The 115,343-nt window shown below is 48.9% G+C and carries 100 protein-coding genes and 1 tRNA gene (1 of these 101 cut by a window edge); 45 read left to right on the top strand and 56 right to left on the bottom strand.

Features of this window, described 5'->3' with window-relative positions; all coding sequences use genetic code 11:
- Nucleotide 1: 1 nt before the first annotated feature.
- From HHX48_RS03515 to dnaQ, 3 genes are all read right to left on the bottom strand, one after another.
- Nucleotides 2–75: transfer RNA gene (locus HHX48_RS03515), tRNA-Asp, on the bottom strand.
- Nucleotides 76–285: 210 nt separating this feature from the next.
- Nucleotides 286–1,719 (bottom strand): TIGR03503 family protein, encoded by a 1,434-nt coding sequence (locus HHX48_RS03520; protein WP_223857981.1) that lies wholly within the window; start codon nt 1,717–1,719, stop codon nt 286–288.
- Between the two features lie 59 nt (nt 1,720–1,778).
- On the bottom strand, nt 1,779–2,498 hold the full coding sequence (dnaQ, locus tag HHX48_RS03525; protein WP_191022238.1) for a DNA polymerase III subunit epsilon: 720 nt from the start codon (nt 2,496–2,498) through the stop codon (nt 1,779–1,781).
- An 87-nt stretch (nt 2,499–2,585) separates the two neighbouring features.
- Here dnaQ and rnhA point away from each other — a divergent pair, with 87 nt between their 5' ends.
- Nucleotides 2,586–3,053: a ribonuclease HI gene (gene rnhA / locus HHX48_RS03530; protein WP_191022239.1), complete on the top strand. Its 468-nt coding sequence runs from the start codon at nt 2,586–2,588 to the stop codon at nt 3,051–3,053.
- Nucleotides 3,054–3,068: 15 nt separating this feature from the next.
- On the opposite strand, the gene HHX48_RS03535 is transcribed toward rnhA, so the two are convergent.
- Entirely contained in the window at nt 3,069–4,046 is a 978-nt protein-coding gene (locus tag HHX48_RS03535) for an NAD(P)H-quinone oxidoreductase (RefSeq protein ID WP_191022240.1), read from the bottom strand.
- Nucleotides 4,047–4,149: 103 nt separating this feature from the next.
- On the opposite strand from HHX48_RS03535, the gene HHX48_RS03540 reads away from it, so the two are divergent.
- Nucleotides 4,150–5,337: a class I SAM-dependent rRNA methyltransferase gene (locus HHX48_RS03540; RefSeq protein WP_191022241.1), complete on the top strand. Its 1,188-nt coding sequence runs from the start codon at nt 4,150–4,152 to the stop codon at nt 5,335–5,337.
- 44 nt (nt 5,338–5,381) lie between these two features.
- Here the strand turns inward: HHX48_RS03540 and HHX48_RS03545 are convergent, their stop codons facing one another.
- The 4 genes from HHX48_RS03545 to HHX48_RS03560 all read right to left on the bottom strand — a co-directional run bounded on the left by HHX48_RS03545 (nt 5,382) and on the right by HHX48_RS03560 (nt 11,499).
- Nucleotides 5,382–5,684, bottom strand: a complete 303-nt coding sequence (locus HHX48_RS03545) for a PilZ domain-containing protein (protein ID WP_139757925.1) — start codon at nt 5,682–5,684, stop codon at nt 5,382–5,384.
- A 176-nt stretch (nt 5,685–5,860) separates the two neighbouring features.
- The gene (gene hrpA, locus HHX48_RS03550; RefSeq protein WP_397541061.1) at nt 5,861–9,688 is read right to left on the bottom strand and encodes an ATP-dependent RNA helicase HrpA; all 3,828 of its coding nucleotides are present in this window, start codon (nt 9,686–9,688) and stop codon (nt 5,861–5,863) included.
- Nucleotides 9,689–9,904: 216 nt separating this feature from the next.
- The gene (locus tag HHX48_RS03555) at nt 9,905–10,324 is read right to left on the bottom strand and encodes a CBS domain-containing protein (RefSeq protein WP_191022244.1); all 420 of its coding nucleotides are present in this window, start codon (nt 10,322–10,324) and stop codon (nt 9,905–9,907) included.
- Between the two features lie 143 nt (nt 10,325–10,467).
- Nucleotides 10,468–11,499 carry an isoaspartyl peptidase/L-asparaginase family protein gene (locus HHX48_RS03560; RefSeq protein WP_191022246.1) on the bottom strand — a complete coding sequence of 344 codons (1,032 nt, stop codon included), beginning with the start codon at nt 11,497–11,499 and terminating at the stop codon, nt 10,468–10,470.
- A 223-nt stretch (nt 11,500–11,722) separates the two neighbouring features.
- On the opposite strand from HHX48_RS03560, the gene sbcB reads away from it, so the two are divergent.
- Both sbcB and HHX48_RS03570 read left to right on the top strand, forming a co-directional pair.
- The gene (gene sbcB, locus HHX48_RS03565; protein ID WP_191022248.1) at nt 11,723–13,153 is read left to right on the top strand and encodes an exodeoxyribonuclease I; all 1,431 of its coding nucleotides are present in this window, start codon (nt 11,723–11,725) and stop codon (nt 13,151–13,153) included.
- 99 nt (nt 13,154–13,252) lie between these two features.
- Nucleotides 13,253–14,908: a DUF342 domain-containing protein gene (locus HHX48_RS03570; protein ID WP_191022612.1), complete on the top strand. Its 1,656-nt coding sequence runs from the start codon at nt 13,253–13,255 to the stop codon at nt 14,906–14,908.
- Here the strand turns inward: HHX48_RS03570 and HHX48_RS03575 are convergent.
- Genes HHX48_RS03575 through HHX48_RS03610 form a run of 8 tightly spaced genes read right to left on the bottom strand, consistent with a single transcriptional unit; the run spans nt 14,865 to nt 25,260 of the window.
- Nucleotides 14,865–15,710, bottom strand: coding sequence for a sterol desaturase family protein (locus tag HHX48_RS03575; protein WP_191022250.1), 846 nt, complete (start codon nt 15,708–15,710; stop codon nt 14,865–14,867). The genes HHX48_RS03570 and HHX48_RS03575 overlap by 44 nt on opposite strands.
- Entirely contained in the window at nt 15,703–16,329 is a 627-nt protein-coding gene (locus HHX48_RS03580) for a CDP-alcohol phosphatidyltransferase family protein (RefSeq protein ID WP_191022252.1), read from the bottom strand. The genes HHX48_RS03575 and HHX48_RS03580 overlap by 8 nt, the downstream gene beginning before the upstream one ends.
- Nucleotides 16,323–16,985, bottom strand: coding sequence for an ATP-binding cassette domain-containing protein (locus HHX48_RS03585; protein ID WP_191022253.1), 663 nt, complete (start codon nt 16,983–16,985; stop codon nt 16,323–16,325). Before HHX48_RS03585 ends, HHX48_RS03580 begins: the two co-directional genes overlap by 7 nt.
- 1 nt (nt 16,986) lies before the next feature.
- Nucleotides 16,987–18,690: an ABC transporter permease gene (locus tag HHX48_RS03590; RefSeq protein ID WP_191022255.1), complete on the bottom strand. Its 1,704-nt coding sequence runs from the start codon at nt 18,688–18,690 to the stop codon at nt 16,987–16,989.
- A complete protein-coding gene (locus tag HHX48_RS03595; RefSeq protein ID WP_191022257.1) occupies nt 18,691–19,854 on the bottom strand; it encodes an ABC transporter substrate-binding protein in 1,164 nt (387 codons plus the stop codon).
- Nucleotides 19,838–20,683: a DUF547 domain-containing protein gene (locus HHX48_RS03600; RefSeq protein ID WP_191022259.1), complete on the bottom strand. Its 846-nt coding sequence runs from the start codon at nt 20,681–20,683 to the stop codon at nt 19,838–19,840. The genes HHX48_RS03595 and HHX48_RS03600 overlap by 17 nt, the downstream gene beginning before the upstream one ends.
- Before the next feature lie 19 nt (nt 20,684–20,702).
- A complete protein-coding gene (locus tag HHX48_RS03605) occupies nt 20,703–22,856 on the bottom strand; it encodes an FAD-dependent oxidoreductase (RefSeq protein WP_191022261.1) in 2,154 nt (717 codons plus the stop codon).
- A gap of 16 nt (nt 22,857–22,872) precedes the next feature.
- Nucleotides 22,873–25,260 (bottom strand): TonB-dependent receptor, encoded by a 2,388-nt coding sequence (locus tag HHX48_RS03610; RefSeq protein ID WP_191022263.1) that lies wholly within the window; start codon nt 25,258–25,260, stop codon nt 22,873–22,875.
- Nucleotides 25,261–25,428: 168 nt separating this feature from the next.
- On the opposite strand from HHX48_RS03610, the gene HHX48_RS03615 reads away from it, so the two are divergent.
- Nucleotides 25,429–25,845, top strand: a complete 417-nt coding sequence (locus HHX48_RS03615) for a hypothetical protein (protein WP_191022265.1) — start codon at nt 25,429–25,431, stop codon at nt 25,843–25,845.
- A gap of 112 nt (nt 25,846–25,957) precedes the next feature.
- A complete protein-coding gene (locus tag HHX48_RS03620; RefSeq protein ID WP_191022266.1) occupies nt 25,958–27,850 on the top strand; it encodes a M1 family metallopeptidase in 1,893 nt (630 codons plus the stop codon).
- Between the two features lie 89 nt (nt 27,851–27,939).
- Here HHX48_RS03620 and HHX48_RS03625 read toward each other — a convergent pair whose 3' ends face one another.
- The 4 genes from HHX48_RS03625 to HHX48_RS03640 form a co-directional block, all read right to left on the bottom strand.
- Nucleotides 27,940–29,349 carry a transporter substrate-binding domain-containing diguanylate cyclase gene (locus tag HHX48_RS03625; protein WP_191022268.1) on the bottom strand — a complete coding sequence of 470 codons (1,410 nt, stop codon included), beginning with the start codon at nt 29,347–29,349 and terminating at the stop codon, nt 27,940–27,942.
- A gap of 183 nt (nt 29,350–29,532) precedes the next feature.
- Entirely contained in the window at nt 29,533–30,087 is a 555-nt protein-coding gene (locus HHX48_RS03630) for a PEP-CTERM sorting domain-containing protein (protein WP_191022270.1), read from the bottom strand.
- 64 nt (nt 30,088–30,151) lie between these two features.
- Nucleotides 30,152–33,283 (bottom strand): S8 family serine peptidase, encoded by a 3,132-nt coding sequence (locus HHX48_RS19010; RefSeq protein ID WP_191022272.1) that lies wholly within the window; start codon nt 33,281–33,283, stop codon nt 30,152–30,154.
- Between the two features lie 370 nt (nt 33,284–33,653).
- Complete coding sequence (locus tag HHX48_RS03640) at nt 33,654–34,829, bottom strand: thiolase family protein (RefSeq protein ID WP_191022274.1); 1,176 nt, start codon at nt 34,827–34,829, stop codon at nt 33,654–33,656.
- Between the two features lie 265 nt (nt 34,830–35,094).
- Here HHX48_RS03640 and HHX48_RS03645 point away from each other — a divergent pair, with 265 nt between their 5' ends.
- From HHX48_RS03645 to HHX48_RS03670, 6 genes are all read left to right on the top strand, one after another.
- Nucleotides 35,095–35,502 carry a MerR family transcriptional regulator gene (locus HHX48_RS03645; protein ID WP_191022276.1) on the top strand — a complete coding sequence of 136 codons (408 nt, stop codon included), beginning with the start codon at nt 35,095–35,097 and terminating at the stop codon, nt 35,500–35,502.
- Nucleotides 35,499–36,668 carry an isovaleryl-CoA dehydrogenase gene (locus HHX48_RS03650; RefSeq protein ID WP_191022278.1) on the top strand — a complete coding sequence of 390 codons (1,170 nt, stop codon included), beginning with the start codon at nt 35,499–35,501 and terminating at the stop codon, nt 36,666–36,668. The genes HHX48_RS03645 and HHX48_RS03650 overlap by 4 nt, the downstream gene beginning before the upstream one ends.
- 65 nt (nt 36,669–36,733) lie before the next feature.
- Nucleotides 36,734–38,341, top strand: coding sequence for a carboxyl transferase domain-containing protein (locus HHX48_RS03655; protein ID WP_191022280.1), 1,608 nt, complete (start codon nt 36,734–36,736; stop codon nt 38,339–38,341).
- Between the two features lie 11 nt (nt 38,342–38,352).
- Complete coding sequence (locus HHX48_RS03660) at nt 38,353–39,159, top strand: enoyl-CoA hydratase/isomerase family protein (protein ID WP_191022282.1); 807 nt, start codon at nt 38,353–38,355, stop codon at nt 39,157–39,159.
- Complete coding sequence (locus HHX48_RS03665; RefSeq protein WP_191022284.1) at nt 39,152–41,152, top strand: acetyl/propionyl/methylcrotonyl-CoA carboxylase subunit alpha; 2,001 nt, start codon at nt 39,152–39,154, stop codon at nt 41,150–41,152. Before HHX48_RS03660 ends, HHX48_RS03665 begins: the two co-directional genes overlap by 8 nt.
- A complete protein-coding gene (locus HHX48_RS03670; protein ID WP_191022286.1) occupies nt 41,145–42,050 on the top strand; it encodes a hydroxymethylglutaryl-CoA lyase in 906 nt (301 codons plus the stop codon). Before HHX48_RS03665 ends, HHX48_RS03670 begins: the two co-directional genes overlap by 8 nt.
- 74 nt (nt 42,051–42,124) lie before the next feature.
- Here HHX48_RS03670 and HHX48_RS03675 read toward each other — a convergent pair whose 3' ends face one another.
- The 3 genes from HHX48_RS03675 to HHX48_RS03685 form a co-directional block, all read right to left on the bottom strand.
- Nucleotides 42,125–43,312: an NRAMP family divalent metal transporter gene (locus HHX48_RS03675; protein ID WP_223857983.1), complete on the bottom strand. Its 1,188-nt coding sequence runs from the start codon at nt 43,310–43,312 to the stop codon at nt 42,125–42,127.
- A 150-nt stretch (nt 43,313–43,462) separates the two neighbouring features.
- Nucleotides 43,463–44,641, bottom strand: coding sequence for an MFS transporter (locus tag HHX48_RS03680; RefSeq protein WP_191022290.1), 1,179 nt, complete (start codon nt 44,639–44,641; stop codon nt 43,463–43,465).
- Between the two features lie 175 nt (nt 44,642–44,816).
- Complete coding sequence (locus HHX48_RS03685; protein ID WP_191022292.1) at nt 44,817–45,350, bottom strand: SRPBCC family protein; 534 nt, start codon at nt 45,348–45,350, stop codon at nt 44,817–44,819.
- Nucleotides 45,351–45,685: 335 nt separating this feature from the next.
- Between HHX48_RS03685 and glgC the strand changes: the two genes are divergently transcribed.
- Entirely contained in the window at nt 45,686–46,939 is a 1,254-nt protein-coding gene (gene glgC, locus HHX48_RS03690) for a glucose-1-phosphate adenylyltransferase (protein ID WP_191022294.1), read from the top strand.
- Here glgC and HHX48_RS03695 read toward each other — a convergent pair.
- The gene (locus tag HHX48_RS03695) at nt 46,936–47,754 is read right to left on the bottom strand and encodes an alpha/beta fold hydrolase (protein ID WP_191022296.1); all 819 of its coding nucleotides are present in this window, start codon (nt 47,752–47,754) and stop codon (nt 46,936–46,938) included. The genes glgC and HHX48_RS03695 overlap by 4 nt on opposite strands.
- A gap of 85 nt (nt 47,755–47,839) precedes the next feature.
- Here HHX48_RS03695 and HHX48_RS03700 point away from each other — a divergent pair, with 85 nt between their 5' ends.
- Nucleotides 47,840–48,655, top strand: a complete 816-nt coding sequence (locus HHX48_RS03700; RefSeq protein ID WP_191022298.1) for an acyl-CoA thioesterase — start codon at nt 47,840–47,842, stop codon at nt 48,653–48,655.
- Here HHX48_RS03700 and HHX48_RS03705 read toward each other — a convergent pair.
- Together HHX48_RS03705 and HHX48_RS03710 are read right to left on the bottom strand one after the other, a co-directional pair.
- A complete protein-coding gene (locus tag HHX48_RS03705; RefSeq protein ID WP_191022300.1) occupies nt 48,652–49,497 on the bottom strand; it encodes an HDOD domain-containing protein in 846 nt (281 codons plus the stop codon). The genes HHX48_RS03700 and HHX48_RS03705 overlap by 4 nt on opposite strands.
- A gap of 122 nt (nt 49,498–49,619) precedes the next feature.
- The gene (locus HHX48_RS03710; RefSeq protein ID WP_191022302.1) at nt 49,620–50,660 is read right to left on the bottom strand and encodes a 2-dehydropantoate 2-reductase; all 1,041 of its coding nucleotides are present in this window, start codon (nt 50,658–50,660) and stop codon (nt 49,620–49,622) included.
- 101 nt (nt 50,661–50,761) lie between these two features.
- On the opposite strand from HHX48_RS03710, the gene HHX48_RS03715 reads away from it, so the two are divergent.
- Together HHX48_RS03715 and HHX48_RS03720 are read left to right on the top strand one after the other, a co-directional pair.
- Entirely contained in the window at nt 50,762–51,994 is a 1,233-nt protein-coding gene (locus tag HHX48_RS03715) for a glycosyltransferase (RefSeq protein ID WP_191022304.1), read from the top strand.
- A gap of 56 nt (nt 51,995–52,050) precedes the next feature.
- A complete protein-coding gene (locus tag HHX48_RS03720) occupies nt 52,051–52,488 on the top strand; it encodes a hypothetical protein (protein ID WP_191022306.1) in 438 nt (145 codons plus the stop codon).
- 7 nt (nt 52,489–52,495) lie between these two features.
- Here HHX48_RS03720 and HHX48_RS03725 read toward each other — a convergent pair whose 3' ends face one another.
- Together HHX48_RS03725 and HHX48_RS03730 are read right to left on the bottom strand one after the other, a co-directional pair.
- Nucleotides 52,496–52,903 (bottom strand): SufE family protein, encoded by a 408-nt coding sequence (locus HHX48_RS03725; protein ID WP_191022308.1) that lies wholly within the window; start codon nt 52,901–52,903, stop codon nt 52,496–52,498.
- Entirely contained in the window at nt 52,896–53,324 is a 429-nt protein-coding gene (locus tag HHX48_RS03730; protein ID WP_191022310.1) for a DUF2750 domain-containing protein, read from the bottom strand. The genes HHX48_RS03725 and HHX48_RS03730 overlap by 8 nt, the downstream gene beginning before the upstream one ends.
- 174 nt (nt 53,325–53,498) lie before the next feature.
- Between HHX48_RS03730 and HHX48_RS03735 the strand changes: the two genes are divergently transcribed.
- Together HHX48_RS03735 and HHX48_RS03740 are read left to right on the top strand one after the other, a co-directional pair.
- Complete coding sequence (locus HHX48_RS03735; protein WP_191022312.1) at nt 53,499–54,356, top strand: hypothetical protein; 858 nt, start codon at nt 53,499–53,501, stop codon at nt 54,354–54,356.
- Nucleotides 54,349–54,804, top strand: coding sequence for a hypothetical protein (locus tag HHX48_RS03740; protein ID WP_191022314.1), 456 nt, complete (start codon nt 54,349–54,351; stop codon nt 54,802–54,804). Before HHX48_RS03735 ends, HHX48_RS03740 begins: the two co-directional genes overlap by 8 nt.
- Before the next feature lies 1 nt (nt 54,805).
- On the opposite strand, the gene HHX48_RS03745 is transcribed toward HHX48_RS03740, so the two are convergent.
- Together HHX48_RS03745 and HHX48_RS03750 are read right to left on the bottom strand one after the other, a co-directional pair.
- A complete protein-coding gene (locus HHX48_RS03745) occupies nt 54,806–57,175 on the bottom strand; it encodes a two-component system response regulator (protein WP_191022316.1) in 2,370 nt (789 codons plus the stop codon).
- 12 nt (nt 57,176–57,187) lie between these two features.
- Nucleotides 57,188–59,752 (bottom strand): HWE histidine kinase domain-containing protein, encoded by a 2,565-nt coding sequence (locus tag HHX48_RS03750; protein WP_191022318.1) that lies wholly within the window; start codon nt 59,750–59,752, stop codon nt 57,188–57,190.
- 77 nt (nt 59,753–59,829) lie between these two features.
- Here HHX48_RS03750 and HHX48_RS03755 point away from each other — a divergent pair, with 77 nt between their 5' ends.
- Genes HHX48_RS03755 through HHX48_RS03765 form a run of 3 tightly spaced genes read left to right on the top strand, consistent with a single transcriptional unit; the run spans nt 59,830 to nt 61,927 of the window.
- Entirely contained in the window at nt 59,830–60,426 is a 597-nt protein-coding gene (locus HHX48_RS03755; RefSeq protein ID WP_191022320.1) for a biliverdin-producing heme oxygenase, read from the top strand.
- A 37-nt stretch (nt 60,427–60,463) separates the two neighbouring features.
- Nucleotides 60,464–61,273 carry an exodeoxyribonuclease III gene (gene xthA / locus HHX48_RS03760; protein ID WP_191022322.1) on the top strand — a complete coding sequence of 270 codons (810 nt, stop codon included), beginning with the start codon at nt 60,464–60,466 and terminating at the stop codon, nt 61,271–61,273.
- Nucleotides 61,274–61,285: 12 nt separating this feature from the next.
- The gene (locus HHX48_RS03765; RefSeq protein WP_191022323.1) at nt 61,286–61,927 is read left to right on the top strand and encodes an energy-coupling factor ABC transporter permease; all 642 of its coding nucleotides are present in this window, start codon (nt 61,286–61,288) and stop codon (nt 61,925–61,927) included.
- A 62-nt stretch (nt 61,928–61,989) separates the two neighbouring features.
- Here HHX48_RS03765 and HHX48_RS03770 read toward each other — a convergent pair whose 3' ends face one another.
- The 4 genes from HHX48_RS03770 to HHX48_RS03785 form a co-directional block, all read right to left on the bottom strand.
- A complete protein-coding gene (locus tag HHX48_RS03770) occupies nt 61,990–65,583 on the bottom strand; it encodes a LamG-like jellyroll fold domain-containing protein (RefSeq protein ID WP_191022326.1) in 3,594 nt (1,197 codons plus the stop codon).
- Nucleotides 65,584–65,644: 61 nt separating this feature from the next.
- A complete protein-coding gene (locus tag HHX48_RS03775) occupies nt 65,645–66,256 on the bottom strand; it encodes a hypothetical protein (protein WP_191022328.1) in 612 nt (203 codons plus the stop codon).
- 295 nt (nt 66,257–66,551) lie between these two features.
- Nucleotides 66,552–67,112: a phosphoribosyltransferase gene (locus HHX48_RS03780; RefSeq protein WP_139756573.1), complete on the bottom strand. Its 561-nt coding sequence runs from the start codon at nt 67,110–67,112 to the stop codon at nt 66,552–66,554.
- A gap of 94 nt (nt 67,113–67,206) precedes the next feature.
- Nucleotides 67,207–68,409: a lipoprotein-releasing ABC transporter permease subunit gene (locus tag HHX48_RS03785; protein ID WP_191022330.1), complete on the bottom strand. Its 1,203-nt coding sequence runs from the start codon at nt 68,407–68,409 to the stop codon at nt 67,207–67,209.
- Between the two features lie 200 nt (nt 68,410–68,609).
- Between HHX48_RS03785 and HHX48_RS03790 the strand changes: the two genes are divergently transcribed.
- Genes HHX48_RS03790 through HHX48_RS03805 form a run of 4 tightly spaced genes read left to right on the top strand, consistent with a single transcriptional unit; the run spans nt 68,610 to nt 74,569 of the window.
- A complete protein-coding gene (locus HHX48_RS03790; RefSeq protein ID WP_191022332.1) occupies nt 68,610–69,206 on the top strand; it encodes a PilZ domain-containing protein in 597 nt (198 codons plus the stop codon).
- Between the two features lie 48 nt (nt 69,207–69,254).
- Nucleotides 69,255–72,746: a transcription-repair coupling factor gene (gene mfd, locus HHX48_RS03795; protein WP_191022334.1), complete on the top strand. Its 3,492-nt coding sequence runs from the start codon at nt 69,255–69,257 to the stop codon at nt 72,744–72,746.
- A complete protein-coding gene (locus HHX48_RS03800) occupies nt 72,747–74,048 on the top strand; it encodes a CsiV family protein (protein ID WP_191022336.1) in 1,302 nt (433 codons plus the stop codon).
- Entirely contained in the window at nt 74,045–74,569 is a 525-nt protein-coding gene (locus tag HHX48_RS03805; RefSeq protein WP_191022338.1) for a cob(I)yrinic acid a,c-diamide adenosyltransferase, read from the top strand. Before HHX48_RS03800 ends, HHX48_RS03805 begins: the two co-directional genes overlap by 4 nt.
- Nucleotides 74,570–74,609: 40 nt before the next feature.
- Here the strand turns inward: HHX48_RS03805 and HHX48_RS03810 are convergent, their stop codons facing one another.
- Both HHX48_RS03810 and nagZ read right to left on the bottom strand, forming a co-directional pair.
- Nucleotides 74,610–75,932 (bottom strand): SLC13 family permease, encoded by a 1,323-nt coding sequence (locus HHX48_RS03810; protein ID WP_263406907.1) that lies wholly within the window; start codon nt 75,930–75,932, stop codon nt 74,610–74,612.
- A gap of 40 nt (nt 75,933–75,972) precedes the next feature.
- Nucleotides 75,973–76,962 carry a beta-N-acetylhexosaminidase gene (nagZ, locus tag HHX48_RS03815; RefSeq protein WP_223857984.1) on the bottom strand — a complete coding sequence of 330 codons (990 nt, stop codon included), beginning with the start codon at nt 76,960–76,962 and terminating at the stop codon, nt 75,973–75,975.
- A 75-nt stretch (nt 76,963–77,037) separates the two neighbouring features.
- On the opposite strand from nagZ, the gene HHX48_RS03820 reads away from it, so the two are divergent.
- Nucleotides 77,038–79,332: a penicillin acylase family protein gene (locus tag HHX48_RS03820; protein ID WP_191022341.1), complete on the top strand. Its 2,295-nt coding sequence runs from the start codon at nt 77,038–77,040 to the stop codon at nt 79,330–79,332.
- Nucleotides 79,329–79,796, top strand: a complete 468-nt coding sequence (ybaK, locus tag HHX48_RS03825; protein WP_191022343.1) for a Cys-tRNA(Pro) deacylase — start codon at nt 79,329–79,331, stop codon at nt 79,794–79,796. Before HHX48_RS03820 ends, ybaK begins: the two co-directional genes overlap by 4 nt.
- Here the strand turns inward: ybaK and HHX48_RS03830 are convergent.
- Both HHX48_RS03830 and HHX48_RS03835 read right to left on the bottom strand, forming a co-directional pair.
- Nucleotides 79,786–80,175 (bottom strand): rhodanese-like domain-containing protein, encoded by a 390-nt coding sequence (locus HHX48_RS03830; protein WP_191022345.1) that lies wholly within the window; start codon nt 80,173–80,175, stop codon nt 79,786–79,788. The genes ybaK and HHX48_RS03830 overlap by 11 nt on opposite strands.
- 8 nt (nt 80,176–80,183) lie before the next feature.
- The gene (locus HHX48_RS03835) at nt 80,184–80,945 is read right to left on the bottom strand and encodes a sulfite exporter TauE/SafE family protein (RefSeq protein ID WP_191022347.1); all 762 of its coding nucleotides are present in this window, start codon (nt 80,943–80,945) and stop codon (nt 80,184–80,186) included.
- 74 nt (nt 80,946–81,019) lie between these two features.
- Here HHX48_RS03835 and HHX48_RS03840 point away from each other — a divergent pair, with 74 nt between their 5' ends.
- From HHX48_RS03840 to HHX48_RS03865, 6 genes are all read left to right on the top strand, one after another.
- On the top strand, nt 81,020–81,895 hold the full coding sequence (locus tag HHX48_RS03840; RefSeq protein WP_191022349.1) for an MBL fold metallo-hydrolase: 876 nt from the start codon (nt 81,020–81,022) through the stop codon (nt 81,893–81,895).
- On the top strand, nt 81,885–82,301 hold the full coding sequence (locus tag HHX48_RS03845; protein ID WP_191022351.1) for a YeeE/YedE family protein: 417 nt from the start codon (nt 81,885–81,887) through the stop codon (nt 82,299–82,301). The genes HHX48_RS03840 and HHX48_RS03845 overlap by 11 nt, the downstream gene beginning before the upstream one ends.
- An 11-nt stretch (nt 82,302–82,312) precedes the next feature.
- Nucleotides 82,313–82,732 (top strand): YeeE/YedE family protein, encoded by a 420-nt coding sequence (locus HHX48_RS03850; protein ID WP_191022353.1) that lies wholly within the window; start codon nt 82,313–82,315, stop codon nt 82,730–82,732.
- Between the two features lie 4 nt (nt 82,733–82,736).
- Nucleotides 82,737–83,048 (top strand): ArsR/SmtB family transcription factor, encoded by a 312-nt coding sequence (locus HHX48_RS03855; RefSeq protein ID WP_191022355.1) that lies wholly within the window; start codon nt 82,737–82,739, stop codon nt 83,046–83,048.
- Nucleotides 83,049–83,299: 251 nt separating this feature from the next.
- Complete coding sequence (cspE, locus tag HHX48_RS03860) at nt 83,300–83,512, top strand: transcription antiterminator/RNA stability regulator CspE (protein WP_191022357.1); 213 nt, start codon at nt 83,300–83,302, stop codon at nt 83,510–83,512.
- Between the two features lie 156 nt (nt 83,513–83,668).
- Nucleotides 83,669–84,685, top strand: a complete 1,017-nt coding sequence (locus HHX48_RS03865) for a S41 family peptidase (RefSeq protein ID WP_191022359.1) — start codon at nt 83,669–83,671, stop codon at nt 84,683–84,685.
- Nucleotides 84,686–84,775: 90 nt separating this feature from the next.
- Here HHX48_RS03865 and HHX48_RS03870 read toward each other — a convergent pair whose 3' ends face one another.
- The 8 genes from HHX48_RS03870 to thrS all read right to left on the bottom strand — a co-directional run bounded on the left by HHX48_RS03870 (nt 84,776) and on the right by thrS (nt 92,713).
- Nucleotides 84,776–85,348: a hypothetical protein gene (locus tag HHX48_RS03870; RefSeq protein ID WP_191022361.1), complete on the bottom strand. Its 573-nt coding sequence runs from the start codon at nt 85,346–85,348 to the stop codon at nt 84,776–84,778.
- A 136-nt stretch (nt 85,349–85,484) separates the two neighbouring features.
- A complete protein-coding gene (gene ihfA / locus HHX48_RS03875) occupies nt 85,485–85,784 on the bottom strand; it encodes an integration host factor subunit alpha (RefSeq protein ID WP_139756592.1) in 300 nt (99 codons plus the stop codon).
- Nucleotides 85,785–85,787: 3 nt separating this feature from the next.
- Entirely contained in the window at nt 85,788–88,175 is a 2,388-nt protein-coding gene (gene pheT / locus HHX48_RS03880) for a phenylalanine--tRNA ligase subunit beta (RefSeq protein ID WP_191022363.1), read from the bottom strand.
- Between the two features lie 18 nt (nt 88,176–88,193).
- On the bottom strand, nt 88,194–89,174 hold the full coding sequence (gene pheS, locus HHX48_RS03885; protein WP_191022364.1) for a phenylalanine--tRNA ligase subunit alpha: 981 nt from the start codon (nt 89,172–89,174) through the stop codon (nt 88,194–88,196).
- A 310-nt stretch (nt 89,175–89,484) separates the two neighbouring features.
- A complete protein-coding gene (gene rplT, locus HHX48_RS03890) occupies nt 89,485–89,841 on the bottom strand; it encodes a 50S ribosomal protein L20 (RefSeq protein ID WP_139756595.1) in 357 nt (118 codons plus the stop codon).
- Between the two features lie 17 nt (nt 89,842–89,858).
- Nucleotides 89,859–90,056, bottom strand: coding sequence for a 50S ribosomal protein L35 (gene rpmI, locus HHX48_RS03895; protein WP_018981376.1), 198 nt, complete (start codon nt 90,054–90,056; stop codon nt 89,859–89,861).
- A gap of 114 nt (nt 90,057–90,170) precedes the next feature.
- Nucleotides 90,171–90,713, bottom strand: a complete 543-nt coding sequence (gene infC, locus HHX48_RS03900; protein WP_191022616.1) for a translation initiation factor IF-3 — start codon at nt 90,711–90,713, stop codon at nt 90,171–90,173.
- 83 nt (nt 90,714–90,796) lie between these two features.
- Complete coding sequence (thrS, locus tag HHX48_RS03905; protein WP_191022366.1) at nt 90,797–92,713, bottom strand: threonine--tRNA ligase; 1,917 nt, start codon at nt 92,711–92,713, stop codon at nt 90,797–90,799.
- Nucleotides 92,714–92,982: 269 nt separating this feature from the next.
- Between thrS and HHX48_RS03910 the strand changes: the two genes are divergently transcribed.
- From HHX48_RS03910 to HHX48_RS03920, 3 genes are read left to right on the top strand one after another with little or no spacing between them, the layout of a single operon-like run.
- A complete protein-coding gene (locus HHX48_RS03910) occupies nt 92,983–93,885 on the top strand; it encodes a fructosamine kinase family protein (RefSeq protein ID WP_223857985.1) in 903 nt (300 codons plus the stop codon).
- A gap of 19 nt (nt 93,886–93,904) precedes the next feature.
- Nucleotides 93,905–94,648 carry a pteridine reductase gene (locus tag HHX48_RS03915; RefSeq protein ID WP_191022368.1) on the top strand — a complete coding sequence of 248 codons (744 nt, stop codon included), beginning with the start codon at nt 93,905–93,907 and terminating at the stop codon, nt 94,646–94,648.
- Nucleotides 94,635–95,660 (top strand): DUF3080 family protein, encoded by a 1,026-nt coding sequence (locus HHX48_RS03920; protein WP_191022370.1) that lies wholly within the window; start codon nt 94,635–94,637, stop codon nt 95,658–95,660. The genes HHX48_RS03915 and HHX48_RS03920 overlap by 14 nt, the downstream gene beginning before the upstream one ends.
- On the opposite strand, the gene HHX48_RS03925 is transcribed toward HHX48_RS03920, so the two are convergent.
- From HHX48_RS03925 to HHX48_RS03935, 3 genes are all read right to left on the bottom strand, one after another.
- A complete protein-coding gene (locus HHX48_RS03925) occupies nt 95,657–96,724 on the bottom strand; it encodes a mechanosensitive ion channel family protein (protein WP_317983470.1) in 1,068 nt (355 codons plus the stop codon). The genes HHX48_RS03920 and HHX48_RS03925 overlap by 4 nt on opposite strands.
- Nucleotides 96,725–96,784: 60 nt before the next feature.
- The gene (locus HHX48_RS03930; protein WP_191022371.1) at nt 96,785–97,417 is read right to left on the bottom strand and encodes a CPBP family intramembrane glutamic endopeptidase; all 633 of its coding nucleotides are present in this window, start codon (nt 97,415–97,417) and stop codon (nt 96,785–96,787) included.
- An 87-nt stretch (nt 97,418–97,504) separates the two neighbouring features.
- On the bottom strand, nt 97,505–99,415 hold the full coding sequence (locus HHX48_RS03935) for an alpha/beta hydrolase family protein (RefSeq protein ID WP_191022373.1): 1,911 nt from the start codon (nt 99,413–99,415) through the stop codon (nt 97,505–97,507).
- Nucleotides 99,416–99,624: 209 nt separating this feature from the next.
- On the opposite strand from HHX48_RS03935, the gene HHX48_RS03940 reads away from it, so the two are divergent.
- Nucleotides 99,625–100,191 (top strand): DUF924 family protein, encoded by a 567-nt coding sequence (locus tag HHX48_RS03940; RefSeq protein ID WP_191022374.1) that lies wholly within the window; start codon nt 99,625–99,627, stop codon nt 100,189–100,191.
- An 18-nt stretch (nt 100,192–100,209) separates the two neighbouring features.
- On the opposite strand, the gene soxR is transcribed toward HHX48_RS03940, so the two are convergent.
- On the bottom strand, nt 100,210–100,656 hold the full coding sequence (soxR, locus tag HHX48_RS03945) for a redox-sensitive transcriptional activator SoxR (RefSeq protein WP_191022376.1): 447 nt from the start codon (nt 100,654–100,656) through the stop codon (nt 100,210–100,212).
- A gap of 82 nt (nt 100,657–100,738) precedes the next feature.
- Between soxR and HHX48_RS18910 the strand changes: the two genes are divergently transcribed.
- Nucleotides 100,739–100,873, top strand: a complete 135-nt coding sequence (locus HHX48_RS18910) for a hypothetical protein (protein ID WP_263406908.1) — start codon at nt 100,739–100,741, stop codon at nt 100,871–100,873.
- Nucleotides 100,874–101,035: 162 nt separating this feature from the next.
- On the opposite strand, the gene HHX48_RS03950 is transcribed toward HHX48_RS18910, so the two are convergent.
- Nucleotides 101,036–102,409: a GntP family permease gene (locus HHX48_RS03950; RefSeq protein ID WP_191022378.1), complete on the bottom strand. Its 1,374-nt coding sequence runs from the start codon at nt 102,407–102,409 to the stop codon at nt 101,036–101,038.
- Nucleotides 102,410–102,540: 131 nt separating this feature from the next.
- Here HHX48_RS03950 and HHX48_RS03955 point away from each other — a divergent pair, with 131 nt between their 5' ends.
- Nucleotides 102,541–103,065 carry a gluconokinase gene (locus HHX48_RS03955; protein ID WP_191022380.1) on the top strand — a complete coding sequence of 175 codons (525 nt, stop codon included), beginning with the start codon at nt 102,541–102,543 and terminating at the stop codon, nt 103,063–103,065.
- Nucleotides 103,066–103,074: 9 nt separating this feature from the next.
- Here the strand turns inward: HHX48_RS03955 and HHX48_RS03960 are convergent, their stop codons facing one another.
- Nucleotides 103,075–104,073: a substrate-binding domain-containing protein gene (locus tag HHX48_RS03960; RefSeq protein ID WP_191022382.1), complete on the bottom strand. Its 999-nt coding sequence runs from the start codon at nt 104,071–104,073 to the stop codon at nt 103,075–103,077.
- 228 nt (nt 104,074–104,301) lie between these two features.
- Here HHX48_RS03960 and HHX48_RS03965 point away from each other — a divergent pair, with 228 nt between their 5' ends.
- Nucleotides 104,302–105,705 (top strand): App1 family protein, encoded by a 1,404-nt coding sequence (locus HHX48_RS03965; protein ID WP_191022384.1) that lies wholly within the window; start codon nt 104,302–104,304, stop codon nt 105,703–105,705.
- A gap of 210 nt (nt 105,706–105,915) precedes the next feature.
- On the opposite strand, the gene HHX48_RS03970 is transcribed toward HHX48_RS03965, so the two are convergent.
- Nucleotides 105,916–107,076 (bottom strand): PQQ-dependent sugar dehydrogenase, encoded by a 1,161-nt coding sequence (locus tag HHX48_RS03970; RefSeq protein ID WP_191022386.1) that lies wholly within the window; start codon nt 107,074–107,076, stop codon nt 105,916–105,918.
- 883 nt (nt 107,077–107,959) lie between these two features.
- On the opposite strand from HHX48_RS03970, the gene HHX48_RS03975 reads away from it, so the two are divergent.
- From HHX48_RS03975 to HHX48_RS19125, 3 genes are all read left to right on the top strand, one after another.
- Nucleotides 107,960–108,310, top strand: a complete 351-nt coding sequence (locus tag HHX48_RS03975) for a DUF4345 family protein (protein WP_191022388.1) — start codon at nt 107,960–107,962, stop codon at nt 108,308–108,310.
- A 42-nt stretch (nt 108,311–108,352) separates the two neighbouring features.
- Complete coding sequence (locus tag HHX48_RS03980; protein ID WP_191022390.1) at nt 108,353–109,207, top strand: SDR family oxidoreductase; 855 nt, start codon at nt 108,353–108,355, stop codon at nt 109,205–109,207.
- A gap of 502 nt (nt 109,208–109,709) precedes the next feature.
- Nucleotides 109,710–109,895, top strand: a complete 186-nt coding sequence (locus HHX48_RS19125; RefSeq protein ID WP_191022392.1) for a DUF4113 domain-containing protein — start codon at nt 109,710–109,712, stop codon at nt 109,893–109,895.
- A gap of 64 nt (nt 109,896–109,959) precedes the next feature.
- Here HHX48_RS19125 and HHX48_RS03990 read toward each other — a convergent pair whose 3' ends face one another.
- On the bottom strand, nt 109,960–110,589 hold the full coding sequence (locus HHX48_RS03990) for a LysE family translocator (protein WP_191022394.1): 630 nt from the start codon (nt 110,587–110,589) through the stop codon (nt 109,960–109,962).
- A gap of 113 nt (nt 110,590–110,702) precedes the next feature.
- Between HHX48_RS03990 and HHX48_RS03995 the strand changes: the two genes are divergently transcribed.
- A complete protein-coding gene (locus HHX48_RS03995; protein WP_191022396.1) occupies nt 110,703–111,656 on the top strand; it encodes a GlxA family transcriptional regulator in 954 nt (317 codons plus the stop codon).
- 322 nt (nt 111,657–111,978) lie between these two features.
- Here HHX48_RS03995 and HHX48_RS04000 read toward each other — a convergent pair whose 3' ends face one another.
- Both HHX48_RS04000 and HHX48_RS19015 read right to left on the bottom strand, forming a co-directional pair.
- Nucleotides 111,979–113,103, bottom strand: a complete 1,125-nt coding sequence (locus HHX48_RS04000) for an alpha/beta hydrolase-fold protein (RefSeq protein ID WP_223857987.1) — start codon at nt 113,101–113,103, stop codon at nt 111,979–111,981.
- A gap of 266 nt (nt 113,104–113,369) precedes the next feature.
- On the bottom strand, nt 113,370–114,266 hold the full coding sequence (locus HHX48_RS19015) for a LytTR family DNA-binding domain-containing protein (RefSeq protein WP_191022400.1): 897 nt from the start codon (nt 114,264–114,266) through the stop codon (nt 113,370–113,372).
- A 312-nt stretch (nt 114,267–114,578) separates the two neighbouring features.
- Between HHX48_RS19015 and HHX48_RS04010 the strand changes: the two genes are divergently transcribed.
- Nucleotides 114,579–115,343: the 5' portion of a MipA/OmpV family protein gene (locus tag HHX48_RS04010; RefSeq protein WP_191022402.1), read on the top strand. Its footprint extends 63 nt past the window's final position; only the first 765 of its 828 coding nucleotides appear in the window; it begins with the start codon at nt 114,579–114,581; the stop codon falls past the right edge of the window.

A 115,343-nucleotide genomic window follows, 5' to 3' on the forward strand; every position in this document is an offset into this window, starting at 1 on the left:
GCGGAGCGGACGGGACTCGAACCCGCGACCCCCGGCGTGACAGGCCGGTATTCTAACCAACTGAACTACCGCTCCACTTTTTCAATACTTTCAATAAGTTGAAACTTCCATTTTCAGGCCGTTCCCCCTCACTGCGGCGCAGATAATACGGTTATCGATATTAAGAGTCAATGGTTTTTTTGCGAAAAAAACTGCGAATCAGCGCGTTTGCGCGTCTATTGGTCATAATGCTGAAATATCGTTCAGTTTGCACCTGAAATATACCGTTTTCGCGCGCAACAGATTTTAGGTTTTGCGATTAAAAAGTCGCTTAAACCAAGAGCCGCTTTTATGCTCACTGGTGCGCGCCGCCGGTGTTTGCTTAAGACGTCGTGTAATAACCCATACGGTAGCCAGTACAACGATCAGAATAGTGCCATTTACTACAACCAGAAGCAGCACTAAGGTGCCATTGCTCATGGCTTCTGGTTGCGGTGGGGCTGAGGGCGTTTCTTTTTCTGGCGCATCGGCGGGCAATTCGTCGCCCTCCCCATTCCCGTCAGGCATTTCTGTTAGCATCTCTTCGGGTGCGGTTTCTACTACCGGTGGCGCTGCCTGAAAGGTATAAGGTGGTACATCAAGGATAAAATCGCGTCCATCGATGGTTTTTCCGTAAACAGTAAGTTTCGCCCTGAACTGCCCTTCATCCAGCGCCAGAATTCGCTGGCTGCGCGCTGCCGGTGATGGTTCAGTCAACGAGAAGTTTTGAATATCACCGTTGGGATAACGTATTTTCCCGTCAACCAGAATCGACTGAATATCCACCTGTTCACGATTCACATCAATCATTAGGGTGTGATAGTTCTCGTCACCGCTAGCCATTACAACATCCAGTTTGACCGGATTAGGATAAAGTATCAGGTTCGGGTCGACCTGCTCACGGGTATACATCGGCGTGACAACACGGAAAACGGGCTTCCACTCGCCGGCGGCGACTGAAAGATTAAATTGGCCGGTAAAAGTGCCATCCAGCGGTCTTTCATCCATGCCGCGGCCGTTATCCTCAAAGGTCGCAATAATCGCATTATCCGCCCCAAAATTATCATAATTGGGATTGTTGGTACTGACTAACTCGATCTCCAGCTTCACGACATCGCGAAATTCAGGCTGATTAATAGGTTCGTCACCATTTGACAGGTAAGCCGTTTGTTTGAGGATTTCACCGGAAAAAATAGTAGGGGGTAAAGGCTCTGCGTGCAGGGATACATCAGAGATAATCATGATCCGACTATCCGGCTTAATTTGTCCCACCGCCTGCCAGGGCCCGGGTACCGGATTTTTGATGGTGATCATGTCAAAGGCTGCATCGTCATACCATTTTACATTCTCTTCTTCTGCCCGTGACTGATAGATTTTAGATCCATCAGGACGCACCAGAACGACCGGCGCAGAACCATAATCACGAAAGAACACCATGGTGACCTCATCGACATTGTAATCCACTCTGAAACGGTTCTGTAACAGGGTGATCGAATTCTGATACTCGTCCCCCAGCCTGACAATTGGAAGTTTTGCAGCATCAGCATTTTTGTCGTCCGGCACACTGCGCTTTGCACCTGAAGTGGCATTTGGTGACTGTGCACTGTTATCTTCTGCCGGGTCAGGAGCCTGCGCGGCAAACACGGAAAGATTGACCATGGCGGCCAGCAAGAAAATAAGCGCAGGCGCTGTTGTTCGCAAAGTAATACCCGCTGAACGGGCTCTGCAAAGCCCGTTTACCATCCTTTTGTACAATCGAATTACTCGCCCTGAACGTCCCGCCACAAACATTGACCACCACTGTTTTGCACGATATCTAAACGCGCTTCATGCTGTTCTAATTCATCGGCGGTAGCGCGAATAACCTTTAATTTATTTGCGCTTCGATTAACACGGCGAATGGTCGAGCCATCATTTTCGCTATCCTGTCCACCCTGCCCGGCCAGATTCAGCTTTGTCTGGCCACCGGTCATCATCAGATACACATCAGCCAGGATTTCAGCATCCAGCAATGCGCCGTGCAGCTCACGATGGCTATTATCAATGCCGTACCGCTTACATAATGCATCCAGGTTATTTTTCTGGCCCGGGTGCGTGCGCTTGGCCAGTGCCAGGGTATCTAAAACCGAGCAGATATCACGCGTTTTGACTGACTTTGTGGAAGGCTCTTTTGCAAACTCATGATCCATGAATCCCACGTCGAACGGCGCATTGTGAATCACAAGCTGCGCGCCTTTAATGAACGCAATAAAGTCGCTGGCGACGTTTTTGAAAAGAGGTTTATCGGCTAAAAACTGATTGGTAATACCGTGAACTTCAATGGCTTCCTGCTCAATTTCACGCTGAGGGTTTACGTAAACATGAAAATGGTTGCCTGTCAGTTTGCGATTGACAACTTCTACACACCCGATCTCAATGATGCGGTGGCCCTCTTTGGGGTCAATACCGGTCGTTTCTGTATCCAGTACAATCTGGCGCATGTTTTATATTCTCGTTACTTCGGACTTTTTGCTAGTATACCAATCCCAAATCAGCTGACCATAAGCCAGTAAAAAAAAGGAGCGCCCGTGGGCAAAAAAGCGATAGAAATATATACCGATGGTTCCTGTCTCGGTAATCCCGGCCCCGGCGGGTATGGTGCGGTAATGATTTATAATTCGCATCGCAAAGAATTGAGCGAAGGCTATTTTGAAACCACCAATAACAGAATGGAGCTACTGGCGCCGATTGCCGCGCTCAATGCACTTAGTGAGTCTTGTAAGGTAGATGTGACCACCGACAGCCAGTATGTGAAAAACGGGATTAATCAGTGGATCCATAACTGGCGAAAAAATGGCTGGCGAACCGCCGCGAAAAAACCTGTGAAAAATGCGGATCTGTGGCGCCAGCTTGATGACGCTGTCAGCAAACATGATGTCACATGGCACTGGGTAAAGGGGCACTCCGGGCATCCTGAGAATGAGCGTTGCGACGACCTGGCAAGAGCCGCCGCAAACCAGCCTTCAAAGAAAGATGATGGCTTTAATTCACAATAGCCTCTGGCTGTGTGTTTACCAGTGAGCAATTAGCTTGCCCTGGGTATCGTTTTTCTCAAGCCGCTGATGGGCAGTGGCAATATCTTCTGCCGCATAAACCGTATCAAGATTGACCTTTAACCCGCCCTGACTAAATGCCCCCAGAAACCGTGCAGTAAATGCATTTATTAAATGGGCTTTGTATTCGTCAGAGCGACTTCGCAGCGTCGAGCCAATTACTTTTGCCCGTTTAGCCAGCATTAATCCCAGATCCAGCTTGTCTGCATACCTGCCTCCAAGCATGGCCAGATAAACAACGGTGCCGTCTTTAGCGAGCACGGAAAGATTGCGGTTTAAGTAGTCACCACCCACAAAATCGATGACGGTATTTACCCCCTCGTTCCACTGCTCAGAAATAATCTTCGCAAAGTCCTGCTGTTTATAGTTAATCAGACAACTGGCCCCCAGACTTTCGCACAGTGCAAGCTTTTCGTCTGTAGAGGCAGTAACAGCGGTACTGATCCGCTCAAGTTTACATAGCTGGATCGCGGCAAGACCCACGCCGCTGGCACCAGCATGAATAAGCGCCCTGCCCTGCGCCGGTGTTTGAGCAATATCAAACAGCGCCTGGTACGCGGTCAGAAATACTTCACTCAACCCTGCAGCCTCATGCATGGATAAGTGCGACGGCAGGGGCATAAGGTGCCGGGCATCAACCACGGCCTCTTCTGCGTATCCACCGCCCGGCATCAGACCAAAAACGCTATCGCCGGGTTTCCACTGAGTGACATCAGACGCAACCTCCAGGACCTCACCGGCGGCTTCAAGTCCAAGAATCTCACTTTCCCCCGGCGGTGGCGGATATTTACCCTGACGCTGCAGCGTATCAGCACGATTGACGCCGAAGGCATGCACCTTAATTTTCACTTTTCCTTTAGTCACTGACGGCGAATCAGTAGTACGAATTGCCAGCCCTTCAGGGCCCGCCTCTGAGTCATAATCAATATATCGCATTACAATCACTTTATTTGGATGGTATCGAAAGTTACGTTGCGTTAGGCAAAACAGATGATTCTGCTATACTGCGCCGCCTGTTCGAATTCATTTAAGTTTGCCTATGTCTGCCAAAATCATTCTTCAGCCTGAGCGCGAGAAATCCCTGAAACGTCACCATCCCTGGGTCTTTGCCAGCGCAGTGGCGAATGTAGAAGGACGCTGTCGAGCCGGTGACACAGTAGACGTTTACGCCAGTGATGGCAGCTGGCTGGGCAGAGGCGCCTATTCACCCGAGTCACAGATTCGCGTCAGAATCTGGACATTTGAACAGAACGAACCGGTCGATAACGGTTTCTTTATGCGCCGTATTGAAGAAGCTATTTTATTACGACGAACGGTAATCAATATGTCGACCACCAATGCATTTCGCCTGGTCGCGGCAGAATCGGACGGTCTGCCCGGCGTGACCATCGACTTGTATAATAACGTTGCGGTTCTCCAGCTACTTAGCGCCGGGGCTGACAAGCAGCGTAAAAAGATTGTATGGGCATTACAGAAATTACTGCCCAATATTGGTCTGTACGAGCGCTCTGATGTCGACGTTCGTAAAAAAGAAGGGCTGGCGCTCCAGACCGGGCCTTTAACCGACGACGTGCCGACCCGAGTCGAAATTAAAGAAAATAATGTCCGGATTCTGGTTGATATTGAACAGGGTCACAAAACAGGCTTTTATCTGGACCAGCGGGACAGTCGGGCTCGCGCCGCGCACTACGCTAAAGACAAAGAGGTGCTCAACTGTTTTAGCTATACCGGTACATTTGCCTGTTACGCACTATCGGGTGGTGCCCGACATGTTACCAATGTCGATGTTTCAGATTCGGCGCTGGCACTTGCAGAGGAGCACCTGGCACTGAATAACTTCAGTAATGATCAGGCTTCGATGGTAAAAGGCGATGTGTTTGAAGTGCTGCGCAGCTACCATCAAAGCCAAACGCAGTTTGATATGGTGATTCTCGATCCCCCTAAATTCGTTGACAGCAAGGCGTCACTGAATCGCGCGGCCAGAGGCTACAAAGATATCAACATGTATGGCATCCATACGGTAAAACCAGGGGGACTGCTGCTGACGTTCAGCTGCTCGGGGCTGATGCCTGCTGACTTATTCAATAAAATTGTGGCAGACGCCGCTCTGGATGCCGGAAGACGGGTTAAGATTATTGAAAGGCTATCGCAAGCACCGGATCATCCGGTTAGCAGCACCTATCCCGAGGGCTATTACCTCAAAGGGCTGGTCTGCCAGGTCTTTTAACTTACAAAGATCATTGGGCGGGAGGCTCCGCCCCATCGCCTGCGCTATTTCATTTCTGAAATTTCGACACCGATAATACAGCTGTTTTCCGACTCCTGAACACAGCGTACCACAGTGGCGCTGGCTGACAGTGAAGGAATTTGAGAACTGGTGGACTCAATAGAGACCTTAACTTCCGTTCCCAGCTCCACGGATGGCTCGTCGACCTCTAACGACATGCCGGTCGCACTGATATCCTTGCAAACCGCCTGTAGTGTGCGACTCGACTCATCGTCGTTTATCTGCACCTGACACGGCGAATTCACCATCATTCTGAAAAAGTTACGCTTATCATCGTATCCCAACATCTTTTACTTCTCCTGACTGCTGCTTCGGCAATACCGACCTACCTCATACCGGGCTATTTGTTATAGGCGGCAGAGATGTACTTGTCAACAGGGATCATAGGCAGGTACAACCCCGACGGATATAATGTTTTACAACACATATAGCTGCTGTTTACGAAGCGTTAACCCAAAAAGGCTTAAAAATCGGCAAGAAAATTTTGAATTCTTTTTGCCGAAATCGGATAGGCCGTGCCCAGTTGTTGCGCAAACAACGATACCCGCAACTCTTCTATCATCCAACGCCCCTCCTGCAAGGCCTCAGGGAGCTTACCCTGCGGGTACTTTTTACAGGTTTTTTCATATTCGGCAGTCACTTTCTCGATGGTCAGCTGTACCTGCCGATCTTTTGTAGGATCAATGGGTAGCTTTTCCAACCGTCTGACTAATGCCTTTATATAGCGATTCCAGTCTGCAAGCCTTGCTGCTCCGATATCGGTCACAAAGCCTGGATATACCAGAGATGCCAGATGCTGACGAATATCCCCCATGGCACCAACCATCGTCAGCGGAATATTTCCCTTCATTTGTTTCTGACACTGGTGCGCCAGTGTCAGACCGGTTTCGACCTGTTGCGCAATTTCAACCACCTTGTTATTGATTTCTCCCCTGACCCAGTCGGCACACTGGTTGAAAACACTTTCTGAACGGATAACGGTATTCTGCTCGCTTTCAAAGGTTGCCCGAAGCGCATCTATGCCGGCAAAGATACAATCATCTACCAGCGCTTTGATTTGCCCGAAAGGATTAAAATAAAGACCCAGCTTAGCTTTATTGGGCAATGTTTTTTCCAGATGCCCCACCGGTGAGGGAATGGCCGCCCGCAGAAGCACGTTCACCCCTTCGCGATGCAATTGCCGCGCTTTGTCTACATCGTCTACCAGCACAATGTCAGCTTTTGTGCCCTGCCTGACAAGTGCAGGGTAAGCCTGCACCTCAAAACCACCGACCTTTTGCACAAACGTATCCGGTAAATTATCAAAGTCCCAGGTTTGCAGGCCTTTTCTTTCCAGCTCCGGCGTTGCCGCCTTTTCAAATGTTTTTTGAACCTTGCCCTGACACTGTTGTTTCAGCGCTTCCAGATCATCGCCACGCGCAATCACCTCGCCTTTTTCGCTAACAACAGCAAAGTGCATGGTCAGATGGGTATCCACCTGTGCCAGATTCCATTCATCCGGCGAAACTTCCACGCCGGTCATCTTACGCAACTTGGCGCTGACAGCATCAAGCAGCGCCACAGGACGACCATTTTTATCATGCGGGCTGATGTCCGCCAGGCAGGCCTGTGCAAAATTGGGCGCAGGTACAAAATTTTTGCGCAGTCTTTTAGGCAAACTTTTTATAAGCGCCACTACCCTGTCATGGCGCAATCCCGGCACCTGCCAGTCAAATCCTGTCTCACTGACCTGATTAAGCACAGGTAACGGAATATTCACTGTTACCCCATCATCTTCAGCATTAGGCTCAAAATGATATGACAATGGCAAGGTGATGTTGCCTTGCTTCCAAACATCAGGATAGCCATTTTTAGCCGCATCAGGCTGCTCGCGATACACATCGTCTTCAGTGAACGTCAGCGCCACTGACTGATGATTATGTTTGTACCATTTTTTGAATGCCGCTTCGTTATTCACATCCTGCGGAAGTCGATTTGCATAGAATGCTACCAACGTTTCTTCTTCAACAATCAGATCCCGACGACGGGTTTTTTGCTCAAGCTCATCAGCCTGCGCCAGCAGCGCCTGGTTGTCTCTTAAAAATGCATAGTTCAGCCGGGTATCACCATTTACCAGCGCTTCGCGAATAAATAGCGCCTGACACAGTGCCGAATCAATTTGGCTATAGACAACCGGGCGTTTTGCCACAATGGGCAAGCCGAATAACGTAACTTTTTCATACGCGATAACGGCGCCACGCTTTTTCGACCAGTGCGGCTCTGCATAACTGGATTGGGTCAGGTGACTGGCCAGCGCTTCAACCCAGGCCGGGTCAATTCTGGCGTTTACACGGGCGAACAGGCGGGAGGTTTCGACTAATTCAGCCGCCATAATCCATTTAGGCTGGCGTTTTGACAGGCCTGATCCGGGAAAGATCATAAAACGTGTATTACGGGCGCCTAAATATTCCCTATCTTTGTCTTTCATACCAAGGTGCGACAATAGCCCGGCACAAATTGCCTGGTGCACGGCCTGATAATCGGCATCCTGATTACTTAATCCAAAATTCAGCTCAGCCAGTGATTTTTTAAGCTGGCTGACAATATCCTGCCACTCCCGCATTCGCAGGTAGTTGATGAAGTGCGACTTACACCATTTGCGAAGTTGATTGTTAGTCAGCGCATTCTGTTGTTCGCGAAAAGCGTTCCAGGTATTTAGCAGACTGATAAAATCAGATTCTTTATCCGTAAACTCACTATGCGCCTCGTCGGCCTGCTGGCGTTTGTCGCTGGGCCGCTCGCGAGGATCCTGTATGGACAACCCCGCGGCAATGACCATCACCTCGCGCAGCGCATTGGTTTTATTCGCCTCAAGCACCATTCTGGCATAGCGAGGATCGATAGGCAGCCGGGCAATCTGACGGCCGGTCTGTGTCAGAGAAATCTTGCCTTTGGTACGCGTAATCGCCTCAATTTCTTCCAGCAGCCTGAAACCATCGTTTATATTGCGGTTATCCGGAGGCTGAACAAAAGGAAAACGGCTGATTTCGCCCAGTCCCAGCGCCAGCATCTGCAAAATAACGGATGCCAGATTGGTACGCAGAATTTCAGGATCGGTAAACTCAGGGCGACCAAGATAATCCTCTTCACTATACAGGCGAATACAAATACCGTCTGAGACACGGCCGCAGCGACCGGCCCGCTGATTTGCAGAAGCCTGAGAGATGGGCTCTATTGGCAGACGCTGAACTTTCGATCGGGCGCTATAACGTGAAATCCTGGCCATCCCGGGATCGATGACATACTTGATACCGGGAACCGTTAATGAGGTTTCAGCAACGTTGGTAGCCAGCACGATACGCCGGCCACTGTGTGACTGAAAAATGCGGTTTTGCTCTGCGGCGGAGAGTCTTGCATAAAGGGGAACAATTTCCGTGTTGCGGTATTTCTGCCGGGACAAGGCATCCTGCGCATCTCTGATTTCCCGCTCACCGCTTAAAAATACCAGAATATCGCCGGGCGGCTCCGCCATCAATTCATCCACAGCGTGGATAATAGCGTCATTCTGATCGGCATCGTCGGCACTATCTTCCGGCGCATGATAACGAATTTCTACCGGATAGGTTCGGCCACTGACTTCAATAATGGGCGCGTCGTTAAAGTGTCGCGAAAATCGCTGTGGATCGATGGTTGCCGAGGTAATAATCAGTTTTAAGTCAGGGCGCTTTGGTAAAAGTTGACGGATATAGCCCAGCAGAAAATCGATGTTCAGGCTGCGCTCGTGGGCCTCATCAATGATGATGGTGTCATATTGATTTAAAAAGCGGTCCTGTTGCATTTCTGCCAACAGCATACCGTCTGTCATCAATTTTACGTAGCTGCTATCGCTGACATTATCAGAAAACCGGATTTTGAAACCGACCTTTTCACCGATCGGTGTGTCCATCTCTTCGGCTATACGATTCGCGACACTTCGGGCAGCTAGCCGCCGTGGCTGCGTGTGCGCAATCATACCGTCCACGCCCCGCCCCAGTTCCAGACAAATCTTGGGCAACTGCGTGGTTTTACCCGAACCGGTTTCACCGGCAACAATAACGACCTGATTGTTGGCAATCGCCGCTTTAATATCGTCTTTTTTATCACTGACCGGCAAAGGAGGATAATGAATTGCGGGTAGATTTTCGGCCCGCAGCGCACGCTTTTCAACGGAGCGATTTATTGCCAGCGATAATTTCTCAATTGCATCGGTATTCGCTTTCTCGCGACTCAGCTGGTTAAGACGCCGTCGCAGCCGGAACCGATCGGCACCCATCACGTCATTGAGTGACGCACGCAAGCTGCTGATCGTCGAAGAAGTAGTTGCTGAATCCAATGAGATACCTTTGCGCTTTACCAGTAAGGCGCAAGATCCTAGGCAAATTGTGCAGTTATTTCCAGTATTAACGTACTGATAAACTGAAATTCGCGACATTCAGCAAGCGCTGAGTGACACGACGTTCAGTTACCCGTTGAAGGTTACGCAGGCAAATTAACTGGCGACCTTATACCCGGAACGCAACTGTTTATCTATCGCCTTTAAAATGGCAGAGCGGTTAATACTGCCTACCAGCACACCATCATCATCCACGACAGGGTAAATCCGGGGTTTGTCCTTCAGCAGCAATTCTGCAAGTTCAATGACCGACATGTAAGGTTTTACACTTAGTGCAGGACTTTGCATGATATCGCTGACGCGACAGACCTGCTCTCTGTAATAACAGGATTCAATCATTTGCCGGATACAATCCTGTTCGGACAAAAACCCGGTCAGTCGTCCTCGCTCATCCACCACCGATCCGCCTGACTGCCCGCTTTGCAGTAAACATTCGACCGCTTCAGCCACCGGCATGTCTTTAGTCAGTTTAACCGGATGTTGGTTCATGTAATCACATACCTGCAACGATTCCATAGTGCCTCCTGGAGTAGTCACTTGCTGACTACTATTGGTTTTCAGGCTTAATTTTTATCGGCTATTGCGTGCGAACAACAGCGTTACTTTAAGCCTAGTTGGGTGCAGCTAAATGAGCGAGTTTTTCAGCGCTTTTTTTCTCTTTATTCAGACACTACCGATGTGGTCTCCAACATGTCCTTATAAATACCGATGTTAAGGGTGCCCTCTGCATCGATACTCGCTCTGTACATACCTGGTGTATTAAACGGCATTGCAATATGCCCCTGCCGGTCGATAGCGATAACACCACCGGTGCCACCTGCTTCTTTTAAAACATCGTTGATAACGGTATCCGCGGCCCGCGTAACGCTTACGCCGTGATATCTGACCCGCGCACAAATGTCTGCAGCCACATTGTAGCGAATGAAAAACTCACCATGACCGGTGGCAGAGACCCCGCAACTATCATTATCCGCAAACGTGCCGGCACCGATTACCGGTGAATCGCCAATCCGGCCATATCGTTTTGCGGTCATGCCGCCGGTGGACGTTCCCGCCACAATGTTGCCTTGGCTATCCATAACAACCACCCCGACCGTGCCCATTTTTTCGGCACCCTTTTGCCCGCCGGATGTTTGTCCGGCTGCTTTCATGCGTGCTTTTGCTTTTTTCAACGCTTCAAGCCGGTGCGCGGTATCAAAATAGCTGTTGTCGACCATCTCCAGACCTTGCTCCTTTGCAAATGTCTCGGCACCCTGGCCTGACAACATTACGTGTGCAGACTGGTTCATGACAGCCTGTGCAGCAGCAATCGGACTTTTGATGGTTTTCACACCAGCCACAGCGCCCGCCTTTCTGGTCGCTCCATGCATGATTGACGCATCCAGCTCATGCTCTTCATCAAAGGTATAGACTGCGCCTACGCCTGCGTTAAACAATGGCGAGGCTTCAAGAATCTGGATTGTGGAAACAACAACGTCCTCACCTGACTTGCCGGCTTTCAGCGCTGCATGGCCTGAAGTGATTGCCTCTTTAAGTTTTGCTACATACCGTGCTTCTTTTTCAGCAGTCATTTCTTTTTTCAGGATGGTCCCTGCCCCTCCGTGCACCACAATGGCAACGTCAGCAAATACAGACGCGGTAAAGGTGCAAAGTGCCAGAGTGAGTCCCAGCCGGCCTAACGGTTTTAGCATGTTTTTCTCCTGTACTACTGTTTTATTACTTATAAGATGTCTTTTTTGTTTATTATTTGACCACGATTGCGCAACCCAACAAACGCTGGTTACCGTTAACGTCTGTGCAAGCGATAACTGTGCCATGTTAACTCTCTTACACTATTCATCGCCTTACAGGTTGAGGACGCAACATAACGCAGTGTACACTGCCGCCATCATTTTTTAGCTGCTAACCGACGCTATGACCACAGACGCCACCTTCTTATGGCATGACTACGAAACTTTTGGCACCAGCGCAAAAAAAGATCTGCCTTGCCAGTTTGCCGCCATCAGAACCGATATGGACCTGAATATCCTCGGTAAGCCTATCAATATTATGAGCCAGATTGCCAATGATTATCTGCCTCAGCCTGGTGCGTGCCTGGTCACCGGCATCACTCCCCAGCAAACACTACGCGATGGCATGCCCGAAGCCCAGTTTGCATTGCGCATAGCTGATTATATGAGCCAGCCAAATACCTGTGTGGCCGGCTACAACAGCATCCGGTTTGATGATGAGGTATCAAGACACCTTTTTTATCGCAACTTTATCGATCCTTATGCCAGAGAATGGCGAAACGGCAACAGTCGCTGGGACATTATAGATCTGGCGCGCGCGTGCTATGCCCTGCGTCCCGAGGGCATTAACTGGCCTGTGCGTGATGACGGTACGCCAAGCTTCAGACTTGAAGCTTTGACTGCCGAGAACGGACTGGAACACGGCCATGCCCATGATGCGTTGAGCGATGTGTACGCAACGATTGCACTGGCAAAACTTATTAAAGACAAACAGCCCAGACTGTTTGAGTATGCATTGTCTTTACGTAACAAACATCATGTACTGGCTCAGCTGGATTTGTCTAAACCTTCCGTTGTGCTGCACGTTTCTTCTCGCTTACCCGCCCGACAGGGCTGCGCGTCCTGGGTCATGCCGGTCGCCATGCATCCGACCAATGCCAATGCTGTTATTGCTATCGATTTGGCCAAAAATGCGGATGCAATCATCAATGCCAGCCCCCAGGAGATTGAACAGCGCCTGTACGCCCGTCATGATGAGATTGCGCCTGACCTCAGACCGGGTCTTAAGCTTATTCACATTAATCGGTCCCCCTTTGTCACTACGGCTAAAGCCATGACGCAGGAAAATGCCGAGCGACTGGGATTAGATCGTGAGGCTTGTCTTGAGAATTTCAAAAGGCTGGCAGCGGTCAGCGATTTAGCTCAAAAGCTTTCGCAGGTGTATAGCGCGCAGCCTGAGTCGGAGCAGGAAGATGTAGATCATGCGCTGTACAGCGGCGGCTTTTTAAATGATGAGGAGCGCCGCTGGTGTAACGAGGTAATAAGCCGTGACCCGGAACAGTTATCAGCGATGTCAGAACAAACGCAGAACAACAAGCTTAAGACTATGCTGTTTCGTTACCGGGCACGAAATTACCCGCATACATTGACTGAAAGTGAACTACAGCGCTGGCAGCATCACCGCTCTGCACGCTTAACTGAAGCGGGCAGTGGCGCGTCCATTACATTGGAACCTTACCTGATGGAACTTGAGCAACTGGCAGGTCAGCACAAAGATGATGCGAATAAGCAGGCAATCTTACGTGCATTATTTCAGTATGCTGAAAACCTTTGACCTGTTACTGATATCCGCTATAGAGTATCAGTAAAGAAAAAGCGGAATGTGCCGTTAACCTGGTTGAATATGGAAAATGAAGGTAGGCTGGAAGTAGTAATGAAAGGTGTCTCCGTTACTCTGGACAATTCAAAAAATTATGTCGATATCACCTTGGATCCAGCCTCTTTTGAGCGGGAAATCGACAGTAAAAGTTTATGGAATGAGCTTCATGAAGGCCAGTTTAAAAGCCTTTATATCTCTCAAAGCGCGCTGAAAAATGCCTGTGATAAGGCGAATCATTATTTTAAAACAAATGATAAAACACCTGTACAGGAGCGTATCGGCGAGCGCCGTAATACCGAGGTGGAGTTCAAAATCAGCAGCGACGGCCTGACGGCTACCATGGTGCTTACCGCCCCTTATGGCGGACGCTTACCCACCACCGATATCCTTTGTAATATGGCAGCCAGCGCAGGCATTGTCAGGGGACTGAGTCGTAAGCGCATTGAATCGCTGCTGGTGTCGTTGAATAAATCGGCCCCGGGGGCTGTTATTGAAGATGAAGTCGCCAGAGGCCTGCCCGCTAAAGATGGCAAAAACAGCCGCTTTATTCCGTTAGTCCCCAACGCCCTTGAACGGGTGTTACGTCCCCAGACAGATGACAACGATCGTGTCGATATGCGAAATCTGGGCGAAGTGATTTGTGTAAAAATCCACACGCCGGTGTTGCGCCGCGAGCCTCCTACCCCTGGCCGCGATGGGTATGATGTTAAAGGCAACACGTTACCGGCTGTTAAAGGTAAACTTCTGGATTTCAAAATGGGTAGCGGTACCGTTGTCAGTGACAGCGACCCCGATCAACTTAATGCTGCAATATCTGGTATGCCCAAATACCGCGACCAGGTCATGAATATTGACGACACCTTCATTTGCAACGGCGTGAATGTAGGTTCAGGTCATGTCAATTATGAAGGTGCCGTACTGGTCAACGGCGATGTCACCGAAAAAATGCAGATTAAGGCTGCCGGCGATGTGACGATTAATGGATTTGTTGAGTCAGCGCGTATTGAGGCTGGCGGCGACATCATTATCACAGAAGGTGCCATGGGCAAAATGAGTGATGATGATAGTGGATTTTCCTGTCAGCTGATTGCTGCAGGCAGTATCCACGTGCAACATGGTCAGGGCATCGATATCCAGTGCACCGGCGATATTACCGTTGGGCGTCAGCTTGCCTATAGTCGCTTGCAATGCGGCGGATCAGTGACCGTAGGTCAGCTGGTTAATCCGCAGGGTAACCTGTTTGCCTGTGAGATTGTCAGCCAGGGAAAAGTCACTGCAGGCACGATTGGCGCGGTTTCCGGCTCAACGCTTAAAATCGATTTCAGTCCAGGTTTCAGTAAACTGCTGGAACGTAAGGATACACTGGATGAATTGCTCAGACAGTTACGTGAAAATAACTCCCGGCATAAAGAAAAACTCGACCTTATTAAAACACGTCTGTTACCGGCTGAGATAAAGATAAAAGTCGATGACGCTGTAGAGATGCTGAAAAATGAGATCTCTATGCTTAACTGGCTGGAACTTAAAGCACTGGAGATGCGCCAGCAAAAAGATGACTACCAGGCAGCAATTGGCGTTGTTGCGAACAAGCGGCTTTATAACGGGGTGACTCTGAAACTGAATAACCGTAACTGGCGCTCAGAACGCGAATACGACAGGTGTAAAGTCACTTACGAAAATCATCAGTGGCATTACCATCCGCAGATTTAGTATCGTCGTTAACCTGATTGTCCAGTGGCATCGTGAGTAAGCGCCACACTGTGTTATTCTGTCTGGTGGGCGGATAGGCTTGCTGTCCGACCCGCAATGTTTCATCTGGTTGTAATGCCCTGCTTTTGAAACTTCTAAAAAGCCTGTCCCACAATGATACGCTGAAGCCAAAGTTAGTATCCGTTTCATTCTGATACTGACTGTGGTGAATACGGTGTAAGCGCTGCGTTATTATAAGACGACCCAACGCATCATCAATGCGTTGCGGCAGACGAATATTGGTATGGTTAAATATTGAAAACCCGTTCAGTGCAATTTCAAAAATAACTACGCTTATAGCAGGTGCACCGGCAACGATAATGGCAGCGGCCTTGACCACCAGGCTGATTGCAATTTCTACCGGATGAAAGCGCAGCCCCGTAGTGACATCAATATGGCTGTCTGCGTGATGCATCTTATGTATTCGCCATAACCATGGTATGCGATGAAAAAGGCGATGTTGCCAGTAGATAACAAGATCAAGCCACAGCAGGCTCAAAGTGATCGCCAGCCAGACTGGCCAGCTCAAATGGTGTAGCAACCCCCACCCGTTCTCTTCAGCCATCAGCGCCACCCCAACCAGGGTAGCCGGCAACAGCACACGCCCGGTTAGCGTGCCCAGCACAACCATTGACAGGTTTGTTCGCCATCTCAACCAGCGCGACAACGGTGCCTGTCGTGCTGGCCAGATAATTTCTGCGCAGGCCATGACGGCGAAAATACTAAGAAAGCCCGCCAGTCTGAACCAACCTGAACTATCCATCACCCGCAACCTGTTTCAGTGTTTTATAGCCGCCCGCCACACGGGTAATAACGGTGATAAAGCAGGCAGTTGCAAAAATATATGCCAGCAAAGAAAAACTCTGCGGCCAGAGACACACAGCAATAAAAAACACGATGGTTTCTGTACCCTCTGTCAGCCCCTGCATGTAATAAAAGCTTTTGTGGGCAAACTGAGGCCGCTCAATCTTGTATGTCTCAGCGGCCACTGCAAACGCGAGAAAGCTGCTGCCGGTACCGATGAATGCGCACAACAGAACTAGTGCCGGTGCGCCCCACTGCAGAGGATCTGCCAGACCGAAACCAAGCGGAATCGCTGCGTAAAACAAAAAATCCAGACAAATATCAAGGTATCCGCCGGCCGCAGAGTCACTGCCCGTATGCCTGGCAAGTTCGCCATCTATCCCGTCACAGAGGCGGTTAGTTGCAATGCAAACAAGCGCTACACCAAAATAGCCGGTTATGATCGCCGGTACCGCTAAAATACCAATAAGAAAACCTGCTACAGTTACCTGGTCTGCATTAATTCCAACGCGGTGTAAGCGCGATACCACCGGTCGTAACAACGGTTTTATCCACGGGGTCAGTCGAGCGTCTAACATAATTTGTCGGTGTCCTGTTCAGGCTGAGTAATGGTAATGACAGGCCCTTGCGCGTCAAGCGCGTCATCTTCATCATGGGTTACCATTATACAAGGCAATCCTTGCTGCCTGATATTGTCGAACACCCAGCAGCGTGTTTGATGACGTGTTTGCATATCCAGTTTACTGAAGGGCTCATCCAGTAACACCGCCCGTGGCGCGGAAGCAAGCGTGCGCAGCAGTGCCACCCGGGCTTGCTGACCGCCAGAAAGCGCTTGAACCGCTCTTTGACCGTACCCCTGAAGGCCTACGTCGGCCAGCAACGTATCAGCGCGTTGTTGTTTTGATAATTCATTTTGCGGCATACCAAACATAATATTTTGCGCCACATTCATATGCTCGAACAAAAGCGGATCCTGAAAAAGAATACCTAACCGACGCTTGTGTGCAGGCAGCGCGGTCAGTTCAGCACCGTCATAACAGACCGAACCATTTTGTGTAAATGTGGCTGGCAGCACACCCGCTATCGCAGCCAGAAGTAACGACTTACCGATACCAGAGGGGCCCATGATTGTAGTAATACTGCCTGGCTTCACCTCAGTATCTACGCTAATCAATGTGCGACTGTCCTTGCTGACAGACAGAGAATGTAGTGTGAGCGTATTTTTCTTTATCATATCAATCTGACCACGCCGCGGGGTTAAAAAAGCGTAAGGGTAGCCACCAGGCCAGCGCAAAACCTATCAGAGGCATTATCATTTGCACAAGTGTATAGACTGCACTTAAACGCCTGCTGCCACCTGCGCTGACCGCTACTGACTCAGTCGTCACTGTGGCTATCGTGCCGGCACCGGGCAAAAGCGTAGGCAGATACTGACTAAAGCTAATTGCGATCCCCAGCGCAAGGGCCACCATAATTGGCGCAAACAGTTGTGGTAACTTCACTTTCCAGAATACATCGTATGGCGATGCACCTAAGCCATAGCCGACATAGGTGTATCTGATATCAAAGCGTCGATAGGCAACAGCCAGAGATAAAAAAACATAAGGCAGTACGTATACAAAATGACTGACCAAAACCGGTAACCAGACACCCGCACCAATAAACTGGCTAAACCAGGTGAGGCCGAACAAAAACGCGACACCGGGCACCAGCAGCGGTAAAAACAGCACAGCCTCTTTTTTCAGCCCCGGGCTCACGGTGGCACGATGACTTATCTGTTCCTGCTCAAGTACAAGTAAACTCAGGCCTACCGCTATCACACTGACCGGCAGCGCAATTAACAGCGCATTAAGCGCAGGTTGTGATAACGCGGTCAGACTGGTTTGCCAGTGAATAAGCGTAATCCCCAAAGGAAAGGTATCAGGAAATGGCCAGTAGGTTGCAAAAGACCAGGTTACAAGGCTTATCAGCATGCACAGCATTAACAAGATCAGTGTACCCAGAGTGAAATAGGCGATAACGCTCAGCCACCATGAAGCAAAGTTACGCGCCCCTGTGCATCGTCGACGATGAAAAAGTGCTGCAGCGCCCTTTTCAATAAGTAACCAGATAATAATCGCCAGGCCGGTAACGCCGATGTGCAGGCAAGCAGCGGCGCTGGCCTGTAGTCGCATAAAGATATCGACGTTGTTAAACCATTGCAGTACGGCCACCGCGAGCGTTGGCGGTGAGCCAGGGCCAAGAATCAACGGTATTTCAACATTGGCAGTGGCAAAGGCCAGTACCGCCAGTACCGGTAAGCGAATAAGTGGATAGAGCACAGGCCATACAACCGATAAAAAAGCCGTAGCCGGCGTATACCCCATTGTTCTTGCCACACATACTTGTTTTTGCAGCCGGTCTGCAAGGTGAGGTTGCGCCAGTACACTTAATGCCATCAATAACATGAACGGCAGCGCTTTAATAGCCAGCGCGATGGTGACAGATAATCCTAACTCATCATGCAGCAGACTGACTACAGGCGGCGCAATCCACCCGCTTAATTCAGGCGACACCAGGCGTGCTGGCCAGCCTGCCGGTGACAGAATAAAGCCTAATGCGATGGCCGCGGCGGCATGAGGAATAACCAGAACAGGACTTAACAGGCGTTGCACCCACCCGAGCATTGCGGTGTGATAAGAAATCGCCAGAATCGACAATGTACCGACAGTAGCAATAAACGTCGCCATCAGACCCGTGAACAGTGACAGCATCGCCATGTGCACAATGCTGTCCACCTGCATAAGACGAGAAAATGCCGCCAGAGAAAAGTGATGCTCGCCGATCGCCGGAAAATAAGACAAGGCAGGCAGCAGTACAGCCACAATGCCCGCCCCGACCGGGACGATTAACAATGCAATAAAAAGCCAGCGCGATACCAGCAGTGCCGTGCTGAACATTTACAGATGGTCCCCATAGCGTGTGAACCAGGCTTCACGTAACGCATCGGTCCAGCTTGCATGCGGTTCTGCCAGTAGCTGATTATGTCCATTGACCGGTAGCGCCGCAGGGTGCGCCTGCTCACCGGCAAATAATCTTGACTGTGCATCGCTTAACAATGACACATCCAGCACCGTATCATCCCCCCAGACCTGACGTTGCTTTTTTCTGGCCTGCGCCCGGGGAGAAAGCAGAAAATTCACCACTTTTCTCGCGGCGTCTTTATGCCCGCTGTTATATGGGATCCCAATAAAATGCACATTGGACAGGCTTCCATCTGCCATCGCGTAAGTGCGGGTGGAGGTAGGTAAGTCGAACCGCGAGACTGCCGCAGGGATTTCTGCTGCAGTAAATGAGAACGATACAAAAAGTGCATTGTCATCAAACAGACGCTGTAATCGCGATGCCTGGCGGGCAAAGAATTTGCCCTCGTGCCACAGGGTTGGATGCAACGCGTCCAGATATTCAAAAAGCGGCATTGTTACACGGCGCAGTGAGTGAGCATCAACCGGTGCATACAGCCGCTCGTGAGGTATATCAGGCAGGGTTAACGCAAGATACTTTAAAAAGCTGATACCCAGATAGTCCGTGGGTAACGGATAAGCGAACCTGCCCGGGTGCTGTTGGCTGAAGCTAAGCAGCTCTGCCGCATTTTTTGGCGGCACATCCAGGTAGCGGGCATTGTAATAAAAGACCATCGCGGCTTTGCCCCAGGGTGCTTCCTGCCCGTCAGTAGGAATACCAAAATCCATGGTCATATTGCGATTTTTGTCCGGATTTGTAAGCGCAAAATTGGTCAATGAAGAAACCCAGTTTTGATGCAGCAAACCGTGTCGTTTCATCGCAGCAAAATTTTCACCGTTTATCCAGATTAAATCTACACTGCCACGATCATGGTTGCCCGCGGCCTTTTCAGCCAAAACCCGGGACACCGCATCACTGGTATCAGCCAGTTTGACATGGTTAACAGTAATACCAAACTCAGCTTCCGTTTGCGTATTTACCCACTGCAAATACCGGTTGACCTGTGGACTGCCTCCCCAGGCGTGAAAGTTTATTGTCTGGGCATGCGCTGTGACTGCCCAGCTTATCAGCAATATCAGCGTGTTAATTCGCTTTATCATTCAGCGCCCAGTCATAATCTTTGTATTTGATTTTAACCGCATGGTTACGCAGGGCCTGACGTGCTGGTGCTTTAACCTGAAGTGCCTCTGCATACTCAAGTACAAGCGCTTCAAGGGAGGAGATGCCACGCCAGCCACTACTGAAATCCTGTTCGTACCATTTAAAAATCGAAGACAGATGCAATACCCGACCATCGAAAGCGTTTTGCCTGCGATTGCCTAGAAACTGTTGCGTTTGGTCCTCAAGCTGCACATCGAGCTTTTTCGCAGTGTACGCTTCGTTGCGCAAGGGCGGACAACTTCGACTGGCACAATTAACGGCAAAATGAATTCGAGGCTCACTAAATCCATTGAACCCCTCTTTTTTCAATTCATCAATACGGCCGCGAATCATGCCATGCTCAATGTCATCGAGTGTTCGCTTCTTTCCCAGCAGATCAGCGATTTGCAGCGACCAGGGTGAGGAAAACCACCCGCCAATATCTTTAATCGAAGAAATGTCTGAATGGTGCTGCAAAACCAGCAGCACTGTGTGTGCATTATAGGCGTTAATTAAGAACGCAAGTTTTCCGGCTGTGTCCCACGCCTCATACTCATCGCGAGAAACCCTGGCCAACCTGTCAACATACTGCCTGAGCCGGTCCTCATCACGTTTCCATTGACTATAATTGACCTCGCTACTGGCGCCGCCATCTGCAGTATAGGTTACATACCGGGCAAGCTGGTTGTGCCAGCCTTTATGCAGATCGTCACTGTCCTGGGCCTTAGCGCAGGTTCCGCTGGCCCAAACACTACACAGTATCGTCAGGGTAGCTATCATTCGATGCATCGCATTGCTCCGGTTGAGATTATCCTCGCCGCCAGCGATGATATTTTTCCACAAATTTAAGCAGCGTTTCCGGCGCATGCGCCCGCTTCCAGTTTCCCGCAACATACTTAGCGCCTTCCGCCCAGGTGGGGTAAGCGTGGATGGTGCCGAGTATTTTATTTAGTCCCAGATTATGCTTCATCGCCAACACAAATTCGGCGATAAGATCGCCAGCATGTTCACTGATTATTGTCACCCCCAGAATGTCATCCTTGCCTTTTTTAGTCAGCACTTTTATATATCCTTTACCAGCACTTTCAGTTATCGCACGATCAAGCTCTGAAAATTCATACCGGGTAATTTCAATATCGATGTTTTGCGCGGTAGCTTCGGTTTCATTCAAACCCACTCTGGCAACTTCAGGATCCACGTAGGTCGTCCAGGGGATCACACGGTAATCCACCTTGAACTTCTTAAATATACCGAACAGGGCATTCACTGCGGCGTACCATGCCTGATGTGACGCCACATGGGTAAACTGATAGGGGCCGACGACATCACCTGCCGCATAAATATTGGGATACTTTGTTTGCAGATAAGCATCGGTCTCGATGGTGCGATCGCACTGAATGCCTAACTCTTCAAGACCGAACCCTGATAATCTGGCCTGACGCCCTACTGCAACAATAACCTCATCATAATAAAGCGAGGTGGTTTTTCCATTTTGACTGACAGTGACAAAGCGTCCGTCTTTGTCACTGGAAAATGCCGTTGCCTGATGATCAGCAAGTACCTTGACCCCTTCATTCTGGAGGGTGCTGGTAACGAAGTCAGCCACATCAGGATCCTCTTTGCCCATTAACTGTGGCGCTTGTTCAATTAACGTGACCTGACTTCCCAGACGATTAAACGCCTGAGCAAGTTCACAGCCAATCGGCCCACCTCCCAGTACGACAAGTCTTTCAGGAGAAGTAGAGCGTGACGCAAAGCGTGCCCATAGCGTGTCAGATGTGACATAGCCACTTTCCTCAATGCCCGGCAAAGGAGGGACAAAAGGCCTTGCACCGGTTGCCACTACGATACTTTTTGTTGTCAGCGAAACCGTGCTGCTATCCGGTCGGGTAATTTCAACCGTCCAGGGATCAACAATTCTGGCGTACCCCTTTTCAACATCGACGCCTAATTCCTGATAGCGCTCGACACTATCATTAGGTGCGATACGTGCAATCACATCATGAATGCGCTGCATTATGTTGGGAAAGGGAATATCCGGTTTCTGGTCAGCTAGCCCATACTGCGATGCATGCCGGGTCTGCTGCGCAACGCGGGCTGACTTAATCAGTGCCTTACTGGGTACGCAACCATAATTTAAACAATCACCGCCCATCTCACCGGCCTCGACCAGCGTGACGCGCGATTTCACCGCTGCGCTGATGTAGGCGGTCACCAGACCACCAGCGCCCGCGCCGATCACAATCAGATTACGATCAAACTGCTTCGGTTTGCTGTAGCCCTTATACACTTTGCGGCGATTAATCAGTGCGACAACGCCTTTGGCCAGCCAGGGAAACAACCCGAGTAATACGAAGCTAAAGATTAGTTCAATCGATACAATTCCCGACAGACTATCGATTTGCGCCAACTGAGTACCGGCATTTACATAGACAAACGTACCGGCAAGCATTCCCACCTGACTGACCCAGTAAAATGTCCATATCTTCAGACTGGTCAGCCCCATCGCCAGATTGATGATGAAAAAGGGAAAAACGGGTACCAGACGCAGAGTAAATAAGTAAAATGCGCCCTGTTTTTCAATACCAGAATCAATTTTTTCCAGCCTGCCAGAAAACCGTTTTTTCACACTCTGTCGAAAAATGAAACGCGCGCTGAGGAAAGCCAGCGTCGCCCCTACGGTTGAGGCGAATGACGCAATAAGTAAACCGGTCCATAGCCCGAACAATGCGCCAGCTGCCAAAGTCAGCACGGCGGCCCCGGGCAGCGAGAGCGCTGTCACCACCACGTAAATGATAAAAAACAGGAGGGCGCTGAATAGAGGGTTGGCATCAATACTAGCGCGAAATTCGCTGACCGATGACTTTAGCCCCTCAAGGGTGAAATACTGATTCAAATCGAAAATGAAAAACATGCCGATTAGCATCACGAATACACCCAGCAGAGCAGCCTTTTTATACATAATTTATTCCTGTCCTTTAAAACCGATACTGCAACGTCGCGCTGGTATGACGCGGACGTACCGGCATTGCCAGCGTCGCTCCAAAATACCCCCCTTCAAAAACCGGCTGCCAGTTTTCTTCATCTGTCACATTCACCATGTCGATTCTGACCTGCAGTTGTGGCGAAAACTGATAGGTTGCATTTATGTCCCAACGCACCTGATCACGGATCCTGACCGTCTGTAAAAAATCCAGAGGAAATGATTTGGTATACATGAAGCTTGCCCCCAGCGTTATCGCATCACCAATATCCACCGCCCCGTTTACGCTGGCAAGTTGCGGCGCCACGCCCTGTAGTTGACGACTCGATGCTGCAAATGAAGTAAATGCCGGAGAGCCGGTGCCAGTACCCTGAATGATATCTGGCCGGCTGGCATCAAAGGCATCCCGCACCTGCCCGGTACCCTGCGCGGCGGCAGAGTCATCGTAGTGGGCATCCAGATAGCTGTAACTGCCATTAACCCAGAAGCCATCCCCCTGATAAAATGCTTCTGCTTCCAAACCAGACGTTTCAATCCCTGAATTGCTGCCATCACGGTTGCGCAGGCTACGCGTTTGCTCGAACACTGAGATTGCCGTAAACAGCGCATCAAAGGGGCTGTATTTCAGTCCGACTTCGTACAGGGTATTTTCGGTAGCAAAATTCGCCGCGGAAATCCGGTTATCAGCCCCCAGTACTGTGCCGCCCGCCATACTGTTTGACGTTGCATCATTTTCGCCGATTGCCACATAAAAATTGAGGTCATCGGTCAGTGAATAAAGGGCGTTAAGCTGCCACGAGTGAAGCGTATCGGTGTAAGTGTCGGAGGCGGGTATATCAACACCGGCGGGCGGCAACGCATCAGCCGCACTGACATCGTAATAATCTATGCGATAGCCTGCGATCGTGGTGAGCTTATCAGTCCAGTTTGAAGTGTGCTGTACCGCCAGGCCGGTTTGCCAGGTTGTGGAGTCGGTGGTATCCGATATATTAAAGTCACCCTGCCCGTCCTGGTCGATGTCGTATTGCCCGCCGGGTGAAACAAAGAGGCCAGGCCGCAGCATCACCAGGCGCTGACGCTGTTCAGCCGTTAAAGGAATAACTCTGTTTTCCAGCGGTCCTGACAAATCGATAGGGTTATCGGCTTCCGTCGTGAACTGGCTGTAACCAAGAACATCGTTATACCTGATATCCAGTGCCAGTGTGGTTAGCTGATTTTGATTAAACGCTATATCGACTTCAGTGCGATTTTGTGCTGTATCGGCACCATCAATGATTTCAACAAAACTGTTCCGGGCAATCTCCTCACGTTCAAGATGCTGATAGTAAGAAATATTTCTCAGCGCAATGTGTTCAGACAGGCGCAAGGTAAGATTACTTCGCAGAATCGATGTTTGTGCATTGTTTATGTCATCGGGATGCGTCAGTACACGATGCCGGGGTAGCCGGACCTGCCCGGTAGGAGAAATAACCGCACCGGCGCCGGGCACAAAAGACCCATCGGCCTGCTGCCCCTGACCAGTAATATAAATCCCCTGGTCAATCAGTGCCTGCGTTGGACGGTTTATCCCGGCAATATCCGGATACTCAGTATCGTAATATTCCGCAGACAGATCCCAGGTAAGTGTATTATCTGGCTGGTACCTGAACGTTGCGTACAAATTCTCACTTTTGTGTTCAGCAAAATCGTAGAAGCTGTTGGCATTTTTTATTTGTGCGCTGAACCGGACGGCTGTTCGCTCTTTCACCCAGGGGGTAGAATAATCAGCCATCAGCTCATAATCATCCCACCTACCCGCTTTAAAGGACACCCGCCCGGTCGTTTGCGAAACAGACGCCACTTTTGAGCGAATATCGACAAATCCGCCGTTGCGCTGTGTACTGCCCAGCAAGACCGTCGGTGGGCCTTTAACAACATTAAGCTGACCCACACTGTTAAATGAAAACGGAATCCCGAATCCGTTGTTACCCGCCTGACGTCGAATACCATCCTGAAAAAGCTCGCCCAGCTGGCCTCTGACTGTGGGCAAACTGGGGGTACCAAACCCACTGGCAGCATAAGTATTTGGCGCTACCTTGGCGATGTCATGTAAAGATTCAATATTATAGGTCGTTAACGCCGTTTGACTGAGGCTGGTGGCGGCACGCGGTAACGACTTCAGCGTCATGGCCGTACCAAAAATCCCCGCCACTTCTGCATTGGAAGGATTCAGCTGTGTTGCTATTCCCTTATCGCCAATGACCTCAATAACTTCGATATGCTTATCAGCGTTTTCGTCACGGACCTGGGTCTGTGTAGTCGCTGTGGCAGCATAGGCAGTTTGGTAAAGCGCGCTGGTAACAGCCAGGGTCAGATACCCCAGTGTTCCTGGTGTTAACGTCATTGTTAATTTTCCGAATATTTAATCAGTTGAAAGTAAAGACCGCTACGGGTGCAAAAAACTTTCACCCCAGGCTAAAGATAATACGCAAAACCGGAAAGAAAATAATGATTTATCCGGTCTGTAAGAGGTCAGTATCACACTATTATCACTAATACCGGAGTTTTACTTATGGGTTCACTTTTTTCCACCTTCGACAAACGTCTGCAACTTTCTTTGTTCTCACTACGTCTTGGAATTTTTATTGTTATGTTTGTGTGGGCCATGGATAAATTTGTCAATCCGGCACATAGCGCAGGCATTTTCGAGACATTCTATGGTATCGGTGGCGTCTCACATACGCTGGTTTATCTGATGGGAGGCTTGCAGTGTATTCTTATGTTGTTGTTTCTTGCCGGCGCGTTTAAAACCTGGACCTACGGTATTGTCCTTGTGCTGCATGGTGCCTCGACTTTTTCTTCCTATGCGCAGTATCTGGATGCGTTTAATAACCTGCTTTTTTTCGCGGCCTGGCCGATGCTCGCTGCATGTCTGGCACTATTTTTATTGCGTGAAGCAGATACGCTTTTCAGTGTCAGCAACGCATAACGGCAACCTGTCTTATGCGCAGTGCACACCAGCCGGTAAAAATTGTTCCCTGCCGCTGGTTTCTCTATAGTAGGAGAAGAACTTCACTCACCCTTGATAAAGAAGGATAACAATGAATAACAAAAGCTGGGTGTTATTTGCAGCGCCTCTACTGTTTTCGTGCTCACAGGCCACCAACTCCGGCACAACGGATACCCTGAGTGCCAGCAATGAACAGGTCACGACACAGGCAATAGAGGCCGGTAATGACTATCATTCATTTTCAAACCCAGAGGTCATCACGGTCACGCACCTGGATCTGACCCTGACGGCGGATTTTGAAAAGCACATTCTTGACGGTACCGCCACACTGGATTTTGTACGTCAACAACAGGACGCGCAGACGTTGGTTTTGGATACCCGCGACCTGACGATAAACTCGGTCACAGTGAACGGTGAGCCGGTAGACTACTCACTGGGCGAGCCGGATGAAAACCTGGGTACGCCTTTACGTATCTCGGTGCCTGAAGCCGCGAAACAGGTTTCAATCGACTATGCCACGTCCCCTAAGGCCTCTGGCGTTCAGTGGCTGACACCAGCACAAACTGCCGGCAAGTCGCACCCGTTTCTTTTCACACAGGCGCAGGCTATTCACGCCCGCAGCTTTATTCCATTACAGGATTCACCGCAGGTTCGTATTACTTATGATGCGACAATCAATACGCCGCCAGATTTACTTGCTGTGATGAGCGCAGCCAATAATCCTCACACAGAGCGAGACGGCGAATATCATTTTTCAATGCCGCAGCCGATTCCTTCATACCTTATCGCACTGGCCATCGGCGATCTGGAATTTAAAGCGATGGGTGATCGCACCGGCGTTTACGCTGAGCCATCCATGTTAGATGCTGCTGCCGCTGAGTTTGAGGATACAGAGAGTATGCTTGAGCTGACGGAGATCCAATACGGGCCCTATCGCTGGGATCGATATGATCTTCTCATCTTACCCCCCTCTTTCCCGTTTGGCGGGATGGAAAATCCGCGCCTGTCATTTATTACGCCGACGGTCATTGCTGGCGACAAAAGTCTGGTATCTTTAATTGCACATGAACTGGCGCACAGCTGGTCAGGTAACACCGTTACCAATGCGACCTGGCGCGATCTCTGGCTCAACGAAGGGTTTACGACTTACCTCACCTACCGGATTATGGAAATGCTGTATGGCTCTGACCGTTACAACATGGAGGCAGTACTAGGGTATCAGAGCCTGCAGGCAGATATTGATGCACTTCCTGACGCCGACCAGAAACTGGCCATTGATTTGCGTGGTCGCAATGCTGATGACGTATTTTCAGATATTCCCTACGAGAAAGGCGCACTGATGCTCAGAGAAATCGAGCAGAAAATCGGCCGCGAGGCATTTGACAGCTTTTTACTGAACTACTTTGAGCATTTTGCTTTTGAAAGTATTACCACTGACGTATTTCTCGATTATCTGGATGAAACACTGCTAAAAGATTATCCCGACGCGCTGCGCCGCGAACGTATCGAACAGTGGATTTTTGAACCCGGCATACCTGATGGTGCACCGGTACCAGAGTCGGACGCATTTACCAAAATTGATACAGTACGTGAGCAGTGGCTGGCAGGCGAGATAGAGGCACAGGCCATTGATACACAGGAGTGGACCACCCACGAATGGCTGTACTTTCTTAATAATATGCCGCAACAGCTTTCTCAAACCCAGCTTAAGCAACTTGATAGCAACTTTTCGCTGACTACATCGCAGAACAATGAAATCGCACACAGTTGGTTGATGATTGCGGTTCAAAATGAATACAAGCCTGCATACGACCGATTGTACGACTATCTTGTCAACATTGGCCGGAACAAATTGGTGAAACCTTTGTATCGTGAGCTTTCAAAAACGCCCGAAGGTAAAGCGCTGGCAACCAAAGCGTTTAATGAGGCAAAAGCGGGTTACCACCCTCTGACTATTAAAGCTAATCAACAGTACGTTAATTAAGTGAAAAAGCCCGTGATGCTGCAACTTCGGCATTGCGGGTACTCAGTCTGTGATAAGCGCGTCCTACGTACAGCATTGCTGCTTTTACATCAGTAATGCTGCAATAACGCAACGCCACCGCCATTGCGTCGAGCCTGATGCAAAATACTACATGCTTGCTCATACCAGTCATTAAAGGACCAGTTATCACGCAGGCGGGCAATACCAGCAGCCAACGTTACCGAATAACCCAACCCTCCGGCCATTTGCTCGAGCCGTTCTATCAGCCGGTTGGTCAGTAAATGTGCGTCAGCCTGGTCTGTTTGAGGACACAATAATACTATTTGGTCGTTGCTCCACCGTGCGATGACATCAACCTCACGTACCGTGGTCATACATGTTCGTCCCATCGCTCTGGCAAAGCCGGCGCCGGTCTCTGATAATGGTTTACCATCTTGCGTATTCACGGAAAGCAAATCTATGACCACCAGGGACGCGCTGGTTCGGAACCGGCGATAGCGGGCAACTTCTTCCTCAGCTTTCTGAATCATATGGTTTCGATTATAAAGGCCGGTTTCTGCATCGTGGTTACTTAAAAATTCTATAGTGCGGTTTTTGTCTAACAACACTGATTGCAAAGCATCAATTTCACGCCTTTTTTTGACCAATACGTTGTCGATGCGACTGATACGCCGATGTCGTAGATACAGCCCGCTACTGATTAATACCAGTAAAATGCCAATGTAAAAGTACGGCCAGAACGTGCGCGTTTCATACAGCACCCCTTTATTCCATTTTTTTAATAGCGCCACTTTCTTGCTTTCGGGGATGGTAGCAATCGCACCATTGATTGCGTTAACCAGCGGGCGGTCCGGATCAGAACTGAAAATAAACTGCAGCTTATCTGAAGGCTCAGCGATACCTGCTATGGTGAGAGCGCCATCATTATTTTTTTTCAGATAACTGTTTGCTCCTGGCAAGGATACAACCATCACATCGACTTCACCACGGGCCAAACTGTCCAGTCCTTCGACCTCTGATGGAACAGACACCAGAATGATATCCGGATAGTAGCGGGCAAGATACTGGCTGTTGTAAAAGCCTTCAACAACCCCGGTAGGCCGATCTCCTATTGCACTGTATCCGCTTAGTAGCGGCGTTTCTGAGCGGGTAACTAATACATGCGGGATTTCATAAAAAGGACGTGAAGCTGTGATTTCCCGGCGATTTACGGCAGCATTGCGCATAATCGCTGCCATTGAACACTGGCCACTTTCCACAAATTCCAGACTTTGCTGCCAGCTATCTACAGCTACCACGTCAAAGCGCAGGCTGGTTAGCTGGCTTATTCGGGCCATGTAGTCTGCTATCAGGCCGAGGTGCTTATCATTGCGAATACCTTCAAAAGGCATCCAGTTGCTTTGCGCACAATACGTCACAGACGCTGACGCTTGCAACGATGCTGGTATACAAAAATAAGAGAGCGCTGCCAGCGTAATAAACTGGCGAAGCAACGTCATGCAAGCCTCTGATTTAAAAGTGAAGGTTAAGATTTCAGTATTGCTGTGCCCGAAATGTAATGCAACAACTGTGTGGTGAAAAGGCGGTTGACTGACCAGAAAAAACACATATTAGGGTAAAAAACAAAAAAGCTCTCACAAAGGAGAGCTTTCAAATCCATCTCTATAGGTTTATCACAACGCTTAGCTGCGTTGACGACGAACCATCAGTAAGCCCAAGGCCAGCGCAAATATACCGTAAGCGGCAGGCTCGGGTACCACTGAAAATTCTGCCACAGCGCCATCAATCGTTATTAATTCACCATCGGCAAAATCAATTGTGGCCAGATTGAACTCAGGAAAGGCACGGTCAAATTCAAAATATAACCCAGCCATTAGCTCGTCAGAGAAAAAGTCCAGTGTCAGTAAATCGAAACCTTGTGTCAGATCAAGTGCGTTAAATACCGCATCAAACTGAAAAACATTATCTAAATCAACTGATTCACCGAAGAATTTCACGCTTTGCAACGTCAGCAGTTCCGGGTTGAAAAAATTATCAGCCATGGTGGGATCAAAAAACGGATCGTTGGCGATTGCATCGTCCAGCGCATCTTCATCCAGGTCAATTGCCAGGTTGAAGATATTTTCACCATTGATACGTCCTTCCTGGGTAATCAAAACCGCGTTTGCTGATAGTGAGGTGCCAAGTGTTGTCAGTAGCAGAGCGGCAGCGCCAAATAGTGTTTTCAAGTTTTTCATGTACATATTCCAAGTTTTTTTAAATTAAAAGGGGGCTATCCGGCCCCCGGTTTTGAGTAATATTTTAGTTACGCACTTCCAGTGCAGTTGTGCCTTGCAAGTTACCTTCATCGTCGTAGAAGCTGACCGTACCCATATAGGTCGTATCCTGCTCCAGTCCACGGGTAAGGACATTCACACGGTTAAAGCGATTTTCTACTGCACGACGTGACGAGGTCACTCGCAGGTTAGGCTCTTTACCGTTCACAACCCACACCAACTGATCGAACTCCGTCACATCGCCCGGTACATACCAGCCATGCACCATTGCAATGTAGAAGTCACCGGCAGCACCATTTGCCGCAGGCGCCGGGTTTTTGATAATGACATCTTCATTAGAGCCGGCGTTAAACGACGAACCAACTTCTGTGCATGAGTATGCAATACAACGGTAAACATACAGGTCTAAATCAGCACCCTCTGCTGCGACCATCTCATCGCGAAGAGAGAAGCGGGCTAACTCAGAACCTTCTGGAACTGTCCATGCTGAGTAAGTAGTACCAGCGCCAAGGAACTCAAACGTTTGTGCCGGATCCTGTGTCGCCGTATCAGATGATACAATAGGCGCTGCCAAGCCAGCGTAATCGATGCTGGTAGAACCGTTATAAAGCATTTGCACCGGGAAGCTACCGCGTCCGCGACGCAGGTTCACCACTTGAGACTCTGGTACATCGATCTTAATATCCGCTGCCGCTTTAACAGCAATCGGGCTTCGGACCGAATTGCCAGCACCATTGAGCGTAATTGCACCAAATGACCACTGTCCCTCAACCGCATTCTCGTTTTTGGACATCGTAATACCGTAAGCGGCCATACCATTTGGCTCTACAACCAGATCGGCAGATTCAGTAGGATTACCCTGCCCGTCAAACGTCGTTACCGTGGCATCAATACCTTCTAATCCACTTAGCGATACGGTGTAGGTACCACCGGCTCCGGTCACATCAGTCACAGTACGGTAAATGGTCTTCTCGGCACTTAGCTCACCCACAGAGATTGACGGATAGTTAAGTTGTGAAGGATCCAGCGAGAAGCCTGACGCTTCGTAGTCTGCACAGTTGTAACCTGATTCTTCCAGTACGAAATTATCTTCCTCCAGACCACACATAAAGGCCATGTAATCAAAGAAGCCAACATCATAGGTCAGGCCAGGCTGTGCAGCAGATACCGGCGCCGCATGCCCAGCACCAAAGTCAAACGGATCGGCAGGAATTACGCCATCTTCTTTAGTGACTCCCTGATAGGCGGTTGTCATCAGCGCCGAGCGGACCTGCGCCGGTGACCAGTCAGGATGCTCATCCATCAACAACGCAGCCATACCAGCAATGTGCGGCGATGACATAGAAGTACCGCTTAAGTAAGCGACCTGCTCACCCTGTGCGCCAAACATAGGCGTGTCAGTCGTGGCAGCAAGCACACGTACGCCAGGGGCGGTGATATCAGGTTTGATGATATCTTCAGTAGAAAGATTTGGACCACGCGAAGAGAAGTCGGCCATAATGTTGCCTTCTTCTTTTTGCGGTACGAAAATAGAAGCGCTTAGCTCTACATTTACCGTATCACCATTATTCAGCGCCGCAGCCAGCATGTCGCCATCCTGAGCACCAATCATGCCGCCTGGAATTTCCCCGACATAGTCGCCACCCAGTGCTGTAATCGGGTTACCTTCAACCGTAAAGACCACGGCTGCTTTTGCGCCTGATTGTACAGCGCGAGTGACTTTTTGGGTAAACGCACAATCGCCACGTTGAATAAGAACGATTTTACCTTCCACATCTGCCGCGTTTGCCAGTGGTGACGGTGTTTCACCGTCGTCATAGCATGCACGAAGAGGTTCTGCTAACACCAGTTCGCCAGAGACCGGACCAGTTTCTGCCAGAGGCTTGGTAATCGCTCCTTCCACAAACGGATACTGTTCATTTGAGTCACCGTTAGTGACTGATAGCGCATTTGTCTGACTGAAACCTTCGTAGGTTGATGCAGCAACGGTAGTTACCCACGGAGCAGGTGTGCCGATCGTTTGCGCGGCCGGACCTGAGTTCCCCGCTGACACCGAGACAAAAACGCCCGCTGCAGTTGCACGTAACATGGCCGCTGTCGGTGGATACGTCAAATCAGTTCGGCTTCCGCCAATTGAATAGTTAATAACATCCACACCATCTGCGGTCGCCTGGTCAATAGCTGCCATGGTATCCGATGGGAAGCATCCTGCCTGGTCTTCACCTTCTGGGGTCGTGTAATCAGAGTTCCAGCATACTTTGTAAGCAGCAATTCTGGCACGCGGCGCGATACCGGACATTACACCCAGCTCAGCGCCATTTTTCATAGCGACCACGTCTTCATTACCAGCTGCGGTTCCGGCTGTGTGGCTACCGTGTCCATCGGCATCCCGAGGGCCAATAAACTCACCCAGTTCGGTCTGAATCGGATACACCGAGGCAAAGGCATCGCCGTAATAACGCGCGCCAATAATCTTATTGTTACAGGAGAACGTTTCATCTTCGCCGACATCACACACGCCTTCCCAGTCTGCCGGAGCAGGACCGAAGTTATCCCCTGAAAAACTGGGGTTTTCCGGCGTAATACCGGTATCCAGGATACCGACGATAACGTCTTCACCCTTAATGCCGGATACATGCTGTCCCTGGCCTTCTGTCAGACCAAGAAATTCGGGCGTATTTGCAGTATCAATTTTTAATACTTCATCTTCCCATACGCCCACCACATCGGGGTTGTTACGCAGTGCTTTTACCTGGCTTGCAGATAATTTTGCAGAAAAGCCATTAAAGGTATGTACATAATTGTGAATCACATCCACGTTGCCCGCTGAATTAGCTATGCTCTGCTGACGTGATTTTAGCTTTTGTGTGTAGTTAATCAGCTTTTTGCTTTTCGCGTTGTACTGATTACCTTTCCCTGTCGCAACCTTATTGCTGGGTACTAATTCGCCGATATCAGCTGCATAAGTGACACCCGCTTTGTCCTTTAACTGAACGATAAAAACGCCAGTTTGAGAGCGGGAAGCTTTTGCAGACCCTGTTGTAGTCAACGTTGCTGATTCAGGCACTGTTACCTGTTGTGCTAAAGCACCTGGCACCAGTGCGGCAGTGACGGCCATTGAAACCATCGAACCCAGAAGGTGTTTTTTAAATGTCATTTGCGTCTCCCATTGACACATTTTTTATAATTATGCTGCCGGCGTATTCCATCTGACAGCACGAGCACGCGATCCCGGCGTAGGCTGAGAAGCGTATTTTCGCGTTTTCACAAGTTCCTGAAAGTTTTTGTTATTATTAGGTATTACTAATGTAAGTTTAATTGGAAATACACTAGTACCTTTCGACTATGCAAAACGAAATCCACGTTTGCAAGAGATTGATAACAACGGGTATTTATATCTGATTTCGTGTATATAGAGGGGAGAATGTAAAGAAGCCTGACAGTGATGCCAGGCTTCTTTGTTAATTACGCTTAAAAATAAACCAGTTAGCGCAATTCCTCTAACGAGCGGGAGTGGAACGAAAGATTTACAGCATTTCTATCGCGACCGCCACACCTTCTCCTCCACCGATACACAGAGATGCGATCCCTTTCGTACCTTTGGTCTGCTTAAGCGCATGAATCAGCGTGACCAGAATTCGGGCGCCGGATGCGCCAATCGGATGCCCCAGTGCGCAGGCGCCACCGCGAATATTAACTTTATCTTCGTTCAGACCCAGCTTCTTCATTGCCAGCATGGTGACCATGGCGAATGCTTCGTTAATTTCATAAAGATCGACATCATCTTTTGACCAACCCGCTTTATCGAGTACTTTTTCCATGGCTCCCACAGGGGCAACCGTAAAGTTTTCCGGCTCAATCGAGTGTGTAGCATGAGCAACAACTTTAGCCAGTGGGGTAAGACCCAGTTCATTAGCCTTTGTGCGACTCATTACAAGTAACGCTGCAGCGCCATCAGAAATTGAGCTGGAGTTTGCGGCGGTTACCGTACCGTCTTTCTTAAAGGCCGGACGCAGACTGGGGATTTTTTCGGGTCTGGCGTTACCTGGCCCTTCGTCGGTATCAACGGTCACGTCACCTTTGCGATCAGAAATCGTGACAGGTGTGATTTCGTCCGTAAATGAGCCGGATGATATGGCCTCATTCGCTTTTGACAGCGAGCTAAGTGCAAATTCGTCCATCTGACCACGGGTAATTTTTTCGTCATCAGCCGTATCCTGAGCAAAGCAGCCCATGGCTTTTCCGTCGTAGGCGTTTTCCAGACCGTCCAGCATCATGTGATCAAGCACCTGGCCGTGTCCCATGCGATAACCTGTGCGCGCTTTAGGTAACATGTAGGGTGCATTACTCATGCTTTCCATGCCACCTGCCACAACCACCTGCGCTGAGCCTGCTTTAATCAGATCGTGTGCCAGCATGACTGCTTTAAGACCTGAACCACAGACTTTATTGATAGTGGTAACCCCTGCGCCCAGCGGCAAGTCAGCTTTAAGCGCTGCCTGACGGGCTGGAGACTGTCCTAACCCGGCCGGTAGTACACAACCCATCACCACTTCGTCAATCTGACTGACATCCACATTCTCACACGTTGCCCGAATAGCATGTGCGCCCAGCTCAGTGGCAGTTACAGCCGCCAGACTTCCGTTAAATCCCCCCATCGGCGTACGTTTTGCCGCGACAATTACTACCTCTTCATTGCTCATAATGTGTTGCCTCAGTTGTTAAGTGAAAAATGACAGCAGTTTTGAACATCATTCCTGTTTTAATACGTAATCAGCCTGTTCGATGCCGTAACAATTTGTTGCCATATTGACGTTAAAGAATTGTTACCTTACCTTAACGTAAAATGCAATTTACGTTAACGTAAACCCGAACGTTGATAGTGTCAACGAACCGATATCAGTCGATATTCAGGTTTTGGCATTGCCAGCCGGGTAACCACGGGACGTAACTCACAGGTGCTGTGTCATGAGTAATCACAAATCTGAACCGACCTATACCATTGGCGAGCTGGCGCGCGAGTTCACTATAACCCCGCGTTCTATCCGCTTTTATGAAGAACAGGGGTTATTGAGTCCTCAGCGAACCGGACAAAACCGTATTTACTGTAACAAAGACCGCGTCAGGTTAAAGCTAATTTTACGTGGTAAGAGGTTAGGCTTCTCTTTGGCTGAAGTTAAAAACCTTTTTGAATTATATGACACCAACCCAAATTCTGCTGTTCAGCTGGAGACAATGCTTCACATGACAGAAAAGAAGCGTGCAGTTTTAACTCAGCAGCTTGAAGACATTACGTCGCTGATGAGTGAGCTGGATGATGTTGAAACCCGCTGCCGGGAAGAACTGGCTGAACTAAAACGAGGAAATATCGCATGAATACGCTCTATCCCACTTTGAACTTTGGCCTGGGTGAAGACATTGATATGTTGCGCGACCAGGTCTACCAATTTGCTAAAAATGAAATTGCACCTCTGGCGGCTCAGGCTGACGAAGATAACCAGTTTCCCAATGCACTCTGGCCTAAACTGGGTGAGATGGGCCTGTTAGGTGTGACCGTTTCCGAACAATATGGCGGTTCGGAGATGGGCTATCTGGCGCATACCGTTGCGATGGAAGAAATCAGTCGTGCATCTGCAGGTATCGGTCTGAGTTATGGTGCACATTCTAATTTGTGCGTTAATCAGATTTTCAAAAACGGTAACGATGCGCAGCGTGAAAAATACCTGCCCAAGCTGGTGTCCGGTGAACATATCGGCGCCCTGGCAATGAGTGAGCCGAACGCGGGCTCAGATGTAGTCAGCATGAAACTACGCGCTGAAAAACGCGGTGATAAATATGTGTTATACGGCAATAAAATGTGGATAACGAACGGCCCAGATGCCCATACGTTCGTTATTTATGCCAAAACAGATACCAGTGCTGGTGCCAAAGGCATTACTGCATTTATTGTTGAAAAAGATTACCCCGGTTTTTCACAGGCACAGAAGCTCGACAAACTGGGCATGCGCTCATCAAACACCTGTGAACTGATTTTCGAAGACTGTGAAGTGCCGGCCGAAAACATTCTGGGCGAAGAAGGTAAAGGCGTAAACGTACTGATGAGCGGTCTGGATTACGAGCGCCTGGTCTTATCCGGCGGTCCGCTTGGTATTATGCAGGCATGCATGGATGCCGTTGTGCCTTATATCCATGAGCGCGAACAATTTGGCCAGTCCATTGGTCAGTTCCAGCTGATTCAGGGCAAAATTGCTGACATGTATACACAGATGAACGCAGCCAGAGCCTACGTTTACACGGTGGCAAAATCCTGTGATCGCGGGGAAACCACCCGCAAAGATGCTGCCGGCGCAATTTTATACTCCGCCGAGCTGGCAACAAAAATGGCGCTGGATGCTATCCAGCTTCTTGGTGGTAACGGCTATGTCAATGAGTATCCTACCGGTCGCTTACTGCGTGATGCAAAACTGTATGAGATAGGCGCAGGAACATCAGAGATACGTCGTATGCTAATCGGGCGTGAGCTGTTTAAAGAGTCTGAATAATTCATATTTTTGTTTAAACCGAACTGGCGCTCTGGCCAGTTCGCTAGCTTATACTGGAGGGACACGTGCCCGTTCTACCTACTTCCATAAATACCAACTCAGGTGAATTTGCCGAAAACGTGCAACATATGCAGACGCAGGTGGCAGATTTAGCGGACAAAGTTGAAAAAATTCGTCAAGGCGGCGGCGAAAAAGCAGCAGATCGTCATACGTCCCGGGGCAAGTTGTTACCCCGCGAACGAATCGAAGCGCTGTTGGATCCCTGTACACCTTTTCTAGAAATTGGCCAGCTTGCGGGCTGGGAAGTCTACGATGACTATGTTCCCGGAGCCGGCGTCATCGCCGGTATCGGCCGTGTCAGTGGTGTCGAGTGCATGGTGGTTGCTAACGATGCCACCGTAAAAGGCGGCACCTATTACCCGCTGACCGTCAAAAAACACTTACGTGCCCAGGAAATCGCCGAGCAAAATAACCTTCCCTGCATTTATCTGGTGGATTCAGGCGGTGCAAACCTGCCCCGGCAGGATGAGGTGTTTCCGGACAAAGAGCACTTTGGCCGCATCTTCTTTAATCAGGCTAATATGTCGGCCAAAAATATACCGCAAATCGCAGTGGTTATGGGTTCATGTACAGCAGGCGGCGCGTACGTACCTGCGATGGCTGATGTCAGTATTATTGTTAAAGAGCAAGGCACTATCTTTCTGGGTGGACCGCCTTTGGTCAAAGCTGCAACTGGCGAAGTGGTGTCGGCCGAAGAGCTGGGCGGTGGCGATGTCCATACGCGCACATCTGGCGTGGCCGATTTACTGGCTAACAACGATCATCATGCGCTCACGTTGGCTCGCGATACGGTAAGTAGATTAAACCGCACCAAACCTGACCAGCTGGATATCAAAAAGCCGGTAGAACCGCGCTATCCCACCTCTGATATCTACGGCATTGTGCCTAAAGACAGTCGCAAATCTTATGATGTAAGAGAAATTATTGCCCGGGTGGTTGATGGGTCAGAATTTGATGAATTTAAGCCGCTTTACGGCACCACGCTGGTATGCGGCTTTGCGCGTATATTTGGTTACCCGGTGGGCATTGTTGCCAATAATGGCATTTTGTTTGGCGAAAGTGCGCTTAAAGGTGCACATTTTGTCGAGTTATGTGCCCAACGTGGCATTCCACTGGTCTTTTTACAGAATATCACTGGCTTCATGGTTGGCAAACAATATGAGTCCGGTGGTATCGCCAAACACGGCGCCAAAATGGTAACCGCTGTAGCCTGTGCAAATGTTCCCAAACTTACCGTGTTGATTGGCGGGAGTTTTGGTGCCGGCAATTATGGCATGTGCGGCCGGGCCTATGACCCGCGCTTCTTATTTATGTGGCCGAATGCCCGCATTTCAGTAATGGGCGGCGAACAGGCGGCCGGTGTACTGGCGCAGGTTAAACGGGATCAGAAAGAACGTGCCGATGAACAATGGTCAGCGGAAGAAGAAGAAGCTTTCCGTAAGCCGATCGTCGATACCTACGAAAAACAGGGTCATCCTTACTATGCTTCAGCGCGGTTGTGGGATGATGGCGTCATTGATCCTGCCGATACCCGTATGGTACTGGGCTTATCATTGTCAGCTGCGCTCAATAAACCTATTGAGAAGACGCAGTTTGGCATCTTCAGAATGTAAGGAGTGAGCGCATGACACATGAAGATTCTGCCGTCCTTTATCAGGTTGATGACCGAGGGGTGGCAACGGTAACGTTAAATAATCCGGATAAACATAACGCGTTTGATGATGCGATGATCGCAACACTGACTGACTATTTTCAGCAGGCAGCAAAAGATAAAGCTGTTCGCGTGGTTGTTCTGCAAGCGCGGGGGAAAAGTTTCAGTGCAGGCGCGAATCTGCAATGGATGCAGCGCATGGCGCAATATACAGAAGCGGAAAATGAACGTGATGCCATGGCATTGGCGACGATGCTACAAACATTGTACACATTGCCGAAGCTGACAATCGCGCGCGTTCAGGGGGCTGCCTTTGGCGGGGCAATTGGCCTTATCGCATGTTGTGACATTGCCATTGGCAGCCGATTGAGTAAGTTTTGCTTAAGTGAAGTAAAAATTGGCCTGATCCCTGCCACGATCGCGCCCTATGTGGTTGAAGCTATGGGTGCGCGCGTGTGTCGCCGATATTTTCAGACAGCCGAGGTCTTTTCTGCCCGTCGTGCCAGACGTCTTGGCTTGTTAAGTGAAGCCGTGACTGAGGATGAACTGGACTCAACCATCGAGGATGTGATCACCCAGGTAATTAAAAACGGGCCCAGTGCGGTTGGTCAGGCCAAGGCACTGGTGGAGTATGTTGCCGGGGTACCGATCGATGAAGCATTAATGGAAAAAACCAGCAAATGGATTGCCAGTGTGCGCGTTTCAGAAGAAGGCCAACAAGGTCTGGATGCGTTTTTGAACAAACAGAAGCCGGCCTGGCAGGAGTCAAATAATGATTAAAAAGATTCTGATTGCAAACCGGGGAGAGATAGCCTGTCGGGTAATTAAAACAGCACGTAAGCTTGGCATCGCAACAGTGGCGGTTTATTCAGACGCCGATGCCAAAGCGCTGCATGTGACGATGGCTGACGAAGCGGTGCACATTGGCCCTGCCCCGTCAAAAGACAGCTACCTTAAAGCGGATAACATCCTAAAAGTGGCACAGACCCTCAATGTCGATGCGATCCATCCGGGATACGGCTTTTTATCTGAGAACGCCGATTTCGCACGCGCCTGTGCTGACAAAAACATCACTTTTATCGGGCCGGGCCCCGACGCGATCGCCGCGATGGGTTCAAAATCTGCCGCCAAACATATTATGGAAGAGGCCGGCGTCCCGCTGGTACCTGGCTACCACGGTGACGACCAGTCTGTAGAAACGCTCAAACAGCATGCAGATGATATGGGCTATCCGGTTCTTCTTAAAGCCGCTGCTGGCGGTGGTGGTAAAGGGATGCGCCAGGTGTGGAAAGCACAAGAGTTTGACAGTGCATTACAGGCTGCCAAGCGCGAGGCTATGGCCAGTTTCAGCGATGATGTCATGCTGATTGAGAAATATCTGACCAAACCACGCCACGTTGAGATTCAGGTTTTTTGTGATACGCACGGTAACGGTGTGTATCTGTTTGAACGGGATTGCTCAGTACAGCGCCGACACCAGAAGATTATCGAAGAAGCGCCGGCGCCGGGTATGTCCGAATCCATTCGTCGACAGATGGGTGAAGCGGCGATTAAAGCAGCGCAGGCCATTAATTATGTTGGCGCCGGTACCGTCGAATTTCTGCTCGATGGTGACGATTTTTACTTCATGGAGATGAACACTCGACTTCAGGTTGAGCATCCGGTTACGGAAAAGATAACCGGCGAAGATCTTGTCGACTGGCAGATCCAGGTGGCCAATGGTCATCCGTTACCGAAAACCCAGGACGAACTTAAGTTATATGGTCATGCTTTTGAAGCCCGTTTATATGCTGAAGATCCTGAAAACGGCTTTCTTCCCGCTACCGGTAAACTGACCTTGCTGCAACCACCGGCTGAGTCGAAGCATGTTCGCGTCGATACCGGTGTGGTACAGGGTGATGATGTCTCAGTCTATTACGACCCAATGATCGCTAAACTCATTGTATGGGATGAAAACCGGGAACGGGCGCTGCAGCGTCTGCTGGCGGCATTGCGCGACTATCACGTTGCCGGCGTAACCACCAACCTGGAGTTTTTGTACAATGTCGCGGCCAGCGAGCCCTTCCAAAAGGCAGAACTGCTGACAACATTTGTTGAAAAGCATGAGTCGTTGCTGCTCAACAGCCCCAAACAGGTCAATGATCAAATGCTGGCAGCAGCAGCCATGCTGATATTATTATCGGGACAGCAGAGTCAGTCACAGCATAAAAACGACCCTGACTCTCCGTGGTCAATGTCCCTGGCATGGCGCCCCAACTTCCGGTACCAGCAAACGTTATCGTTTTGTGTGGGTGAGAAAGAACTGGATGTTGTGGTGACACATACCGGCACGGCCCAACGCACTAATCAATGGACGATGCGCATTGGTGATAATACTTATCAGGTGAGCGGTCAAATTGACGGACATGTACTGCAGGCACAAATCGATGGCTATCATCAGCGCATTGGCTGGGCAGCAGACGATGTACGCTACACGCTGTTTTCTGCCGCTGGCGCGGTCCATCTGGATTACCAGAAGCCTGACATGGGCGATGTTGGTGATACCGCTCACGATGGCGGATTTGCCGCTCCGATGAACGGCACCATCGTTGAGGTTTCTGTCAGTGAAGGCGAAGCTGTTAAAAAAGGCGCCACATTGCTGGTAATGGAAGCGATGAAGATGGAGCATAATATTACCGCCCCGTCCGATGGAACGGTTAAAGCAATTTATTATGCATCCGGCGATTTGGTTGATGGTGGCGCTCAGTTGCTGGAGTTTGAGGCAGATGAATAACTTTCCCGAAAAGGTCAGTCTTGTAGAAGTAGGCCCCCGCGATGGCCTGCAAAATGAAAAGGCTGAAGTTAGTACGCAAACTAAAGTAGAGCTGGTCGATTTACTGGCTGAAGCTGGCCATCGTCGCATTGAGACAGGTAGCTTTGTATCACCTAAATGGGTGCCTCAGATGGCTGACTCAGGTGATGTTTTCGCCCGTATTAGTCGGCGTGAGGGTGTCTCCTACTCTGCCCTGACGCCTAATACAAAAGGGCTTGAAAATGCATTGGCAGCTAATGCCGATGAGGTTGCCATTTTCGGCGCAGCCTCAGAGTCGTTCAGTCAGAAGAATATCAACTGTTCGATTGAGGAAAGTTTGGCGCGGTTTGCCCCTGTTGTAGAAGAAGCGACGGCGAAAGGAAAGCCGGTACGCGGTTATGTATCCTGCGTGTTGGGCTGTCCCTATGAAGGTGAGATTGCGCCAGAGGCAGTAGCCAATGTCACCAGAAAGATGCTTGAAATGGGTTGCTATGAAGTTTCGTTAGGTGACACTATCGGCACGGGTACGCCGTTTAAAACGCAGCGCATGCTCGACGTGGTTACCGATGTGGTCCCCGTCGACAAGTTGGGGGCGCATTTCCATGATACGTACGGTCAGGCGCTGGCCAATCTGTATGTCGCACTGTCTAATGGTGTATCGGTTATAGACAGTGCGGTGGCCGGCCTGGGCGGTTGCCCCTACGCCAAAGGCGCAAGTGGCAATGTTGCCACTGAGGATGTGCTGTACATGCTCGACGGCATGGGGATCAGTACTGGCGTTGATATGCAAAAGCTACTCAAGGCAACGTCGTTTATCATGCATTCGGTGGGCAGAAAGCCGTCATCCAAGGTGGCAAACGCGCTAATGGATGCGTTTTAACTCGCGTCTCTCGCGGCTCCTCTAGTAAAAGTTTGCATAAAATAAAAAGCAGAGCTGTCACCGGCTCTGCTTTTTTATATAAACTTCCACCACAGAAATACTGCAAGAAAACCAAACAGATAAACCAGTCCCACATAACTGAGTACGACAAGCCACCGGCCCCCCTTTAGTGTTTCATCAAGGGACGACATCTTCACCAAACGGTGGTTTAACCAGGCAAACAAAGGGGTGGTTATAAATGCCAGAGTCATTGCAAATCCTAACATTGCCAGCAGTGCAGATTTGAAAAACAACACAATGGTAAAACTGATAATGGCGACCACTGTCAGCACGCCTGAAAATTGCTTTTGCGGTATATCGGCGCTTCCTTTCAACAGAGAAAACGCCTCTGTAATGGCACGACAATAACCATCATACACAGTCAGCGCTGAGCCAAAAATACAAAGAAACGCGATGATTGCAATCAGCCAGCGAGACCATTCGCCGATTGTGTTAGCGTACAAATCTACCAATTGCTGTGAAAACCCGATACCACCGCTGGCAAGCACCTGTCCACTTCCGTGAAGCACCAATGCGCCAAGCGCCAGAAATACCAGTGCCAGCAACATCGTTGTTATGTATCCCAGGTTAAAATCAAACAGGGCTGAAGTGGGTGTAACTGACTGGGTTTGTTTTTGTCGTTTCAGCCATAAAGACGTAATCGCCGATATTTCGATAGGCGCCGGCATCCACCCCATGGTCACAACCAGAAAACCGATAGCGACCAAAGACCAGGGAGACTCTGACTTAAATGATGCAGGTGCTACAGGCCCGTTCACCGCAGCGGCCGTGGCAGCGACAAGTGTCGATACCACCAGAACGAACATAATCAGCTTGGCGATTTTATTCATTGCACTGAAGTGCCCGGCCAGCAAAATAAACAGAATGCTGGCTAATACAAGCGCCGATAAAATGGGAATTGGCAATGCTACCGGTAAAAAATAACCCAGCAAACTTGCAGAAAACATCAACAGTGCCGCCGCATTTACTACTGCTGCTATACAATTGACGCCAAGTGCAGCAACAAGGTATCCCCTGCCCATCCGGGCGTACCCCTGCTGCAGTGACTGGCCAGAACTGACGGTATAACTTACGGCAGCACGAAAAAAAGGGTATTTGAAAATATTTACAGCCAGAATCAACAGGGCCAGTTGCCATCCGTAGTTAGCGCCCGCCTGAGTTGCTGCGACAAGATGACTACCGCCTATTGCGGCTGTCGCCATAAGTATTCCGGGTCCGAGTGATCGAATAACGCGTTGAATAGAGGCGTATTGCTGCTTAACCCGCATGACTGAATCCTACCCGCATAATTATATTGTTATGGTTTTCCTGGTCAGGCAGACTGCCACGTTAGTCGCTCAGGTTCAATAAACTCACCGGTCCTTTTCTTCAGGTAAAATTACAGTCAGCGCGATAGCAATCACCAACATTGCTGTCATTATATATACCACCGAAATATTTAGAACAGACTCCAGCACCGCATACAAGGCGCCAAAAGCCAGTAAAATCAAACCTATTGCCGTATTACTGAATGCGACCAGTTCCGTTCGGCCCTGCCCTTCCCGCACATCCAGACTGTACGTTTTACGTCCTGTTCTTACACCAGTATGAGCAACAGAAAGTACAAAAAACAGCAAGCCGGATATCCATACTGACGCAGCATCAATAAGTAGCAGGCCGATACAGGCTAACACAGCAATAACGCCGGCCAGCTGCAGGGTGGTCCGTGCGCTGTAATCCGATACCCTGCCCCAGATAAGTGAGGATAGCATCGCTGCTGCAGCTTGTGCTGCAAGGTACAACGGGAGTAATGCTTCTGCGCCAGCACCACTTTCCAGCATAAAATATGGCGCCACCAATGCGGAGTGAACAAACAGCCCTCTCACTAGCACGAACCGGTATACCACGGCATCGAACTGCCAGAATGCTGTTTTTTCAGATGTTTGGTTGTCAGACTGGTCCGTATCGACATAGGTTTTTACCGGAAGCATCAGCAAGAATGTACAAAAAAATGCCGCTGCGGCGGTGAGCACCAGACCGAGTATGGCGGCAATACCTAAGCGGTCCTGAAAAAATACCATCGGTACCGCTACCAGTAAGGTCAGAATGCCGGAAAGCGTTGACGCTTTGCCGATTAAATCGCCCCGCTCTCCCTTTTGAGCAACATCAGCTTCAATATCCTTTATCGTCAGCGAGCAAATCGAGCGCCCTACACTGAGTATCACCAATGCAGCCAGAACGACCCATCCGGCACGGGTTTGCGCTAACAATAATCCAGCCAGAAATATTGCCAGTACAGCCAGCACCTGAATGATGATACCTACTCGCCAGACAGTATGTCGGGCGCGCATTTTTCTTAACAGTATGCCTATAACTGCCTGTGGTAATAACGCACCGGATTCTCTTATAGGCACCAGCCATCCAATCATCCAGACCGGCGCACCCATCGAAATCAATAATGCAGGAAGTGTCGTTTTTGCCGAGATAAGAATGTCGGCCAGTTTATTGGCTGATAACGCCGCGATGAGTTTCTTTTTATGCTGGGAGGCCATGGAGTTCCCTGTAACTGGCAAGCTGGGGCTGCCACCATGCAAGATGGTAACCGAATTGCTTCAACGGTAGCTGGTAATTACGAAGCAGTTCGTCACGCAGATCAGCAAATATCATTAGGAATATCGAACAAACTTCTTTCCTGTCATGATGTTAGCAATTACGTAGTTAGCCTGTTTATCCCTGATTTTCAACCACCGTTTTCAGATTCTCCAGACCTGTCTCGAAATCCGGGCCCATCATGTTATCAATCATCAAAACCAGATAACGATCTACAGGGTTGGCGCCGACTTCCCCACTATCACGCCAGATCACGCGGGTTCCTTCAGGGGTTGTCTCCAGTGTGATGCGACCTGTTGATCCCATGTCATATTCAGGGAACCACAGACTGTATTCAACCTGCTTATTATGCTTTAGCTCGGTAATTTCCATCTCCCCACTGCCCTGGGTCGCACTTTGCCATTTGGAATACATACCAATAGCCCGGTCGGGACCACCATATTCTATTTGCATATTCGGGTCACGCTGGAACCAGACGCCCCAACTGCTCCACTGCTTCAAATCGACGACGCTGGGATAAATTTCAGCGGGCTCAGCATCAATCACAATACTTCGGCTAACTTCATATTCTTTGGGTAACAATAAGCCAACTGCCACAAACAGCACCACAATCCCGGCCAGCCCGAAGATTATTTTTCTTAATAAGCTCATGATTTGTCCATAATGTTTAAAACTGTCAAATTATAACACTTTTTTAACATTTAGCAGATCCGGCGTCCACCCGGTGATATGGAACGACGGGGTCATCGTTACTTCGATTTCTGTATCTTATGAGAATTCAATATTTTTTAGCAGATATCGCGTAGTGAATTTAACGGATGCCGCATGATCCATTTCCGACACTTGTAACGTTTTATTCATATTCACACTGCCGGACTGGTTTCTTTGTCTGTGTTGTGTACACTGAATATCTCGCCACAACTGACCAGATGAAGGCAGCACTCTTTTCAATTTCCTGAAAAGCAGACAGGACAGGAGGATTCCGAATGGCAGATCATAATGCACGCTATATCAGTAATTTAACCAGAGATACATACGCGCTGATACTTGCCGGTGGGAAGGGCTCCCGGCTCCATGAGCTGACCAACTGGCGTGCAAAGCCCGCTCTGTATTTTGGCGGCAAGTTCCGCATCATCGACTTCCCGCTTTCGAACTGTATTAATTCAGGCATTCGTCGTGTGGGTGTGGTTACACAGTACAAATCACACTCATTGATTCGACATCTCGTCAGAGGCTGGGGACATTTTAAGAAAGAACTGGGCGAATCAGTGGAAGTGTTACCCGCCTCGCAGCGCTTTTCAGAACACTGGTATGCAGGCACCGCTGACGCAGTATTTCAAAATATCGACATCATTCGTGATGAACTGCCAAAATATGTCATGATTTTATCCGGAGACCATATTTATCGGATGGATTACGGCAACATGCTTGCCCACCATGTTGAGACCGGTGCCAAAATGACTGTGTCCTGTATGTCTGTGCCCACAGAAGAGGCCGCCGGTGCATTTGGCGTCATGTCGGTAGAAGAGGATTACAGAATTACGGGATTTGAGGAAAAGCCGGCGCACCCTGCTCAACAGCCTAACCGTGAAGGATATTGCCTGGCATCCATGGGTAATTACGTGTTTGACACAGAATTTCTGTTTGAACAGTTACGGCGCGATGCAAAAACGAAAAACTCACAAAGGGATTTCGGTAAAGATATTATCCCGTCGATTATTGCCGACCATAATGTCTATGCTTATCCGTTTGAAAACAGTACTGATGAGACAGCATACTGGCGTGATGTAGGGACTATCGACTCATTTTGGGAAGCCAACATGGAAATGGTGGCGCCGGTACCCCAGCTTAATCTATACGATCAGTCCTGGCCCATCTGGACCTATCAGGAGCAACTTCCTCCTGCCAAGTTTGTCTGGGATGAAGATGGCCGACGTGGAGAAGCGACTAACTCGGTAGTGTCAGGCGGCTGTATTATATCAGGCTCAACTCTTCGTCAGAGTCTGGTATTTTCAAACGTACATGTGCATTCATACGGACAAATAGAAGAAGCTGTTATTCTTCCGGATGTCGAAATTATGCGTTACTGCCGGTTACGCAAGGTTATTATCGATCGCGGTTGTGTGATTCCTGAAGGTATGGAAATAGGCTTCAATCACGACGTTGATCGTGAACGCGGCTTCAGAGTCTCTGAAAAAGGTGTGGTACTGGTTACCAAAGAAATGCTCGAAGCGCTTTAAGCGCTTCGTGTTTCTTCCCCTTGTTCCCAGCTTTCTATCATGTCAGTGATTTTAACGGCCAACGCCTGTGGATGCTCAAGCGGAAGCATATGCCCGCCAGGCAGTTCGGTATGTAGAATATCATTCTGACTGACAAACCGCTGCCAATGCTCCTCTTTACAGACTTCTGATTGCTGACCGGTTATAAGCAGCCCCGGGCATTTAAGCTCCCCTTTGAAACTGTCCATATTGTGCGGCACGTTACGAAAAATATCGGCTTCAACCTGCGCATCAAAAGTCAGGGTCTGCTGATCACCAATAACCGCTGTGGCTGCTTCTACATAATCAGCCACGCAGTCTGGCTGCATATTTTTAAACAGTGCCTTACTTTTAAAATAAGCCACTAAATCCTCATCCGCTGACCAGTGCGTATTTCTATTCTGGGCCAGTCTCGCAGGCGTTATTTTATCAATATAAGAGGTCAGTTTTGCGGCTTTAACCAGATGTCTTTTGGGCCCGGTTACCAGTGGTGGATCAATAAGAATTACGCCTTTAAATGATGCCGGGTATCGGCATGCCGCAATAAATGAAATAACAGCACCAAATGAATGGCCGACCGCGTATACCGATGCGCCGGCTGTGTTGCTGTGAACATAGCGATGTAATTCTTCTGCCTGATTTGACCAGTTCGAATTGACCGGCAACTGATGGTCATGACCAAACTGAGGTTTAGCCAGTATCTGCCAGTGCGCAGGAAGATAACTGAACAGTTTTTTATAGCTTCCGGCGGGAAAGCCGTTGGCATGCGCGAAATGCAATTGAACTGATGATGACAAAGAAACCTCCACTGTAAAAAGGCCATTGGCGATTGAGCAGCCTTAATGTAGGATACCACAACCTACTCATCAGACCAGAAAACCTATGCATATTGATGAACTTCTGACGCTGCCTCAGCCAGAATGGATAAATGATGATACCGCAGTTTTCAACGCGCTGAAAATCAGCGCTGACTGGGGACAGGGCCGCACTGCATTTGGCGGTGCGACTGCCGGCGTTTTGTTTACCGCTATCAACTCACTGGTAGGTGATGACCGTGTCCTGCGCGCATTTAATACCAGCTTTGTGGGCCCTATTACGTTGGATGCGCCGTTCGAGGTGCAGGTTTCCAAACTTCGTGAAGGAAAAAACGTCAGTCACTTTCTGGGCCAGATTCTTCAGGATGGAAAGGTTTGTGTCGCCAGTCAGGCTTGCTTTGGCGTTGGTCGCACATCGAAAATCCGTGTTGAGAATCATGAAGTCCATGCAATGGCGCCACCGCGCAAAGCGCAATTTATTCCTCAGATCCCGAAAGTGACACCAAAATTTCTGCGTCACTTTGATTTGGCCATTGCCGAAGGCGGTGTGCCGTTCACAGGTCGTCAAACCCACCACTATCATGGATTCATGCGTTTTACTGAAGCTCCTGAAACACTGACAGACGGCCACCTTATAACAATGATAGATGCCTGGCCGCCAACATTACTGCAAATGATGAAATGGCCAGCGCCAGCCAGTACAGTAACCTGGAATATAGAGTTTATTCATCCGCACCGGCCGGTTTCCGGAGAGGACTGGTTTGCGTATCAGGCTCACACGCGGCAGGCAGCAGATGGCTATGGCCATACTGAAGCGACCATCTGGGATAAAGACAACGAAGTCGTGGCGATCAGCCGCCAGACCGTTGCTGTTTTTGATTAGTACAACACAAATGCACTGGGGTTGAACAACGCAATGACGCTGATACATTGCAAGTTGGTGATATCCAGTGCATCTTCCAAATCATCGCGGTCAAGGTCGAGCGGCTCGTGCATATTCGCGGTTAAGTTGCTATAACCGGAATAAATTTCAGGGTATACATTATCCAGCGCCAGTGTATAACTGAGTTGCAAAATACGCTGTTCATCCGTTGCTGAATCGGACAAATCATCATGTAAATGACGCACCGGGTCATAAATGCTCGACGGTATACCCCATTGCCTGACCAGTTCAGCAGACAACTGCGCATAAGTAAAACCAAGAATCCCTTGCTGAAGTTCAGCCGGGCTTACTCTGGCATTAAATCGCTGGCCACGTTGGGCCTTATCAGGAAACATGGAAACAATGACCAGTTCACCGATGTTGTGCAGTAACCCTGATACAAACAGCCGCTCAGGCTCTTTACACTTTTTCGTTTCAGCCAGATACTTGGCCAGCAAGGCACAGCTAATGCTTTGCTCCCAGTATTTATCCAGATCAATTATTCGCGATTCAATACCGCTGAAGGCATGACTGATACCATACGCCAGCGCCAGATCATAGGCCGCGCGTGTCCCAATTACCTGCAGCGCTTTTGAAATTGTTTCAATACGATTGGGAAAGCGATAGAGCGCGCTGTTAGCGACTTTAAGAATTTGAGCAGCCAGTGCCGGGTCGAAGGTGATAATCTCAGCGACGTCATCAATACTTGCTGCCTCATCGTCCATGCACTCTTTGAGACGGGTAACCGACTCCGGCAGCACATATACGTCTTTGGCATTAGTGGCAATTTCCTGCAGATTCATCAAGTACTCCTCGGTAACCTCTTCAACAATAAAGACAATGTCGCCTTCATAGCGATATCCCGGTCTGAGTGTTATACCTTAACTGTATGTGTAAATCAGGTATTCAGCCACTAACCTGCTTATCAAATTTTGTAACTGCTTTTTTCCAAACGTTTTATTTCAATTTCGTTGTGTAGCTCGCTGGCGCTCATTGCAGTGTACCTGCCAGTTTCTTTACGCTGCTTTTCTGCGTCATGAATCAGGTCAATAATCACCTTATTAGCCGGACAATAATTTCTGGCAATGACCCCCTGGCGCACTACCTCGCCATTGAGATCCTCAATCTCAGTGGGTTTGCCGCGCTGCAAGTCCCACCACATAGAGGTACGCACAGTGGGATCGATATCCAGCATTTTTCTGGCAACGCGCCTGAACAAAAAGTTGGGTAAACACAGCATAAAGGGGAGCCACTTACCATCAATGCGAGTGACCTTTGCTACCGCGATGCGATTGACGCTGGCCACTTCAAGCCATTCACGCATCAGTTCAGCAATAATTTTTCGATACCCCCTGTCCTCCAGCATTTTTTTCACTGGCAGGTCAGACAATGCATTGACTGCATTGCTAAGATTCAGTTGAAGTTTTGCCGCCTGAACGGCACTGATATCTGACGTAAAGCGAAGAGAAAGTAATGGGTGTTGCATTGCGCGTGAAAATGCAGGTAGTACGCGCTTTATTTCCCTTGGCAGGGTTAAGGCGCCTTCAGAGCCTCTGTGCAATCCACCATCTTCCAGTTTAACTACATTAAACGGAACAACCGCGCTAAATACCTTACGCCCCGGTAACGCCGCCCGAATCTGATGTGCTGCGCGAAGACCATTCTGACAACAAACGATACTGGTTTTGGGACCCGCCACCGATTTAAGGGCCTGAGCGGCACGGGTGAGATCGGTACACTTTACTGTGAGCCAGATAACATCCGGTGCCTCATCAGCCTCCTGATCATATGCACCGACTGATGGCGCTGTCGCGCGATTACCCATAAAGTCAGACAGCTTTACCCCTGTCGCCAGTGCCTCGAGCTTCGCGTCTCGTCCTATCGCGGTCGTTCTGAAGCCATTAATAGCCAAGACGCCTGCCAGGTAGCTGCCAACGAGCCCTGCGCCAAACACCAAATGTGTCATCGTCAAATTGTCCCTGTCTTCACATCACATCAGCATGCCCTTTATCTTCGCGTTTTGCTATATTTGCCCTCCCTTGTTTTCTAAAGAGTTTAACTGGTTTGATGAGTTATCACCTGGTTGTCATCGGCTATGTCTGGCCTGAACCTAATTCTTCTGCCGCTGGCGAAAATATGATGGGGCTGCTCGAGGCTTTCCTGAAACAGGGTTGGCGGGTTACCTTTTTAAGTGCCGCCGCCGATTCTGCCCACATGATTGATTTACCTGCATTAGGCATTCAGGTGAAGCGCATCCGTGTCAACTGCAGTGAGTTTGATACATTAATTAGCGATCTGGCACCTGATGCGGTGGTGTTTGACCGCTTTATGATAGAGGAGCAATTCTCATGGCGGGTCAAAAAGCAATGTCCTGAGGCAGTGCGAATTATTAACACCGAAGATCTGCATAGTGTCCGCCATGTAAGACAGGAACTAGCCAAACATTCAGACGTGACCGAGACGACACCGGTTCCCTTTGATAATGAAATGGTGCAGCGAGAAGTCGCTGCAATCCTGCGCAGTGATCTTTCATTACTGATTTCACAGCCGGAAATTGATTTACTGACATCCCGTTTTTCAGTCAATGCCGCCCAACTTTGGCTTCAGCCGCTCATGATCGCGTCCCATCAGTCGTTGCAGACGCAGACTGACGCGCGTTCTGGCTTTACCTTTATCGGAAATTTTCGTCATGCCCCCAACTGGGACGCCTTGCTCCATCTGAAACAAACGCTCTGGCCGCTCATACGCGCAGCGATACCCAAAGCGACCCTGCACGTCTATGGCGCTTATCCGGGAAAAAAAGTAACAAATCTGCATAATCCCAGGCAAGGGTTTGTAATTGAAGGCTGGGCGCCCGATGCCCGTGAGGCCTTAAATAAACATAAAGTGATGCTCGCCCCTCTGCGATTTGGCGCTGGCGTTAAAGGAAAACTGATAACCGCTATGCAATGTCAGTTACCCAGCATCACCACCCCACTTGGTGCAGAAGGCATTGCTGACGCCTGTGACTGGCCAGGCGCTGTAACAACCAGTGATGATGAATTTGTGCAACAAAGCATCCGTATATATAACGATCGAGAATCGCAGGATGAGGCTATCGAAAAGGGTCACAAAGTGCTGCGTGAAAAGTTCGAAACGGGGTTACACCAAAAGGCGCTGACAGAAAAAGTACAGTCACTGGTCAGCGATATTCAGACACATCGCAGCACCCTGTTTTATCAGCACCTGCTATGGCATCAAAGCTTGCGCGCAACCCAGTATATGTCGCAATGGATCGAAGCAAAAGGTCAGCGGGACTGAGCCGAACAGCTGTTTTTTTGCTATACCTTCTATAGCGCTTAAAAAAGGTAACCGTGATGAACACGCTCAGGGCCATTCTTCTACCGGCTGCACTCTGCATCTGTTTTCAGGGGGCTGCGTCGCCACAGGGTCACACTGAAGCGGTCCTGTTGTGTCACGGGCTCGGTGAGACGGTGGGCATGATATACGATCAGCGCGAAAGCGGCGTTGCCGATGAGGATAACAGAGGTCTGGCTATCCTTTCGCAAATTGAGGAAGAACTGGAGCAGGACTTACTACCGGTTGTTGATGCGTTTATAGAGAACACCTCACCTTTGCCGGCAGCCTGGCGCGCCACCCTTTTTACCCACGCCTGTTTGTATGATTACACTGAAGATGCCGAACAGGTTGTATTGATGAGTCAGTTGATTAATCAACAGTGTAACCTCGAACGTACTGAGGCCTCCTGTATCGATAAGGTCTTTGCCAGCTTACCCGATCACAGAGTTATCTGAGCATTTACTAACTACCACCGGCAAGGACTCTCAACCGGCCAATAACCTGCGTGATGCCATCGGCGCGGGATTGACTAAGATGTCGCGACAGCCCGATTTGGTCAAGGTATGAAGCAAAATCGTAATTAAGAATCTGTTGTGATGAAAGCGCGTTAGCCTTCTCCAAAAGGATGGCCAATACACCTCTGATTATTTTGGCGTCTGACCAACCCTGAAACGTCATCGGTTTTTCTGTCGCTTGCCCGTTCCACAGATAAACCAGGCTTTGACAACCGGCCACCTGGTTCTGCGGTATCGCCAGCGCACTGTCTGGCGCCGGTAATGTCTTGCCAGCAAGCATTACATGTCGGGTGACTTCATCCCAGCCTCTGGCGGTGGCAACGGCCTGCGCCAGTGGCAATAATTCACTATTCACTATTGCTGTTACCCTCCGCGAAGCTTTCACTCATTTCCTGAGCACTTAACACAATGCCGTTATCCTCGTCGGTAGGAAAAATAAGTAAACCAATATTATTCTTTTGCAGTCCCGGCAACCAGGTGTCACAAAACTCACTGACTGAGAGTACGGCCGGTTCGCTATTCTGACAGGTTGTGGCGCCCCAGAGGTGAACAAGGTCCTTGTGTGGCCACACAGGCAGTATGGCACTGAAGTTTGCGACCGCATCCGTATCGGTGGGTTCAATCATCACAAAGCCTTCTTTGCCCTGCTTCATCCAGACCTGCCCGGCTTTCTCAACATAATGTAAAAACAATTCTTGTCGCTGACTGGCATCAAGTGAGGCTGCCTGCTTTACTATAGCAGGGGGTAAGGTTGTGGTAATGGTTTCAGGAAACACCTGACGACTCCGCTTGCAAATGATGCGGCATTATAAAGAGGAAACGGCCGAACCGCCAACGATCATCGCTGGTCGACGGGTGTTACGAAAGTCATTGGCAGGCAAAGAATTTTAATTTAACCCGCGCAAGGCACATGGTATTCTGGACACCGACTTTTCAGTGTATTGACAAAGATGGATTCTGAGTTTTATTTAACGTCCAATAATAACGATAAAACGTTGCCTCTGACCGAGGAGCAGTTTAAAGAACTTAAGCGAGCGCGTAAGCGTCTTTCGCTGGTTCACGCTGTCTCGCATAAATATCATCTGGTACTGTCTAATTATCGCATTATAGAGCAGCAAATGGCGCAACTTGGTGAACTGTATGCGTCACAGTATAACGTTGCGGATATTGAAAAACGCAAACCACAGCTTAATGCCAGTATTAACAATTACGTGTTGAGCGCAAGAATTTTCACCAGCCAGTTGAAGCGGCATATTCAAAGCTGCCTGCCCACCGAACGCGAACGCATTACAGAACTCAGCGAGCAAATGGATCGGCTTTATCAGCGCTCATTTGCCTATCGGTTTGTCGATGCCATGTACGATTACGTGACGTATTACGGACTAAGCTTTCACGCCTTCCATTGCCAGTCAAAAATTGTACTGGATGAAGAGGGCTCACCGCTACGCCAGTTCGATTTTAAAGCCTATATTGAACGTGAATACATCGGTGGCCCTGCTGACTTCAGAGCCTCGGTGCTGGAGGAGACGCCTGAGCGTATTGATGTGCTACAGCTACTGGCAGAATTCAATGGCTGTTTAGGGGAGCTACATACCAATGCCATGAAGATGGTGCGGGCAGTATTAAGCGAAGCCGACAGCATGGTGCGGGAATTCATGAATGTCTTTATCGGGCAATATGGTGCGCAACACGCAAATATATTCGTCGTGCATAAAACACGCGCTTTCGGAGATAAAGTCTATGAACGCTTCCCGCTTTCAATGTATCTGGATAATCGTCTTTTAACCGGGACTTCGCACGATGACTAAACAAAAAAAGCCACTGCAGCTTCCCATTGAATACGAAAGTAACGATATTATCAGCATTAACTATCGCCATTTTTCTCTATGGCTGCGTGAGGATTTATTGACCCCCCTATCTGGCGTGGTGACAGAAATAGAGTTTGAGTGGAGTGATAGCGCCAAGCAGGATAACTTTAATTCGCATTTAGACAGCATCGCGCATTATGCTCTGGAAATTATGGACTCGATTAACGGAACGTTGCGCGCCGAGAATTGCAAAATCATTTATTGTGAGGTAAACAAGTTTGCCTGTTCTGTTTCTCTGGTCGCGCCCTTACCCCAGGTGGTCTATCAGGGGCTGCAAAGCATGCCCTGCCCTGAGCGCTTTGCACTTCCGCAAATGACAAATCACGACGTCTCAGCAACAGAGTTTGTCGCTGATCGCCGCAAAAAGTGCAATCCGAAAATTGCCTGAATCAGGCGGTAACTTCTAACTGTTCACGAATTTCCGGTAATAACTCATTAATTGTTTTTGGCCTGGAAAATAAAAAGCCCTGCATCAAATCACACCCTGCCTGTCTGGCAAAGTTTGCATGCGCTTGTGTTTCAATGCCTTCCAGTAAAACAGATTTACCCAGCCTGCTGCACATCTGAATCAGCGTATCAATAATCACCCGCTTGGTCTCGCCACTGTTTTCGGCAGGTAATAATGATTTATCCATCTTCACAATATGCGTATAAGGCTCAGTCAGCTCTGAAATCGATGCATAACCAGAACCAAAATCATCAACAGCGATAGTAAACCCAGCTGAGGCAAGCTCTCTTAATATGCGGCGGGTTCCGATATCGTGCATCGCAGATTCGGTGACTTCCAGGACGATATCATCTGCACAGATAGCAAATTCATCAAGAAAACTCATAAACTGCTTGACCAACTCGGTAGAGTTAAGCTGAAGAATAGACACATTGACATGGACTTTAACGTGGCCAAGCCCCTCCTCTTTAAGTAAAGAACTGGCGATACAGACTTCACGCAGCATTTTAAGTCCAAGCTCATTAATGAGGCCGGTTTCCTCAGCAATGGGAATAAAAGAGTCAGGATGAATATCCCCGATTTCCTGACTTTTCCAGCGGCACAATGCTTCCAGCGCAACGATGTTACCCGACATATCGACGATAGGCTGATAAGCAGCATAAAGCTCGTGATTGATAATGGCATCAAGCAGCCCTTGCTCCACATACAATCGGTACTCTATAGAATCACTTTGCGCAGAGGTATAGAAAACAACCTGACCTTTGCCTTTTCGCTTTGCTTCATACATCGCAATATCAGCGTGTTTTAACAGCTCGTCCGCGCCTTTGCCATCAATGCCTTCAGCCACACCGATACTGGCCCCCACGGTTAACGTTAAATCGTTGACACTGATAGCATCGTTAAACGCTGCAAGCAGACGCTGACTGAGTTTGTTCAAATCATCACTTTGCTGAACCAGTACGACAAATTCATCACCACCATGACGAATCAGCGTGTCGTTTTCACGTATAGAGTGTTTTAGCCGCATAGCGCATTCACAGAGGACTTCGTCGCCAACATCGTGACCGTGGGTATCATTAATTGCCTTGAACCCATCTAAATCAACAAAAATCAGTGCCTGGATATTATCACTGAAAACACTGTCATTGAGCGCCAGCTTCAGATAGTTGCGATTACCCGCACCAGTCAATGAGTCGGTAAATGCCAGTGACTCAAGCTGTTTTTCAGCCCGGGTCAGTTCGGTGATGTCCGAGATGGTGGCGACAAACCTTTCCGCGTCGCCGCTTTGAGTCAGTTCAGTGACCGTCAGAAGCGCCGGAAACTCATCGCCTCGCGCATCATGCAAATGAATTTTATCGCGCAGCATTTTCTTTTTGCCACGATTGCGGGCAATAGAAAGCGGATCGATGCCAAAATCGAAAAGTGACTTTCCTACCAGCCGCTCAGGTGCAACGCCTATCAGTTCGGCTAACGCCCGGTTACAGTCAAGCACGGTGAAATCCTGAGCAAGCACCGCGACCCCCTCTGCCAGCTGGTCAAAAATAATACTTGATAGCCGCAACTTTTTACTCTGCCGCTGCCGCTCGGTGACATCAATAACCGCTCCGATATTAACCAGCTCGTTATCTACATCAATTTCACTAAAAACAATGTCCAGCCAGGTATCATTTTCTGCATCTATGCATAACGTTTTATGCAAACTTTTACCCTGGGAAATACTGTCTGTAACATCCTGCTTGTCAGCATCATCAAACAGTGCAAGGAAGGTATCCAAATCAATCGTGGTAGATGCGCCAAACTGGTGTTGCAGGCTTTTGGCGCCTGTATAGGTAAAGGAACACCCATTGCCATCTAATTCCATAACGCCCATTTTGGCCGCCTCTGCCGCCACTTTAAAGCGCTTTTCGCTGGTTCTGGCCTGCTCTTCCAATGCAAAGCGTTTAAGCGCAGTCTCGCAGGTGACTTTTATGGTTTTCACATCAAAGGGTTTGACCACATACCCATAGGGCGAAACGCTCATTGCTTCCTGTAACGTTGTGTCATCTGAGTAAGAGGTTGTGAATATTACCGGGACAGCCCGCTGCTGGGTAATACTTCGGGCAGCTTCAATACCACTGCTGCCATCGGCCAGATGAATATCCATCAGAATCAGTTCAGGATTGGTTTTTTCCACCATCTCAAGCGCTTGCTCTTTCGAGCGAGCCAGTCCGACGACCTGCGCGTTCAGTGCCGACAATTCTCGGGCCAGATAGGTAGCGGCAATAGTGGTATCCTCAACCACCAGCACCCGTTTATTTTCTATCAAACTCATTGAAACCCTTATTTACCGGTGTTCAGACAACTGACGTAATGTAGAAAGTAAAACATTGTCAGGCACTGGCTTGGTTAAAAGCGGTATGTTTTTTAATGATTCAGGCAACGTCAATGCATCACCATAGCCGGTGACGATGATACTCGGTATGCCAAGATTTACGGCTTTCTGAACAAAATCAAACGTTGTCACCTTACCCAGGTGTACATCAGAGATTAACAGTTCAGGCTGTTTATCTTTCATCTGTTGCGCTGCGGCAGATAGATTACCGGCGACCGATACATCCCTGATACCTATAGCTTTAAGCTTCTTTTGTAAATCCAGTGCAATTACCAGACTATCCTCAACCACGAGTACTCGTTCTGGCAGGCTGACAGGTTTGTTTTCAGTCGTACTGTCGTTAATAGTGTTTGTATCAGGCAACGATGTATCTGATAAATATTTTGCCGGGATCCGAATCGTTGCCCTGACGCCATCAGGTGCAAATTCAATATCAACGTCACCGGCAAGTTCGTGTGGTATGGTGTTTCGGATCAGTATCATACCAAAGCCTTCCCGCTTCGGCGTCTCAACCGGAGGGCCGCCGGATTCACGCCAGCTAATCGTCATTCCGCGCAGCTCATCGATGCTCCATGATATTGATACGGTGCCTTTCTTTTGAGAGTTTGAAAGCGCGCCGTACTTAGCCGCATTGGTAAATAATTCGTGAATCGCTAATACAACGGGTGTGGTGGCGTCCGGTTTCAATGACACATTAGGGCCGTCAAATTTAATGGTGTTGCCCTGATGGGCGTATGCCTGTATTTCGGTATGCAAAAGTTGTGAGAACGAAATATTATTCCAGTGAGAAGCCGTCAGTTGATCGTGTGCAGAGGCCAGCGCCATCATCCGGCCGGATAAAATCTGAACAAAGTCTTCGAGACCTCTGTCAGCCTGTTCAGTCTGCATCACAATAGCATTGACCAGATTAAGAATATTTCTTACCCGGTGATTGAGCTCAGAGATGAGCACTTCATGTTTACGACTGGCCTGAAGCTGCATATCACTGCGCTCCTGAAAGTGCCGGATAATCACCTCAAGCAGCGTGACACGCAATGAATCACCGCTGCGAATGTCCACATCAGTCCAGTGCTCACAGCGATCATCGTGGGTTTGTTGCCACAACGCAAAGCTCGAACGCGGGATGAGACGGCTTCCGTTAGGCCCGAATGAAACCGGCTTTTCCGGATTACCTGCCCAGTTAACCGTTTGCGTCTGCGCATTACGGAAAAACAGCAGATAGTCTCTGGGACTTTTTGATACCGGAATCGCCAGCACACCTGCAACCTTCTCGCTGCCGGTATCATAATTTTTTAAGACCTTTTCCAGGCTTTCAATAGTGATCACTTCGCTGGATGCCTGACGGTTTAAATAACGGGTAAGCTGATTTACCCAGTCAATACTGATCGCTGTACCGTCAGTGCGATAGTCTTCGTCAATGATAGCTGCAATACCATCACAGTGTACGAGCGCGCGCATGGTAGAGAATTGCTTTTCCAGCAAGGAAATTAGTGATCCCTCACTGCCAATACTGGCCATAATCTGATTATGTACATTGCGCACCCGGTTTGATTCCTGTTCACGCTCGCGCATCAGGCGGGAAGACAGCTCTAATGAGAAAATTTCAGCAAACAATTCAAGTTCCGTTCGCACAAAATAGGACGGGACCAGCGGACTGTAATGATGACAGGCAATCAACCCCCATAGTTTGCCATTGATGATCAAACTCACCGACATTGAGGCTTTTACCCCCATATTTTTCAGGTATTCAATATGGATAGGTGAAACCGCACGCAACGTAGAAAATGACAAATCAATACTGTCTTCTGAATCAGACGCCTCAGGCAGAATCGGAACCGGATCACTATCTACATCGTGAATAACACGCAGCAGGTTTTTCAAATAAAGCGCACGGGCCTGTTTGGGTATATCTGAAGCGGGATAACGCAACCCCAGAAACGAATCAACTTGTTCATTTTTTGCTTCAGCAATCACCTCGCCGGCGCCATCAGGAAGAAATTGATAGACCATAACCCGGTCAAAGCCTGTCAGAAACTGAATATACTGCGCCGTGTTTTGAATTAATTCCTGACTATTGGCGTAGCGTTGAAACTGGCTGAGCATCGAGCGCACAAATGAGTCTTCCGGGATACGATTCTCAGTGATCTTTTCAAACTCAATAATGATAAAAGTACCATTATGATGAATAGAAAGATCGACAGATACACCGGTTGACTCAATATGCCTTGAAAACAGACGTTCATTGCGCCCGGTAATTGTAGAGGCTTGAAAGGCCGAGCGAATATCGTGAAGTGTTTGCGCATCGATCCAGGTTTTCAGTGGAGAGCCGATAACCTCATCACTCCCGGCACCAAAATAATCAACCGTGTTAGCCGAGCTATACGCGATTATCCAGTCGAAACGAAGGGCAACAAAACAACCGAAGCTTTGTGTATAGCCCAGAAGATGAATAGGTTCTCTATCACAATTGGTTAAATCGACGGGTTTATCTACATCAATAAAATCAGAATTTTTCATACTTCATTTCTTACTGCATAATAGCGTAGGTATCTCCTACACAACGAAGATAACTAAGGATCAAGACGTATAATCCTATGACTACTTTTTTCACTGAGCTAAAGCGCGGTACCGCGGCATCCCATACGGCGCTTGAAGCAACCTATCCGTTTAATACGATGATGAAGCCGGATATTTTTGACCGGCAGGCTTACACCCAAAACCTTTTGATTTTAGCCAGTTTTCACAATTGTGTCTCAAAAAATATACAAAAAACAAAAAATAAGGCCTCGCTCAGCGAATTTATTGAGGCTGAGTCGGTGATGCGCGCGGTGAATCAGGATCTGAACGCATTAGGTCGTCAGCCTGAGTACCCGGATTTCCCCCTTATCGCGCAGCCTGATTCACCTGAATCTGCACTGGCTGGCGCTTATGTGTGGATGGGTTCATCAATGGGCGCCAGAATTCTTTATCGCTGGTTGAATCACGCCGGCTATGAGGAACTTCCCACTGCGTATTACCAGCAAATGATCACATTGGGTCAGCACTGGCCGGCGTTTGTTGAGCATGGTCTTGATTATGTGCAACGCCACAATGTGGATGTTGATAAATGCACCGAAATTGCCAATCAACTTTTTGACGGGCTTCAGGTATGCGCAAATACGTTAACGCATCAGCAGCAGCATCCGGCATAATCCCTTTAAAATTATAAACAGACAATTGCAAAATGTTATGAAATTTATCTCATTTAATATAAATGGTATCAGAGCTCGTCTGCATCAGTTGCAGGCGATTATCGATAAGCACGCCCCAGATGTCATCGGTTTACAGGAAATAAAAGTACAGAACGACCAGTTTCCTGAAGAGGCAGTGCGTGATATGGGCTACCATGTTTTTTATCACGGTCAGAAAAGTCATTATGGCGTGGCATTTTTAACCAAGATCAAACCTGACAATGTTCAGTATGGATTTCCCACCGATGATGACGATGCACAGCGAAGAATGATCATGCTGACGTTTTCACAGGGCAGAGAAAAGCCGCTTACCGTACTTAACGGCTATTTTCCCCAAGGAGAAAACCGCGATCATGAAACGAAATTCCCGGCCAAACGCAAGTTCTACTCAGATTTGTCAGCGTATCTTTCAAACCACCATACCCAGGATGACGATATTGTTGTTATGGGCGATTTAAATATCTCCCCGCAGGATATTGACATTGGCATTGGCGAGCAGAATAAAAAGCGCTGGTTGCGTACCGGAAAATGCAGTTTTTTACCTGAAGAAAGAGAGTGGATTCAGAAGCTTTATGACTGGGGACTGACTGATAGCTTCAGAGATCAGCATCCAAACACAGACGATCAGTACAGCTGGTTCGATTATCGCTCCAAAGGCTTTTTAGATAACCGTGGCTTGCGCATAGACCATATCCTGGCAACGCCAGCCCTGCACAATACCCTGCAGGAAACCGGCATCGATTACGAACTCAGAGGCATAGAGAAGCCCTCTGACCACGCGCCGATATGGGCCGTTTACCACGAATAGGCGGATATTCACATGACCGGGCTGCAAACCGCTGCTTTACTCCTGTTTTTGTTAAGTGTTACCTACATTTATCGCAAGGCAGATATTAAAGCGGCCTTTGCAGCTGCCCCCACCAGGCATGCCATCGTCAATGCTACTGCGTTGCTGTTGCTATTCTGGCTGTTCCGGCTGCAAACCTCACTGGGGCCGGATATTCACTTCTTACTTGTCACCGCATTAACGCTGACGCTGGGTTTCAGGCTGGCTACGCTGTGTGCAACATTATGTCTGCTCATTGTGTGTGCGGTGGGTACAGTCCCATGGGCAATGCTCGGCGTGCACGGGATCACGACGATTCTCATTCCTGTAGGATTAACCTACACGGTGTATGCACTGTCTTTTCACCGCATCCCAAGAAACTTTCTGGTGTACATCTTTTTATGTGCGTTTATACCTGCCGCGCTGGTATTGGGGGTCAGTATGCTGTCGCTTGCCGGCTATTATGTTTTAGAAGGGATTTACGACACGCATGCAATTATCGATAACTATTTAATGATTATTCCGCTGATGCTCTTTCCTGAAGCATTATTAAATGGAACCGCTATCACTCTCCTTGTGGTATACAAACCAGAGTGGGTTTATACCTTTCACGACAAATTTTATTTTGATGACTAAAAGCGTTACATAAAAAAGCGGCCAGAGACGGCCGCTTTAAGTCTGAATGATTACTCTGCTCGTTACTTATCCTGCGCAGAGGAATATAACTGCATCACATCCTGCGGGGTAATGGGCTCATCATATATTTTAAGTTCATCAACAATCCCTTTGTAAGGGGTATCCCAGAAATTGACACCAATACTCATTCCGGTTGATGGCTGATTGGAAAAGACATCGGGAAAACCTGTATTTTTGTATACTTGCTCACCGTTGAGATACACGGTTAGCACATCGTCGTCCACCGTATATACAACATGCGACCATGCGTCGACCGGAAGCTGTTTGCCGATGCCGGCGTCATACCACTGGGTACCTGACCAAATCATGGTGTTTTGTGACACACCATCGTGACCACGGGGCACCAGACTGACCCAGCTATCCGCACTGGCGTAGCCAAATAATGCAGCGCTATACATTGTCAGTTGTGACGGATTTAACCACATTGCGACACTGTACCGGTTGCCAGTAATCATATTTTCCGGCAGCTGCACGCCAGACTGACCGTCAAGCATCAGTCCCATACTGTCGATGCCACCGGTGAAAGCAGGTGCCGTGCCGGTGGTGTTGAGCTGTGCACCGGTAGGTGTACCTGCAGCAAAGTTGCCGGTAGCATCTGCCAGCGTCAGTGCATCAAAATTAAAGTCAGCGATGGGTTTTACCGGCCCTGACGAACGCACAGTAACGGCAAATTCACGCGTAGTGACGTTGCCATCAAGGCTGACAGTTGCCGTTAACGTGACCGTGGCATCCGGCTCATCGTCTGCTGGACGGGAGATTTCTCCCTGACTGTTAATAATCTCAGGATTTGACGACGTCCAGTTTACCGATGCGGCAAACAAACCGACGGCAGGCAGGGTCAAATCTGACTTAACCGCACTGATGTTTCCTAAATTAAGTTCATCAGCGGCTTGCTCAAGTAACTGCCCAGAAGGTTGTCTTTCAATATCCAGCGCAACAATTTCTGCTTGTGTGAGCGCATCATCATAGACAGCCAACTCATCGATTAGGCCCTGATATGGCGTGTCCCAGTAATTGACACCAAGGGTAAATGTGCCATTGGTACCGCTAAATACATCACTGAAACCTGTGCCTGAATAGACAGGTTCACCGTCAATATAAAGGCGAACAGTGCCATTATCTACGCTAAAAGCAACGTGGCTCCAGGTATCGACAGGTATCTGATAACCAGCAGAAGCATCGTACCAGGCGACGCTTCCACGCCATAACATGGTATTGCCATCCCAGCTCCAAGGCACCAGACTAATCCAGTTATCGGCCGCTGCTGCACCGAAAAAGGCGGGAGTAAACTGTGACAATTGTGATGGATTCAGCCACAGAGACACCGTGTAAGCATTGTTGTCAATTAGCCCGTCTGGTAAGCGCACCCCATTGCCATTTTGCAACCATACGCCCTGTTGGTTTTGGCCTGCTGAATACGCGACATTCCCCTGTAAATTGTCAGGTGTACCGGTAACCACCCGCCCTTCAGACTGGATTGCCAGCGAATCATTCAGATTATTTTCGAACTGATAAAGTGCGATACGATTAAATAATTTACGCGCCGGAACCTCAACGGTGAAGGTGCGTGTTTGTGTCTGACCGTCCAGTGTAATGGTGGCTGTTAAGGTAACAGTGGCATCAGCGGATCCCGGCGCGGGCCTGATAACCCGACCCTCTTCACTCACCACGTTTTCATTATCTGAAGTCCAGTTGATTGTCGCGCCCAGCGCTCCGGTATCTGGCAACACGATATCATTACTGGCAAGAGCAGGAACACTCAGCGCATCGGCCGTCGCCTGAACCGCTTCATCCACAGATATATCCGGAATTTGCGTTCCCCACACCGATTCCCCGCTGGTCGCCAGGGCAGTAAATGTGGGCACAAGCTTTTGAATATTATCGTTATACTGCCATACAGCCACGCCCTCAAATGTACCCACCTCATCAATCCATAGTGTCAGTCTGTTATCTCCACGAAGCCGGTACGACCCGGTGAAGTCCCCCCCGATACTACCGTTTACATCAAGTCGCAGATAACGGGAAACTTTGGCTTCGCGGTTTATGTCCTTCTCGTGATTCACAAACCGATAAGTCCCCGTGAGATCGTGCCTATCCACGATGTTCTCTCCCTCAATGGGCACATATCGATGTGGTGAGGCAACCAGCCAGTCATCATCATTGATAAACATTTCATGAACACGAATCTCGTGTCCTTCACCCCGTTGCGGGAAACGCGTGTGAAAAATCACATAATGGCGGCCGGTTTCTTCATCATAGTAGGCAGAATTATGGCCCGGGGCCATGTAGCCGTTATCACTGCCGGGTTCACCGGGGTTAACATCAAACAAATAGCCGCCCATGAGCTTGACGCCATAAGGTTCAATACTCGACCAGCTACCACTTGCGCCAAGCATGTCCTGGCCCTGCGCGTCAACAAACGGGCCCGTCGGGCTTTTTGAGCGGGAGATACGCATGTTGTAACCATCGTTTTGTTCATAGCCACCAAACGAGGTGAACAAATAGTAGTAATCTGACTCGGGGCTGTAGAACATGTACGGCCCTTCTATAGCACTATAGAAGCCCCCCATAATCTTTGTACCAAATCCCTGCCCTTCCAAAGGTTTTCCGGTTTGTGAGTCCATCTCCAGTACAAAAATCCCACCGGAATAAGAGCCATAAACCATCCACAGCCGGCCGTCTTTACCATAAAAAACATCCGGGTCTATGGCATTGGGATGGTAATTACCGTTGTAGGTTTCACCATTGATAGCCGGGTTTTCATCTCCGATATGACCGGAGCGTAAAATGAGCCCCTGATCTTCATACGGCCCTTCGATATTCTCTGATACCGCTATACCGAGATACGATCGTGATGCATCGCATAAATCACTGTCCACCGACGCGCAATGGTTGTAGTAAAAGTAATACTTGCCATCTTCAAGCTGAATGACATCTGCAGCCCAGGAACCCACAGTGCCCCCTGACCAGGCAATACCCTCGGCAGCTTCTTCCTCGTACGTATCAAAAAACGGGCTGTTTTCGACGCCATCACCGGCCACCGAATACCAGTTCATCAGGTCGTCACTTTTAGCTGCAGCCAGATGAGAGCCAAACACATAATATTCACCGTTATCCAGCCGGATTACCGACGGGTCGTGAACGCTGGCATTATCAAAGCTGATGGGCCCGTTTACAGTGGGATTTGGCCTGCCTTGTTGTGTAAAGGCGTGTACTTCGGCGCTATAGGCGGGACGTGAGCGCTGCATTGCAAACTCAACGCGTATCGCCTGTGAGACGCTGTTTAATTCAAAATAAGGCGCACCGTTATCTGTCACACCATCGGCGTTTTCAACCGGGTGACTACTGTCAGTAATAATCAGGCGCATCATATCATGGGAAGCATCCGCGGCCGGAAGCGTGACTTGATTATCGGTATAAAAACCTTCTCCCCGGACATACACAGGTTTTCCCTGAGTCACTGTGACCCCTTCAACGGGTTCCCAGTCCGCTGAAGCAAGCGAAGAAAACAACCCTGCCACTGCAATGGCGCCCACGCGCGTGGCGGCAGGTACGTACTGATGATTGAACAGCGCCTGTAAAGACAAACGTTTCATTGTCATAGCTCCTGAAAATTGCAAAAAAAGTCGACGGCTTCCTGACTTTGAGCGTTGTGTATTAGTATGTTTTGCGCCGTAAAGCGGCCAGCGCACCTACCATAAGTAAAACACCGGTTGCGGGCGCAGGCACTGATGCATAGGACAGTGAGATATCGCTTACTGTAATACTGTCAGCAGGAATAAAATCAAAATCCATGACGCCAAACTCCAGGCTTACCCACTGCCCCGCCCAGAGACTGATATCGAATTGTCCGCCTGCGGTAAGATCGATGGCATCGTTGGTGCTCAGATCGCGAAGCTGGACATAAAATAAATCGGTCGCGGCATCGGTCACAGACGCCTGAAGGTTCAGTGAAAGCGTCTGGATGTCCTCAGACAGCATGACTTCCTGAAACATGCTGACAGACCAGTAATCGTTCATCGCATCCGATGACGTCGTCAGCGTTACTCCATTGTCAGACAAAGAAAAGTTGTCACTGAATTGATTGAAGATGTTCCCCGTTTCACTGCTATCCATCCCCGACGGATAATTAAACGAAATAATCTCTGCGCGCCAGCCCGAAAAACCAGATGAAAAGTCTGTGTTAATCAGATCTGCGCTGGCTGTTTGCGTACTCAGTCCGAGCAGCAAACCGGCGCCCCATATCAACTGCCGTATTCCCGTGTTCATTGTGTAATATTTCCCTGAAATGTGTGTTTTAGTAAACGTAATATTGTATTACATAATTACTTTGTCTAATTGTGACGTAAAAGTAAACAGTTTATAACAATATTTTTACACCACAGGACAGAGAACACGCCGTTTGCGTCGTGTTCCACGCATCAATTAGGGGGATATTACAATAAGATAAGGCGACGAAAACGCCAGTCGTAGTGATATTATATGATGTTTAACATGTAGTTTATAAAACAAAAAAAGCCGGTACTTTTGAACGAGACACCGGCTTTTTTTTTAGGAAGGGTTCTTATTTGAACAGAATGTCCATAACATCGGAAAGCTCAGATTTTCCTTCGCGTATTTCTTCTTCGCTAAGACCAGCTATTTCATGCGGGAACACTAACCACTCGTCTGACTGATTAATATAATAATCAGGAACAATGTCAGTTTTGTTGTTCTGCGGCTTATACCACGGGCAGGCAATTCGCATATCAGTGGGTGTATTCAGGCGCATTAACTTGTTAATTTGATTGATAAGGGCATCGACACTTCGACCTGAATCAAATACATCATCGACAATCAGCAGTTTATCGTTTGCATTGGCATTTTCGACAAGGTAATGCAAACCGTGTACGCGAATTTCTTTGGACTGCTTATTGATTCCGTAATAGGAAGAGGTTCTTACTGCGATGTGATCAGTGGGATTTTCTTTAAATTCGAAAAATTCCTGAACCGCAATCCCGATAGGCGCACCACCACGCCAGATCCCGACGATAAAATCAGGGCGAAAGCCATCTTCATAGACTTTGGCTGCCAGACGAAAGGAATCCTGTAATAAAGACTGCGAGGTAATAAAATTCTTTTTCATGTGGCCTACCAACCTAAAAATAAAAGGACGGGGATTATAAGTAATTTAGCCCGTGGTTGCACCCCAAAGTTTGCGTACAAAATCCGCAGGAGTACTAGTCGTTCTGAAGTGCAGCGGCGGGTTGGGTCCGCATGGCCCGCAGGGCCGGATACAGACTCGCCAGAAAACACAATAATAGTGAAAGTAACGTATAAATGGCGACCTGTGATACCCGTATATCTACCGGAACGGCGGCGCCGTCGGCTGACAACGCCAGACTTACGCCCATCCATTCAAGCAGCGTATTTAGCTCCAGGGCAATAAGAACACCCAGCACTAAACCGATTACAGCACCCTTCACACCATTAAATACACCATTAAGCATGAAAACCGCCATAAGCTTTGCGCGGCTTAGCCCCTGCGTTTGAAGAATTGCAATATCGCCCTGCTTTTCACTGACCACCATCACCAGTGCAGAAACGATATTAAAAGCGGCGACTGCTATAATCAGAATAAGCATCAAAAACATCATGTTGCCTTCCATCTTCACCGCATCAAATAATGGTCCCTGCCGTGTTCGCCAGTTTTCGCTTTTTAGGCCAGCGTTATTCAACTGCTGTACCGTGGGCTGGTAGGTAAAGGCATCATTCAGAAACAGGCGATAGTCGGCAGGACTGTCATCCGCACGCCGCAACATTTTTTTCAAATCAGTTAATGCCATGAAGATGATTTTTTCGTCCAGACGCGAGCCCACGTTATGCACACCAGCAACAGTTACCAGTCGCTGGCTTGGCAACCGGCCGAAAGGCGTATAAACACTGGCCCCGGCCATCAATATTCTGACCTTATCGCCCACGCCCACCTGTAACTGGCGACCCAGCGCCTGACTGATGATGACGGTAAAGCTGCCCGGCGTCATGGAAGAAAGCTGGCCCAGTTGCATGCTGTTATCCAGCACGCTGTTTTGCATATCTTCTGCCATCACACCTTGTATCTGCACGCCACGCAGCCCGCTTTTGGATTGAAGAACTCCCTGCGCTTCTAAAAACGGCGTCACAGTATGCACATTCTCCAGTTTCTCAAGCTGCGCCGGCTCGATGTTATCCGAGTGGCTGACGACAATGTGAGGAACCAGCCCCAGAATGCGCGCTTTTAATTGCGCCTCAAACCCATTCATGACTGACACGACAACAATCAGCGCCATCAGGCCAAGCGCGATGCCAGCAACAGAAAACCGGTTGATAAAAGAGACAAAGCTGTTTTGTTTACCTGCGGTGGAATACCGCCAGGCAATAAAGGCTGATATCGGATGAAACATATCGGTCCGTCATTTGATCGAATTGATAGGTGACAGCTTATTCACTTTTACAGGACACGTTCCCGGTCCCTTTAGTAAGTGCTGCTCGCCGTGAGACAACAACGCCCTGGCGGGTCGTAACCGGCACTCAAAAATACTGATATACTCAGGTATAGTCTACGTGCAAGCGTGTAGTCCTACAAGAATTAGGTGGTAACAATATGGACACTTTGTCGCTGGAAGAAAAAAAAGCACAGTTCGATGAATTCTACGTGATTAATCACGAGCTGAAAGCAAACATCAAACCCCTTGGCAGTGACGAGGTGTTACCGGCTTACTCGGAGTTAGAAGATTCGATGCCATACGCATTTCGAATTGCCTCTGAGATGTCTGCGCTTGACGCAGCTGCGCTAAGACCTTTACGGGGCTTAAGCGATCATGCCTCAGCCCTGGCAGACTATCTGAATCATCAGTCGAAGAAAATCGACTTGATGATGTCCTACATTCTTCATCAACAGGACGAACCGGAATACCGTTTTCTCACCGTAAAGTTCGGTGGCGGCGGTATTGTGATTCACAGCCCCTCACCACTTAAGGTCGGTACAGCGGCGCAAATTAAACTGTTTTTAAGTGAAGAGGCGGCCGCTATTTTTTGTTATGGCGAAGTTATTACTTGTCAGCAGAATGAAGATGATTACCATATAGCTTTTATTTTTACCCGCATACGCGAGCAGGATCAGGAGTTACTGGTTCGGGCCAGCCTGCATTTGCAAACTTTGCAGTTGCGTAAACGCGCGCAAGCCAGAGGCGACGAGTAGATCTCCGTATCGTTTCAGGCCTTTCAACCACGTTAAGTATCAGGTGATATGACAGTAAAAAACACCACTCTGCCACTTCCAAAGAAAAAGACCGAAGGCCGAACACAGGACCACCAGCAATGGGGACATCTACAAGGTAGCAGTCATGCCCTTGCCGCTGCCACTGCGTTTGAAAACAGTCAGGGCCCGGTTGTACTGCTTACAGCAGATACCCCATCGGCCATGAAGCTTCAGCGCGAAATCGCGTTCTTTCTGCCGTCCGGCGACAGACATATCACGCTGTTTCCGGACTGGGAAACCCTGCCCTATGACATGTTTTCGCCCCATCAGGATATTATTTCACAGCGGTTAGAAACCCTGTATCACTTTAGTTCGCAGCGCCAGGGCTTGTTCATTGTTCCTGTCAACACGCTGATGCAGCGACTCGCCCCGGTTGATTATCTTAATAAATATCTGCTGATGTTAAATAAAGGGCAGACCATTGACCGGGAGCAATTCAGACGCAATCTTGAGCAGGCTGGCTACCTGCATGTCAGTCAGGTAATGAGCCACAGCGAGTTCTGTGTGCGCGGCTCTATCATTGATTTGTTTCCCATGGGCAGTGAACGCCCGTTCCGTCTTGATTTGTTTGACGATGAAATTGAAAGCATCCGGTTTTTTGACCCCGAAACCCAACGGTCGGCAGAAGAGGTCGACGAGATACGTCTGCTACCAGCTCGTGAATTTCCCACAGACAAAGACGCTATTTCGCTTTTCAGACAGCAGTTTCTTGACCGGTTTGAAGCCAGTCAGGCGCAGGAGTCAGTGTTTGCCCAGGTAAGCAAAGGCACGATGCCGGCGGGTATTGAATACTATTTACCGCTGTTTTTTGATAAAACCGCAACCTTATTTGATTATTTGCACCCGCAGACCACACTCATGCTGCATGGTGATTTACAGCAGGCCAGCGATTTTTTCTGGAATGATGTGAATGAGCGTTACGAACAGCACCGCTACAATGTTACCCGGCCGTTGCTTAAACCTGACGAGTTATTTTTGCCTATTAATGCATTGTTTGAACATATCAAACAATGGCCGCGTATTTCGCTGAAATCTGAACCGCTGGACAACAAAGCCGGGCAGCACAATGCACCCAGTCAGAAGCTAACCGAAATTGCGTTAAATCCCCAGAAGAAGCAACAGGCTGAAGCACTGCTTTCAACGCTGAGCAATGCAGCGGGTAATAATGGGCGCACGCTGTTTATTGCTGAGTCCGCAGGTCGTCAGGAAAATCTGCTGGAAATACTTCGCAAAAGCGATATCCGGCCGACGCATTTTGATTCCTATCAGGCCTTTTGTGACAGTGACGCCCCGATGGGCATTGCCATCGGCCTGGTTGAAAACAGTTTTAGCTGGCAGGAACAAGACAGTCAGTTATTCATCATTACTGAAACAGAACTGCTGGGCTATAAGATAAGCCAGCGCCGTCTGCGGGAAAAAAGAGCGACCACCGATGAAAGCGCGGTGATACGCAACCTGGCAGAATTGTCAGTTGGTCAGCCGGTGGTTCATCTTGATCATGGTGTCGGGCGGTATATCGGCCTGCAAACGCTGGATGCCGGCGGCGTCACGACAGAATACGTGTGTATCGAGTACGCCAAGCAGTCAAAACTATATGTACCGGTCTCTTCGCTTCACTATATTTCCCGCTATACCGGGGGCGATGTTGACCATGCGCCGCTGCATGCACTGGGATCAGATGCCTGGACCAAAGCCAAGCAAAAAGCCGCTGAGCGGGTGCGCGATGTGGCGGCAGAACTGCTCGACGTTTACGCAAAAAGGGCGGCTAATCCTGGTTTTGCCTACAATATTGAGTGGGAGGAGTATCAGAGTTTCGCAGACAGTTTTCCGTTTGAAGAAACAGCTGATCAGCAGCAGGCCATCAATGCGGTGATTCAGGATATGGGCAGTCCCCAGGCCATGGATCGCCTGGTGTGCGGTGACGTTGGCTTTGGTAAGACTGAAGTGGCCATGCGCGCGGCGTTTCTGGCTGCCAATCAGGGCAAACAGGTCGCTATACTGGTGCCCACCACCCTGCTTGCCCAGCAACACTATGAAAACTTCAAAGACCGGTTTGCACAATGGCCATTCAATATTCAGGTGATGAGCCGGTTTGTCAGCGGCAAGGACCAGAAATCTGTTATTGAGGGGATCAGCAACGGACAGGTCGATATTGTCGTTGGTACGCATAAATTGTTGAGTAACGACATTAAATTTAACGACCTGGGACTTGTGATCATTGACGAAGAGCATCGTTTTGGTGTGCGCCAGAAAGAAAAATTCAAAGCACTGCGCGCCGACGTGGATATCCTCACGCTCACTGCCACCCCAATTCCCCGTACGCTGAATATGTCGCTGTCAGGTATGCGGGACTTATCGATTATCGCTACCGCTCCGGCCAAACGATTATCAATTAAAACGTTTGTGCAGCAGCGCAATAAGCCGGTTATCCGCGAAGCTATCATGCGTGAGATTTTGCGCGGCGGCCAGGTGTATTTTCTGCATAATGAAGTCGATACCATTGAGAAAACCGCGCAGGAAATCGCAGAGATTGTGCCTGAGGCACGCATTGCCGTCGGTCACGGACAAATGCGCGAGCGTGAGCTAGAGTCCATCATGAGCGACTTCTACCATCAGCGCTATAACGTGCTGGTGTGTACTACCATCATTGAAACCGGTATTGATGTACCCACCGCGAACACAATCATCATGGACCGGGCCGATAATCTGGGACTGGCGCAGCTTCACCAGTTACGCGGACGCGTGGGACGTTCGCATCATCAGGCCTATGCCTATCTGCTGACACCACACCCTAAGCGCATGACGCGCGATGCTGCCAAGCGGCTGGAAGCCATTTCTAATCTTGAAGACCTGGGCGCCGGCTTTGCGCTGGCGACTCATGATTTGGAAATTCGTGGTGCTGGTGAGTTGCTTGGCGATGATCAATCAGGCCAGATGGCGACTGTAGGCTTTTCACTGTATATGGATATGCTGGACCAGGCCGTTACCGCGTTAAAAGAAGGGCGGGAACCGTCACTGGACGACAGCCTGGCCGGTCAGACCGATGTCGAGCTTAGAATACCGGCCCTGCTGCCCGAAGATTACATCCCGGATGTCAATACACGGCTTTCATTGTATAAACAGCTGGCCAGCTGTAATACCAAAGACGACATTGATGAGTTCCAGGTCGCACTCATTGACCGCTTTGGCTTGTTGCCGGATGCAGCAAAGAATCTGGTCAAGGTGGCAGAGCTTAAGCTTATTGCCCGCTCGCTGGGCATTTTAAAAATAGATTTGTCTGCTGCCGGCGGTACGATAGACTTCAGAGAAGATACCAGTGTGGACCCGGGCTATATCATCAAACTGGTACAAACCAAGCCCGAGACATTTAAATTTGAAGGCAGTCAGAAGCTGAAACTCGTCAGTAAGACCGATTCAGCCAAAGATCGTATTGCCCTTATCGAAGGAGTACTTAATGACTTTTCCCGGGAGACGCGCTAAATGAGACAAGCGCTGTATGCATTCATCGCCCTGTCACTGAGTATATTGCCTGTTGCGGCGCAGGCTCAGCAAGACTGGTGGTTTGATGTCGAAGTGATTCTTTTTGACCGTGGGCAGTCACTGACATCACTGAAAGAGCAATTCGAATATACGCCGGGTCTGGGCGAAGCGCAGGCACGCTGGGATTTACTCAGTGCATTGTTTCAACCGGACATCAGTCGGCTTAAACAAACGTTGCCCATCTGTGACAAACCTGATTCACCACTTTGGGTAAAAAAACGTTCACTGCCTTTTATCACAGGCTACCGTCCAACCTTCGATTTGGATGAGGTGATAAAGGACAGTAAGAGAGCAGATAACGCAGACGCTCTGCAGCCTGTGCAAACATCCGGTTTAAATGCGCGCCAAAATATGGAAAGCGTAAGCCTTGCTGAGGCTGCCAGCCTGTGGCTGGAATTTCACGGGCCCGCGCCGCAAACCATTGACGTACCTGATGTCCGGTTTTGTGAGCCGGAGCAGCCATGGATCAGCTGGAAAGATAATCAATGGACAATCTATCAGCCAGATAACCGGCTGCCCTACCCTGATGAAATGCCCATTGTGCCGGAAGGACGGGAAGATTTCGACGGCACGCCTCACATATTGCCCGGCGATGCCCGTGAACTGACAAAATTGTCACAGCAGATTCGCCAGACACGAGGCCTGACACGCTTGCTGCACACTACCTGGCGTCAGCCAGTAGCATTCGGCCAGGATAATGCCGCTTCGGTGCGATTATTCGCAGGCAAAGATTACAGCGATACGTTTACCGAACAGGGGCTTGCAAAAACAACGTTTGAAATACTCACGCCCGATGCAGATACGCTGGAAGCCAATGCAAAAGAACAGGAAGACTTTTTCTATGCGTTACAAAAGCGATTGCAAAATGCACAGCCGGTGACATTTAATCAGATGATGGCAGCCGCACAATCTGGCGAAGAGGAAAACCGCGATACGCCGGCGAATATTATTTCATCAGGCACCGCAGGCCCGCTTTGGCAAATCGACGGATACCTGAAAGTGTATCTGAAGAATATTAACAGGGTGCCCTATCTGCATATCGACTCCAAATTGTTTTATCGCCAGCCCATTCCGGTTGACGCAGTTAAAGATGCTGACACTCAATCGGAATACGAGTTGGTCGCCGTCTCGTTTCATCAGATGCGCCGGGTCATCAGCAAACAGTTGCATTATTTTGACCACCCGCTTTTTGGCATGGTGGTTAAAATCAGACGCTTTAAAACGCCGGAGAGCTTTAAATGAAAATTTATACCCGCGGCGGCGATGAGGGCCAGACCCGCATTTATGCAGACAAGCCGCTTAAAGTCAGTAAGGATGATGCCATTTTGCGCTGTTATGGCGATATTGATGAACTCAACAGCCACATTGGTGTGCTCATCAGCTTATCCGAAATACATCAGGATTATCTGCAACATATTCAGCAGCATCTGTTTCAGCTAGGGTATGTCATCTCAGCAACTTCATCGTTACACGATAATGATGTCACTGCGCTTGAGCAGCAAATTGATGCACTTAGTGACACCCTCCCTGCGCAAACTCACTTTATTTTGCCCGGTGGCTGCCACGCTGCCGCACAAGCCCATGTGTGCAGAACTGTGTGCCGGCGCGCAGAACGAACCCTGGTGAGCGTGGCAAAAAGCCAGGATGTCAGCGCGGCGGCTCTGGCTTATATCAACCGGCTGTCAGATTACTTTTTTGTACTAGCCCGCAGCCTGAACCAGCATGCGGATATTGCCGATGTCGGTGTGCCAACCAGAGCATAACGCACGGCACCTTAACCTGTTAATCGTTTGCGCATGCGCGCTACCATAACCGTGTCACGGCAACTCCTGCCGTGACCACAAATGCCATGATCACGTTTAATACCGCCCCTTCCCGAGCCATTTGTTTAACCGAAAGCTCACCACTGCTGTAAACAATGGTATTGGTCGGGGTGGCGACCGGCATCATAAACGCACAGCTGGCACTGATGGCAGCTGGCATCATCAGTATGAGCGGGTCGACATCAATCGCAACCGCCGCGCCTGCAAGTATGGGCATAAGTAGCGTGGCTGTGGCTGTATTTGACGTCACTTCCGTCACAAAGCTGACGACCAGACACAGCACCAGTAAGACGGCCAGAATCGGATACATCCCCACACCGCTGAATGCCTCTCCCAGCAACCGGCTCAGGCCGGATTCGGTAAACGCTCCGGCAAGGCAGATACCGCCGGCGTAAACAAGCAACAACCCCCAGGGAATACTGGTTGCTGTGTCCCAGTCCAGAATCTGACCCGGCTTGTCTTTATCGCCGTCAGGAATCAAACACATAAGAATGACCCCCGCCACTGCGATTGTGCTGTCGCCGATGTTCGGCATGCCCAGCCACTGCGTCCAGTAGGGGCGGAAGATCCAGGCCATAGCAATAGCAATGAAGGCGATCAGCACGCGTCGCTCTGCTATTCTCCACGGTCCCGCTTCGGGTAAGTCGATATCAGACATCGGTCCGACATTACGCGTTAACCATATCGCCATTAAAGGAATACCGGTCAGCACGATAGGTACCGCTGTGCTCATCCAGTTTAAAAAACTGATTTGCTCGCCGGTGGTCTGGGTGTACACACTCATAAATATAATATTAGGCGGTGTACCAATGGGCGTGCCGATACCGCCGACACTGGCCGCATACGCTACGCCCAACAGCAGCGCGGTGGCAAGACGTGGCGACTGCATTGAATGAATAATTGCCATAGCAATAGGCAGCAGCATCAGTGCAGTGGCAGTGTTTGATATCCACATACTGAGCAGCGCCGAAGTCAGCATGAAGGCGATAACCAGGCGCCTGGCACTACCGGCCCCGGTAAGCTTGATCATATAGACGGCCAGGCGACGATGTACGCCGGATTTTTCCAGCGATTTAGATAACATAAAGGCGCCCATCAGTAACAGGATGACGTGACTGCCCAGCGCGCTTGCGGCCTGGTTGTAGGTCATTACGCCCGCCATGGGAAATGCCACAAACGGTATCAATGCGGTCAGGCCTAGCGGCAACGCCTCGGTGATCCACAGCATCGCCACCAGGACCGTCAGTCCACCGGTAATCGCCTGCTCATCAGTTAATCCCGTGGTTGACAGATACAACCACATGACCACACTGCTTAGCGTACTTAGCCCAATCCATTTATAATTAACGGTCATAGCGTGCTAACAATTTTATGGCGTGTTGGTAATGATTATCAGCATCTGCCGCCGGACGACGGGCAAGCAGTGTCTCAAGACGCGGATTTTGATATGTGAACTCACTCAGGTTATCCAGAATGTGAATTGCACCGGCGGCATTATTACAGGCCAGCACCATATCGCACCCGGCATTTAGTGCCGCTTCGGCCCGCTCTGTATAGTTGCCGGCAACGCTGGCGCCGTGCATAGAGAGATCGTCCGAGAATATCACCCCGTTAAATTGCAGCGACTGGCGCAGGATCTTCTGCAGCCAATATGGCGAGAACCCGGCCGGGTTTTCATCTGCCTGAGCGTAAATAACATGGGCAGGCATTATTGCATCGATATCGGCGATTAACGCACGAAAGGGATGCATATCAGCGGCGGTTATTGCCTGGAGGTCACGCTCATCCACGGGTAGCGCTACATGCGAATCTGGCACCACGCTACCATGTCCGGGGAAATGCTTGGCGGTGGCCGGCATGCCCTGATGCTGCATCGCATGAATAAGGGGGCGTGCAATTCTGATCACCTCCTCAGGCGCATCGGAAAATGCCCGGTCACCGATGACTTGTGACTGACGATTAACATCCAGTACCGGGCCAAAACTTAAGTCAATGCCGACTTGTTTTAATTCCCACGCAAGAATATGCCCGCAGGCCGAGGCCAATGCTTCCTGATCGGCTGCGCTGCTGGTCAACTGAGCAATGTTGCCCATGGCGGGAATGGCAGAGAAATGTTCGCGAAAACGCTGAACCCGGCCGCCCTCATGGTCCACACCGATGATCAGACGCCGTTTGGCGGCTTGTTGAATCTCCTGCGTCAAAGCCCGCAGCTGGCGTTTATCATGGTAGTTGCGGCTGAATAAAATGACGCCCCCGACCATAGGGTGCTGCAAAATCTCCCGTTCTTCTGTGCTTAACTCGTAGCTTGCACAGTCGAGCATTAACGGCCCCATGTAGACTCCTGCTGGTTTATTCTTCAATTAGCGCGTGATACCCGATAGGATAGAGAAAAACAAGGAGTAACTCACGTGCTAAATTGGATGAAATGGTTATTTATCAGTCTGTTGATTTTATTGCTGTTAGCCGTTGGCGCTGTTTTTTTCACCTTTAACCAGAGTCTGCCGCAACTGGACGGAGATGTTCGCGCTCCCGGTCTGCAGTCACAGGCCGTGCTTGCCCGGGATGAACTTGGTCAGGCGATTATAACGGGCGATTCGAGACTGGACGCGGCTTATGCACTGGGCGTGGCCCATGGCCAGGATCGGTTTTTCCAGATGGATTTACAGCGACGTGCCGCAGCCGGTGAGCTATCTCAATGGGTGGGCGAGCGCGCCCTTGAGGTCGATAAGCAGGCACGGTTTCATCAGTTTCGTCAGCGGGCCCGACAAATTTTAACCACGTTACCTGATACGCAACGTCAGTTACTTCAGCGCTATTCCCAAGGCGTCAATTTTGCCTTATCCAGAATGGGTTCGCGGCCCTTTGAATACTGGCTGACATTGTCAACGCCGAAACCCTGGACGCCGGAAGATAGCCTGTTAGTGGTATTCAGTATGTACATGGACTTACAGCTTGGACAGGTGGAGCTGGATCTGGCCAGAACCGGGCTCACCCGGTACTTCGGACAATCCATGCTGGTTTTTTTAAATGCCCCTTCACGCTACCAGGCAGCGCTGGATGGCAGTAAGCTTTCTCCATACCAAGGTAACATTCCCAGCCTGGAAACGCCGTTTACAGCGTTATGGCACGGCACGGCGCCGCCTGATATCGGCAGTAACAACTGGGGAGTAAGCGGTGCCCTTACCGACTCGGGCAGCGCGATGATAGCCAACGACATGCACCTTGGGCTGCGCGTACCGATCATCTGGTACAGGGCACAGCTAAACTATCCTTCGGATAACAGCGGCGAGCAGGTACAGGTATCGGGCGTGACGCTTCCTGGGCTACCGGGTGTGGTGGTTGGCACCAACGGTAAAATCGCCTGGGGTTTCACAAATGCCAATCTGGATAACATTGACTGGCTGGCGCTGGATGATAACCATGATACCTGGCAGGTCATTGAAGACATTTCCCTGCCAGACGGCAGCTATTCTTACCATATCACGATGAGCGAATTCGGGCCGGTCAGGGAGATTGATGGCCAGCGTTACGCGCTAAAATGGGTCGCTCACCAGCCTTACGCCGTTAACCTGAATATCGTGAATTTGGATGAGGCAACTTCCGTCAGCGAGGCAATCAGTATTGCCCGGCAAATTCGCATCCCCGTGCAGAATATGGTGATTGCTGATGCAGCAGGCACGATCGCCTGGACACCGGCCGGGGCTGTCACCGCACGTTCTACCCCGACGGCAACAGCCGTGCCGGCAGGACAATACGATGCGAGCTGGTCAGAAAATGTCACGCAACTACCGGTTTACCAGTCACCAAAATATCCGCGCATATGGACCGCTAATGCCCGAGTGATTTCTGCTGATGAACTTCAGCGATTTGGTGACGGCGGGTATGCGTTGGGTGCCAGAAGTCAGCAAATCAAGCAGCGTCTGATGGAAAAAGAGGTGTTCAGCGAACAAGATTTTTATGCCATTCAACTGGATAACGAGGCGCTGTTCTTAACGCGATGGCATGCGCTGTTGAAGGACACGCTGGGGCAGGCTGATGGTGATTACACACAGGCCTTGTCGGCACTTGAAAACTGGCAGGCATGCGCCTGTGAGTCGTCGGTAGGTTATACGCTGGTAAAACATTTCAGAGCGCGGCTCATCAATATGCTGTTGTCGCCTATATTTAGCAAACTGGAAGCGAGCGGCTACAAACCAAACGGATTGTTACGGCAGGTTGAGCCAGCTATATGGCAATTGCTGGACAGTCAGCCGGATGACTGGCTACCTGCAGATACAAAAAGCTGGCAAGCATTGAAACTCACTGCATTTGAAAAAAGCACAGAGGCATTGCTTAGCGAGGCTGGTACTGGCAGCACCATGGATGATCTTAACTGGGGAAAGGTCAATGCACTGCGTGTATCACACCCTTTCGCCAGCACCGTTCCGCTGGTTGGAAAACATCTTAATATGCCGGTTGTAAGCGGCTTCGGCGATACCTTTATGCCCGCCGTACAGGGGCCGGCCTTTGGCGCATCACAGCGCTTTTTTGTCCGCCCGGGTGAGCTTGAAAAAGCGATTCTGACACTGCCCGGCGGCCAGTCAGGTCATCCGCTTTCTCCCTTTTATAAAACGGGTTTTGATGACTATGTATCAGGCCGCGACACACCGTTATTACCCGGTAAACCAATTTATACCCTTACCCTGACACCGGAGAACGGATGACGCCTGCCATCAAGCTTTTACAGCGAAAAAAAATACCGTTTACCGTACACGAGTTCGGCCACGATCCATCGGTGAGCTCCTACGGTGAAGAAGCGGCCAGCAAATTAAATGTTCCCGCTGAGCAGGTATTCAAAACACTGGTCGCACAATTATCGGATGACCGTCTGGCTGTGGCGCTGGTCCCAGTTACCGCAATGCTCGATACAAAGAAGCTGGCATCGGTTTGTAACTCAAAAAAAGCCGCGATGGCTGACCGCGATGCAATCAGCCGGCTTACCGGATATCTGCCAGGTGCCGTGAGCCCGCTGGCTCAGCGGCAGCAACTGCTTACCGTCATCGATGAGCAGGCTGAAGCATTTACCGCCGTATATATCAGTGCCGGCAAGCGTGGCGTTGATATTTGCATTGCGCCGAAAGATTTGCTGACACTAACCAATGGTGTGTGTGCTGCCATCAGCAAATAGTGGCGTCTTTACATTTTGCAACAGGCAGGCCCGCACTTTGCCAGGCCTGATATCCCCCTTTTACAGAATAACAGTGCTGAATCCCCATGTTCTGTAGCGACTGCGCGGCCAAAACAGATCGCGCACCAGAGCGGCAATACAGGTAAACTGGCACGCTCGTTTTTCCTGCAGCGCGATTTTCCAACAGGGCTACTATATGGCTTTCAAGAATACCCCTGGGGCAGCATACAGCAGACGGTATGACACCCTGCTCCCACTCAGAGGGCTCTCTGATATCAATCACCAGACAGGTAGCGTTTAGCGCGTCTGCCAAGGTAGTTACATCGGTTTCCTTTACATCTTTTATGATGTCGCTGACATACTGCTGAAATGATTTCATGGCTCCTCCTAACCTGGCATTGAAAGCGTTCTGATGACAAGGGACGCTGCGATAAGTAACAAACACCACGCAAACAGACGGCGTACTTTATGTGCCGGTAACTTTGTGGCTACGAACTGACCGGCAATCACTCCGGCGACCCCGAATCCACAGAGGGTCAGTAGGATTCCCCCATGCCATTGCGGTGCATTGTCCGTTACAACCAACGAAACCGCAGCCACCAGCGTGTTCAGTACAATCAGAACCAGACTGGTCGCGGTGGCCCGTATCATTGACAGGCCGGCGAACAGTACCAGTGCAGGCACAATCAAAAAGCCGCCGCCCACGCCCACCAGCCCTGTGATTGCGCCAGTCCCGGCCCCCACCGCCAGAATTTTCAGCGCCCCTGCATTTGTGGTGTTGTTAGTAGAAGGGGCGCGTAGCATTTTGATAGCAGCAACAATCATCAGCACCACCAATACTCCCATTTGCCAGTTAGCAGAGATCACGGCTCCTAGTAGTGCGCCCAGCGCGGCCGACGGTGCGCTTGACAGCGCAAACAGTAACAGCGTTTTGCCATCCGGCATGCTGTCATGTCGCCGCAAATTAATCAGCGAGCCGGTGAAAGCAATAACACCCACCACCACGAGCGAATGTGCAATTGCCGCCTTCTCATCCAGACCGACCAGAAAGATTAATGCAGGGACGGTCAGAATAGCCCCGCCCGCGCCAAGTACCCCCAGACTCAGGCCAATTATTATTCCGCTTAACATCGTTAAAATGACAATCACGCTTGCAAACCACACCCCTTATTTCGTATATTATAAATATACAATTTAAAGTAAATGGTTTGCAAGGTTTCCTTATGACTATTCATGTAAAATCCTTTTATGATAAACCCACAGGTACGGGCACTTATGTGGTTCATGACCTGCAGACGAAAGAAGCCGCGGTCATCGACTCTGTGCTGCACTTCGATGCTGCAGCCGGCACAATCGGCACTCACCTTGCCGACGAACAGCTTGCGTATATCAAAAGTAAAAATCTGCAATTGAAATATATCTGCGATACGCACGCGCATGCCGATCATTTGAGTGCGGCGGCATATCTGAAGACAAAGTCCGGTGCAAAAACGGTGATCAGTAAAGGAATCGGAGAAGTTCAGGCGCGCTTTTCACAACGCTTCAATAAGCCGGTGGTTGCTGACCTGTCTACGCTTTATGACATACTGGTCGGCGAAGGCGATACCCTCATGCTTGGTGATGTAACAGTCAATGTTATCGCTACCCCTGGCCACACCTCAGATAGTACCAGTTATTTAATTGAAGATAATATTTTTGTCGGGGATACGTTGTTCATGCCGGATGTTGGCACAGCGCGTTGTGATTTCCCCGGTGGCGATGCAGCGCAGCTATATAACAGCATTTCGCGTATTCACTGCTTGAGCGACAACACGACTATCTGGGTATGTCACGACTATCCGCCCTCTCACAGGCAAGCGAGCCTGCATACCACGGTGGCTGAAAGTCGACGTTCGAATCTTCATGTGAATGATAATATGAGCGAAAGCGACTTTATAAAAGTACGTACAAAACGTGATAAGTCGCTGGCAGTACCCAAACTATTATACCCTTCTCTTCAGGTGAACTTGTGGGGAGCACAACTGCCGGCACCAGAAGAAAACGGAACGCGGTACATAAAAATTCCTTTAACTACTCAGGAGAATGTAAATGCAAACTGACCTTTTTTTGCAGGCATATTTGGGCGGTATGCTGATAGGTGCCGGCGCGCTTGCTCTTATGTTGTTTAACGGCCGAATTGCCGGTATTTCAGGTATTACCGCCTCGGCATTTACTACCAAAATACAGGAAGGCGGCTGGCGCTGGGCATTTCTTGCCGGCCTCATCATTGCGCCGTTAATTACCGCGATGGCGGGCTACACATTGCCTGACAGAATACCCGGTAGTTTACTAACACTTACTGCTGCAGGCATTTTGGTCGGCGCTGGCACACGGCTGGGCTCAGGATGTACCAGTGGCCATGGCATCTGCGGCCTGTCCCGATTATCTTTTCGCTCGTTGATTGCCACCTTGCTGTTTATGGGTAGCGCTATCGTCACGGTCTCTCTGGTTCGCTACGTTTTCTAAAGGACAATATCATGAAACAGATGTTAACTGCTTTGATAGCGGGCCTGCTGTTCGGTGCTGGCCTGACAATTTCTACCATGGTGGATCCGCTTCGCGTACTGGCGTTTCTGGATGTTTTTGGTGACTGGGATCCCACTCTGGCATTTGTTATGGGCGGTGCCCTGACCGTATACCTGCCGGTTTACCAGTTTTTTATCAAGCCATCGAAGCGCACATTGTTTAATGAACCCTGTCATTTGCCGGACAAGACCAGGCTGGATGCACCGTTACTTGTGGGCGCAATTCTGTTTGGTATCGGCTGGGGGCTGAGTGGTATCTGCCCCGGGCCGGGTATTGCAAATCTGACTCAGGGATCTGTTGAAATTTTCGTATTCATCGCGGCACTATTGATTGGTATGATTGGGGTTAAACGCGCCAAAAGGTCACACTGATTTTATGAATTTACAGGAAATGGCAGAAAATGCAGGTTTTGCCGCTGAATTACTGCGGGCGATGGCCAATAAGCATCGCCTGATGTTGTTATGCTTACTGAACGATGGAGAGCGTTCGGTCACGCAATTGAACGAAGTGATTCAGATTCCTCAATCCAGCTTATCGCAGCAATTGGGCGTATTGCGCAAGGAGGGACTGGTGAAAACCCGCCGTGATGCTCAGACCATCTATTATTCGCTGGCAAGCAAAGAAGTTAAGGCGGTTATACAAACGTTGTACGACCTGTATTGCACGCCAGCGCCAGATGAGGCCTGACCTGACGCTGACGTCTGAAAAGGCTTTTTTTGCCTGACCAGAAAATTTTATTAAAATAATGCTGGACAGCCCCTGCGATTATCTATACTCTGCACGGGCTTTAGATATTAAAGCACTTTACTACTACTGCACTGTTTTTTCTCTATTCCCTTTTTTAAAGTCGGCTTTAGATTTACATATGCGCTATTAGCTAAGTTCTATCTATTGCACCAAATTATTTTTTTCTAACTTATTTAAAAAAGGCGATGATTATGTCAGCTCAAGAAACTGGTACAGTTAAGTGGTTCAACGAAGATAAAGGTTTTGGTTTCATCACTCCTGAAAATGGCGGCAAGGACGTTTTCGTTCACTTCCGTTCAATCGTTTCTGATGGTTTCAAAACTCTTTCTGAAGGTCAGACAGTGACTTTTGAAGTTGAACAAGGCCAGAAAGGTCCTCAGGCGAGCAACGTTACTGTTGCATAAGATGCTTGAAAATTGATTTTAAAAAAAGCCGGGCTAAGCCCGGCTTTTTTGTATCTGAGTCCTTACCAGGTTTACACCTCCCTTCAGCGCCCATTCCTCCCTTGAATTAAAATTTAAAGAACCAATAATAAGTTTATGTAAATGCAGGGAATGCGCATGAAACACACATTACTCCCCTACTTCTTTTTCATCCTGCTATCGCTGACGTGTTTGCAGGTACATGCCAAGGTGAATGAGCAGGTACTGACGTCACAGGAAATCGACACCGCCCTGGAACGCCTGGTTAGCACCATCGATCAGCATTATATTATTGACGAGAATCGCGCTGCACTCACTCGTCGCATCCATCGTGCCATCAATAATGGAAAGTTTGATAACAGCTTTACTTTCGGTAGGTTCAAACAAAATGTGGAAGCCATGCTTACTGAGACAAGTGGTGATACAAATTTTGAACTGCACTGGCGTGCTGGTATGACCGGTGTCGCAGAAAAACAGGCTGAACCCTATCCCGGGCGTCTCCAGTGGCAATATCTTGATGGTGGAATCGGCTACCTTGCTATTGAAGGTGATATGTTTACACATAAATGGCAGGCTGAATGGGCTCGGAGTATCAGACAGCTAGCTGATTCTACCGCGCTGATTATCGATTTGCGTCATGCCGGACTGACATCTCTGTCCCTGTCACAGCATTTTCTGGACTATTTCATTCCGGCTGGCGAGACAATCACTGGTGTCAGGTTTGCCCGAAACAAACACACCCGGCTTGTCGCCCGGGTATTAGCGGATAACCCGCTCGACAATCAGCTTCCGGTCTATATTCTTACCTCGCCGTTTACTGCCGGTCCATGGGAGTTTGTGGCGTACACAATGAAACACCAGGAGCGCGCAACACTGTTAGGAATGCCTACGATGGGGCTGGGTTATCTAACGAAAATGGTAGCACTCAGTCCTCACCTGAATCTTAAACTTGCCTACGCAGAGTTCCAGCACCCAATTACAAAAGACAACTGGCAGGACTGGGGCGTGCTCCCCCATCTTAAATGTGATGCTAAGAACGCGTTAGAGGCGGCGCAGATACTGATAGAACAACAAATTAATAAGGCAAGTCGCCAGGGAAAAGACGCTGTTAGTGTGCTGTGCAACACTGCTGATAAATCTGTTAAGACAATCTAACAGGCCGGTGCGGCGTCAGGGGGGGCGTAATCAGCCTGACCATATTATTCGTCACGCTCCCCAACAAACCTTATCTTTGTAAGACCGGAACTAGCCTGCGTCGTTGCTGAGTGTATTTTGCTTTTTCTGACGTGCTCTGTAGCGTTCCTGCCACAATTTTCTTGCCGCCTCACGGTGCTGTGCCGTAATGCCCTGACCTTCTGCCAGTGTCAGCGCTATCTTCTCAATGATCTCATCGCGCTTTTTGATAATGGCATCCGCTTTTGCAAACATACTGCTTGCTTCAGGATACTGTGCCTTTAAATCATCAATTGGTTTAAGCTGCTGATAGCGCTTTTCAAATGCTTCATTGAACAGGTCGCGCTTTGCATTGAAGATCACATACTCCCGGGCCTGGTCAGACTCAAGGTAAGCTAAATCTTTTTGGCTTAACCCGGCTTCTACACCCACCTCATGCCCCTTCTCCAACCACTCGCCAACAGCGTCAGTGTTACCATTGGCAACAGCCTGCTTAACACCGTTAGCCAAATCACTGGCGGTTAAAATATCCATCACCGTAATCACCGGTACAGGTTTATCGTGAGCAGACTCGTCAGACAACCAGACAAAATAGCCGACGATGCCTATCGCGACAATGACCAGAGCGATAATTGCTTTTTTCATAATACTACCTCTGAATGCGATAAAACCGCTTACTTTTAAAAAGCGGCTTACCCTAGCCTTTTCATTGTTATAAGTAAAGAAACGCAAAAAGGGCGGGTAACACTGTTACCCGCCCTTTTTATACTCTGTAAAGCCGTTATTCAGCTGGTGGCTTCGAGTTTTCAACCCGGCTTTTCAGCTTTTGACCCGGACGAAATGTCACCACGCGTCGCGCTTTTATCGGGATGTCCTCGCCAGTTTTCGGGTTTCTGCCCGGCCGCTCGTTTTTATCCCGCAAGTCAAAATTACCAAAACCGGACAACTTCACTTGTTCACCAGATTCAAGCGCTCCTTTGATTTCCTCGAAAAAAGCCTCCACTAAATCCTTAGCGTCTTTTTTATTGATACCCAGTTTTTCGAATAAGTGTTCAGCCATTTCGGCTTTGGTCAATGCCATAGTTTACTCTCTTAACGCTGCCCCGAACTCGGTCTCTAGCTCTTTTACCACGGTATCTACCGCTGCCTGAATCTCTGCTTCTTCCAGCGTCTTCTCCGGATTCTGCAAAATAAGGGACAAAGCCAGACTTTTCGATCCGGGCGCTATTCCCTTGCCTTTGTATACGTCGAACAAGTTTAGGCCAACTAGTTGATTTACGCCAATTTTTTCTACATGAGAAAGAATGGCACCCACAGAAATCTCATCTTTCACCGTTATTGCTATATCTCTACGGTTAGCAGGGTACTTTGAGATCGTTTTTGCTGCAGGTAATTGCCTGTTAGACAACATGTTAAGGTCAAGTTCGAATAAAAACGGCCGACCGTTTATACCGACCAGCTTGGCAAATTGAGGATGTAATGCGCCGATCCAGCCTATGGTTTCGTTACCCAGTAGAATTTTTGCTGTCATACCAGGATGCAGTGCTGAGTGCTCGGCGGCTTCAAACGTAATATCGCCTTGTTTGGCAGTAAGTGCCAGTAACCCTTCCACATCACCTTTTGCATCGAAAAAGTCAACAGCATCATCACTGCTTTGCCAGCTTTCTGCCTCGCGACGTCCTAACAACAGACCACCAATCACCGATTGCTGTGAGACACCGGCGGTTTCTCCTTCCTGAGGAATGAACCGTAACCCGGTCTCAAAAAGACGAATTCGGGATTGCTGACGCTTTTGGTTATACGCTGCGGCCTGTAGTAAGCCAGGCCACACACTCACCCGCATCACAGACATATCTGAGGCAATAGGATGCGGCAATACCATCCCTTTTACATCCGGGAAAAGTGCATCCTGTATCTTGGGATCCACAAAGGAATAGGTAATCGCTTCAGAATAACCGCGCGTCGTCAGCATAGATTTAAACACAGCCGGCGCAATCATGCTTTCCGATGCCGGCAGCATCGACAGGCTGGCGGTGGGCGCGACATCAGGAATATTGTTATAGCCGTAGACCCGCGCGACCTCTTCAATAAGATCTTCCTCGATGGCGATATCAAAACGATAGCTGGGCACTTCGGCCTGCCATTCGTTCTCCAGCTGCGTAACCTTAAGGCCAAGACGTGTCAGCATTTCGGTCACTGTAGCAGTATCAATACTGATGCCCAGTACGCGCTCAAGCCGAGACTGACGTAACACAACTGTGCGGTTAGCCGGCAAATGCGCCTCGCTTACCGCTTCTGCCACAGGACCTGCGTTACCACCACAAATAGCAATTATCAGCGCTGTCGCTCTTTCCATTGCATCACGCTGAAGTTGAGGATCGACACCCCGCTCATAGCGATGCGACGCATCGGTGTGCAAGCCATATTGGCGTGCCCGGCCGGTGATGGCGTCAGGCGCAAAGAATGCGCTTTCCAGCAGTATATTCTGGGTGTCCTTATTAACTCCAGAGTCCAGTCCACCAAAGATACCGGCCATGGCCAGCGCCTTTTTCTCATCGGCAATGACCAGCGTATCGGTATTTAGCGTTGGCGTAGTTTCATCCAGTAGCGTCAACGTTTCACCGTTAGTGGCAAGCCGTACGTGGATATCGCCTTCAATACTGTTTAAATCAAACGCGTGCAGTGGCTGACCCAGTTCCAGCAATACATAATTGGTCACATCTACGATTGGATCAATACTGCGTATGCCGCTGCGGCGCAGCTTTTCTGTCAGCCACAACGGTGATGGCGCAGATACATTCACGTCTTTGATTACCCGCCCCAGGTAGCGAGGGCACGCCTGTGGATCATCCAGGTGGATAGACAGTTTATCGTCAATACTGGCAGGAACAGGCTCGATAACCGGTGCAGTGACATCAAGATTATTCAGTACCCCTACCTCGCGGGCAATGCCACGCAAACCAAGACAATCTGCGCGATTGGGCGTTAAATCAACATCAAAGCTCTTATCTTCAAGGTTTAGATACTCGCGCAAATCCTGGCCAACCGGCGCATCCTCAGGTAGCTCAATGATACCATCGTGGTCATCGCTGATGCCCAGCTCCGAGAAGCTGCAAAGCATTCCAAAAGAGGGTTCGCCACGAAGTTTGGCTTTCTTGATTTTAAAGTTACCCGGTAATACTGCGCCAACTACCGCCACGGCAACCTTAATACCTTGCCGACAGTTTGGCGCACCGCATACGATATCGAGCAACTCATCGCCGTTAACATTAATTTTTGTGACGCGAAGTTTATCGGCGTCAGGATGCTGGCCGCACTCAACGACCTCACCGACCACCACACCAGAAAACTCACCGGCCACCTCAGCGACGTCGTCAACTTCCAAACCTGCCATGCTCAACTGTTCAGACAACGCGTGAGACGATAACTGTGGATTAACCCACTCTCTCAACCAATTTTCACTAAATTTCATAAACTACTCTGCCCTGCCTTAGTTGAACTGTTTAAGGAATCGAAGATCATTTTCAAAAAATGACCGCAGATCAGTTACGCCGTAGCGCAACATAGTCAGGCGCTCTACCCCCATTCCAAAGGCAAAACCGGTGTATTCTTCCGGATCAATATTGACCGCCTTCAGAACATTAGGATGCACCATCCCACAGCCCAGAACTTCCAGCCACTGACCATTTTTGCCCATTACATCAACTTCTGCTGACGGCTCAGTGAAGGGGAAGTAAGAAGGTCTGAAACGAATTTCCAGCGACTCTTCAAAAAAGTGATGGAGAAAGTCGTGCAAGATACCTTTTAACTCGGTGAAGCTAACATTTTTATCAACCATCAACCCTTCCACCTGATGGAACATTGGCGTGTGGGTCTGATCGTAATCGTTTCGGTATACGCGGCCCGGAGAAATAATCCGAAGCGGTGGCTTCTCAACTTCCATGGTGCGGATTTGCACACCGGATGTCTGCGTGCGAAGCATGATATCGGGATTAAAGTAAAAGGTATCATGGTCAGCACGGGCCGGGTGATTAGCCGGAATATTCAGCGCATCAAAGTTGTGAAAACTGTCTTCAATTTCCGGCCCGGTTTTCGTGGCAAAGCCCAGCTCTGAGAAAAATGATTCAATTCTGGCAATAGTCCGGCTAACCGGGTGAATATTACCAGGTTGCTCCACACGGCCCGGCAGCGTCACGTCAATGGCTTCTTCCGCCAATTTTTTGTTCATCTCTTCAGAACGTAGCGCGTCACCTTTTGCGGCAATTGCCTGTGCAATAACTTGCTTAGCCTGATTGATTTTCTGACCAGCAGCAGGACGCTCCTCGGCAGATAATTTGCCAAGGCTCTTCAACTGTTCGGTAAGTTTACCTTTTTTACCCATGAACTCGACCCTAACCTGATCGAGCGTTGCTGCGTCTTGGGCAGCGTCAATCTGACTTTGCGCCTGACTGATAATCGCTTCAAGTTCCATGATGTCCTCAATATGGCGATTGACGGGATGCTCTGTCTTAATACCAGAGTGCGTCTGAACTTCAAAACCTATAGTTTACACGAGTGACAAAACCTACCGCTACCCTAACGGGCTGATAAATCCGGCAATTATCAAAATAAATCAGGTTTGCGTGAAAGAATCGTCTTATCGGGTAAGATCAGCCGTGACGGTACAGGTAGTAAAAGGGCGATTTGCGAAGAGGAAGGTATTTACAGGTACTGAAACGAAAAACGGCGAGCATCCTGCTCGCCGTTTTCCGAAAGAACTTAAACTTAATTTAGTTAAAAAATTAAGCTAATGCGCCTTTAGCCGCTTCGACTAATGCGCTGAATGCTACCTTGTCATGTACAGCGATGTCGGCAAGGATCTTACGATCGATTTCGACAGACGCTTTTTTCAGACCGTTGATGAAACGGCTGTATGACATGCCATTTTGACGAGCCGCAGCATTAATACGTGCAATCCACAGTTGGCGGAATTGACGCTTACGCTGACGACGGTCACGATATGCATATTGACCAGCTTTAGTTACTGCCTGTACTGCTACGCGAAATACGCGTGAACGAGCACCGTAATAACCTTTAGCTTGCTTTAAAACTTTTTTGTGACGTGCACGTGCGATTGTGCCGCGTTTTACTCTAGCCATTATTCAGTCTCCTCGTCTTAAACGTAAGGCAGCATGCGCTGAACCAATTTGGTATCCGCGTCATGAACCAGTTTCTTGCCACGTAGATGGCGTTTACGCTTAGTACTCTTCTTGGTCAGAATGTGACGCAAGTGAGACTGCTTGCTTTTAAAGCGGCCAGAACCCGTTTTCTTGAAACGTTTGGCGGCACCGCTGTTTGATTTCATTTTAGGCATTGCTAAAACTCCGCATTGTTTACTATCAGCTACTTTGGTGTGCAGTCACCGTTTGGCCGGTTACATTATGCAGCAAGGTGTTTTGGGGTGCAGAATCCCAAAAACTTTAGACCATTACTGCTTCTTATTTGGGGCGAGCACCATGATCATCTGACGGCCTTCCACTCGACGTGGGAAAGACTCGCAGTTGGCAATCTCTTCCAGCTCGGTACGAATCCGATTCAGAAGTTCAATACCAATCTCTTGGTGAGCCATTTCACGTCCGCGGAAACGGATCGTGACCTTGGCTTTATCGCCACCTTCCAGAAAGCGACGCAGGTTGCGCAGTTTTACCTGGTAATCGCCTTCATCAGTGCCAGGGCGGAATTTAACCTCCTTGACCTGAATTTGCTTTTGCTTTTTCTTTTGCTCTTTCTGAGCTTTACTTTTTTCAAAGAGGAACTTGCCATAGTCCATAACTTTACAGACTGGCGGCTCGGCATTTGGACTAATCTCTACTAGATCCAGGCTTGCTTCTTCAGCAGATTGCACGGCTTCACTTAACGTCACCACGCCGACCTGTTCACCATCTTTGCCGATAAGTCTTACTTCTCTGGCTTTGATTTCATCGTTTATGCGGGCTTTTGCGCCCTGAGCCTGTTTGTTAGCGCCTTTAATGTGCTATTCCTCCAAAAATTAATTCTTTATGCCTGCCGGTGTCGTCACGACCTGACAGGCAACATTTCAAACCTTAACAACGATTACTTAATCGTCTTTTCTCCGATTTCCTTTCCGGCAAGCTCAACAAATGCGTGTAGGCTCATTGTGCCTAAATCTTCACCGCGTCTGGAGCGAACCGCTACTTCGCCAGCTTCAACTTCTTTATCACCAACGACCAGCATATATGGAATACGTTTTAAGGTGTGCTCCCGGATTTTAAAGCCTATCTTCTCATTTCTCAAGTCTGACTTTGCTCTAAACCCAAATTCCTGCAATTTTTTGACAGTTTCAGTCACATAATCGGCCTGACTGTCAGTAATATTCATGACCACCATTTGTTGTGGTGCAAGCCACAGCGGGAAAAATCCGGCATATTCTTCGGTCAAAATACCGATGAAGCGCTCAAGTGACCCCAGAATCGCACGGTGAATCATTACCGGGACCTTTCGCTCACCATCTTCAGCGACATACGTCGAACCCAGGCGACCCGGCATGGAGAAATCTAGCTGGACCGTACCACACTGCCATGCCCGATCCAGACAATCATGCAGAGTAAACTCTATTTTAGGCCCATAAAACGCACCTTCACCGGGCTGATAAGCAAATTCGATATCGTTTGCTTTCAACGCTTCAGCCAGTGCAGCTTCCGATTTATCCCAGATTTCATCTGAGCCTACTCGCTTTTCCGGACGGGTAGACAACTTCACAGCAATCTTTTCAAACCCGAATGCGGCGTAAGTCTCATAGACCATCTTAATACAGCCGCTAACCTCTTCAAGGATCTGTTCTTCAGTACAGAAGATATGCGCATCGTCCTGTGTAAAGCCACGCACGCGCATCAAACCATGCAAAGCACCAGAGGGTTCGTTACGGTGGCAACAGCCAAACTCGGCCATACGTAACGGCAGATCGCGGTATGATTTCAGGCCCTGATTGAAAATCTGCACATGGCCCGGACAGTTCATGGGTTTAATCGCATACTCGCGCTTCTCAGATTCGGTGGTAAACATGTTTTCTGCATATTTATCCCAGTGACCTGATTTTTCCCACAGGCTGCGGTCCATCATTAACGGCCCTTTTACCTCACCGTAATCATACTGACGAAGCTTCTGGCGCACGAACGTCTCAAGCTCGGTATAAATAGACCAGCCATCGTTGTGCCAGAAAACCATTCCCGGTGCTTCTTCCTGCCAGTGGAACAGATCCAGCGTTTTACCGATTTTACGGTGGTCGCGCTTTTCCGCCTCTTCCAGGCGCTGCAAGTAAGCTTTAAGTTGCTTTTTATCTGCCCAGGCCGTGCCGTAGATACGCTGAAGCATCTTGTTGTCGCTGTCGCCGCGCCAGTAAGCACCGGCAACTTTCATCAGCTTAAAATGATGACAGAATTTCATTGAAGGCACATGAGGGCCGCGGCACATGTCTACATATTCTTCGTGATGATAAAGCCCCGGCCGGTCATCTTTGCTGATGTTCTGGTCAAGGATTTCCATCTTGTAGGGTTCACCACGCTGCTCGAAGGTATCGCGCGCTTCCTGCCAGCTAACTTTCTTTTTAACCACATCATAGTTGGTTTTGGCCAGCTCAAGCATACGCTTTTCAAGCTTTTGCAAATCTTCCTGACTGAGTGAATGCTCCATATCCACATCGTAATAGAAACCATTGTCTATTACCGGTCCGATCGCCATTTTAGCATCTGGCCATAATTGTTTGATTGCATGACCAATAAGGTGCGCACAGCTGTGACGGATGATTTCCAGACCATCATCATCTTTTGCAGTAATAATTTGCAGTTGCGCATCGTTTTCGATGATATCAACAGCATCGACAAGTTCGCCGTTCACTTTTCCGGCTATCGTAGCTTTAGCAAGCCCCGGACCGATGTCAGCAGCGACATCCATAACTGAAACGGGGTTTTCGAAAGCACGCTGGCTTCCATCAGGAAGGGTAATTACAGGCATTCTATTTCCTTTACAGTGGTGACACCTACTCTGTGCCACTTGTGTATTTGTTGATGTGTTTCGTTGGCTGTGACCAACAGCGGTCGCGACATGCTCTGATGCCAAAACGCTGGAAATTATAACGGCTTACCTGCGCCATGCAATGACTAAAACCATCATTATGCACACAGAGTGGTAAAAGGCGGCAATAATCCGCGTGTCGATCAAAAAAATAGTCGAAAGCGTAGATAGTCTGATGTATCAGCTATAATTAGGAAACTGCTTGCACCATGCATGAACCATCTCAGGCGACCTCCATGTGGCATTTCATCAGCGACCATATCAGTGAAGTGACCGACCAGACCTTTATCTGTCAGCGGGCATCGGCAGTTTCTGGTGGTGACACGCACTCTTCGTATATCATTCAAAGTGATTCGCGCAGATATTTCGTCAAGCTACGTGAGGCGCACGGCCCGGACCAGTTAACCCATGAAGCGCAGGGTTTAGCAGCTATTGCGTCCACTAACACCATAAGCAATCCGGGCGTTGTATGCCATGGTGTTGCTAAAAATGATCACACATCCTACGAATACCTGGTTTTACAGCATCTGCATTTTACTCAACCTGACGATGACGGTTGGGCAGTATTCGCCCACAAGCTTGCCGCACTGCATCAAAGCAAACAGTCGGCACCGTTTGGCTGGCCGCAGGATAATTACATCGGCTTAACGCGCCAGATAAATCATCAAAGTGATTGCTGGGCAACATTCTTTGCCCATTACCGAATCGGTGTCATGCTCGAAAATCTGGCCCACAAAGGAGAAAAGTTAACACCCATCGATGCTTTTGTAGAGCTTACAGAGCAGTATCTGCAGAATCATCACCCTACCCCTTCACTGGTTCATGGCGACTTATGGTCTGGCAACATCGGTTTTACGTGCAAAGGCCCCGTGATTTTTGATCCCGCGGTGTACATTGGTGATCGGGAAACGGATATCGCCATGACTTGCATGTTCGGCCGCTTGCCTGAGGAGTTTTATCAGCATTACGATACCTGCTATTCGCTCAGTAACGGCTATCAGCAGCGACAATCACTCTATCAGTTATATCACCTGCTTAACCATGCGTTATTGTTTGGTGGGCACTACCTGAGCGCAGCAAAATCTGCCATCATTGATTTGCAAAATCAATAACCTGTCTCGCGGAGCGAATATGACAACATCAGTAGCACTGGTGACCGGCGGTGCTAAGCGCATTGGCGCCCACCTGGTCAAAACCCTGCATCAGCACGGTTGGCGCGTGATTATTCACTACCACCAATCTGATGACACGGCAAAAACGCTTTGTCAGGCTTTAAATGAAGTCAGACCCGATTCAGCAGCCACCGTGCAGGGCGATTTATGTAACCTGACAGAAATCAGTCATATCGCCGCCCAGGCACGCCATGCGTTTGGTCAGATTGACTTGCTGGTCAATAATGCTTCTTCATTTTATCCAACCCCTGTTGGCCAGATTGATAAAACAAACTGGGACGCATTGATGGGCAGTAACGTACAGGGGCCGGTATTTTTAATCCAGGCGTTAAGCGACGAACTGCAACAGCAAAATGGCAGTGTCATCAATCTGATTGATATGCATATCGACCGTCCACTTCCCAGACATACAGTATATTGCGCAGCAAAGTCTGCACTGGCCAGTGTCACACGTTCGCTGGCCGGCGAGCTGGCTCCGTCGGTCAGGGTGAACGGGATTGCTCCCGGCGCAATTTTATGGCCTGAACGTGAACTCTCGGACGCAGAAAAACAGGCTTTACTGGCCAGTATTCCGTTAAAAGAGCTCGGTAATCCGGCGGATATCGCACACGCCATGTTATATCTGGTTGATGCCAGCTATGTAACCGGACAGATTTTGTATGTTGATGGCGGAAGGAGTATCGCGTCCAATGCCAGTGCGTAACATCGCCCGGCAGGCAGTATTGGTGTTGCTGATATTACTGCTGTGCGGTTGTACCAACGCGGATATCCACGACGATTTGCAGGAATATCAGGACCGAATTACTCATGTACTTGATATCTCCCTGCCTGAACCGGCACCGCCTGCAGCGTTAGAATACCCCGACGCGCAAGCGATGTTCAGCGCTGTGGAATCCTTTAATGTAAATCTGCGTGAGTTCTACAGATTACAGGAATGTGAGCTGGGTACACTGGTAGCGCAAAGGAATACCGCGCTGGGAAAAACGGCTCATCCTTCACAACGGTATGTCTATGAAGTCACTCTGCTTGAACAATTACAGCAATGCAGTGACAGTATTGACGACCCGGCACTGAAAGAAAAACTGCTGACCTGGCGGCAAGCTAAACAATCACAGCGACCGGCTTTCTGGGCAAACCTGGTACAAACCAGTCAGGAAACCCGGGCTGCATTTGGTCGCAGTACCACGTTACTTGCCACCGGGGCTAACAGCGATGCAGGCGCTGCGATTTCAGCGCTGTCTTTTTTGAATAAAATTGAGTCAGACCCGGCGGTCAGTTTGTCGGCACTGGAGCGTGAGCTCAAAGTGCTCGACGCATCCCGTTTGCCGGCCAGGGTATGGCGTACCCAGCGCTACATAGCCACGTATCTGAACCATATGAGCAAGGCGCTGACTACCCACCTGCCCGAACTGGCGTGCCCGGCAGGCAAGCCTTCTGAGCAGGTTAAAATCTTACGCAATGTGTTTTATCTGTTTTTTATTGAAAAAATACAGCCTGTCGGCAGCAAGCTCAATCAGTATCATTACCAGATGATGCCGGTGTGGGAACAATGGATAGACAATCCCGCCCTATCTGACCCCTTCAAAACCTATTTGGAAAAACAAACTAGAGAGGAGTTTGCGCGTTATCAGCAGGCCATCCGCGAGCATGTCACGTTGTGGCAAACGCTTTTTTCACGCTGTAATTTGTCACCAACCGCCCCTGGCCAACCTTAAAGAATATTTTCGCCACCTTCGGGATCTCTTGCCTTTGCCGCCTGACGACGAATTTCCTGCGTTTCGCTGCTGACATCATCGTGGTGGGCGGACTCGGCGCCAGACGTGCTCGCTCTGCTCTCTTCAGGTTTACGTTCGGCTGTGGTCCGGGCGGCTTGAGAAGCATCATTGTGCCCGGCATCCATGATAACGGGCACGCCCTGTGGGAAAATAATTTCACGGGCATCATCAGGCATACTGATCCCAGCGTTATCGAATGTTTCGACGACCTGGCGCATCAATACCGACGCCATTTTCAATACACTGGTTCGCTCAACGTTGATCCAGAAATACACCTTCAGATTAAGCGTCGCTGAACCCAACGCGTCAATGAGAATTTGCGGTTCTGGCTCATCAAGCACGTTTTCCTGACGCGTCATCACGTCCATGGCCAGCTGCTGAGCCATTTTAGCGTCGCAGTCATAACCGATGCCAATAATAAAATGACCACGCATGTTCGGATTAGCAGTGAGATTTTTAATGACGCCTTTGTATACTGTGGCATTGGGGATTTGAATATGATTGCCATCAAAGTCAACCATAGTCGTAGCTCTGGCGGTAACCTTTTGCACAACGCCCAGATAACTGTCAATTTCTACCACATCACCGATGCGAAACGGGCGTTGCACAGTGAGCAACAGACTAGAAATAAAGTTTTCAGCAATGTCGCGAAATGCAAACCCAAGGATGATTCCCAACACGCCGGTACCGCTGATGATCGCTACTGCAAATTCTGTCAGACCAGCCAGTTTTAAAAACAGATAGGCACCAAGCAAAATGATCAGAATACTGACCGAGCGACGAGATACCGAGCGTATCAGCGGACTTTTGGTCACATAATCGAACGGTCGCAGAATAAGCGATGCCACTGGCCCGGCAAGGAAAAACAAGACCAATAATATGACAAGGCCCAAACCAATTGCAGGCAGCCGTGCCAGGGTTTGCTCCCACAACTGCATTAACGGAGAGATAACCTCTTCAGGTGCAGTGCCCTGCAGTAATCCGGGTAGAAATATTGTCGCCACATACGTTCCTGTTCGCCATCAATAAAACACATACGCAACGGCTCACTATTGGGCTCAGATTCAGGGAGCGGGAGCGCTCATCAGCCAGGCACCAAGCCCGACTGTAAAAATAAAGCAGCCCCATATGGCATGCTCCACAATAACCACTGGCGTGGATCGGGTTTGTATATACCGATAACCAAATAACCCGCCGCCACACCAGGCCAGAATAACGGCAACCCAGTTCCCGTAGACAAGATGGGCCAGCCCGAATAAGAATGTACTTACCGCCCACCGTCCCAGCTTCGAGGGCATGATAGGTTTGTATCGGTGAAAGAAAAATGTTCTGAAAATAATCTCCTGAGGAATAACCGATATGACCGGATAAATCAGTAAGGTGGTCAGCCACAGGCCGGTTTCATGCATCGGCCAGCTTAAAAATAAATCCGGCCGGATAAGGCATACAGCAGCCATCATCAGACAAGCCCAGGGTATAAAAAGCCTGAGTGTGGTTTTAAAATGCTGCAGGAAATCTGTGGTGTGCCAGAGTCTGACTCGTTTAAACTGCTTATCTGCCAGCAGCACCGCCAGACATACAATACCCGCCAGACCCAGCAGCGGCATAAGCCAGGTATTCAGATCGTTAACAAAAAAGAAGATAGCGACAGGCAATGCTACGAAGATAACAACCAACTCAGCCCATAAGCGCGTCACGACAGCATCCTTCTCACTAATATGTGACAAATTTTATACCTACAGTGCCCGGGCAGGACCGACACCGCGCCGCAAAATGACGATATGCTACTGGTCATGTAAATGCGTATTTAAAAACGCAACAATCCGCTGCTGCAAAATCACCGCGGTGCCGGTGCGCTGTAAGCCGTGTCCTTCACCTTTGAAAATTGCATAATCAACCGGCACACCGTGTTCTTCAAGCGTAGCAACAAATTCGTCCGTCTGCTGCATTGTTACAAACCTGTCAATCTCACCTTGTGCAATAAACACCGGCACACCAATTTTCTGCGCGTTAAGGGCAGGAGAAATGGCATACAGTCGTGATGCATGTTGTTCAAAATCGCCAAATTCCCTTTGCAGATATATACGATATTCCGGTAACCATGGCGGCACGGACTGCAGAAATTTAAGCCAGTTGGTAATGCCGAAACAATTGATGGCCACCTTGAACACACCAGACTGCATTACTGCAGATAAAGCCAGAAAGCCGCCGTATTTATCTCCCATCACCGCGATTTTGTCAGCATTTATCCACGCCTGTCTGCCCAGATACTCTGCCGCCTGAATCAGGTCGCGAGTGTCATCCTGACCCTGCCTGCCATCATTTAGCTGACGAAATCCTTCGCCAAAGCCTGCCGAACCGCGATAGTTCACGGCCAGCACTGCATAACCACTGGCAACCAGATGTTGAATTTTGGGGTGGTACGTGGCCGAATAAAATGAGTCGAAACCAGAATGGGCGTAAATAACCGCTGCAGAAGGTGCGCTCACATTGGCGTTGGCGGGGCGATATAACTGCGCCGGTATCTGATGACCATCAAAGCCTGATAGCCATACCTTTTCAGCAGCCACTGTATCTACAGGAGGCGCGGTTTTTTCAGCCAGATATTCCACGCCCTTCGATGAAACCCGGACAGGACTGGTAATCAACTTATCGTCAGCCTGCATCATGACGACATCGGGCATCGTTTTTGAATTGCTTGAGAGCGTCGCGGGCATAAAGTGCAGCGACCAGCTATTGCGTGACGCCGGCGAAACGTAGACTTCTTCTTTATTCGGATTGAACACCGTGATACTTCGCCGTCCGCTGCTGACATACTCAATGCCAATATGCTGACTTTCCGATTCGCTTACCGCTGTTACATCGCCAGGCACATGTGGTAATGACTGCACTGCGTCATTACGCATCGTCCATGCGTATGCCTGACGCCCTGAAGATGATTGCGCGGTGAAAAACAGCGCCTGGCCTTCTGCGCTAAAGTTTAACGGTGACAGCGGCCCCGTCAGCGCATTTTCTTTACTATCAGGTGTCAGCCAGTGATAAACAGGCTCCGGATAACTGACATCAGCGACATAAATACGATCGTTATTATCGGCCGACATGTGTAGTCCCGCCACATAGCGGCCGCTGGTGCTTACTGCGCTGACAGGAAGATCATGACGGTTAGCAAACACAGAGGTTGCCGCGAAATTATCGGTACGATAGCGAATGACCTTTTGTGAATCGCTGCCAGCATATCGCACTGCCACAAACAGATAATGCCGGGACTCACCCCACCCCACAAATTTTGCCTGCACGTCAGTACCCGGCGTTAAATCGATAAATTTACCATTATCATTCACCACAATATGCTGGCCACCATCAGCTACCGGCTGAGAAAACAACACACGCGTACGGCCTTGTCTGTCAGGTAAAAAGCCAATGGCCCGTCGCGCCACGCCGTCTTCCCCGGTGTGGCGGGTAAGCGTTTTATCATTATATGAGTAGGAGAAAACCGCTGCTGGCTGATCACCTGATGACCGGGTAAACAACACGCTGTTGTGTTCAGGATGAACACTCAGATCTGAGCGTTTACTGTAACGAAAAAAGTCCTCTGCATGTGCGTTGCGTGCTCCCTCCCCTGAAGATGACTGACACGCAGAGAGCATCGAAGTGAGTGAGATAACCAACCATAAAAAAATAAAGGAACGTTTCATCGCACAAAGAATCTGATTACCAGTGACGTTAGTTACTCGCCAGGCGTGGGAGTGGATTTACAAAGTAAGAACTTTAACGATTAATCCTCATACTATCGGGGGACGTATAAGTAAGCTCACTGATATTGACTATTTTTTGTACTCGTTCAATATGTAAAGTTATTATTTTCACGCATACGCACATAATTACAGCGATAAGGGTAAAGTTAATGGATGCAGCGCCATTAGTGACCATGGAAGCGGCTACCGAAGTATTATCATTCTGGTTTGATGAAATTGAGCCTGAGCAATGGTTCGCCCCCGACGAAGGGCTGGACAACATTATCCGTTCCCGTTTCGGTGCCCTTCACCAGGCTGCCGCCCGCGGGGAAATGTGGCCATGGCGGGCAACGCCCCACGGACGTCTTGCTGAAATTATTGTGCTGGACCAGTTTTCCAGAAATATTTATCGTAACCAACCGGCTGCGTTTCATTGCGATATCGCAGCCCTGGTGTTAGCCCAGGAAGCGGTAGCAGCCGGAGCGGACCGTGCTCTTACTGCGCAGGAAGTCACCTTCCTTTACATGCCGTTTATGCACAGTGAATCGCTTGAGGTTCACGATGTTGCGATGGAGTTGTTTGATGTAGACGGTCTGGAACAGCAAATGGATTATGAAATAAAGCACCGTGATATCTTATTGAAATTCGGGCGCTACCCACATAGAAATCAGGTTCTGGGACGCACTTCCACTGACGAAGAAAAAGCATTTTTGACGAATCCTTCTCTTGCCCTGTGAGTTAACACGTCCCGTTGTCTACTGCTGCCCGGCTTTTCGCTGCAACAAAACAGGGCCTGAGCCCACTTTTCCAAGCTTGTCCTGACTGTTATACAGGGGGCAATTTTTCATCGACAGACACCCGCACCCGATACAACCTGTCAAAGAGTCACTTAGCGCCTGCAGACGCTTAATTCTTTCATTCAGCCGGATCTGCCAGCCTGTTGCCATCGACTGCCACTGTGCCTGTGTTGGTGCAGTGTAACTGGGCAGCGAGGCGAACGCGTGCTGGATCTCATCCAGTGATACACCAAGTTGCTGGGCAGCCTTAATCAGCGAGACACGTCGCATTGTGTCTCTGCCGAAACGACGCTGATTACCCGCATTGCGACTACTAAAAATAAGTCCTTTGGTTTCATAAAAGTGTAGCGTTGATACCTTGACACCGCAGCGACTGGCCACTTGTCCTACCGATAATTCCGCCATAAAAAAAAGCCTTTACCTCAAGTTTACTTGAGGTTTTAGCATGTTCCGTGTCTTGTGTAAAACACTCATGAAGGAGCAACCTATGGATGCGGTAACGTACAGAAATTCGAAAACTCAGAACCCAAAATCACAGCGCAAATCTTTTATTTCAACTCGTTGGCAGGCATTTGTGAAACAATGGCAGGCGCTGATGAACGGCACCATGGCAATGAAATAAAAACAGCCTTTCACAGCTATTGTAGCGGTGGTACCTCGAGCCTCAGGCAACGTGACGACACCATCATGCAGACCGGAACCATCTGCTAAGTCGCGAAAACTGGTAACAGTCGACGCAGCACGTTGTTGCACAAACGTGCTGCGATGTATCACCAACATCAGACTAAAATATCAGCGATAAACCTGCTGCCAGTAAAAATGCAATACTGCCAAGGAGGGTTTCCATGACCGTCCAGGTTTTCAGAGTGGTTTTTTCATCCATTCCCAGCAACCTTGAAACCAGCCAGAAGCCAGAGTCGTTAAAGTGTGACAGCACCGTGGCACCACCAGCAATGGCAATAACAATAAAGCACAGATCGAGCTCTGATAAACCACTGGTGGCGCTGACCACCGGAGCCATCAGTGATGCTGTTGTCGTAAGCGCCACAGTGGCCGATCCCTGCGCCACCCGCAAACAGGTTGAAATAACAAACGCAGCTACAATAACCGGCATGCCTGATGCCGAGAGCAAGTTTGCCAGTGCATCACCTATCCCGCTGCTACGCAGTACACCACCAAACATGCCACCGGCACCGGTCACCAGAATTACCGCACAGATGGGCGCCAGCGAATCGGTACACAGCTTTTCCATTTTGACTTTGCCAAACCGACGCGTAAACAGCGCCAGGCACAATAGCAATGTAAGGAGTAACGCTACCGGTGTATTGCCTAACATGCGAAGCGTGTCCACCCAGGCCAGGTCATCACCGATATAGCCCGCTACCTGTAAGCTGTTAAGACCGGTATCTAAAAAAATTAAACACACGGGTACCAGTAAAACGGTCATGACCATGGCAAACGAAGGGGGGTTATCGATTACCTCATCATCCGTTGACTGGTAAAGTGCAGGAACCGGCAATATAAATTTATTGCCGGCGTAGCGACTATATAAATACGCGCCGACATACCAGGTTATGACCGCCAGCGGTAAACCCACAACCAGCAGCAAACCAATATCGGCACCCAATAAATCTGACGCAGCAACAGGACCAGGATGCGGAGGAACAAATGCGTGCATCACGGCAAAGGCGCCAGCCACCGGAAGTGCAAAATGCAGTACTGAACCCTTTACCCTGCGCGCGACGCTAAGCAATATCGGCATTAATACAATCAGGCCGGCATCAAAGAAAATGGGAAAGCCGAACATCAACGATGCGACACCCAGCGCAAATGGTGCACGCGCTTCACCGAAGCGATTTATCAACGTGTCGGCCAAAACCCTGGCGCCGCCCGTCTCCTCCAGAATTTTTCCAATCATACTGCCCAAACCAACCAGCAGCGCCACCGCCGCAAGCGTAGAGCCAAAGCCGGACATCATGACCGGCACCACTTTGTCCGTAGCAACGCCGGCAACCAGAGCGGTAAGCAGACTCACCAGAGTCAGGGCTGCAAAGGCATGCACTTTAAACCGGATAATAAGCAGCATTAACACTACAATAGCGCCGGCGCCTGTTGCCAGTAAAAATGCAGGGTCAGCGGCGTAGGTCACAGCATCCATAAAATGTCCTGTTTTTTAGTTATTCACAAACATTGTCGTTACCGGTAACATGTTACCGATAACATTTGTCACGTAAACATATTTTTAACAGCCTACCCTAAATTTACGGGAATAGGCGGAAAGGGACAGCTATGGCAGCATTAAGCATTATTGTGATGGGCGTGAGCGGCTCAGGTAAAAGCACTGTCGGCGCTGCGCTCGCCCGGGCACTAAATATAAAATTTATTGATGGTGACGATCTGCACCCTCGCGCTAATATTGAAAAGATGGCCCGTGCAGAACCTCTCAATGATGATGACAGAGCGCCCTGGTTACAGCGGATTAATGACGCCGCCTTTAGCTTTACGCATAAAAATGAAGGCGGCGTGATCGTTTGCTCAGCATTAAAAAAGGCCTACAGAGATGCTATCAGGCAAGATAATTCAAACCTTGTGTTTGTATTTCTTGAGGGCGATCAGACAATGATCACCAAGCGCATGATGCAGCGCCAGGGTCATTTTATGAAACCAGGCATGTTGGACAGTCAGTTCGCGACTCTTGAACGACCTTCCGAACAGGAGGCAGACGTGCTTACGATTTCTGCTGAACCTGCTGTTGATGAGATCGTAAATAGCATCCGACAGGCACTGACTATATCGGGATTATTGACGAAGTAGTGCGAAATTTTAGCCGGTGGCGCCGTTTGTAAAAGAAAAACCAACATCATGCCTGACGGCCCCGGCACGTTTGCCCGTTATTGCGTCCAGCAAATAGCGGGCACTGATTTCACCAATTTGGTATCGCGGGGTTATCACACTGGTTAGTGCAGGCGACACAGCCTGCCCGATATCAAGTCCGTTATAACCAATTATTTTCATTTGTTCCGGCACGGAGATCTGCTGGTCGCGGCACCAGAATAAAGCACCAATGGCCAGGTCATCGTTGGTACACAACGCTCCGTCCATGGCCGGACAGACAGACATCGCTTTTGCCATAAGTCTGCGTCCGGCGGAGAAATCTGATGCGCCGGCCATTTCTATGGTAACAGGATCAAGCCCGGCCTCATCCATGGCCTGTTCGTATCCCGCCTGACGAAGAAGAGTGCGCGTATCCATTCTGGCGGCAAAATAGACCGGCGCTCGACACCCGTTGGTTAACAGTCTCTGCGTCGCTTGTTTTGCAGCCTCCTGATGGTCCAGCCCCACCGCCATATCCAGTGGCGAGGCCGGTAACTCCATCGATTCAACGATCGGGATTCCCGCCTGCATCAACATCTGGCGTGTTTTATGGGTATGGTGGGTTTCGGTCAGAATTATGCCATCTATCTGATAAGACAGCAGAGCGGCAATCCTGTGCTGCTCTTCTTGCTCATCGTAACCGGTATGCGCCAGCAAAGTGTCATAGCCGTACTCTCGGGTCACCGACTCTATTCCCTGTACCAGGGCTGAAAAAACCTGATTCGACAGCGAGGGGATCACAATACCAATGGCTTTGCTTGAAGAACGGGACAACATAGAGGGTGCACGATTTTGAATATAGCCCAGTGTATCAATCGCAGCGCTGATTCGGGCACCCGTTGGGGCGGCCACCGTGTCCGGGTGACGTAAGTAGCGCGACACGGTCATTTTGGTAACGCCAACAGTGTCAGCAATTTGTTGTAAGGTTACGCGTTTAAGTTTACTCATTAAGGACGCCGCTGGCTGCGTGATGTTACTTGTAACATCATACCTTAACGTCAGAATATATATCAGTGCCAGTTTGATATTTTCACGCTCATTGTTGCAAACCTGAGCAGGCAAAGTTGCGTCAATTGCGATGCGTGTGTTGACGAATCAAACATTGCGTCACCATGAAAAATGTTTTCTTTGTATGCCCGTGAATCAATCCACAAAAGTGCTCAGCTAACTTTTGTTATGAAAATACTCATCAGCTTTGCCTACCGCGCCTGGTGCCGTTGGACCTTCCTGCCTGTGACAATGATGGTTACCAGTGGCTTGGATCGCATTTTTGCAAAGGATTCTACCCGCTGGTATGAAAAAGCAATCCTAGTCGGCATTTTTGTCATATTAAACGCAAAGGTAAATTATCGTCATCATGGGTGCCACACACGCGGCGGCAGAAACAGCCAGATAAACTATGAGCCTAAGGCGACGTCACAAAAACGTTTGCACCAGAATCTTGAAAGGATGACCATGCAAAAAACCACACGCAAATGGATACATCGCCTGGAAAGACGAATCGATCGATTAAGACATCGTTATAAGCGCTGGTACGGTTACTCACCGGTTGTTGTGCAACCCTACATGACTTACGGCACAGCCGATGAATTGTGGGTGGCCGGCAGGTTGCTGGAAGCCAAAGGCGTGCAGGGAGGGCTTGATGATAGTCGGTGGAAAAATCTGGTGCATATGCTGCGACGTTATCAAAGCGATGAAATTCCCTTTACCGATATTACACTAGCGCTTGGAGACGAAGAACGCACGGTGACTACTGACGCTGACGGTTACTTTCACTATCAATGGAAGAAACCGGAGGCAGACAACGTGCAGCAGCCCTGGACACAACTCACTCTGCAAACTGTTGATCCAGAACTTCCCAGGGCCGAGGAACAGAGCATTGCTGAAGTCTCAGTGCCGGCAGATAGCGCAGAGTTTGGCGTAGTCAGCGACGTTGACGATACCATCATGCGAACCGGGGCAACCAATTTTCTTCGTCATACGAAAACCGTGTTACTAAACAACGCCCACAGCCGCGAGCTGTTTCCTGGTACGGCAGAATTCTATTCAGCTCTGCAACGAGGCGCGTCAGGACACGCCAACAATCCTTTCTTTTATGTGTCCAGCAGCCCCTGGAATATTTATGATTTAATCGCAGAGTTTATTGCAATACATGAGTTACCTAAGGGGCCTGTATTACTAAAAGACTTTGGTTTGCGCGAAGATCGCTGGTTTAAAAGTGGTCATGAAGGCTATAAAAAAGAGCGTATAGAGGCAATCCTCAATACCTACCCGGAATTAAAACTGGTACTGATTGGGGACTCTGGCCAGCATGATGTGTATGCCTATCTTGAGATAGTCAAAATGTATCCTGACAGGATTGCCGCCGTGTATATTCGTGACCTGAAACCCGCATCACGCTCAGAAAAATTAAATACTGCCGCCGATAAATTTGCTGATCATAATGTACCATTTACGTTTATTGAGGATGCTGCAGAGGCCGCCTCGCATGCAGCGTCACTTAATCTGGTAACGGAAAAATCCGAGCAGGAGGTCAAGGAGGATGTGGCTGAAGCGCGGTCGCAAATGAATGCAGAGTAAAACGCGCTCTTCACTCAAAAAATATTAGCGCTTAACCTGCTTTGAACAGGGAACGATTCACCAATGACTCTGCTGTCACACAATGTATTGCTACTGTGAAAATTGCCAAGCGATAAGACTGACGTGACCGTTTATAAAACAGATAATGCGTGCTGCCTGCAGAATTAAAATCTCGTATTTTATTCTGTAGGCAGCAACCAGTGCGCAAAGCTATTTATTGCGCTGAAGCTTTATCAGGCGGCCGCCCTCTTTATCCTCAAGCACATAGATATTGCCCATGCCATCCTGCTCCACTTCGCGGACGCGCTTGCCCCACTCGTAGCGTTCTGCTTCTTCAGCCTGCCAGCTATCTTCGTCATTCTTATTGAATGTAACGCGAACAAGCGCCTTTGAAGATAAGCCGCCAATAAAGCCGTTACCTGTCCAGTCGCTGAATTTATCACCTTTGTAAATAATGAAACCTGCAGGGCTGATAGCAGGTACCCAGGCGAGTTCTGGCTCTTTAAAGACGGGGTAATCTTCATGGTTAGGTATTTTTACACCCGAATAATGATCGCCTTGCGATACCATCGGATAGCCATAATTACGACCTCTTTCAATGATATTGAGCTCATCGCCATGCTTGGGACCCATCTCATGCGTCCATAGATTGCCTTTTTCGTCAAAGTCGATGCCAAGGGGATTGCGATGGCCCAGCGTCCAAATCTGGTCAGCAACACTGCCATTTCCGAAAAACGGGTTATCTTCAGGCGCGCTACCATCTTCATTCAGGCGCAGGACTTTGCCCAGGTTCATCGCCATGTTCTGAGCCGGCGTAAATTTTTGTCTGTCGCCGGAAGTGATAAACAGGTAACCATCAGGCGAAAACGCCATACGATGGGAATAGTGCCCGTTTCCGGTCATTTTAGGTGCCTGACGCCAGATGATTTCTCGTTCTGATAAGCTTGCATTGCTATCAGAAATGCTCAGCGTTGCGCGCTCAATAACGGCGCCACTGAATTCATCGTTTTGCGGATCGCGTTCTATATAAGAAATGTATATAGTATTGTTTGATTCAAATTCAGGATGGATGATGACATCACCCAATCCGCCCTGACCACGGGGTGTGACATCAGGAACATTTTCAACTGAAAAGCGCTTTTGCTGATTTTTATCAAGCAGCCACAGCTTGCCTGTCTTTTCAGTCACCAGACTATGGCCATCGGGCAAAAATGTCATCGCCCAGGGCTGGTCAAATGACGCCATAACACTGCCCGTCAGCGAAGCACCATTGCTGCCTTTCATCTCAATCTGCTCTGATGATTCGGACTGCGCCACAGTAACAAACGATGTTGCGGCCAGCGTCAGAAATAAAGCTACTTTTTGTCGCATACTGAATCTACCCTTTTTGACGTTTGCGTTACCCACGCCACACGAAAGTGGTACACGCAAATAGTAAATAATATTAGTACTACGCGCTTTTCGCGCTAAAGCTCAAACTAATATGGTAGGCAGCGCGGGCATTTACTGGTTGGTCAATGGGTTAAGTGTAGAGCTATCAAAATAGTGTCAGGGTGTTGATTTCTCGCATCGCTAGAAAAATCGGAAAGGATTAGTCGGTCAAGAGCCACAAGCTATTGTTTAACGGTTGTAATTTAAACAACAACTTTGTACTTACAGCACACGTTAACCTTCCCTCGACAATGCTAAAAGTGTCCTATCTTGCTTATCCGATAAGGCGTCTGAATAGGCAGACATGGAGAATGTATTTAAGCCGAAACACACAGGATGAAGATAGCCGCCACTTCTTGAACATACTCGATTTCATACTATGAATCCGTATGGGTGAACTGCTATTAGCCGACCTGGTCACTCGCATTACGCTGACATAACTGACATTGGCGTTTTCGTTTTCCGAGGCTGTATGAAATTCATTATGCCCCCGGTCAGCCGGATATGTATGCCCAAGCTGTCAGGCTGGCTACCGGTACCGGCAAGAGGCCAAGAGCCTCTTCCGACGCGCTTTGTCCCACTGACCAAATGCCCCAATTAAACATATTTAACCCTCCAGGCCCCCTCTTATAACCTTCCTGAATAATCTTGCCGGGGTAAATCGTAGTAACAATCATGTCGGCGTTTTATCAACAACGTTTACTCAATCAAGTCTGACTCCCTGCATTCTGCCATTGAGTTGCACTGAAGCGTGGTACGACTTCAGCTCTTTGGGAGTCTGGCAGACCTTTCACATCAACCAGTTAGTTACTTTGGGGAAATCATGATCGACACGCTTAACATTATTGCAATGGTGCTTACTATCGCCCTGGGACTGGTAGGATTCCTCGCTCCGGACTTTACCATGAAGCAACTTGGTCTCAGACCAGACGGCAGCAACATGGGCTATACCGAAATCCGGGCGGCAAACGGCGCTTTATTTGTTGGTGCCGGTCTTGGGGCATTATTTTTATCCCTCCCTGCAGCCTTCGCGATGGTCGGTTTTCTTTATGCAGGCGCCGCAGTTGGCCGAATTACCGGAATTCTGTTCAACAACGCCAGCTCGAAACAAAGTTGGGGCTATTTCAGTGCAGAAGTCGGTCTGGCGATATATTTGCTGGCAGCAAATCTGTGAATATCTAAATTTAACTCAACTTCCTGATAAACAGAAGGTCATATGAAATCAATCATTATTACAGGTGCATCTTCAGGACTCGGTGAATCCATATCCATTAAGTTTGCGCGAGAAGGATGGTTAGTATTTGCCGGCGTTCGCAACGAGGACGATGCGAAAAACCTTACTGAAAAAGAACCTCAGATACAGCCTGTTTTTCTGGATGTATCAAAGCCAGAACAAATTAAGGCGGCGGTAGACTTCGTTTCTGAAAAACTGGACGGGCAAACACTCGGCGGACTCGTAAATAATGCAGGAATTGCCAAACTCGGCCCTCTGGCTTTACAGGATATCGACGAATTTATACAGCATTTTGAAGTCAATGCCTTTGGCGGACTGCGAATGGCTCAGGCTTTTCTCCCCCTGTTAGGCACGGATAAGAGCCGCAATGGCGATCCCGGACGCATTATCAACATAACCAGTGTCGGCGGTGAACTGCCATCACCGTTTCTGGGCGCTTATACCGCCAGCAAACACGCGATGGAAAGCATCACAGACAGTTTGCGTCGTGAGTTGATGGTGTACGGTATAGATTCAATTTCAATTGGTCCAGGCAGTGTTAAAACGCCAATCTGGAAGAAAGCAAAGGAAGCAAATGCTGCAGAGCAATATAAAGACAGCGCGTGGAAGGACTCACTTAAAACCTTCCTGGATGTGATGATAGAAGGAGGAGAGGACGGACTCGAAACGGCAGAAATTGCCGATGTGGTTTATGAGGCTATGACCGCTGAGAAACCTAAAGCACGTTATGCACCTGTACCGAATAAGCTCATCAACTATACTCTGCCCACTATGCTACCAGAGCGTCTTGTCGACAAGATATTTGCGAAGAAATTTGATATTAAAGAAGACGGTTAGCAAACTAAATCAACACACTTTAATTGTGCTGACTAAAAAGCTGGCAACTGGCAGAACAGCTCGCAAATAAAATCCGCAAGGACTTTCCCATTTTGATGGAAAATACTGTTAGGTAGCTTAAAAGAGAGGCCTGATATCAGTGGGATACTATCAGGCCTGCCAAAAAGGAAGTTTACAGTACGCTCAGCTTTAGTGAGCGCGTAACATACCCTGTCAAATTGTAAAACGCCGTATCCGGACATGATGAAAGCGCGTCAAGAAAAGTGCGAGAGCAAAACAGCTGGTGCGCCGGCATAGTCATATTCGCCGCTTCATTGCCTCACGATAATGCTCACTCCTTCTGAAAATCGGTTTATACCAGTTTGACGTCGCACCTGTGATACCAAGTTATGTTAACCGCGATTTCTGTGGCTCCGGCCCAACTTTTTAGTCGGGTACCCAACATTATAAATGTGGCTTTGGTTTGGTAGATTTATAGGATAGCCACTATCAGCAACACGATTTGTTTGCCGGCAGCCGGGATCATCCCTGTCTGGTCAAGAGGCTCGATAGTATCAGTGCACGATACAGCCAACATACACTGCAATTCAACAGCCGGGGCATAGAACAAAAGTTCGATATAAAGCGCGAGTTTCTGTCAAAGCGTGCGACGACCAGGTGGCGCAATATACTGCGGGTTGTCTGTTGAAGACTATATGGAGTTTGTGGGTCCGCTATGTACGTAATTCGGACATTGACACCAGTAGACAAAGCTAATCCCCCAAAAGACCAGCTTTGCTATTCACAATAGCCATTACAGCTAATAGCAAGAATAGCGCACCACAACACTGATTAAAAATTCGCCCATTGTCCAAAAGTAGCGTTTTAACCCTATAAGCTAATCTCGCCACGCTAAACTCTACGGCGAACTCGATGCAAAGAAAGCTCACTGTTATCACCAGAAACTGCGGAATAAATGCCTCGTCTGGGTTTATAAACTGAGCTAAAAATGCAGTAAAAAATAGCAAGACTTTCGGGTTAGACAATGCTGCCAAATAGCCTTGTTTAAATAGGTCTTTAGGCAAAGTAGAAACCAATGTTGTTTGCTCTATGCTACTTGAAGACGCGAAAAACAAATTGAAACCTAACCATGCGAGGTATAATGCGCCCAGCCATTGAAGACCAATCATTAGTTCAGGATTGGTCTCTAGTAGCGTGCCTAATCCGAGCATTGCTATCGTGATCAATATGAAGAAGCCACTAATACCTCCACATATCGTCCAAATTGTTTTTTTCCAACCAAATCGTGCACCATGGCTCAGTGCCAGTAGTGAATTAGGGTCTGGAACACAAGCAAGCCCTAAAGCAGATAAAGCAAATACACACCAAATTTCAAACGTCATAACTCACCAAATAATTGAGAAACTGAATTGGGACAGTATCTCTCAGCTTTAACATTATTTGTGGTATTATCTGGTCGTAAAATACGACTATTTAGACAAAGGATGCGCGACGAATGAATGGTGATAATGGTGTCCGCTTTCTATTGATACCTCTAAATAGTTTTAACATGCTGCCGTTTGGTGGCTTCTTGGATAAACTTCGTTTTTCAGCAGATGAAGCCGATAACAGTCAACAGCGGTATTGTTCATGGAAAATTTTATCTCACACCAAGGGATTAGTTTTTTCTAGTAGTGGTATCCCAATAAATGTAGACCTCGAACCTAGTGAGGTGCAGCTCGGGAATTTTGACTATGTGGTGTTCTTTGGTAGTCGCACTGCGATTGAATCACAGCAACAGGCAGCTTGTTACCGCTCTTTTATTCGGACCGTTGCCGCCAAAAGAATACCAATAGTAAGCATCGATAATGCTTGCTTTACCCTTGCAGAGTTGGGGCTACTAGATCGTCATCAAGTCGTGGTTCATTGGCGACATCACAGTGAATTCAAAGCGACTTATCCGAAAGTAGTCGTAAGAGATGAACAGCTTTATCATTTTGATCGCAAGCTGATCAGTTGTACTGGTGGAAGCGCAGCTATCGATCTTGCAGTGGCAATTTTGCAAAACCATGTTGGTCAGACGAGAGCAGAAAAAGGCTTAGCGGATATGCTGGTTGATGAAAATCGCAGTATGCAACACCGCCTGAAATCGTCAGAGCAAGGACTATACAGGAATCGTCATATGGATAGAGCGGTTTCTTTGATGCAAGAAAACTTAGAACAGACAATAACCGTAGAACAGGTTGCTTCGCTCATTGGCATTAGTCGACGTCAATTGGACCGCTTATTTCAGCAAAAGCTCGGTGTTTCCGCGCGTCATTATTGGCAAGAGTTACGATTACAACATGTCTACTGGCGATTGACCCATTCTGGCCATGACCTTGCGCAACTCGCAGATGAAGTTGGTGTCAGGGATACCAGTTATTTGTGTAAAATATTTAAAAAAAGATTTGGAATGACGCCAGGGTAATGCCGCCGCGACCCGATATAGTGATGACTATGTGTGTCTAGCGAGCGACCTTTCACCATCCAATTTCTGACTCATTATAAAAATTGGGGCAAGTACATTTTTCTGAAAGTATTATGAGCATAAGCTCTAAATGATTTTTGGGCAGAAACAAGTTATACCTGAGTGGCCGAAATTGGCACTAATCAGCAGTCTATATTCAACCATCGAACGTCCGCTTCTTTGTCTAAAACAGACTATCATGAATGTATTCGCAAACGGCCCTTTGTTGCCCTAAACGCACAACCTAAAAGTTATCTCATTGTGAGCAAAGAGACTCATAGGTCTACTCTTTATTCGCTTTAATCTTTTCTTCAAGATTTTTTAATCGGGTTTTAAACGCATTGTTTTCAACATTTTCTTTATAGCTTAATTCAAGAGCCTGCTTTCTCATTTCGAGCGCTTTATTCAAAGCTCCCTTTGCTTCATAACCATCAGCCAGGCTGTCATAAGCGTCCGATTTGTTCGGATAGTTTGCAATGTTGCTCTTAAAAATAGAAATAGCAGTGTCGTACTGCTCATTATGGAGTGCACTATAGCCTGCATGATTATAAGCTCGGTAGCTCGGCTTGGCGGTGAACGCATATTCGTTGGAAAGGTTCTCGTAATATTTGTCTATCGCAGTCAGTCCTCCCTCGACAACATCCTGCGTGGGCCTTAACGATGCTAATTGCTTTTGGTACGCGATGCTCATTCCTGCCAGGGCTGTCGTATTGTGCCCTTCCGATGTATCGAGGTCGGTATCGAACGTTAAGCCTTTTCGCTGATTGTTTTCAAGCAACTCAGAATAGCGCTCAAATCCACTTAGCATCTGTCCACCCTCATTACCCATGTTGATGTACAGGTACTTGTTTAATTTATCGGTGCGGCTGAAGAATTTTTCAGCGTCGCTGAAAATGACTTCATCGTGCCACCACAAGCTGGGGCTGAAGGAAAAATAGGCCTGGAACAGTTCTGGTCTGGATTGCAGGGCATAAACGGATAATAGTCCACCTAACGAATGACCGGAGAGTATGGCGTAACCATTAGTCCGGTAGTGCGATTTAATATAAGGCTTCAGCTCGGTCCCCAGGAAGGTGATAAAGTTGTCTGCTCCGCCTGATATTCCCCAATCGTTATAGCTTTCATCATAAGTGGGCGTAAAATCTCTGGTTCGGTGAGTATTGTTGATAGCGACAATAATCATCTCAGGTGCCATCCCTGACTGATTCAACAGGTCAAGAGTACCTGCGGCGTGTGCGAAATTTCCTTGGCCATCCAATAAGTACAAAACCGGATAAGATTTATTAGTATAACGATTATAATTATTAGGCAAACGGACCATCAACTCTCTGGTCTCATTTAGCACCTCAGAATCAATCGCAATAATGTTCGCCTTGCCCCGGACTTTGGCGCTGGCTTGCATAGACATGCAAAGAACCATACATAAAAAAACTAACACCACTTTATTGTACATTAAAAATTCCTTTTTATTGTGAGCCCAAATATTATGGTTGTAGTGAAGCTCACATCCTGAGTATCAGTAACTTAAACTGACAGAAAATTTTTTTGTGTCAAACCTAGTTGCTAGCTATAAAGCCTCGTTTCAATAAAATTGAGGATAGCCATCTAGGCACTATTTAGTGATAACTATACGTTTTAGTGCGACAAATCATAAACTGGATGTCCCACTTACTCTTATTTCACCCGCGTCAGTCCGGCCTTGCCTTTTGTCGTGTCTCTTCGTGGTTCATTTCCAAAATAGGACTTAACCAGCTTGCGTTTGCTCCGGCTGATTGGCAGTCGCTCACCATTTGACATTTCACACCAGGCCTGGCTACCTGAAATATGCACACTAACAACGTGTTTTTTATGCACCCAGTGAGAGCGATGTATTAGTACACCGTCATCATCCAATGCTTCTGCTATCTGATTGAGCGCGCCCAGTATGAGTGCCTTTCCGTCTGTCATCTTTACGTTTACATAATGCAGCTCAGAGCTTATCGAAACAATGTCTTTACTCAACGCCTCGGGAAGCCTTTCATAGAAGTCGTTTCTTAGTTTTTCCCGCACATCGACCTGCTTTGCCGTTGATGGAGGCTGCTCAGGGGGCGGCGGATCATCGGAATCAGTGGGTAGCTTATAGGTGACGTTCAAAAGTAAGGGAATGTTAATCAAGAACCAAATCGTAATCAGACCAGGGGCAATCTCCAGAAATTCAGACACAACATGAAACGCTGGGCCTTGCTGCTCAAGCATATCAAGCCAGCCATCAGGCTCATCTTTCAGGCCCGGAAACCAGTAATCAATGGATGCAAAAACGGGGGCGACGAGAACGGCCCCAACAATCCCTGAAATAAATAACGACACAGATACAGGAAGCCGCTTGTGGGCTATATGACTGACTAAAAAGCTGGCAAACATCAGCCCAAGCAGTGCGGTAGTAATCTGAAGCGCCCAAAACATCAGCCGCTCAAAAAATCCAAGAGCAGCAGAGGATTCAGGCTCCATCAATGTGAATAGTAATGTCAGTCCCGTCGCAGTCAGCACAAAACCACTTTTCACAGGCGCTCTGCCTAATACCGTATCACTCACTAACACGCGAAAACTCCCCAGTTCGGCTCATCGCCATTTATACAACAAACACATTGAAACTTATTCATTTATTGTACGAATTGCCGCTTTTTTTCATGAGCTGCAGATGATTAAACGGCGATGTTTACGTACCGTTCATGCAGATTATCGACAGCCTCTACAATTTTGATAGTCAGCGCGCTTCCATACCTGTAGTTTTTCGTATTGTTAAGTGATGTTCATGAATGCTTTAGAAGCGATAGCAAACCGTTGGTCTATGCTTAACGCTATCGAGAGCTATTATTATGTTAATAACGCAGGAGTCATTGCAACATGAGAAAGGCGTTCGCTATTTCACTTCTCTGTATTTCCAGCTGTCTCACTGTTCAGTCAGCATTCGCACAGAACAGTGAAGCCGCACTGGTGCCGTTACCGTCCCTGGACGACTTTACCAAGGGGCAGAATGGGTTTAGCTTCGGGCTTGGTTTAGGTGTTGAATATGAAACGGCATACGAAGGCTCTGATGAGTTCGGGCTGGAATTACAACCTGCCGGTGCCATACAGTGGCGAAACGACAACCATATTTACTACTTCGCAGGTGAAGCACTTGGCTGGCGCGGACGGGTAAGCGATAACTGGTTACTTGAAGGAGCGCTGGGCTTTGATGAAGGCCGGGAAGAAGGCGATTCCGATGATGGTCATCTGGATGGCCTGGGCGATCAGGATGAAAGTTTTGAGCTGGTTCTTCAGGCGCGCCGTGCTTTTACTTCTGACTGGCGCTATTGGCTGGTCGGCCGGATTGTCACCGGAGGCGATGGCAATCTTGGCCTTTTTGGCGTAGGTCGTCGCTTTGGAGATCAAGTCGATGGTACCGGTCACGAAGTGAACCTGGTCGCCGTATTTCACGACAGTGAATATGCTAACAAAGGGTTTGGTATAAATGCTACCCAGGCTCAGGCATCGGGTTTACCGGAGACGACTGTAGACAGTGGATTACGTTCGTTCGGCATTGATTATAGCTTCCGACATTATTTAACCGATAACTGGCAGTTATACGGCGAAGCGCTCTTTGAATATTACAGCAGTGACGTTCGCGAT

This window comes from Salinimonas profundi (genome assembly GCF_014750655.1).
Lineage (GTDB): Bacteria > Pseudomonadota > Gammaproteobacteria > Enterobacterales > Alteromonadaceae > Alteromonas > Alteromonas profundi_A.

Coding starts and splice junctions, on each gene's coding strand:
- dnaQ (WP_191022238.1), bottom strand. CDS start 2,498: ATGCGCCAGATTGTACTGGATACAGAAACGACCGGTATTGACCCCAAA.
- HHX48_RS03710 (WP_191022302.1), bottom strand. CDS start 50,660: ATGACACATTTGGTGTTTGGCGCAGGGCTCGTTGGCAGCTACCTGGCA.
- HHX48_RS03665 (WP_191022284.1), top strand. CDS start 39,152: ATGATTAAAAAGATTCTGATTGCAAACCGGGGAGAGATAGCCTGTCGG.
- HHX48_RS03830 (WP_191022345.1), bottom strand. CDS start 80,175: ATGAAATCATTTCAGCAGTATGTCAGCGACATCATAAAAGATGTAAAG.
- ybaK (WP_191022343.1), top strand. CDS start 79,329: ATGACGCCTGCCATCAAGCTTTTACAGCGAAAAAAAATACCGTTTACC.
- HHX48_RS03970 (WP_191022386.1), bottom strand. CDS start 107,076: ATGCGACAAAAAGTAGCTTTATTTCTGACGCTGGCCGCAACATCGTTT.
- HHX48_RS03735 (WP_191022312.1), top strand. CDS start 53,499: ATGGATTCTGAGTTTTATTTAACGTCCAATAATAACGATAAAACGTTG.
- HHX48_RS03575 (WP_191022250.1), bottom strand. CDS start 15,710: ATGGATAGTTCAGGTTGGTTCAGACTGGCGGGCTTTCTTAGTATTTTC.
- HHX48_RS04000 (WP_223857987.1), bottom strand. CDS start 113,103: ATGTCTATGCAAGCCAGCGCCAAAGTCCGGGGCAAGGCGAACATTATT.
- HHX48_RS03540 (WP_191022241.1), top strand. CDS start 4,150: ATGTCTGCCAAAATCATTCTTCAGCCTGAGCGCGAGAAATCCCTGAAA.
- soxR (WP_191022376.1), bottom strand. CDS start 100,656: ATGGCGGAATTATCGGTAGGACAAGTGGCCAGTCGCTGCGGTGTCAAG.
- HHX48_RS03740 (WP_191022314.1), top strand. CDS start 54,349: ATGACTAAACAAAAAAAGCCACTGCAGCTTCCCATTGAATACGAAAGT.
- HHX48_RS03650 (WP_191022278.1), top strand. CDS start 35,499: ATGAATACGCTCTATCCCACTTTGAACTTTGGCCTGGGTGAAGACATT.
- HHX48_RS03700 (WP_191022298.1), top strand. CDS start 47,840: ATGCATATTGATGAACTTCTGACGCTGCCTCAGCCAGAATGGATAAAT.
- HHX48_RS03785 (WP_191022330.1), bottom strand. CDS start 68,409: ATGTTTCATCCGATATCAGCCTTTATTGCCTGGCGGTATTCCACCGCA.
- HHX48_RS03865 (WP_191022359.1), top strand. CDS start 83,669: ATGAAACACACATTACTCCCCTACTTCTTTTTCATCCTGCTATCGCTG.
- HHX48_RS03685 (WP_191022292.1), bottom strand. CDS start 45,350: ATGAGCTTATTAAGAAAAATAATCTTCGGGCTGGCCGGGATTGTGGTG.
- HHX48_RS03580 (WP_191022252.1), bottom strand. CDS start 16,329: ATGTTAGACGCTCGACTGACCCCGTGGATAAAACCGTTGTTACGACCG.
- HHX48_RS03790 (WP_191022332.1), top strand. CDS start 68,610: ATGGACACTTTGTCGCTGGAAGAAAAAAAAGCACAGTTCGATGAATTC.
- HHX48_RS03805 (WP_191022338.1), top strand. CDS start 74,045: ATGAAAATTTATACCCGCGGCGGCGATGAGGGCCAGACCCGCATTTAT.
- HHX48_RS03545 (WP_139757925.1), bottom strand. CDS start 5,684: ATGTTGGGATACGATGATAAGCGTAACTTTTTCAGAATGATGGTGAAT.
- mfd (WP_191022334.1), top strand. CDS start 69,255: ATGACAGTAAAAAACACCACTCTGCCACTTCCAAAGAAAAAGACCGAA.
- HHX48_RS03755 (WP_191022320.1), top strand. CDS start 59,830: ATGACTACTTTTTTCACTGAGCTAAAGCGCGGTACCGCGGCATCCCAT.
- HHX48_RS03770 (WP_191022326.1), bottom strand. CDS start 65,583: ATGAAACGTTTGTCTTTACAGGCGCTGTTCAATCATCAGTACGTACCT.
- HHX48_RS03720 (WP_191022306.1), top strand. CDS start 52,051: ATGAACACGCTCAGGGCCATTCTTCTACCGGCTGCACTCTGCATCTGT.
- HHX48_RS03535 (WP_191022240.1), bottom strand. CDS start 4,046: ATGCGATATATTGATTATGACTCAGAGGCGGGCCCTGAAGGGCTGGCA.
- HHX48_RS03775 (WP_191022328.1), bottom strand. CDS start 66,256: ATGAACACGGGAATACGGCAGTTGATATGGGGCGCCGGTTTGCTGCTC.
- HHX48_RS03715 (WP_191022304.1), top strand. CDS start 50,762: ATGAGTTATCACCTGGTTGTCATCGGCTATGTCTGGCCTGAACCTAAT.
- HHX48_RS03990 (WP_191022394.1), bottom strand. CDS start 110,589: ATGACGTTTGAAATTTGGTGTGTATTTGCTTTATCTGCTTTAGGGCTT.
- HHX48_RS03975 (WP_191022388.1), top strand. CDS start 107,960: ATGATCGACACGCTTAACATTATTGCAATGGTGCTTACTATCGCCCTG.
- HHX48_RS03965 (WP_191022384.1), top strand. CDS start 104,302: ATGAAAATACTCATCAGCTTTGCCTACCGCGCCTGGTGCCGTTGGACC.
- HHX48_RS03750 (WP_191022318.1), bottom strand. CDS start 59,752: ATGAAAAATTCTGATTTTATTGATGTAGATAAACCCGTCGATTTAACC.
- HHX48_RS03675 (WP_223857983.1), bottom strand. CDS start 43,312: ATGGCGACAGCCGCAATAGGCGGTAGTCATCTTGTCGCAGCAACTCAG.
- HHX48_RS03950 (WP_191022378.1), bottom strand. CDS start 102,409: ATGGATGCTGTGACCTACGCCGCTGACCCTGCATTTTTACTGGCAACA.
- rplT (WP_139756595.1), bottom strand. CDS start 89,841: ATGGCTAGAGTAAAACGCGGCACAATCGCACGTGCACGTCACAAAAAA.
- HHX48_RS03940 (WP_191022374.1), top strand. CDS start 99,625: ATGGATGCAGCGCCATTAGTGACCATGGAAGCGGCTACCGAAGTATTA.
- HHX48_RS03910 (WP_223857985.1), top strand. CDS start 92,983: ATGCATGAACCATCTCAGGCGACCTCCATGTGGCATTTCATCAGCGAC.
- thrS (WP_191022366.1), bottom strand. CDS start 92,713: ATGCCTGTAATTACCCTTCCTGATGGAAGCCAGCGTGCTTTCGAAAAC.
- pheS (WP_191022364.1), bottom strand. CDS start 89,174: ATGGAACTTGAAGCGATTATCAGTCAGGCGCAAAGTCAGATTGACGCT.
- HHX48_RS03615 (WP_191022265.1), top strand. CDS start 25,429: ATGGGTTCACTTTTTTCCACCTTCGACAAACGTCTGCAACTTTCTTTG.
- hrpA (WP_397541061.1), bottom strand. CDS start 9,688: ATGGGTGCCGATCGGTTCCGGCTGCGACGGCGTCTTAACCAGCTGAGT.
- HHX48_RS03630 (WP_191022270.1), bottom strand. CDS start 30,087: ATGAAAAACTTGAAAACACTATTTGGCGCTGCCGCTCTGCTACTGACA.
- HHX48_RS03660 (WP_191022282.1), top strand. CDS start 38,353: ATGACACATGAAGATTCTGCCGTCCTTTATCAGGTTGATGACCGAGGG.
- HHX48_RS03555 (WP_191022244.1), bottom strand. CDS start 10,324: ATGGAATCGTTGCAGGTATGTGATTACATGAACCAACATCCGGTTAAA.
- HHX48_RS03585 (WP_191022253.1), bottom strand. CDS start 16,985: ATGATAAAGAAAAATACGCTCACACTACATTCTCTGTCTGTCAGCAAG.
- HHX48_RS03625 (WP_191022268.1), bottom strand. CDS start 29,349: ATGACGTTGCTTCGCCAGTTTATTACGCTGGCAGCGCTCTCTTATTTT.
- HHX48_RS03590 (WP_191022255.1), bottom strand. CDS start 18,690: ATGTTCAGCACGGCACTGCTGGTATCGCGCTGGCTTTTTATTGCATTG.
- HHX48_RS03840 (WP_191022349.1), top strand. CDS start 81,020: ATGACTATTCATGTAAAATCCTTTTATGATAAACCCACAGGTACGGGC.
- HHX48_RS03850 (WP_191022353.1), top strand. CDS start 82,313: ATGAAACAGATGTTAACTGCTTTGATAGCGGGCCTGCTGTTCGGTGCT.
- pheT (WP_191022363.1), bottom strand. CDS start 88,175: ATGAAATTTAGTGAAAATTGGTTGAGAGAGTGGGTTAATCCACAGTTA.
- HHX48_RS03570 (WP_191022612.1), top strand. CDS start 13,253: ATGAAAGGTGTCTCCGTTACTCTGGACAATTCAAAAAATTATGTCGAT.
- HHX48_RS03800 (WP_191022336.1), top strand. CDS start 72,747: ATGAGACAAGCGCTGTATGCATTCATCGCCCTGTCACTGAGTATATTG.
- cspE (WP_191022357.1), top strand. CDS start 83,300: ATGTCAGCTCAAGAAACTGGTACAGTTAAGTGGTTCAACGAAGATAAA.
- HHX48_RS03680 (WP_191022290.1), bottom strand. CDS start 44,641: ATGGCCTCCCAGCATAAAAAGAAACTCATCGCGGCGTTATCAGCCAAT.
- HHX48_RS03560 (WP_191022246.1), bottom strand. CDS start 11,499: ATGCTAAAACCGTTAGGCCGGCTGGGACTCACTCTGGCACTTTGCACC.
- HHX48_RS03610 (WP_191022263.1), bottom strand. CDS start 25,260: ATGACGTTAACACCAGGAACACTGGGGTATCTGACCCTGGCTGTTACC.
- HHX48_RS03645 (WP_191022276.1), top strand. CDS start 35,095: ATGAGTAATCACAAATCTGAACCGACCTATACCATTGGCGAGCTGGCG.
- HHX48_RS03780 (WP_139756573.1), bottom strand. CDS start 67,112: ATGAAAAAGAATTTTATTACCTCGCAGTCTTTATTACAGGATTCCTTT.
- HHX48_RS18910 (WP_263406908.1), top strand. CDS start 100,739: ATGGATGCGGTAACGTACAGAAATTCGAAAACTCAGAACCCAAAATCA.
- HHX48_RS03670 (WP_191022286.1), top strand. CDS start 41,145: ATGAATAACTTTCCCGAAAAGGTCAGTCTTGTAGAAGTAGGCCCCCGC.
- HHX48_RS03620 (WP_191022266.1), top strand. CDS start 25,958: ATGAATAACAAAAGCTGGGTGTTATTTGCAGCGCCTCTACTGTTTTCG.
- HHX48_RS03705 (WP_191022300.1), bottom strand. CDS start 49,497: ATGAATCTGCAGGAAATTGCCACTAATGCCAAAGACGTATATGTGCTG.
- HHX48_RS03955 (WP_191022380.1), top strand. CDS start 102,541: ATGGCAGCATTAAGCATTATTGTGATGGGCGTGAGCGGCTCAGGTAAA.
- xthA (WP_191022322.1), top strand. CDS start 60,464: ATGAAATTTATCTCATTTAATATAAATGGTATCAGAGCTCGTCTGCAT.
- HHX48_RS03745 (WP_191022316.1), bottom strand. CDS start 57,175: ATGAGTTTGATAGAAAATAAACGGGTGCTGGTGGTTGAGGATACCACT.
- nagZ (WP_223857984.1), bottom strand. CDS start 76,962: ATGGGGCCGTTAATGCTCGACTGTGCAAGCTACGAGTTAAGCACAGAA.
- HHX48_RS03810 (WP_263406907.1), bottom strand. CDS start 75,932: ATGTGGTTGTATCTGTCAACCACGGGATTAACTGATGAGCAGGCGATT.
- HHX48_RS03980 (WP_191022390.1), top strand. CDS start 108,353: ATGAAATCAATCATTATTACAGGTGCATCTTCAGGACTCGGTGAATCC.
- HHX48_RS03855 (WP_191022355.1), top strand. CDS start 82,737: ATGAATTTACAGGAAATGGCAGAAAATGCAGGTTTTGCCGCTGAATTA.
- HHX48_RS03960 (WP_191022382.1), bottom strand. CDS start 104,073: ATGAGTAAACTTAAACGCGTAACCTTACAACAAATTGCTGACACTGTT.
- glgC (WP_191022294.1), top strand. CDS start 45,686: ATGGCAGATCATAATGCACGCTATATCAGTAATTTAACCAGAGATACA.
- HHX48_RS03595 (WP_191022257.1), bottom strand. CDS start 19,854: ATGATAAAGCGAATTAACACGCTGATATTGCTGATAAGCTGGGCAGTC.
- HHX48_RS03995 (WP_191022396.1), top strand. CDS start 110,703: ATGAATGGTGATAATGGTGTCCGCTTTCTATTGATACCTCTAAATAGT.
- HHX48_RS03845 (WP_191022351.1), top strand. CDS start 81,885: ATGCAAACTGACCTTTTTTTGCAGGCATATTTGGGCGGTATGCTGATA.
- HHX48_RS19010 (WP_191022272.1), bottom strand. CDS start 33,283: ATGACATTTAAAAAACACCTTCTGGGTTCGATGGTTTCAATGGCCGTC.
- ihfA (WP_139756592.1), bottom strand. CDS start 85,784: ATGGCATTGACCAAAGCCGAAATGGCTGAACACTTATTCGAAAAACTG.
- HHX48_RS03640 (WP_191022274.1), bottom strand. CDS start 34,829: ATGAGCAATGAAGAGGTAGTAATTGTCGCGGCAAAACGTACGCCGATG.
- sbcB (WP_191022248.1), top strand. CDS start 11,723: ATGACCACAGACGCCACCTTCTTATGGCATGACTACGAAACTTTTGGC.
- HHX48_RS03765 (WP_191022323.1), top strand. CDS start 61,286: ATGACCGGGCTGCAAACCGCTGCTTTACTCCTGTTTTTGTTAAGTGTT.
- HHX48_RS03600 (WP_191022259.1), bottom strand. CDS start 20,683: ATGCATCGAATGATAGCTACCCTGACGATACTGTGTAGTGTTTGGGCC.
- rpmI (WP_018981376.1), bottom strand. CDS start 90,056: ATGCCTAAAATGAAATCAAACAGCGGTGCCGCCAAACGTTTCAAGAAA.
- HHX48_RS03870 (WP_191022361.1), bottom strand. CDS start 85,348: ATGAAAAAAGCAATTATCGCTCTGGTCATTGTCGCGATAGGCATCGTC.
- HHX48_RS03605 (WP_191022261.1), bottom strand. CDS start 22,856: ATGTATAAAAAGGCTGCTCTGCTGGGTGTATTCGTGATGCTAATCGGC.
- HHX48_RS03935 (WP_191022373.1), bottom strand. CDS start 99,415: ATGAAACGTTCCTTTATTTTTTTATGGTTGGTTATCTCACTCACTTCG.
- HHX48_RS03920 (WP_191022370.1), top strand. CDS start 94,635: ATGCCAGTGCGTAACATCGCCCGGCAGGCAGTATTGGTGTTGCTGATA.
- HHX48_RS03915 (WP_191022368.1), top strand. CDS start 93,905: ATGACAACATCAGTAGCACTGGTGACCGGCGGTGCTAAGCGCATTGGC.